This is a genomic window from Harryflintia acetispora (assembly GCA_004340125.1).
Classification (GTDB): domain Bacteria; phylum Bacillota; class Clostridia; order Oscillospirales; family Ruminococcaceae; genus Harryflintia; species Harryflintia acetispora.
This window is the reverse complement of sequence record SLUK01000001.1, coordinates 458148-544752: the sequence shown is the minus strand read 5'-3', so window position 1 is coordinate 544752 and position 86605 is coordinate 458148. Positions and strand designations below refer to the sequence as shown.

At 61.1% G+C, this 86605-nt stretch carries 100 protein-coding genes (1 of these 100 running past the window's edge); 9 read left to right on the top strand and 91 right to left on the bottom strand.

Annotated features, from left to right (window positions below; all coding sequences use genetic code 11):
- Both EDD78_RS02615 and EDD78_RS02610 read right to left on the bottom strand, forming a co-directional pair.
- A partial coding sequence (locus tag EDD78_RS02615; protein ID WP_132083852.1) for a hypothetical protein occupies positions 1-439 on the bottom strand: 439 nt, incomplete at its 3' end.
- Positions 440-752: 313 nt separating this feature from the next.
- Positions 753-1955 carry an acetate/propionate family kinase gene (locus EDD78_RS02610; RefSeq protein WP_132083851.1) on the bottom strand — a complete coding sequence of 401 codons (1203 nt, stop codon included), beginning with the start codon at positions 1953-1955 and terminating at the stop codon, positions 753-755.
- Between the two features lie 117 nt (positions 1956-2072).
- On the opposite strand from EDD78_RS02610, the gene EDD78_RS02605 reads away from it, so the two are divergent.
- On the top strand, positions 2073-3284 hold the full coding sequence (locus tag EDD78_RS02605; protein WP_132083850.1) for a tRNA(Met) cytidine acetate ligase: 1212 nt from the start codon (positions 2073-2075) through the stop codon (positions 3282-3284).
- Here EDD78_RS02605 and EDD78_RS02600 read toward each other — a convergent pair.
- Complete coding sequence (locus tag EDD78_RS02600; RefSeq protein ID WP_132083849.1) at positions 3281-3730, bottom strand: hypothetical protein; 450 nt, start codon at positions 3728-3730, stop codon at positions 3281-3283. The two genes, EDD78_RS02605 and EDD78_RS02600, sit on opposite strands and share 4 nt — an antisense overlap.
- Before the next feature lie 165 nt (positions 3731-3895).
- On the opposite strand from EDD78_RS02600, the gene EDD78_RS02595 reads away from it, so the two are divergent.
- A complete protein-coding gene (locus EDD78_RS02595) occupies positions 3896-6523 on the top strand; it encodes a valine--tRNA ligase (RefSeq protein ID WP_132083848.1) in 2628 nt (875 codons plus the stop codon).
- Between the two features lie 274 nt (positions 6524-6797).
- Positions 6798-7907: a hypothetical protein gene (locus EDD78_RS02590; protein ID WP_132083847.1), complete on the top strand. Its 1110-nt coding sequence runs from the start codon at positions 6798-6800 to the stop codon at positions 7905-7907.
- 36 nt (positions 7908-7943) lie between these two features.
- On the opposite strand, the gene uvrC is transcribed toward EDD78_RS02590, so the two are convergent.
- The 37 genes from uvrC to EDD78_RS02405 all read right to left on the bottom strand — a co-directional run bounded on the left by uvrC (position 7944) and on the right by EDD78_RS02405 (position 50111).
- Positions 7944-9797 (bottom strand): excinuclease ABC subunit UvrC, encoded by a 1854-nt coding sequence (uvrC, locus tag EDD78_RS02585; RefSeq protein ID WP_286170670.1) that lies wholly within the window; start codon positions 9795-9797, stop codon positions 7944-7946.
- Positions 9798-9910: 113 nt separating this feature from the next.
- The gene (locus EDD78_RS02580; protein WP_079698048.1) at positions 9911-10174 is read right to left on the bottom strand and encodes an HPr family phosphocarrier protein; all 264 of its coding nucleotides are present in this window, start codon (positions 10172-10174) and stop codon (positions 9911-9913) included.
- Between the two features lie 264 nt (positions 10175-10438).
- A complete protein-coding gene (trmD, locus tag EDD78_RS02575) occupies positions 10439-11200 on the bottom strand; it encodes a tRNA (guanosine(37)-N1)-methyltransferase TrmD (RefSeq protein WP_132083845.1) in 762 nt (253 codons plus the stop codon).
- Positions 11197-11703 (bottom strand): ribosome maturation factor RimM, encoded by a 507-nt coding sequence (gene rimM / locus EDD78_RS02570; protein WP_132083844.1) that lies wholly within the window; start codon positions 11701-11703, stop codon positions 11197-11199. The genes trmD and rimM overlap by 4 nt, the downstream gene beginning before the upstream one ends.
- Positions 11704-11819: 116 nt before the next feature.
- Complete coding sequence (locus tag EDD78_RS02565) at positions 11820-12053, bottom strand: KH domain-containing protein (RefSeq protein WP_079698051.1); 234 nt, start codon at positions 12051-12053, stop codon at positions 11820-11822.
- A 28-nt stretch (positions 12054-12081) separates the two neighbouring features.
- A complete protein-coding gene (gene rpsP, locus EDD78_RS02560) occupies positions 12082-12324 on the bottom strand; it encodes a 30S ribosomal protein S16 (RefSeq protein WP_079698052.1) in 243 nt (80 codons plus the stop codon).
- Between the two features lie 60 nt (positions 12325-12384).
- Positions 12385-13722 carry a signal recognition particle protein gene (gene ffh / locus EDD78_RS02555; protein WP_079698053.1) on the bottom strand — a complete coding sequence of 446 codons (1338 nt, stop codon included), beginning with the start codon at positions 13720-13722 and terminating at the stop codon, positions 12385-12387.
- A 39-nt stretch (positions 13723-13761) separates the two neighbouring features.
- Positions 13762-14130 carry a YlxM family DNA-binding protein gene (gene ylxM / locus EDD78_RS02550; protein WP_117507634.1) on the bottom strand — a complete coding sequence of 123 codons (369 nt, stop codon included), beginning with the start codon at positions 14128-14130 and terminating at the stop codon, positions 13762-13764.
- 782 nt (positions 14131-14912) lie between these two features.
- Entirely contained in the window at positions 14913-15773 is an 861-nt protein-coding gene (locus EDD78_RS02545) for a YitT family protein (protein ID WP_132083843.1), read from the bottom strand.
- 222 nt (positions 15774-15995) lie between these two features.
- On the bottom strand, positions 15996-16949 hold the full coding sequence (locus EDD78_RS02540) for a transketolase family protein (protein ID WP_207668638.1): 954 nt from the start codon (positions 16947-16949) through the stop codon (positions 15996-15998).
- Between the two features lie 2 nt (positions 16950-16951).
- Positions 16952-17800, bottom strand: a complete 849-nt coding sequence (locus tag EDD78_RS02535; protein ID WP_132083842.1) for a transketolase — start codon at positions 17798-17800, stop codon at positions 16952-16954.
- A gap of 49 nt (positions 17801-17849) precedes the next feature.
- Positions 17850-18665 (bottom strand): HAD-IIB family hydrolase, encoded by an 816-nt coding sequence (locus EDD78_RS02530; protein WP_165873077.1) that lies wholly within the window; start codon positions 18663-18665, stop codon positions 17850-17852.
- Between the two features lie 14 nt (positions 18666-18679).
- Positions 18680-19597: an RluA family pseudouridine synthase gene (locus tag EDD78_RS02525; protein WP_132083838.1), complete on the bottom strand. Its 918-nt coding sequence runs from the start codon at positions 19595-19597 to the stop codon at positions 18680-18682.
- A complete protein-coding gene (gene lspA / locus EDD78_RS02520) occupies positions 19597-20079 on the bottom strand; it encodes a signal peptidase II (RefSeq protein ID WP_079698059.1) in 483 nt (160 codons plus the stop codon). Before lspA ends, EDD78_RS02525 begins: the two co-directional genes overlap by 1 nt.
- 81 nt (positions 20080-20160) lie before the next feature.
- Positions 20161-22899 (bottom strand): isoleucine--tRNA ligase, encoded by a 2739-nt coding sequence (ileS, locus tag EDD78_RS02515; protein WP_286170674.1) that lies wholly within the window; start codon positions 22897-22899, stop codon positions 20161-20163.
- A 192-nt stretch (positions 22900-23091) separates the two neighbouring features.
- Entirely contained in the window at positions 23092-23790 is a 699-nt protein-coding gene (locus EDD78_RS02510) for a DivIVA domain-containing protein (protein WP_159448892.1), read from the bottom strand.
- A 16-nt stretch (positions 23791-23806) separates the two neighbouring features.
- Positions 23807-24526, bottom strand: a complete 720-nt coding sequence (locus tag EDD78_RS02505; RefSeq protein ID WP_132083832.1) for a YlmH family RNA-binding protein — start codon at positions 24524-24526, stop codon at positions 23807-23809.
- A gap of 36 nt (positions 24527-24562) precedes the next feature.
- Entirely contained in the window at positions 24563-25030 is a 468-nt protein-coding gene (locus tag EDD78_RS02500; protein WP_079698063.1) for a cell division protein SepF, read from the bottom strand.
- Positions 25031-25111: 81 nt separating this feature from the next.
- Entirely contained in the window at positions 25112-25831 is a 720-nt protein-coding gene (locus EDD78_RS02495; protein WP_132083830.1) for a YggS family pyridoxal phosphate-dependent enzyme, read from the bottom strand.
- Positions 25809-27032 (bottom strand): biotin/lipoyl attachment domain-containing protein, encoded by a 1224-nt coding sequence (locus tag EDD78_RS02490; RefSeq protein WP_117507638.1) that lies wholly within the window; start codon positions 27030-27032, stop codon positions 25809-25811. The genes EDD78_RS02495 and EDD78_RS02490 overlap by 23 nt, the downstream gene beginning before the upstream one ends.
- Positions 27029-27280, bottom strand: a complete 252-nt coding sequence (hfq, locus tag EDD78_RS02485; protein WP_181966685.1) for an RNA chaperone Hfq — start codon at positions 27278-27280, stop codon at positions 27029-27031. Before hfq ends, EDD78_RS02490 begins: the two co-directional genes overlap by 4 nt.
- Positions 27281-27385: 105 nt before the next feature.
- On the bottom strand, positions 27386-28336 hold the full coding sequence (miaA, locus tag EDD78_RS02480; RefSeq protein ID WP_132083828.1) for a tRNA (adenosine(37)-N6)-dimethylallyltransferase MiaA: 951 nt from the start codon (positions 28334-28336) through the stop codon (positions 27386-27388).
- Between the two features lie 34 nt (positions 28337-28370).
- Entirely contained in the window at positions 28371-30482 is a 2112-nt protein-coding gene (gene mutL, locus EDD78_RS02475) for a DNA mismatch repair endonuclease MutL (protein WP_132083826.1), read from the bottom strand.
- A 127-nt stretch (positions 30483-30609) separates the two neighbouring features.
- Positions 30610-33225 carry a DNA mismatch repair protein MutS gene (gene mutS / locus EDD78_RS02470; RefSeq protein ID WP_132083824.1) on the bottom strand — a complete coding sequence of 872 codons (2616 nt, stop codon included), beginning with the start codon at positions 33223-33225 and terminating at the stop codon, positions 30610-30612.
- 85 nt (positions 33226-33310) lie between these two features.
- On the bottom strand, positions 33311-33715 hold the full coding sequence (locus EDD78_RS02465) for a YlbF/YmcA family competence regulator (protein WP_132083822.1): 405 nt from the start codon (positions 33713-33715) through the stop codon (positions 33311-33313).
- Positions 33716-33737: 22 nt separating this feature from the next.
- Positions 33738-35144, bottom strand: coding sequence for a tRNA (N6-isopentenyl adenosine(37)-C2)-methylthiotransferase MiaB (gene miaB, locus EDD78_RS02460; RefSeq protein WP_286170669.1), 1407 nt, complete (start codon positions 35142-35144; stop codon positions 33738-33740).
- Positions 35145-35458: 314 nt separating this feature from the next.
- Positions 35459-36523 (bottom strand): M24 family metallopeptidase, encoded by a 1065-nt coding sequence (locus tag EDD78_RS02455; RefSeq protein WP_286170668.1) that lies wholly within the window; start codon positions 36521-36523, stop codon positions 35459-35461.
- Between the two features lie 23 nt (positions 36524-36546).
- On the bottom strand, positions 36547-37200 hold the full coding sequence (locus tag EDD78_RS02450) for a GntR family transcriptional regulator (protein ID WP_079698072.1): 654 nt from the start codon (positions 37198-37200) through the stop codon (positions 36547-36549).
- Positions 37190-38521: an L-cysteine desulfidase family protein gene (locus EDD78_RS02445; protein ID WP_165873076.1), complete on the bottom strand. Its 1332-nt coding sequence runs from the start codon at positions 38519-38521 to the stop codon at positions 37190-37192. The genes EDD78_RS02450 and EDD78_RS02445 overlap by 11 nt, the downstream gene beginning before the upstream one ends.
- A 119-nt stretch (positions 38522-38640) precedes the next feature.
- Positions 38641-39480, bottom strand: a complete 840-nt coding sequence (locus tag EDD78_RS02440; RefSeq protein WP_132083818.1) for a carbohydrate ABC transporter permease — start codon at positions 39478-39480, stop codon at positions 38641-38643.
- An 18-nt stretch (positions 39481-39498) separates the two neighbouring features.
- On the bottom strand, positions 39499-40377 hold the full coding sequence (locus EDD78_RS02435; protein WP_079698074.1) for a carbohydrate ABC transporter permease: 879 nt from the start codon (positions 40375-40377) through the stop codon (positions 39499-39501).
- A 147-nt stretch (positions 40378-40524) separates the two neighbouring features.
- Positions 40525-41964 (bottom strand): ABC transporter substrate-binding protein, encoded by a 1440-nt coding sequence (locus EDD78_RS02430; protein ID WP_132083816.1) that lies wholly within the window; start codon positions 41962-41964, stop codon positions 40525-40527.
- A gap of 67 nt (positions 41965-42031) precedes the next feature.
- Positions 42032-42994, bottom strand: a complete 963-nt coding sequence (locus EDD78_RS02425; RefSeq protein WP_079698076.1) for a uroporphyrinogen decarboxylase family protein — start codon at positions 42992-42994, stop codon at positions 42032-42034.
- A 213-nt stretch (positions 42995-43207) separates the two neighbouring features.
- On the bottom strand, positions 43208-44617 hold the full coding sequence (locus EDD78_RS02420) for a Sapep family Mn(2+)-dependent dipeptidase (RefSeq protein ID WP_132083814.1): 1410 nt from the start codon (positions 44615-44617) through the stop codon (positions 43208-43210).
- Positions 44618-44810: 193 nt separating this feature from the next.
- On the bottom strand, positions 44811-47483 hold the full coding sequence (locus EDD78_RS02415; RefSeq protein ID WP_132083812.1) for a hypothetical protein: 2673 nt from the start codon (positions 47481-47483) through the stop codon (positions 44811-44813).
- 257 nt (positions 47484-47740) lie between these two features.
- On the bottom strand, positions 47741-49852 hold the full coding sequence (gene feoB, locus EDD78_RS02410; protein ID WP_132083810.1) for a ferrous iron transport protein B: 2112 nt from the start codon (positions 49850-49852) through the stop codon (positions 47741-47743).
- Position 49853: 1 nt separating this feature from the next.
- Positions 49854-50111 carry a FeoA family protein gene (locus EDD78_RS02405; RefSeq protein WP_079698080.1) on the bottom strand — a complete coding sequence of 86 codons (258 nt, stop codon included), beginning with the start codon at positions 50109-50111 and terminating at the stop codon, positions 49854-49856.
- Between the two features lie 221 nt (positions 50112-50332).
- Here EDD78_RS02405 and EDD78_RS02400 point away from each other — a divergent pair, with 221 nt between their 5' ends.
- Entirely contained in the window at positions 50333-50953 is a 621-nt protein-coding gene (locus tag EDD78_RS02400) for a potassium channel family protein (protein WP_079698081.1), read from the top strand.
- A gap of 19 nt (positions 50954-50972) precedes the next feature.
- Positions 50973-51635, top strand: coding sequence for a potassium channel family protein (locus EDD78_RS02395; protein ID WP_079698082.1), 663 nt, complete (start codon positions 50973-50975; stop codon positions 51633-51635).
- 42 nt (positions 51636-51677) lie between these two features.
- Here the strand turns inward: EDD78_RS02395 and EDD78_RS02390 are convergent, their stop codons facing one another.
- The 8 genes from EDD78_RS02390 to acpP form a co-directional block, all read right to left on the bottom strand.
- Entirely contained in the window at positions 51678-52679 is a 1002-nt protein-coding gene (locus EDD78_RS02390) for an inorganic phosphate transporter (protein ID WP_132083808.1), read from the bottom strand.
- Positions 52680-52782: 103 nt separating this feature from the next.
- Entirely contained in the window at positions 52783-53619 is an 837-nt protein-coding gene (gene rsmI / locus EDD78_RS02385) for a 16S rRNA (cytidine(1402)-2'-O)-methyltransferase (protein WP_132083806.1), read from the bottom strand.
- The gene (locus EDD78_RS02380; RefSeq protein ID WP_132083804.1) at positions 53612-54349 is read right to left on the bottom strand and encodes a tRNA1(Val) (adenine(37)-N6)-methyltransferase; all 738 of its coding nucleotides are present in this window, start codon (positions 54347-54349) and stop codon (positions 53612-53614) included. Before EDD78_RS02380 ends, rsmI begins: the two co-directional genes overlap by 8 nt.
- Before the next feature lie 68 nt (positions 54350-54417).
- Positions 54418-55140 (bottom strand): hypothetical protein, encoded by a 723-nt coding sequence (locus EDD78_RS02375; protein ID WP_132083802.1) that lies wholly within the window; start codon positions 55138-55140, stop codon positions 54418-54420.
- A 46-nt stretch (positions 55141-55186) separates the two neighbouring features.
- The gene (proS, locus tag EDD78_RS02370; protein WP_132083800.1) at positions 55187-56623 is read right to left on the bottom strand and encodes a proline--tRNA ligase; all 1437 of its coding nucleotides are present in this window, start codon (positions 56621-56623) and stop codon (positions 55187-55189) included.
- Between the two features lie 31 nt (positions 56624-56654).
- The gene (locus EDD78_RS02365; protein WP_079698088.1) at positions 56655-56876 is read right to left on the bottom strand and encodes an OadG-related small transporter subunit; all 222 of its coding nucleotides are present in this window, start codon (positions 56874-56876) and stop codon (positions 56655-56657) included.
- Between the two features lie 13 nt (positions 56877-56889).
- Positions 56890-58029 carry a sodium ion-translocating decarboxylase subunit beta gene (locus EDD78_RS02360; protein ID WP_079698089.1) on the bottom strand — a complete coding sequence of 380 codons (1140 nt, stop codon included), beginning with the start codon at positions 58027-58029 and terminating at the stop codon, positions 56890-56892.
- A 192-nt stretch (positions 58030-58221) separates the two neighbouring features.
- Positions 58222-58479 carry an acyl carrier protein gene (acpP, locus tag EDD78_RS02355; protein ID WP_079698090.1) on the bottom strand — a complete coding sequence of 86 codons (258 nt, stop codon included), beginning with the start codon at positions 58477-58479 and terminating at the stop codon, positions 58222-58224.
- Positions 58480-58795: 316 nt separating this feature from the next.
- Between acpP and EDD78_RS02350 the strand changes: the two genes are divergently transcribed.
- The 3 genes from EDD78_RS02350 to EDD78_RS02340 all read left to right on the top strand — a co-directional run bounded on the left by EDD78_RS02350 (position 58796) and on the right by EDD78_RS02340 (position 61542).
- Positions 58796-59641 carry a shikimate dehydrogenase family protein gene (locus EDD78_RS02350; protein ID WP_132083798.1) on the top strand — a complete coding sequence of 282 codons (846 nt, stop codon included), beginning with the start codon at positions 58796-58798 and terminating at the stop codon, positions 59639-59641.
- 17 nt (positions 59642-59658) lie between these two features.
- Complete coding sequence (locus EDD78_RS02345; RefSeq protein ID WP_079698092.1) at positions 59659-60189, top strand: shikimate kinase; 531 nt, start codon at positions 59659-59661, stop codon at positions 60187-60189.
- A 63-nt stretch (positions 60190-60252) separates the two neighbouring features.
- Positions 60253-61542 carry an alpha-amylase family glycosyl hydrolase gene (locus tag EDD78_RS02340; protein ID WP_132083796.1) on the top strand — a complete coding sequence of 430 codons (1290 nt, stop codon included), beginning with the start codon at positions 60253-60255 and terminating at the stop codon, positions 61540-61542.
- A gap of 56 nt (positions 61543-61598) precedes the next feature.
- Here the strand turns inward: EDD78_RS02340 and EDD78_RS02335 are convergent, their stop codons facing one another.
- The 5 genes from EDD78_RS02335 to deoC (EDD78_RS02315) are packed head-to-tail and all read right to left on the bottom strand — an operon-like array spanning position 61599 to position 65884.
- Positions 61599-63116 carry a xylulokinase gene (locus EDD78_RS02335; RefSeq protein ID WP_079698094.1) on the bottom strand — a complete coding sequence of 506 codons (1518 nt, stop codon included), beginning with the start codon at positions 63114-63116 and terminating at the stop codon, positions 61599-61601.
- Between the two features lie 23 nt (positions 63117-63139).
- The gene (gene deoC, locus EDD78_RS02330) at positions 63140-63811 is read right to left on the bottom strand and encodes a deoxyribose-phosphate aldolase (protein ID WP_079698095.1); all 672 of its coding nucleotides are present in this window, start codon (positions 63809-63811) and stop codon (positions 63140-63142) included.
- Between the two features lie 15 nt (positions 63812-63826).
- Positions 63827-64492, bottom strand: coding sequence for a deoxyribose-phosphate aldolase (deoC, locus tag EDD78_RS02325; RefSeq protein WP_079698096.1), 666 nt, complete (start codon positions 64490-64492; stop codon positions 63827-63829).
- A gap of 14 nt (positions 64493-64506) precedes the next feature.
- Positions 64507-65169 carry a deoxyribose-phosphate aldolase gene (gene deoC / locus EDD78_RS02320; protein WP_079698097.1) on the bottom strand — a complete coding sequence of 221 codons (663 nt, stop codon included), beginning with the start codon at positions 65167-65169 and terminating at the stop codon, positions 64507-64509.
- Positions 65170-65209: 40 nt separating this feature from the next.
- Positions 65210-65884, bottom strand: coding sequence for a deoxyribose-phosphate aldolase (gene deoC, locus EDD78_RS02315; protein WP_143533522.1), 675 nt, complete (start codon positions 65882-65884; stop codon positions 65210-65212).
- A 321-nt stretch (positions 65885-66205) separates the two neighbouring features.
- Here deoC (EDD78_RS02315) and EDD78_RS02310 point away from each other — a divergent pair, with 321 nt between their 5' ends.
- Positions 66206-66922 carry a hypothetical protein gene (locus EDD78_RS02310; protein WP_132083792.1) on the top strand — a complete coding sequence of 239 codons (717 nt, stop codon included), beginning with the start codon at positions 66206-66208 and terminating at the stop codon, positions 66920-66922.
- A gap of 124 nt (positions 66923-67046) precedes the next feature.
- Here EDD78_RS02310 and hpf read toward each other — a convergent pair whose 3' ends face one another.
- From hpf to rplD, 38 genes are all read right to left on the bottom strand, one after another.
- A complete protein-coding gene (hpf, locus tag EDD78_RS02305; protein ID WP_079698100.1) occupies positions 67047-67577 on the bottom strand; it encodes a ribosome hibernation-promoting factor, HPF/YfiA family in 531 nt (176 codons plus the stop codon).
- A 171-nt stretch (positions 67578-67748) separates the two neighbouring features.
- Complete coding sequence (locus EDD78_RS02300) at positions 67749-68591, bottom strand: fumarate hydratase (RefSeq protein WP_132083790.1); 843 nt, start codon at positions 68589-68591, stop codon at positions 67749-67751.
- A 1-nt stretch (position 68592) separates the two neighbouring features.
- On the bottom strand, positions 68593-69756 hold the full coding sequence (locus tag EDD78_RS02295) for an amidohydrolase (RefSeq protein WP_132083788.1): 1164 nt from the start codon (positions 69754-69756) through the stop codon (positions 68593-68595).
- A 437-nt stretch (positions 69757-70193) separates the two neighbouring features.
- The gene (locus tag EDD78_RS02290; protein ID WP_079698103.1) at positions 70194-70724 is read right to left on the bottom strand and encodes a S1 RNA-binding domain-containing protein; all 531 of its coding nucleotides are present in this window, start codon (positions 70722-70724) and stop codon (positions 70194-70196) included.
- Between the two features lie 56 nt (positions 70725-70780).
- Positions 70781-71089 (bottom strand): FtsB family cell division protein, encoded by a 309-nt coding sequence (locus EDD78_RS02285; RefSeq protein ID WP_079698104.1) that lies wholly within the window; start codon positions 71087-71089, stop codon positions 70781-70783.
- Entirely contained in the window at positions 71046-71624 is a 579-nt protein-coding gene (gene yabQ, locus EDD78_RS02280) for a spore cortex biosynthesis protein YabQ (protein WP_079698105.1), read from the bottom strand. Before yabQ ends, EDD78_RS02285 begins: the two co-directional genes overlap by 44 nt.
- Positions 71625-71654: 30 nt before the next feature.
- Entirely contained in the window at positions 71655-71942 is a 288-nt protein-coding gene (gene yabP, locus EDD78_RS02275) for a sporulation protein YabP (protein ID WP_079698106.1), read from the bottom strand.
- A 70-nt stretch (positions 71943-72012) separates the two neighbouring features.
- Positions 72013-72264: an RNA-binding S4 domain-containing protein gene (locus tag EDD78_RS02270; RefSeq protein ID WP_079698107.1), complete on the bottom strand. Its 252-nt coding sequence runs from the start codon at positions 72262-72264 to the stop codon at positions 72013-72015.
- Positions 72265-72380: 116 nt separating this feature from the next.
- Positions 72381-72722 (bottom strand): 50S ribosomal protein L17, encoded by a 342-nt coding sequence (gene rplQ / locus EDD78_RS02265; protein ID WP_079698108.1) that lies wholly within the window; start codon positions 72720-72722, stop codon positions 72381-72383.
- A gap of 67 nt (positions 72723-72789) precedes the next feature.
- Complete coding sequence (locus EDD78_RS02260; RefSeq protein WP_079698109.1) at positions 72790-73791, bottom strand: DNA-directed RNA polymerase subunit alpha; 1002 nt, start codon at positions 73789-73791, stop codon at positions 72790-72792.
- 86 nt (positions 73792-73877) lie between these two features.
- Positions 73878-74504 carry a 30S ribosomal protein S4 gene (gene rpsD / locus EDD78_RS02255; protein ID WP_079698110.1) on the bottom strand — a complete coding sequence of 209 codons (627 nt, stop codon included), beginning with the start codon at positions 74502-74504 and terminating at the stop codon, positions 73878-73880.
- A 26-nt stretch (positions 74505-74530) separates the two neighbouring features.
- Positions 74531-74929, bottom strand: coding sequence for a 30S ribosomal protein S11 (rpsK, locus tag EDD78_RS02250; protein WP_079698111.1), 399 nt, complete (start codon positions 74927-74929; stop codon positions 74531-74533).
- Between the two features lie 15 nt (positions 74930-74944).
- The gene (gene rpsM, locus EDD78_RS02245) at positions 74945-75313 is read right to left on the bottom strand and encodes a 30S ribosomal protein S13 (protein ID WP_079698112.1); all 369 of its coding nucleotides are present in this window, start codon (positions 75311-75313) and stop codon (positions 74945-74947) included.
- Between the two features lie 61 nt (positions 75314-75374).
- The gene (gene rpmJ, locus EDD78_RS02240) at positions 75375-75488 is read right to left on the bottom strand and encodes a 50S ribosomal protein L36 (RefSeq protein ID WP_024729495.1); all 114 of its coding nucleotides are present in this window, start codon (positions 75486-75488) and stop codon (positions 75375-75377) included.
- Between the two features lie 61 nt (positions 75489-75549).
- On the bottom strand, positions 75550-75768 hold the full coding sequence (gene infA / locus EDD78_RS02235; protein WP_079698113.1) for a translation initiation factor IF-1: 219 nt from the start codon (positions 75766-75768) through the stop codon (positions 75550-75552).
- Positions 75755-76033 (bottom strand): KOW domain-containing RNA-binding protein, encoded by a 279-nt coding sequence (locus tag EDD78_RS02230; protein ID WP_079698114.1) that lies wholly within the window; start codon positions 76031-76033, stop codon positions 75755-75757. The genes infA and EDD78_RS02230 overlap by 14 nt, the downstream gene beginning before the upstream one ends.
- A gap of 13 nt (positions 76034-76046) precedes the next feature.
- Positions 76047-76799 (bottom strand): type I methionyl aminopeptidase, encoded by a 753-nt coding sequence (gene map, locus EDD78_RS02225; protein WP_079698115.1) that lies wholly within the window; start codon positions 76797-76799, stop codon positions 76047-76049.
- Positions 76800-76804: 5 nt separating this feature from the next.
- On the bottom strand, positions 76805-77437 hold the full coding sequence (locus EDD78_RS02220) for an adenylate kinase (protein ID WP_132083786.1): 633 nt from the start codon (positions 77435-77437) through the stop codon (positions 76805-76807).
- A 28-nt stretch (positions 77438-77465) separates the two neighbouring features.
- Positions 77466-78752 (bottom strand): preprotein translocase subunit SecY, encoded by a 1287-nt coding sequence (gene secY, locus EDD78_RS02215; protein ID WP_079698117.1) that lies wholly within the window; start codon positions 78750-78752, stop codon positions 77466-77468.
- 1 nt (position 78753) lies between these two features.
- The gene (gene rplO / locus EDD78_RS02210) at positions 78754-79194 is read right to left on the bottom strand and encodes a 50S ribosomal protein L15 (RefSeq protein ID WP_079698118.1); all 441 of its coding nucleotides are present in this window, start codon (positions 79192-79194) and stop codon (positions 78754-78756) included.
- A 22-nt stretch (positions 79195-79216) separates the two neighbouring features.
- The gene (gene rpmD / locus EDD78_RS02205; protein ID WP_079698119.1) at positions 79217-79393 is read right to left on the bottom strand and encodes a 50S ribosomal protein L30; all 177 of its coding nucleotides are present in this window, start codon (positions 79391-79393) and stop codon (positions 79217-79219) included.
- Between the two features lie 13 nt (positions 79394-79406).
- Positions 79407-79907, bottom strand: a complete 501-nt coding sequence (gene rpsE, locus EDD78_RS02200; protein ID WP_079698120.1) for a 30S ribosomal protein S5 — start codon at positions 79905-79907, stop codon at positions 79407-79409.
- 16 nt (positions 79908-79923) lie between these two features.
- The gene (rplR, locus tag EDD78_RS02195; RefSeq protein ID WP_079698121.1) at positions 79924-80283 is read right to left on the bottom strand and encodes a 50S ribosomal protein L18; all 360 of its coding nucleotides are present in this window, start codon (positions 80281-80283) and stop codon (positions 79924-79926) included.
- An 18-nt stretch (positions 80284-80301) separates the two neighbouring features.
- Positions 80302-80841 carry a 50S ribosomal protein L6 gene (gene rplF / locus EDD78_RS02190; protein ID WP_079698122.1) on the bottom strand — a complete coding sequence of 180 codons (540 nt, stop codon included), beginning with the start codon at positions 80839-80841 and terminating at the stop codon, positions 80302-80304.
- Positions 80842-80855: 14 nt separating this feature from the next.
- A complete protein-coding gene (rpsH, locus tag EDD78_RS02185; protein ID WP_079698123.1) occupies positions 80856-81254 on the bottom strand; it encodes a 30S ribosomal protein S8 in 399 nt (132 codons plus the stop codon).
- A 30-nt stretch (positions 81255-81284) separates the two neighbouring features.
- Positions 81285-81470 (bottom strand): type Z 30S ribosomal protein S14, encoded by a 186-nt coding sequence (locus EDD78_RS02180; protein WP_079698124.1) that lies wholly within the window; start codon positions 81468-81470, stop codon positions 81285-81287.
- A 13-nt stretch (positions 81471-81483) separates the two neighbouring features.
- Positions 81484-82023 (bottom strand): 50S ribosomal protein L5, encoded by a 540-nt coding sequence (gene rplE, locus EDD78_RS02175; protein WP_079698125.1) that lies wholly within the window; start codon positions 82021-82023, stop codon positions 81484-81486.
- A 17-nt stretch (positions 82024-82040) separates the two neighbouring features.
- A complete protein-coding gene (gene rplX, locus EDD78_RS02170) occupies positions 82041-82364 on the bottom strand; it encodes a 50S ribosomal protein L24 (protein ID WP_079698126.1) in 324 nt (107 codons plus the stop codon).
- Between the two features lie 15 nt (positions 82365-82379).
- Complete coding sequence (gene rplN, locus EDD78_RS02165; protein WP_079698127.1) at positions 82380-82748, bottom strand: 50S ribosomal protein L14; 369 nt, start codon at positions 82746-82748, stop codon at positions 82380-82382.
- Between the two features lie 27 nt (positions 82749-82775).
- The gene (gene rpsQ / locus EDD78_RS02160; RefSeq protein WP_079698128.1) at positions 82776-83033 is read right to left on the bottom strand and encodes a 30S ribosomal protein S17; all 258 of its coding nucleotides are present in this window, start codon (positions 83031-83033) and stop codon (positions 82776-82778) included.
- A gap of 21 nt (positions 83034-83054) precedes the next feature.
- Positions 83055-83255: a 50S ribosomal protein L29 gene (gene rpmC / locus EDD78_RS02155; protein WP_079698129.1), complete on the bottom strand. Its 201-nt coding sequence runs from the start codon at positions 83253-83255 to the stop codon at positions 83055-83057.
- Positions 83255-83680, bottom strand: a complete 426-nt coding sequence (gene rplP / locus EDD78_RS02150; RefSeq protein WP_079698130.1) for a 50S ribosomal protein L16 — start codon at positions 83678-83680, stop codon at positions 83255-83257. Before rplP ends, rpmC begins: the two co-directional genes overlap by 1 nt.
- Positions 83680-84363: a 30S ribosomal protein S3 gene (gene rpsC / locus EDD78_RS02145; RefSeq protein ID WP_079698131.1), complete on the bottom strand. Its 684-nt coding sequence runs from the start codon at positions 84361-84363 to the stop codon at positions 83680-83682. Before rpsC ends, rplP begins: the two co-directional genes overlap by 1 nt.
- Before the next feature lie 20 nt (positions 84364-84383).
- Positions 84384-84719 (bottom strand): 50S ribosomal protein L22, encoded by a 336-nt coding sequence (gene rplV / locus EDD78_RS02140; protein ID WP_079698132.1) that lies wholly within the window; start codon positions 84717-84719, stop codon positions 84384-84386.
- A 25-nt stretch (positions 84720-84744) separates the two neighbouring features.
- Entirely contained in the window at positions 84745-85017 is a 273-nt protein-coding gene (rpsS, locus tag EDD78_RS02135) for a 30S ribosomal protein S19 (RefSeq protein WP_079698133.1), read from the bottom strand.
- A 27-nt stretch (positions 85018-85044) separates the two neighbouring features.
- A complete protein-coding gene (gene rplB, locus EDD78_RS02130; protein WP_079698134.1) occupies positions 85045-85878 on the bottom strand; it encodes a 50S ribosomal protein L2 in 834 nt (277 codons plus the stop codon).
- Positions 85879-86183: 305 nt separating this feature from the next.
- Entirely contained in the window at positions 86184-86477 is a 294-nt protein-coding gene (rplW, locus tag EDD78_RS02125; protein WP_079698135.1) for a 50S ribosomal protein L23, read from the bottom strand.
- On the bottom strand, positions 86477-86605 hold the end of the coding sequence (rplD, locus tag EDD78_RS02120) for a 50S ribosomal protein L4 (protein WP_079698136.1). It continues 495 nt past the right edge of the window; 129 of the gene's 624 nt are visible here — the last part of the coding sequence; its start codon lies off the right edge, out of view; the stop codon is at positions 86477-86479. Before rplD ends, rplW begins: the two co-directional genes overlap by 1 nt.

Below are 86605 nucleotides of genomic sequence, written 5' to 3'. Positions count from 1 at the left end.
CCGTGCCGCGCACCGTGAGGTCTCCAACTGCCCACACACCCCAGTATCCCATGCCCGAGGCCGAGATGCGGCTCTCGCCCTCGAGCACCAGCGTCATCCCCTCGTACAGGAAGAGGCCGTAGTCGGCATTCACCGCAAGGTCGAGGCCGTGCAGCGTCGCCGTCCTGCTGCCCGCCTCCCAAACGAGGCTCCCGCCCCGCGCGCTCAGGTAGGTCGTGTCGCTGTTTACCTTATACAGTTTGATCCCATCCCCGTCGGGGACGGTAACGGTGTTCCCCAACCGGGGCTGCCCGCTGCCCAGGCCGGACCTGCTTTCCACCGCGCTCCCGCCCGGGGGCAGGCTGAACCCGCCCGGCACGCCCGGCGCCGCCCCAGCCGGCAGAACGCAAAGCGCCAGCGCCGCCGCCAACACGAATGCCATGATCCTGTTCTTTCCCATTTTGTCCCGTCCTCTCTGCGCAAAGGTACACCTTTAGAAAGAGCGGGATTTCCCCTGAAAACAGGAAAAACCAGCCCGTTTTTCAGGCTGGCCGCGGCAAAAATGCGGGATTGGCAAAGGTGTAGGTTTCTGCAACACCTGTGCTGCTTTCATTATTCCATATCCCGGCTGAAAATGCAACAAAAACCGGAGAGGGGCCCGCCGGGCGCTCAAAGGGACGGCGCGGGGAGAAAGCCGGGCCCGCCACAGCATTATGCCCCATAGACGCGAAAAAAGCCCCCGCCGGCCGGCGGGGGCTTTTCAATCGGTCTTATTACTTGCTGATGATCTCGACGGTGTCCTTGGCGATCATCAGTTCCTCGTTGGTCGGGACGACCCAGACCTGCACCTTGGAGGAGGGGGCGGAGATCATCATCTCGCTGCCCGAGGCCGACTCGTTGGCGGTCTTGTCCAGCTCGATCCCCATGAACTCCAGCCCCTCGCAGCACTCCTCGCGCAGCTCGGACGAATTTTCGCCGATCCCGCCGGTGAAGCAGACGGCGGTCAGCCCGCCCATGGCGGCGGCATAGGAGCCGATGTACTTCTTGATCTGGTAGCGCAGCATGTCGCAGGCGAGCTGGGCGCCGTGGTGATGGTCGTTGTTCTTGGCGTTGACCAGGTCGCGCGCGTCCGAGCTGAGGCCCGAAACGCCCAGGAAGCCGGACTTCTTGTTGAGCATGTCGCTCATCTCGTCCGGGGTCATGTGCTCCTTGTTCATCAGGTAGGTGACCACCGACGGGTCGACCGCGCCGGAGCGGGTGCCCATGATCAGCCCGTCGAGCGGGGTGAAGCCCATGGTGGTGTCGTAGCACTTGCCGTCCTTCACCGCGCTGATCGAGGAGCCGTTGCCCAGGTGGCAGACCACCACGCGGGTCCCCTCGGGGCGCTTGCCGGTGATTTCGAGGTACCGGGCGCTGACGTAGCGGTGGCTGGTGCCGTGGAAGCCGTATTTGCGGATGTGGTATTTCTCATAGTACTCGTAGGGCAGGGCGTACATGTACGCCTTCTCGGGCATGGTCTGATGGAAGGAGGTGTCGAACACCGCCACCATCGGGGTATCCTTGCCGAACACCTCGACGCACGCGCGCATGGCGGCCGCCTGGGGGGGATTGTGCAAGGGGCCCAGCTCGGAGAAGGACTCGATGTCCTCGATGACCTTTTCGGTGATTTTGGTGGAGACCTTGTAGACCTCGCTGCCGTGCAGCACCCGGTGGCCCACCGCCGAAATCTCCTTCACATCCCCGATCACCTTGCCCTCGCCCGAGGTGAGGACCTTGACGACCTCCATGAACGCTTCCTTATGGGTGGGGAAGGCCACCTCATACTGGATCTTCTTGCCATCGTCGGTCTTGTGGGTGATCAGGCCGTCCACCCCGATGCGCTCGCAGTTGCCCTTGGCCAGCACATGCTCGTTTTGCATGTCGATGAGCTGATACTTCAGCGACGAGCTGCCGGCGTTTATTACCAATACCTTCATTTGCTGCTTTCCCTCCGAATATTTCAGTTTTCTTGACTTTGACTCAGATAGTTATATATTATTACATTAAGGTAAAAATTTCAAGGGCAAGACGGAAGAAACCAGAGAAAAGGCGGGATGAAAATGCGTGTCGCGGGGATCGTGGCGGAGTATAACCCCTTCCACAACGGGCACCGGTACCAAATCGAGGCGACCCGCCGGGCGGGCGCCGAGTGCGTCGTGGCGGTGATGAGCGGCAATTTCGTGCAGCGGGGCGAGCCCGCCCTCCTGGGGAAATTCACCCGCGCGGCGGCCGCCCTTTCGTGCGGGGTCGACCTCGTGCTCGAGCTGCCGCTGCCCTTCGCCGCCGCGGGAGCGCAGCGCTTCGCGCGCGGGGCAGTCGCCCTGCTCGACGCGCTCGGCTGCGTCGACACCCTCTCCTTCGGCAGCGAATGCGGGGCGCTGCCCCCGCTGCTGCAAGCCCGGCTGGCGCTGGAGGACGAGCGGGTGCGCGCCCGGCTGCGCGCGCTGCTCAAAGAGGGGCAGCCCTTCGCCGCCGCGCGCCAGCAGGCGGTGGGCGAGCTCTTCGGAGAAGAGGCCGGGGCGCTGCTGCGCCAGCCCAACAACATCCTGGCGCTCGAGTACCTCGGCGCGCTCGGGAGCCTCGGCAGCAAAATCGAGCCCTTCACCGTCCCCCGCAAGGGGGCCGGGCACGACAGCGGCGCGCCCGTCGGGGCTTTCGCCAGCGCCAGCGCGCTGCGCGCGCTGGCAGTAAAGCAGGGGGTATCCGCCCTCTCCCCCTATGTGCCGGCAGAAGCGCTGGCGTGCTACCGCGGCGCGCCGGTCTGCGCGCCGGGGGCGCTCGAGCTCCCGCTGCTCTCCCGGCTGCGCGCCCTGGCGCCCGGGGAGCTGAGAGCCCTCCCCGAGCTCAGCGAAGGGCTGGAGCACCGCCTTTATAAGGCGGCGCGGCAGGCGCGCGGCCTCGGCGAGCTCTATGCGCTCGTCAAATCCAAGCGCTACTCCCACGCGCGGGTGCGCCGCCTGGCGCTCGCCGCTTTTTTGGGGGTGCGCGACGAGGACGGCGCCCTGCCCCCACCCTACATCCGGGTCCTGGGGTACACCCCGGCCGGGAAGGAGCTGCTGACGGCCTCGAGCGCCGCCCTGCCCGTCGGCGCCTCGCTGCGCCGGCTGCAGGAGCTGGGCGGGCGCGCCCAGCGTCTGGCGCTGCTGGAAGCCGCCGCGGGGGATCAATATGCGCTGCTGTGCTCCCCGCGCCTCAGTTGCGGGCTGGACTACACCCATCCGCTGATCCGCTCTGCCGGCCCGCATGACGAAACCTGTTCCGGTTAACCGACGGCCTGGCGCAGGGCTGAGAGCGTTTCATCCGGGAGGGTGTAGTATGCGGTCAGCATCTCCTCGGACAGCCTCATGTTCTTGACCGCCTGCGGGGAGATCACCGTCTTTACGAGCGGGGAGTCCTGATAGAGGGTGAGGTTCAAGATGACCTCGTACTCCCGCTCCCCTTCGGGGTCCTCCCCGGCGAGCAGGGTCTTTTCCTGCCACACCACCAGCTCGTACTGTGCGGCGGGCTCGGGCTGCGGCGCTTCGGCGTCCGCCCAGTCCTCGGTGGGGGTCAGCAGTCCGACCGTCTCCTGATCGTCGATGGTCTTGAGGAGTTCTCCCCCATCGGAATAGACCTCGACCTTGCAGGCCTTCGGCTCCTTTGCGGCGGTATGCGCACAGCCCGTGCATGCCACCAGGACGCCGGCCAGCAAGAGCAAAAGTGCTTTTTTCATCCCAAGCCTTCCTTTTCGATCAAATTTCATGTCCCATCTTACCGCGCCGCGCCATCTTTTGCAAGGGAGTTTTTGAGGGAGGCGTTGCGCGAACAGGGAAGATTTAGTATAATAAGAAGAATCAAAGGCTAAAATCCCCTAAAGGGAAAAGGAATGATTATAAATATGAGAAAACAGCTTGATAAGACCTATGATCCCAAGCAGTTTGAGGAAAAAACCTATCAGGCGTGGCTGCAGGGCGGATACTTCCACGCAAAGCCGAACCCGGACAAGCGTCCCTACACCATCGTCATGCCGCCACCCAACATCACCGGCCAGCTCCATCTGGGCCACGCGATGGACTGCACGCTGCAGGACTGCCTGATCCGCTTCCGCCGCATGCAGGGCTATGAGGCGCTCTGGCTTCCCGGGGCGGACCACGCCTCGATCGCCACCGAGGCGAAGATCGTGCAGAAGCTCAAAGAGGAAGGGGTCGACAAGCAGGACCTCGGCCGCGAGGGCTTTTTAAAGCGCGCCTGGGAGTGGAAGGAGCAGTACGGCGGGCGGATCGTCGAGCAGCAGAAGAAGATGGGTTCCTCCTGCGACTGGGACCGCGCCCGCTTCACCCTGGACGAGGGGTGCTCCAAGGCGGTGAACGAGGTCTTCTGCAAGCTCTACGACGAGGGGTTGATCTACCGCGGCGAGCGGATCATCAACTGGTGCCCAACCTGCAAGACCTCGATCTCGGACGCCGAGGTGGAATATGAGGACCACGCCGGCCACTTCTGGCATCTGCGCTACCCCTTCACCGACGGCAGCGGCTACATCGAGCTTGCCACCACCCGGCCCGAGACCATGCTGGGCGACACCGCCGTGGCGGTCCACCCGGACGATGAGCGCTACAAGGCGATGGTGGGCAAGACGCTCACCCTGCCGCTGGTCGGGCGGGAAATCCCGCTCATCGCCGACGAATACGTGGATATGGAGTTCGGCACGGGGGTGGTCAAAATCACCCCGGCGCACGACCCGAACGACTTCGAGGTCGGGCTGCGCCACGAGCTGCCGGTCATCAACGTCCTAAACGAGGACGCCACCCTCAACGAGCAGGGCGGCAAGTACGCCGGGATGGACCGCTATGAGGCGCGCCGTGCGATCGTGCGCGACCTTGAGGAGGGCGGCTTCCTGGTGCGCACCGAGGACCACCAGCACAACGTGGGCGCCTGCTACCGCTGCCGCTCGGTGGTCGAGCCGCGGGTGAGCAAGCAGTGGTTCGTCAGGATGGAGCCGCTGGCCGGCCCCGCGATGGAGGTCGTCAAAAACGGCAGCCTGCAGTTCGTGCCCGAGCGCTTCGCCAAGATTTATTACCATTGGATGGAGAACATCCGCGACTGGTGTATCTCCCGCCAGCTCTGGTGGGGGCACCGGATCCCCGCCTGGTACTGCGACGACTGCGGCGAGATCACCGTGGCAAAATCCGCGCCCGAGCGCTGCGCCCACTGCGGCGGCTCCCACATCCGCCAGGACGAGGACACGCTCGACACCTGGTTCTCCTCCGCCCTGTGGCCCTTCTCCACCCTCGGCTGGCCGGATAAGACGCCGGAGCTTTCCTACTTCTATCCCACCGACACGCTGGTGACGGGGTACGACATCATCTTCTTCTGGGTGGCCAGGATGATCTTCTCCGGGGTCCACAACATGGGGGAGATCCCGTTTAAAAACGTCTTCATCCACGGGCTGATCCGGGACGCGCAGGGGCGCAAGATGTCAAAGTCCCTGGGCAACGGCGTGGACCCGATGGAGGTCATCGAGCAGTACGGCGCGGACGCGCTGCGCCTGACGCTCTGCACCGGGAACAGCCCGGGCAACGACATGCGCTTCTCGGACGAGAAGGTGCGCGCCTCGCGTAACTTTGCCAACAAGCTGTGGAACGCCTCCCGCTTCATTTTGATGAACCTCTCGGACGAGGTCACGTCGCTCGACCTGCCCCAGGAGCTGACGCTGGAGGATCGGTGGTTTTTGAGCCTATATAACCGCCTGGTCCGCGAAGTCACCGACAACCTCGAGCACTTCGAGCTCGGCGTGGCGGTGCAGAAGCTCTACGACTTCATCTGGGATATCCTGTGCGACTGGTACATCGAGCTGACCAAGGCGCGCATTGCCGCGGGCGGCGAGAGCGCCAAGCGCGCCCAGCAGGTGCTGGTGCATGTGATGGGCGGCGCGCTGCGGCTGCTGCACCCGTTCATGCCCTTCATCACCGAGGAGATCTGGCAGGCGCTGCCCAGCGAGGGGATCAGCGAAAGCGTAATGGTCGCCCCCTGGCCCGAGTACCGCCCCGAGCTCTGCTTCGAGCGCGAGGAGGAAGAATTCTCGAAGATCATGGAGGTCATCAAGGCCGTGCGCAACCGGCGCAGCGAGATGAACGTGCCGCCCAGCCGCAAGGCCAAGCTCTATATCGCCACCGGGCTGCCCGAAACGATGGAAAAGGGCGCCGCCTTCTTTGAACGGCTGGCCGGGGCGTCCGAGGTTGAGATTGGGCAAAGTTTTTCGATCGAGGGTGCGGTGCAGGTGGTGACCGGGGATGCGCGTATCTTCATCCCGCTCGGAGAGCTGATCGACCTTGACAAGGAGCGCGAGCGGCTGCAAAAGGAACGCGAGCAGGCCGAGCAGGACGTTTCGTTCTTCGGCAAAAAGCTGGAGAACCCCTCCTTCGTGGACCGCGCGCCCGAAAAGGTGGTCAATGCCGAACGCGAAAAGCTGCAGAAGGCCAAGGACCGCTTGCAGAAGATTGTCGAGAGCCTGGAGGCTCTGAAGTAAAGAACGGACTGCGGCGGCAAGCTATTTTAGCTTGCCGCCGCTTTCTTTGCCAGGAAATAAAATGACCGATAGCTAAGGATGCTATCGGTCATTGTTTTATGTTTTTTGCGCGGTGGCCGGGCGTTTTTCCCACCACCTGGAAATCTTAGCCTAATTATATCCGATTCTGGCAGGAAATGCAAGAGGATCCCATGTTTTGTGGGCCCTTCCCCCACACGGTAAGACCGCCAGCATCCTTATCTGGCGGTCTTATTGTTATCCCGGAGGTATTGCCATGAAACGCCTGCTTTTTGCCCTGCTCGCCTGCTGCGTCCTTGCCTTGCCCTGCCGGGCAGAGGCTGCGGGCCCCTCGCCCGGCCTCCTCGTCCCGATCATTCCCGACGCGCGCACCGGGCACTATCAGATCACCGTCTCGGACGCCGAAACCATCACCGCCGCCAGCGTCACCCGCAGCGTGGAACGCACCGGGATCACCACCAAAACCGACGTGTTCGTCGAATATCCGCTCGACGTGGAGCACCCGCGGACCTACTATGTCACCGTGACCGCTATCCCGGAGGCGGACCGTGTCGGGCTGGAGACGTCCACCTCCAAGACGTCCCCCGTCGCCACCGGCTGCTGCCCGGGGGTGGAGGGAGCCTTCATCCTCGGCAGCGGCAGCGCGGCCGACCCCTATCAGGTCTACACCCCGGCGCAACTTGGGCATGTGCAGCAGCACCTGGACGCACAGTTTGCCCAAAAGCGGGACATCACCCTCACCGGGACCTGGACCCCGCTGGGCACGCTCACCGGCGTGTATGACGGAGGCGGGTATTCGATTGGCGGGCTCAATTCCACAACCGGCGGGCTGTTTGCATCTTTGAGCGGAGCCACGGTAAAAAACATGCGTCTCACCTCGCCCACCGTTGGAGGAATGTACTATGTTGGCGGGATTGCCAACGTGATGACCGGAGCGACGGTCGCGGACTGCTCTGTAACGGGCGCCAATGTTTCCGGTTCGGGTTCGGACGTCCTCTCCACCGGGGGGATCGGCGGGTTGGTGATCAACACCAGGTTTGAACGCTGCACCGTCACCGGGACGATCGGGGGAACGGCGCAAGTCCAACTCCATCAGGGTGGGATCGCCGGGCATAACACCAGCTCGGTCTATATCGGCTGCCTCTCCTCGGTCCAGTTTTCCGGCTCCGCCGTGTATGCGATTTATACCGGGGGAGTTTCGGGCGCCACCGAAAACAACGCCTCTCCCATCACCCTGCAAAACTGCCACTGGACCAATCCTGCGCATGCCGTGGGACGCGCCGCCGAATATGGCGGCAACTTTACCCCCAACACCGGCGACAGCTTCGGCAACTCCCAGGTGCCCTCGATTGACGGATTATCCTAAAAACGGCCGCCTCCAAGTGTCTTGGAGGCGGCCGTTTTATTCTTCCGTCTGCGGGTGTAAAAACGCGTAGAGGGCGTTGGCCGCGCGCTTGTTCATCCCCGGCGCCGCCTCGAGCTCCTCCCCCGTCGCCGCGCGGATCTTGTCCAGGGTCCTAAAATGCTTGTACAGCGCCCTGGCGCGGGCCTCCCCGATCCCCGGGGCGTTCATCAGCTCGAGCTGCAGCGAGGTGGTCCGGTGCTTCTTGCGCGAGAAGGAGATGGTGTAGCGGTGCACCTCGTCCTGCACCGAGGTGATGAACGAGAACACGCTCTTGTGCGCCGAGATCTGGATCTCGCCCCCGTCCGAGGCGATGGCCCGGGTGCGGTGCTTGTCGTCCTTGACCATGCCGAAGCAGGGAATCACGAGGCCCATCGCGTCGAGCACCTCCTTGGCCGCGGCGACATGCCCGGCCCCGCCGTCGATCAGCAGCAGGTCGGGCCGGCGGCCGAAGCCCTGCTCCCCGCCCTTTTCCCCGGCCTCGCGCAGCCGCTCGAAACGGCGGGTGAGCATCTCCTTCATGCTGGCATAGTCGTCCGGCGCGCCGGCAACCGACTTGATGGTGAACTTGCGGTAGGCGCTGCGCAGCGGCTTTGCCCCCTCGAAGGCCACCATCCCGCCGACAATGGTGCTCGCGCCGATGTTCGAGATGTCGTATGCCTCGATGTACTGCGGGCTCTGGCGCAGCCCCAAAAGCTTTGCCACCTCGTCGAGGAGCGCCACCTCCTTGCCCGAGGCCTTCATCCGGTGGGAGAGGTACTGCGCCGCGTTCGAGCGGCACAGCTCGACAAGCTGGTTCTTCTGCCCACGCTGGGGGATGACGAGCTCGACCTTGTGCCCGGCGCGCTCGGTGAGGTAGCGGGCGATCAGGTCCCCATCCTCGCACTCCCCGTCGAGATAGACCTGCCGCGGCAGGTCGAAGTTGTCCCGGTAATAGCCCATCAAAAACTGGGCGCGCACCGCGGCCGGGTCGCTGTCGGTGCTCAGCAAAAAGTCCTGCTTGTCGCAGAGCCGCTCGTGCCGGTAGTTCATCACCGACACCCCCACCCGGTCGCTCCCGATGGCCATCGCCATGATGTCGCAGTTGTCCACCCCGGCGTAGAGCACCTTCTGCTGGCCGCTGATCCGCCTGATGGCGGCGATCCTGTCCCGCAGCCGGGCGGCCTTCTCGAACTCGAGGTTTTCGGCGGCCTTCGCCATTTCCTCCTCGAGCTGCTCGCAGAGCCCCTGGCTGTTCCCCTTGATGAAGCGCAGCGCCCCGTCCACCGACTCGTTATACTGCTCGAGCGGGATCTTCCCGGTACAGACCCCCATGCACTGCTTGATGTGGAAATTGAGGCAGGGGCGCCCCTTACGGAAGTCCTGCGGGAATTGCCGCTTGCAGGTGGGGAGCATAAAAATCTTGTTGGCCTGCTCGACTGTCTGCGAGACGACGTAGGACGAGGTATAGGGGCCGATCACCTGGCCGTCCTTGGGGGGCTTGGATTTCACCCAGTCGATCCGGCGCCAGGGGCCGTCCGTGATATGGATATAGAAATACCCCTTGTCGTCCTTTAACAGGATGTTGTATTTCGGGGAGTGCTGCTTAATCAGGCTGCTTTCCAGCACCAGCGCCTCGAACTCGCTGTCGGTGAGGATGTAGTCGAAATCCTTGACATTCTCGACCATCGCCAGCACCTTGGGGGTGTGGCTGTCCAGGGCGCGGAAGTAGCTGGTCACCCTGTTTTTCAGGCGCTTCGCCTTGCCGATGTAGATGATCACCCCGTCCTTGTCCCGCATGAGATAGACCCCCGGCTGCAGCGGCAGCTCGTTGGCCTTCTTGCGCAGGAGGGCTATATGCTCCATGTCCACCATACCGTTCTCCTTCTTCGGGTACGAAAACACGCCGTCAGAAAGGCTTTCTGACAGCGTGCACATTGTTCTTGTCCCGCATGGCGGGACAAAGCCAAAGCAATTATTCTTGAAACTTACTCGGCAAAGCCGCTCTCAACCAGCTTGACAAGCTCATTGACCGCCTGCTGCTCATCCGGGCCGTCCGCAATGATCTTGATGGTGGTGCCGCCGACGATACCCAGCGAAAGGACGCCGAGCAGGCTCTTCGCATTCACCCTGCGCTCTTCCTTCTCGATCCAGATGGAGGATTTGAACTCGTTCGCTTTCTGAATGAAAAAGGTAGCCGGACGCGCGTGCAAACCAACCTGATTCTGAACGGGAACGTCTTTTACAAACATAATCGTTACTCTCCTATTTCCAAGATTACTGTCACAGATTAACAACGGGACCAAAATAGCCCAGAAACGCTACAGCCTTATTATAACATACCGCTTGTCTTCGTCAACGCTTCTTGAAATTCTTTTGCGCCCATTTCCCGCAATTTCTGCTTGTTATCCATCAATTTGCAAAATCCGCCGACCTTGATTGTACATCTAATACAAAAAGTTTTCAACAATCTCGTATAGGATGAGCAACCGCTGCGCTCCCGATTTACCTGCCAATCAGGTGGTTCCGCTCTCTTCCCTATCCGGCTGCGCCCTTTTCAGGGCATCGATATATTCTATGTCGCTTTTATCAAGTTGTGCCTGTGCGAGCATATCCGGGCGGCGGCGCAGGGTGATTTTTACCGCCTCGCGCCTCCTCCAGCCCTCGATATTCTTGTGGTGCCCCGAGAGCAGCACCTCGGGCACCGGCCGCCCCATCCAGACCGGCGGGCGGGTGTAGTGCGGATATTCGAGCAGCCCGCTCTGATGGCTCTCCTCGGTGTAGCAGCTCTCGTCCGGGAGCACCCCCTCGCAGAGCCTGCCCACCGCGTCGCAGACCACCAGCGCCCCGAGCTCGCCCCCGGTGAGCACGTAGTCCCCGATCGAGAGCTCCTCGTCCACGATTTCGTCCAGAATTCTCTGGTCCACTCCCTCATAGTGTCCGCACAGCAGGAGCAAATTATTCATGTTTGCAAGCTCCCCGGCGCGCCGCTGGGTGAAGACCCGGCCCTTGGGCGAGAGGTAGATCACATGCGGGCGTACCCCGCGCAGACGGCAGAGGTAACGAAAGCAATTGTAGATCGGGCCGGGCTGCATGACCATCCCCATCCCGCCGCCGTAGGGCGAGTCGTCCACCCGCCGGTGCTTGTCCTCGGTGAAGGCGCGGATGTCGTGGCAGTCGATGGTCAGCTTCCCTGCCGCGCGCGCACGGCCGATGATGCTCTCATCCAGCACCCGCCCGCACATCTCGGGGAAGAGGGTCGCAATGTCGATGATCATTCCTCAAACAGTCCTTCCAGCGGGCGGATGTCTATCCTGCCGCACATAACGTCGATCTTGACAATCACCTGCGGGATGGCCGGGATCAGCCGCTCCTTCCCGTCCGGGAAGCGGATGTGGTAGACGTCGTTGGCGCCGGTATGGGTCACGTCGCACAGCTCCCCGTAGCGTTCGCCGCTGTCGGCGTCGAACACCTGGAGCCCGATGATGTCCTGGATCAGATGCTCCCCCTCCCCCAGCGGGATTTCGTCCCGATGGACGTAGAGCACCTTTCCGCGCAGGGCCGCCCCCGCCTCGACAGAGTCCACCCCGCGCAGCTTCAAGAGCACCATTCCCTTGTGCACCCGGCCGCTTTCGACCTCGACGAGGTTGCCGACCGTGCCCAGGTGGAGCCGCTTGCGCTTTGCCAGGAAGGCGGGCTCGTCGCACCAGGGCTCGGCCTTCACCTCGCCGCGCACCCCGTGGGTGGTCACGATCTTCCCGGTTTCGATGTATTCCTTCATTTGGACGCTCCTTCCTCCCCGGGGCCTGCCGTGCCGTCCCCGGTAAAAGAAACCGGGAAAGCACCTGGGGGCCCCGAGGTCCTCATGCTTTCCCGTTTTGCTCGTATTGGGGGTCTTCAGTCGATTTCGACCATGACCTTCTGGTCCGCGCGGGTCGCGCAGGCGCGAACCACCGTGCGGATGGCCTTGGCGATCCGGCCCTGTTTGCCGATCACCCGGCCCATGTCGTCCGGCGCGACGTGCAGATGGTAGATGATGACGCCCTCGGCGTCCGGCTCGTCGCGGGTCACGGTGACCGCATCCTTCTCATCGACCAAACCCCTAGCGATGGTGCGAATCAGCTCTTCCAAGATTTTGGGACCTCTCTTTCCTCACGCCTTACAGCACGCCCTGCTTCTTGAGCAGCGCACGCACGGTATCGGTCGGCTGGGCGCCGGTCGAGAGCCACTTCTTGGCCTTCTCCCCATCGATCTTCACCACGGCCGGGTCCTTGGTGGGGTCGTAGTACCCAACCTCCTCGATAAATCTGCCGTCGCGCGGATAGCGGGAATCTGCCACAACTATGCGATAGAAGGGAGCCTTCTTCGCGCCCATCCTTCTAAGTCTGATCTTGACTGCCATTATCTTGTCACCTCCTGAATCTTTCTATTTATCTTTATTCCGAAGAAGGAATAAACACACTTACCTCATTGGCGGGAAGCCCATGCGCGGACGCCGCTTGCCCTTTTTGGGGGCGAGCTGCTTCATCATCTGCTGCATCTGCCTAAACTGCTTTAAGAGCCGGTTGACCTCCTCCACGCTGGTGCCGCTGCCCGCGGCGATCCGGCGCTTGCGCGAGGGGTTGATGATGTCCGGGCGCTCCCGCTCGCGCAGGGTCATCGAATTGATGATCGCCTCCATGCGCTGCAGCTCCCGCTCGCCGCGCTGGGTATCCTCATCCCTCAGCTTTCCCTGCAGCCCGGGGATCATCCCCAGCACCTGGGAGAGCGGGCCCATATTCTTCACCTGCTTCATCTGTTCGAGCAGGTCGGTCATGTCAAATTTATTTTCCTTGAGCCGCTGGGCGGTCTTGATGGCCGCTTTCTCGTCCATCTCGGTCTGGGCCTTCTCGATCAGGGTGAGCACGTCGCCCATCCCCAAAATCCGCGAAGCCATCCGGTCGGGATAGAACGGCTCGAGGTCCTCGAGCTTTTCGCCGGTGCCCACGAACTTGATCGGCTTGCCGGTCACCGCGCGCACCGAAAGCGCCGCGCCGCCGCGGGTGTCGCCGTCGAGCTTGGTTAAAATCACCCCGTCGATCCCCAGCGCCTCGTCGAAGGAGCTGGCCACGTTGACCGAGTCCTGGCCGACCATCGCGTCGACCACCAGCAGGATTTCGTGCGGCTGCACCCGCGCCTTGATGGCGCGCAGCTCGTTCATCAGCTCTTCGTCAATGTGCAGCCGTCCGGCGGTATCCAAAATCACCGGATCGTAGCCGTAGTCCTTGGCGTACTTGAGCGATTCCTCGGCGATCTTCACCGGGTCGCCCTGGCCCATTTCAAAGACCGGGGTCTCGACCTTGGCGCCCACCACCTTCAGCTGCTCGATGGCCGCCGGACGGTAGACGTCGCAGGCGACCAGCAGCGGGCGTTTGCCCTCCTGGCGGAAGTGCCGGGCGAGCTTTGCGCTGTGGGTGGTCTTACCCGAGCCCTGCAAGCCGCACATCATGATGATGGTCGGCTTCTTGGAGGAGAAATTGATCCGTGCGTTGGTCGAGCCCATCAGCTCGGTCATCTCGTCGCGCACGATCTTGATCACCTGCTGCGCCGGGGTAAGGCTCTCGAGCACCTCTTTGCCCACCGCCTTCTCGGTCACCGCCTTGACAAAGTCGCGCGCAACCTTGAAGTTGACGTCGGCCTCCAGCAGCGCCAGGCGCACCTCGCGCATGGCTTCCTTGATGTCCTCTTCCTTGAGCCGGCCCTTGGAGCGCAGGCGCTTGAACGCTTGATTCAGTTTTTCGCTCAGTCCTTCAAATGCCATTCGTTACTCCCAGCGCCTCTATCGTAAATTCGGTTTCTTCTATTCGTCCTCGCTCAGCTTCATGGCGAGCTGCACGATCTCCCCGGCCTTGGTGTAGATCGAGGAGGCCATCCCCAGCCGGTCGCTTTCAAACTGGATGTCCTTGGCGCACTGCACGATCCTGGAAAGGGACTGCTGAATCCCTCCGAACCGCTCGGCCAGCCCCAGCCGCTCCTCCAGCTCGAAGAGGGTCGCTTCCGCCCGCTTGATCGAATCGCGCACCCCCTGCCGGGTGATCCCGCTGTGGGCGGCGATCTCGGCGAGAGAGAGGTCCTCGTTGTAGTACAGGTCCACGACCTCTTTCTGCTTGTCGGTCAGCATGTCACCATAAAAATCGAACAGCACGGTTACCTGTAGATTTTTGGGCACGGCGGCATGACCCTCCTTTTGTAGCGGCCGGTTTGTAAAGGCGATCCCTTTACATTTGACAGCTTTTTTATTATACCCTGCCAGACGTAAACTGTCAAGTTTTTTTCTTTACACCCGGACATGGCAGAATTTCCCTGTTGTGCTTTTGTTATTATAGCGCTCTGAAATAGGGAAAAACGGCTGAAGGGTGTCGAGCAAAAAAGTTTGTCCACCGTAGTGAGCTGTGTAGCCGAGACACTAAAGTATCCGGTTTCCAAAGGGGCTAAGGTGCCGATGGTGCCATGCCCTTCTGGCGGGTACGGGCGGATGGGCGCACGCATTTTTGGCGCCCGACCAAAAATGCAGGCTCGCTTCGCGAGCGGTGCGCCTCACGGGCTGGAAACGAGCCGTTTCCCCAGACGCCTTTTAAGGCGTTGGACCCCCTTTCGGGTCAGTCTTTGGTTTCCAAAGGACTAAGTCCTTTGGCGGGTGCGGGCAGCGCCCGCGGCCTTTCCGGGCTGCCACTACTCGCGGCTAGAAAATCCTCCTTCGGATCAGGAAGGGAAGCAAAAACCTTCCAGTGGAAGGTTTTTGCGTGGGGAAACCCTATCAAGGGGTTTCCCCATGGCGGCAAAGCCGCCATCTTCTCCCAAGGCAGTGCCTGTGCCCGCGCACCCGCCGGCAACACTTCCCGAGTGGTCCTCCTCCGCCCGGCCGGCAGTTCTTGATCGACCGGGGGCCTTGGCCTTCTCGGGGTATCCCGAGAAGGCCAAGGCCCCCAAAACCGCTGTAAGACGACGGTGCTAATCGAAGTGCTTGAACCCTTTTCCAAGCACGTCGCCGGCGGTGCATCCGACGATGAAGGCATGCGGGTCGATGGACCGCGTGATCTCCTGCACCCGGTAGAACTGCGCCTTGCTCACCACGCAGAAAATGATGTTGAGGTGCTCGTGCTTGTAGCCGGTCTCGCCGTTGAGCAGGGTGGTCCCGCGGTGGAGCTCCACCAAGATCCGGTCGCGAATCAGATCGCTGCGCTCCGAGATGATGAAGAGCACCCGGTTGGTGTTCGAGCCGTAAATCATATTGTCCATCACCAGCGAGGAGGTGATGATGGTCAGCGCGGCGTAGAGCGCCGAATCGATGTTTCCATAGGCGAAAACCGACAGCACAACCACCACCAGGTTGGAGCCCATCAGCAGCTTGCCGATCGGGATATGGTGGAACCGCTTCTGCAGCAGGGCGCTGACGATCGAGGTGCCGCCGGTGGTCGATCCGCTGATATAGACCGCCGCAAGCCCAACGCCCATCAGGGCGCCGCCGAAGAGGGAGGCGAGCAGCGCATCCCCCTTATACTGGGGCATCCAGACGACCAGCAAGTCGATGCACACACTCGACATCGCCGTGGAAATGGCGGTGCGGATGGTGAACCCCTTGGAGATGTGAAGCCATGCGAGGACCAGCAGCGGCACATTGATCAGGAAGGTGGTCAAACCGATCGGGAAGCCCCACAGATAGTTCATGATGGTGGCGACGCCGGTCACGCCGCCCGGCGCGATGTGATGGGGCGCGGTGAACATCTGCACCCCCATTGCATAGGCGTAGTTGCCCACCAGGTTGAGCCCAAAAAAGCGGATATATTCCTTCAGCCTGCTCTGCCCTTCCATATCCCGTCTGCCCCTTATCGTCCAAATATTTTGTTGTTGTATCGCAAGTCCGCGTTGTATTATACTCCCTTTTCACAGAGGGGTCAATGCAGGAAAAACCTCAAATTCGCAAGTAATTTGGTGCAAAACGCAGGAAACTCTTCACCCTTGCCCATGGTGCAGCTTTTCCGGCGGCAGAACACAAAAAAGCGGGGAGCCGCAGCCCCCCGCCGAAACCCTGGTTCAGTGCTTTTTAAGCGCGATTGCCGCCCTGGCCTTGGCGGCCAGGTTCTGCGCGGTGAGCCCGAAATGCTCGAGCAGATCGACCGCCGGTCCGGAGCAGCCGAACACATCCTCGACGCCGACGCGCAGCACCGGCGCCGGACAGCCCTCGCAGACGGCCGAGCAGACCGCCTCGCCCAGGCCCCCGATCACGCTGTGCTCCTCGGCGGTCACGAGCGCCCCGGTCTCGGCCGCACAGCGCAGCACCAGCTCCCGATCCAGGGGCTTGATGGTGTGGATGTTGACCACCCGCGCCGAAACCCCCTCCTCTTTCAGCAGCTCGGCCGCCTCGACGGCCCGCCAGACCATCAGCCCGGTGGCGATTAGGGTGACGTCCTGCCCGTCGCGCAGCACGATCCCCTTGCCCCACTCGAAGCGGTAGGAGGCGGGGTCGTTGAAGCAGGGCACCGCCAGCCGCCCAAAGCGCAGGTAGACCGGGCCGGCATACCCGGCCGCCGCGCGCACCGCCGCGCGCGCTTCGGCGTCGTCCGCGGGGTTGATGACCGTCATGCCGGGGATGGTGCGCATGAGAGCGATGTCCTCGTCGCACTGGTGGGTCGCGCCGTCCTCGCCGACCGAGATGCCCGCATGGGTGGCGCCGATCTTCACATTGAGATGGGGGTAGCCGATCGAGTTGCGCACCTGCTCGAAGGCGCGCCCGGCCGCGAACATGGCAAAGGAGCTGGCAAACGGGATCATCCCGCTCGCGGCGAGACCCGCCGCGACGCCCATCATATTCTGCTCGGCAATCCCGCAGTCGATGAAGCGCCCGGGACAGGCCTTCTTAAAAACACCGGTCTTGGTGGCGGCCGCGAGGTCCGCGTCCAGCACCACCAGCCGCTCGCAGGTGCCGCTCAGCTCGGCCAGGGCCTCGCCGTAGCTCTCCCTGGTCGCCTTCTTTTTCATCTCCGCCATCCTCAGCGCCCCCCTTCGTAAGCTTCCAGCAGCTTCTGTAACTCACCCATCGCCTGACGGTACTGCTCCTCGTTCGGCGCCGTACCGTGCCAGGAGGCCTGGCCCTCCATGAAGGAGACCCCCTTGCCCTTGGTGGACTTGGCGATGATGGCGGTGGGCCCATCCTTTGTCTGGCGCGCCTGCGCGAGGGCGTCCGCGATCTGCCCGTAGTCGTGCGCATCGATGTTGATGGTGGCAAAGCCGAAGGCGGCGAACTTCTCGTCGATCGGGTAGGGGGAACAGATGTCCTCAATATTCCCGTCGATCTGCAGCCCGTTGTTGTCCACGATCAGGCAGAGGTTGTCAAGTTTCTGGTGCCCGGCGAACATCGCCGCCTCCCAGACCTGGCCCTCCTGAATCTCGCCGTCCCCCAGCAGGGCGTAGACCCTATAGTCCTTGCCCATCAGCTTGGCGGCCTTGGCCATCCCGCAGGCGGCCGACACGCCCTGCCCGAGCGACCCGGTGGACATGTCCACCCCGGGAATCCCCTTCATGTCCGGATGGCCTTGCAAACGGGAACCGATATGGCGCAGCGTCCCGAGCTCCTCCACCGGGAAGTAGCCCCGGTTGGCGAGCGCCGCATAGAGCCCGGGCGCGGCATGCCCCTTGGAGAGCACGAACCGGTCCCGGTCCTCCCACTCCGGGTTCTGCGGGTCTATGCGCATCTCCTGAAAATAGAGATATGCCAGAATGTCCGACGACGAGAGCGCCCCGCCCGGATGCCCGGATTTCGCGTGATAGACGCCCTCTATCACGCCGAGACGGATTTTGGTTGCCGCGATCTGCAGCGCCCGTGTTTCCTGCTGGGTCATTGTGTTCGATCATCCTTTCCCTTCGGCCTGTCTTCCCAATCGGTTTCTTCTATTCTTTGGTCTGTTCCTCCAGATATTCGATCAGCTGCGCGAGCGCACCGTCCATGCAGGGGCAGAGCACCTTCTGCACCCGCCGACGGACAAATTCATCCGCCGAGCCGGGAGCCGCGCTGAGCGCCGCCACCCGCAGCATTTCAAGGTCGTTTTCGTTGTCCCCGATGGCCGCGATGCGCTCCCGATCCACCCCGATGAGCGCGGCCGCCTCGAGCAGGGTGCTCCCCTTGGAAACGCCTTTGGGCAGCAGCTCGACGCAGGTCTCGCCGCTCTGCACCACGGTGAAATCCCGCTCGTACCACTCGCCCAGCTTTTGGCGCATGGCCGGAACCTCCTGCGGAGTCTCGCTGATCACCAGCACCTTATAGATGGTCTCCTTCACGTCGTAAATCCCGCAGATCGGGGTTTGCAGCACCCGCTGGCAGAGCCGCTGCCCAAACGCGCTGCGGGAGACCCCCCAATACTTGTCCGCCGTCACCAGCATGACCGCGTGATCCCGATCCATCCTCTCGAGCACCTCGCCGGTGGCCTCCCGGATTTCGGGCGGCATGGGGTGCTCGATTAGAAACTCCCCGCTCTGCGGGTCCATCACGCAGGAGCCGTTGAGCACCACCATCGGCGCGTTGACCGCAAAATCGCGGCAGACCCGGTAGGCCGACTCCCGCGAGCGGCCGGTGGCGAAGGTGAAGCGTCCCCCTTCACCTATGAAGCGGCGCACCGCCTCGATGTTCTGCGGCGGCACCCCGATCTCCTCGATCAGGGCCGTGCCGTCGATGTCGCTGGCGAGCAGCCATCCGCTCAAATTGGCCAAGCGGCCTTCCCTCCTTACGCCATGGGCCGAAGCCCGGATAAAAACTTTTGAAAATAGTCCGGCAGCTCACTGTCAAACGTAAGCCGCTCCCCCGTCAGGGGATGGGTAAACCCGATGGTCTTGGCGTGCAGGCACTGCCCGCCCGCCAACGCCGTTTTCTTCGGCCCGTAGACCGGGTCCCCCGCTACCGGATGCCCGATATAAGCCATGTGCACCCGGATTTGGTGGGTGCGCCCAGTCTCCAGACGCAGCGAAAGGTAGCTAAAGCCCTGGTACCTTCCCAGCACCTGGTAGTGGGTAACTGCCTCCTTGCCTCCCCGAGCGGTCACCGCCATGCGCTTGCGCTCGACGGGGTGCCGGCCGATCGGCGCCTCCACCCTGCCGCTCTCCTGCGGCAGGGAGCCGTGGACCACCGCCCGGTATTCCCGCAGCATGCTGTGCACGGCGATCTGCCGCGCCAGCCCCTGGTGGGCCTCGTCGGTCTTGGCCACCACCAGCAGGCCGCTGGTGTCCTTGTCGATCCGGTGCACGATCCCCGGGCGGATCACCCCGTTGATTGAGGAGAGTCGTCCCCTGCAATGGTAGAGCAGGGCGTTGACCAGCGTGCCGTCCTGGTTTCCCGCCGCGGGGTGGACCACCATCCCGCGGGGCTTGTTGACCACCAGCAGCGCGTCGTCCTCGTAGACGATACAGAGCGGGATGTCCTGGGGCTGCGCCTCGGGCTCCACCGGGTCCGGCAGGAGGAGGACCACCCGGTCCCCCTCCGCAAGCTTGCAGCTTTTGAGCACCGGCGCGCCGTTTAAGGTGAGCGCCCCGCCGGCGATCAGCCGCTGCAGGCTGCTGCGGGTGAGATCCCCGGCGCACCCGGCCAAAACGACGTCGACCCGCCGGCCCGCCTGCTCGGGGGAGACGGTAAACTCAAGCCTCTCCATCAGCGGTCCAATTGCTTTTTGCGGCGCTCCTGCCGCGGCTCGATCAGCAGCAGGTAGACCACCAGCAGGAAGGTCCCGCTGACCACGCAGCAGTCCGCGAGATTAAAGACCGGAAAATTGATCGGCACGAAGTAGATATAATCCACCACAAAGCCGCGCAGCACCCGGTCGATCAGGTTCCCCACCCCGCCCGCGAAGATCAGGCAGAGGGAGACGATCATCAGCGGATGGCTCACCCTGCGCGAGACGAGCAGCACCAGCACCGCGATGAGCACCGCGGTGGTGACCCCGACCAGCAGCCCGGTGCGGTTTTGCAGGATGCTGAACGCCGCGCCGTAATTTTCCCGGTAGAGCAGGTGGAGCACCCCGTCGATCAGTCGGATGTCCGGTACGGTGGACAGGTAGCTGGCCGCCCACCACTTGATCAGCTGGTCCAGCCCGATGAGCACCCCCGCGCCCAGCAACGATAGGTATAAAAACATGAGAAAACTCCTAATTGTAAAATAGCCATACCCAAATTTTGCGGCGGGGCGCCATTGCCCCCGCCGCAAAATATCCGGCCTTTATTCCCCGATCACGCCAGCGCACCGTGCACAGAGGGTCGGATGGCCTTGGTCCTTGCCGACCGTCTCGCTGTACATCCAGCAGCGCTCGCACTTTTCGCCCTGCGCGCGAGAGACCGAGACCGACAGCCCCTCGACTTCGCCCTGGTAGCTGCCCGCGACCCCGCGCGCAACCGACACCGACGAGACGATGAACACCTCGGGCAGGTTCTGCTGCGCGGATAAGAACTCGTAAAGCTCCCCGTCGCAGCAGAGCGTCACCGCCGCCTCGAGGGATTTGCCGATCAGCTTGTCGTTCCGCGCGTTCTCCAGCGCCTTGTTAACGTCGTCGCGCACCGCGTGCAGGCGGTCCCACTTGTTCAAGAATTCAGCGCTCTCGGCGTATTTCCCGTTTTCAGGGATCTCGTTATACATCACCGAGCCGCTGTCGTACCTTTCGTCCGCGGGGATATACTGCCAGATCTCCTCGGCGGTGAAGCAGAGGATGGGCGCCACCAGCAGTGTCAGATCGCGCAGGATGCGGTACATTGCGCTCTGCGCGGCGCGCCGGCGGCGGCTGTCGGCCGCCTCGGTGTAGAGGCGGTCCTTGATCACGTCGAGGTAGAAGTTGGACAGGTCGATGGTGCAGTAGTTGTGGATCGCGTGGAAAACGATGTGGAAGTCGAACGCGCCATAGGCTTCCTTGGCCTTGGCGGTCAGCTCGCTCAGGCGCACCAGCGCCCAGCGGTCGATCTCCTCGAGCTGATCGTAGGGCAGCAGGTCGCGCTGCGGGTCGAACCCGTCGAGGTTGCCCAAGATGTACCGCGCGGTGTTGCGGATTTTGCGGTACGCCTCGCTGAGCTGCTTGAGGATTTCGGGGGAGATGCGGATATCCGCGTGGTAGTCGCTCGAAGCGACCCACAGCCGGAGAACGTCCGCGCCGTACTGCCCGACGATGTCCTCGGGCGCGATCCCGTTTCCGAGGGATTTCGACATCTTGCGCCCCTCGCCGTCCACCACCCAGCCGTGGGTACAGACCGTCTTATAGGGGGCCTTCCCCCGCCAGGCGACGGCGGTCAGAAGGGAGGACTGGAACCACCCGCGGTACTGGTCGGCCCCCTCGAGGTAGAGGTCGGCGGGCCAGCGCAGGTTTTCCCGCTCGTCGAGCACCGCCGCGTGGGTGCAGCCCGAATCGAACCAGACGTCCATGATGTCGGTTTCCTTGGTGAACTCCTCGTGTCCGCAGGCCTTGCACTTGGTGCCCGCGGGCAGGATGTCGGCAGCGTCGGTGGTGTACCAGGCATCCGAGCCGTGACGGCGGAACAGCTCGGAAACCGCCTTAATCGAAGTCTTGTCGATCAGCTCCTTGCCGCAGTGCTTGCAGTAGAAAATGGGGATCGGCACGCCCCAGCGCCGCTGGCGGGAAATACACCAGTCACTGCGGTCCCGCACCATGTTGGTGATCCGCCCCTGGCCCCACTCGGGGATCCACTCGACCTCGTCGATGGCCTTGATGGCCTCCTCCTTGAACGCCTCGACTGAGCAGAACCACTGCTCGGTGGCCCGAAAGAGGATCGGGCTCTTGCAGCGCCAGCAGTGCGGATACTGGTGGATGATCTTTTCAATGGCGAAGAGATGGCCGCTCTCCTCGAGGGCCTTCGCGATCGCCTTGTTGGCTTCGTCGGTGGAAAGGCCCTGGAACGGCCCCGCCTCGGCGGTCAGCACGCCCTTGGAATCCACCGGCACGATGATCGGGATGTCGGGGTAGTTGTTGACGCAGACCTCGTAGTCCTCAACGCCGTGGCCCGGCGCGGTATGTACGCAGCCGGTGCCGCTCTCGAGCGTCACATGGTCGCCCAGGATCACCCGCGACTCCCGATCCAGGAAGGGGTGGCGGCAGGCCATGTTCTCGAGCTTCTCGCCCTCGAAGCTCGCCACGATCTCGTATTCTTCGATCTTCGCCGCCTTCATGGTGGGACCGATCAGCTCGCGGGCAACGACGTAGTATTCCTCCCCGGCCTTCACCAGGCAATACTCGTACTTCGGGCCCAGGCAGATGGCCAGGTTCCCGGGCAGGGTCCAGGTGGTGGTGGTCCAGATGACGAAGTAGACCTTGCTCTTGTCGACGCCGAGCTCCGAGAAGAGGCCCTTGTCGTCCTCGACCTGGAACTTGACGTAGATCGAATGGCAGGGGTCCTCGGCGTATTCGATCTCGGCCTCGGCCAGGGCGGTCTTGCAGTCGGGGCACCAGTAGACCGGCTTTAGCCCCTTGTAGATGTAGCCTTTTTCGGCCATCTCGCCGAAGATTTCAATCTGGCGCGCCTCGAATTCGGGGCGAAGGGTCAGATAGGGGTTTTCAAAATCGCCCAGCACGCCCAGACGCTTAAACTGCTCACGCTGCACGTCGACGTATTGCAGTGCGAACTCGCGGCAGTGCTCGCGCAGCTCGACCGGCTCGATCTGGGTGCTGTCCGCCCCCAGCTTCTGCAGCGCCTTGCGCTCGATGGGCAGGCCGTGGGTGTCCCAGCCCGGGACGTACTCCGAACAGTAGCCCGACAGGTTCTTATAGCGCACGATGATATCCTTGAGGACCTTGTTGAGCGCCGTGCCCAGATGGATGTCCCCGTTGGCATAGGGCGGGCCGTCGTGCAGGATGTACTTCGGCTTGCCCGTATTGCGTTTTATAATCTCTTGATACCGCCCGCTCTCGTCCCAGTTTTTGGCCATACCCGGCTCCCGCTGCGGCAGCGCCGCGCGCATCGGGAAGTCGGTCTTGGGCAGGTTCAGCGTTTTGTTGTAATCCACCGTTCGTTTCTCTCCCTTAGCTTTTTCTTGTTTGTCCCAGAAGCGGGACGCCCTCCTGTCCCGGGGGCTCTCCCCACACGGGGCGGGGAATAAATCATCCCGCAGGGGCGCGGCCGGCGCCGCCCTCCTGCGGGTAAATCGCATATTTTATTTGCGGGTCAGATCGTACCCTTCGCCGAACTTGAGCTCCCCGAAACGGCTCTCCCGCGGCATCTCATGCGCCGAAGCCTCGGGCGCCGCCGATTCCTCGGGGCGCTCCTCCTCCACCGCGGGCTCGGGCAGAGGCTCCTCGAGCGGGCGCTCGGGCTCGGCCGCCTCGGGCGGGACCGGCGCTTCCTGGCGGGGCTGCGGGTTCTGCGAGCCGTTTATGATCTCCTGCGCATCCACCGTGACGTCCTGGCCCGGCATCGAGCTGATCAGCTCGAGATGCTGCTTATAAAGCACCAGCAGGCGGCTCTTGAAGTTGGAGACCTCCTTCTGGATCTTGGTGAGGGTGAACTGCTCGCGCTCGATCTGCGCGCGGGCGGCGCCGACGAGGCGGTCCGCCTCCTGGCGCGCGGCACCGAGGGTCTGCTCGGCCTTCTGCTTGGATTCGCGGATGATGCTGTCGCCGAGCTTCTGCGCGCCGAGCAAGGCCGCGCGCAGGCTCTCCTCGTCCTCGCGGTACTCCTCCACCTTCTGGGCGAGCGCCATCAGCTTCTGCTCGAGCTCGGCCTTCTCCGCCTCCAGCTTCTGGAAGTCGGTGGCCAGGCGCATGGTGAACTTGTCCACATCCTCCGGCTTGTAGCCGCCACCGAAGCCGGCTTTCTCGAATTTGTAGCTGATGATATCGTTATAAGACAACATTGACATGCCCTCCAAGCTAACAGTATCGTTTTATGTTGACGCAAAGCCGACCCTTGCGGGTGGTCTCCCCGTTATGCTCCAAAATAAATTTGCCCTCGCCGCGCACTGAAATCTTACATCCGCTGTTCAGCTGTCGTTCCACCCGCTGACAGGGCAGCGAGTCGACGCTCACAAGCCCCGCCGCAATCTTCTCCTGCGCGCGCTCGCGCGAAAGCGAGCAGACGGCGGCAACCACGCAGTCCAGCCGCAGCGAGGCGAGGCTGACGCGCTGCTCCTGAAAGCGTTGCTCAAAGTCCACCGCTTCGCTTTCGCTCTCCTGGAAGGCGAGCCCGACCTTCCCGACTCGGTCCATCTGCAGCACCAGCGGCGCGAGGCGTTTTTGCAGGAATACCCAGGCTCCCTGTCCATCAACCAGAATATCGCCCACCATCTCGCGCTTTATGCCCAGATTCATCAGCGCGCCCAAAAAATCGCGGTGGCAAAGAGAAAAACCCTTCGGAATCCGCGCCGTCAGCACGGCGAGCGGGAAATCCTCCCCCTGCGCCTCCCAATACTCGGGGAACACGCCGAGCATGCGGCGCGAGGCGTCCTGCCACCCACCGAAAAACAGGAAGGGCAGGCCGCTCCTTTGCGCAAGCGGGAGGCAGAGCGCCTGCTGGCGCTCGTCCAAAAACTCGGAAAACCGGGGCGCCCCCTTGCTTCGCACCCCTTCGATCAAATCCCCTATATGTGCCAAAAGCGCGCTGTCCGCGCTCATGGAGGCGGACAACGCTTAAAAGACCACGCCGCTGCTCTCGAGCTCGTCGAGCAGATCGCCCATGATGTCGACGTTGTACGGCGTGATGATATAGGTGCTGTTTGCAACCCGCTTGATCTGCCCGTTGTTGGCGTAGGCCACCCCGGAGAGGAAGTCGATCAGCCGGCGGGAAACCTCGCGGTTGGCGCTCTCGAGATTGAGGACCACCGTGCGCTTTTGATTGAGATGGTCGGCGATCGAGCTCGCATCGTCAAAGCGCTCGGGCTTGACCAGCACCACCTTAAGTTGGGTGGTCGCGTGGATATTGACCACCTTGTTCGAGCGCCGGGTGCTCCCCTCGATGGGAAGCTGGGTCGCGTCGATGGTGGGTGCTGCCGCCGGCGCTTCGCTGCCGGTCGCGTTCGGAACGTCCAGCCCCTCCTCATCGTAGTAGTCGTCCTCTTCCACCCCGATGAAGCCTCTGAGCTTGTCCATGATACTCATAAACCTATTCTCCCTTTAGAAACTGTGCCCGCGACGGTGCGGCACACGCGGCGCGCGGCCCAAACCAAACCCGCGCGCCTGTCAGCGAAACAAAACCGTTCCCAGCCGGACCATTGTCGCGCCATGCTTGACGGCAAGCTTGTAATCGCCCGACATGCCCATGGATAAACAGTCCATACAAACATTATCTCTATTTTGGGCGCGAATGTCAACATATAGCGCGTGGATTTGTGAAAAATACTTTTCCATCTGCAGGGTGGTGCACTCCAGAGGCAGAATGGTCATCAGCCCGCGCACCGAGAGACTTGGCAGCTCGCGCAGCGCATCCACGAATTCCCTGGCCGCATCCGGATGGACGCCGCTCTTGTTGGGGTCCTGCCCGATGTTGACCTCCACCAGCACCTGCAGCTGCTTGCCAATCGCCGCCGCCTGCTTATCGAGCTCCTTCGCCAGCGCGATCGAGTCGAGCGACTGCACGCAGTCCACCATCTTTACCACCCTGGCCGCCTTGTTGCGCTGCAGGTGGCCGATGAAATGGATCTCCACCCCGTCGCGGCGGATTTCGTCATACTTGCCGCTCAGCGACTGCTCGCGGTTCTCGCCGATCAGGTCGATCCCGGCCTCGATGGCGGCATTGATCGTCCCGGCGGGAACCGTCTTGGTCACCGCCATCAGCCGCACTGCCGCCGGGTCGAAGCCGCCGGCGAGCGCCGCGGTGTGGATGTTCTCTTTAATGATCCCGATCCGCTGGCGCAGCTCGCAGACGCCCGGCACCGGGTTAGAGCTTGATAATTTTTCCATCTTCCAGACCGTTCCCTCCTATGATCACTTCGTCGAAGCGCTGCAGCCCCGCCCTCTCACCGTAGCTCTCGCTGAGGATGACGTACCCCTCCTGCTCGTTTTCATACAGAATTTCCACGGGCTTGAAGCGGATGACGGTGGTCTCCAGCACATAGACCCCCCGCTCGCCCTTGTTATAGCGGATGCAGCCGCTGGGCAGCTTGTAACCGGTGATCCGCTGGAAGCTGATGTCCACCTTGTGGGTGCGCAGGTTTGAGAGCTCCTCGCTCATCTCGTCGCACCGCAGCAGCACCACGCCCCGCGCCCCGGCGCTGTCCTCCAAAATCTTATGTACCTCCCCGTCGAAGGGCTTGGTGCCCGAAAGGCCGAAATCCAGCTCCACCGTCGCCCCCTCCTGGAAGCGGCTGAGGTCGGCGGCGTTGACCATCACCGCGCAGTACCAGATGTGGGAGCGGATCATCTTTCCCACCTGGGCGCCGGTGTCCTCGGGCGAGGCGCTGATGTAGGAGGCGTATTCATCCACCGGGATGTCCTCCATATTTTCGGGGCTGAGCAGTTCCTCGAACCCGTCCACCGTCTTGGTGAAGTAGCCCGCCTCGGGCGTGATCACCGCCTCCTCGTCCGCGAAGCTGGCGCCCAGGGTGAGGATCTCCTCCTCGAGCTGCGCGATCCGGCCGTCGTACCCGTCCTCCTTGGCGGTGGCGAGATTGCGCCGGTTAAGTTGGTTGAGGATCTCGAGGCGCAGCTCCTGCGTCTCGCTTAAAGTCCCGCGCGCGGCGTTCCCGGCGATGGTGTCGATGTCCGCATAGACCCGCTGCGCCACCGTATCGGTCTGCAGGATCAGCGCGTCGCCCGTGCCCGAGAGGGATTGCAGGTTTTGCAGCTCCTTTTGCAGCTCGTCTCGGCGCATCTGGTCGGTGATCTGGCTGCGGTCGGTGACGTAGCGCGCCACCGGCGCCTCCTTGGCGACATGGGCCCCGTCGGTGTAGAGATAGACGAGGTTTTCCTTTGCCGCGCCGGGGAGAACCTCCTCGTCCCGGATGGCGATCGCCTGGGCGGTGAGCTTGTCCTCGACCACCGCCTCGCGCGCGGCCACCGTCTCATAGTCCACATAGAGGTACCGCCAGAGCTGGAAGCCCGCATACCCCAGTGCGCAGACGGCGCACAGCGCCAGCATGATTCTGGAGAGTACCTTGCTCATTCGGCCGGGGTCTCCTTGCCCTCTTCCTCCATCATGGCGATCGGACGCGCCGGGATGATGGTGGAGATGGCATGCTTATAGACCAGGTTCTGTTTCCCGTCGCAGTCCAGGATAACGGTGAAGTTGTCGAACCCCCGCACCTTGCCCTTGAACTGGAAGCCGTTGGTCAGATAGATGGTGACCATGATTTTTTCCTTGCGCGCCTGATTTAAAAACAGGTCCTGTAAATTCATCGCTTTGTTCATGATTTTTCCTCCGAATCAGGTTTACCGACCGCTTTTCTGAATGGTTGTATCTTAAACTTTATTATAGCACAGTTTGTCCCAGGGCGCGTAAAAATTTTGCCGAAACCTTTACCCGCGCGGCGCCAGGCCGAGGGCCTCCCCGGTCAGCTGCGCCGCCCTGTCGGAAAGCTGCGCGGGGGAATCGTATTCGTCCACATAGAGCCAGGCGTACCGCTCATCCCGTTTAAACCAGGTCAGCTGCCGCTTAGCGTACTGGCGGGTGCGCAGCTTGAGCCGCTCCACGGCCTCTTCGCGCGTGCACTCGCCCAGCAGGTAGGGGTGCAGCTCCTTATAGCCGATGGCGGCGCAGGCGGTGGGCCCGGGGTCCCGCTCATAAAAGCGGCGCGCCTCCTCGAGCAGCCCGCTTTCCATCATACGGTCCACCCGCCGGTCGATCCGCCCCCACATCCCGGCCCGCTCGCGGTAGCCGAGCGCCAGCGCGAAGGCCCGGTAGGGGCATTCGCGCCCCTTCGCGCGGCGCTGGTGCTCGCTCATCGGTACGCCGGTGGAAAGGGTCACCTCCAGCGCCCGCAGCACCCTCCCCCGGTTGTTCGGGTGGATTTTGGCGGCCGCGCCGGGGTCGAGCGCGCAAAGCTGCCGGTACAGCGGTTCGATCCCCTCGCGCTCGGCGCGCTCCTTCAGGTCGGCGCGCAGCGCCGGGTCCCCCGAAAAGCCGCTAAAATCCAGATGGTCCAAAATTGCGCTGATGTAAAGCCCGGTGCCCCCGCAGAGCACCGGCAGCTTCCCACGCGCATGGATTTCCGCGATGGTTTCGCGGGCGAGGGCGGCGTAATCGGCGACCGAAAAGCTCTCCCCGATGGGCAGGAAGGAACAGAGGTGATGCACCGCCTGCGCGCGCTCCTCACGTGTCGGGGCGGCAGTGGCAATCTCCATCCCGCGGTAAATCTGCATCGAGTCGGCGCAGACTACCTCGCCCCCAAAGCGGCGGCACAGCTCGATAGCCAGCCCCGTTTTGCCCGAGGCGGTCACCCCCGCCACCACCAACAGCGGCTGCTTCATCGCGCGTCCCCCTCCCAACTTCCCGGTATCATCCTCAGGCCCTGCCGAACATCCGCTCGATCTGCGCGCGGGTGAGCACGGCGGCGATCGGCCGTCCATGCGGGCAGAAGCGCACCTCCTCGTGCTCGTCGAGGAGCCTCACCAGCGCCTCGAGCTCCCGCGGGTCGCTCACGTCGTTGGCCCGGATCGACGCCTTGCAGGCGATGGAGTGATAGATGTCCTCCACCGCCTGCACGCTGAGGCGGCCCGATCCGGCCGAGAGCTGGGAGGCGATCTGCTCCACGCTCTCCCCGGCGCGCGACGCGTCGAGCAGCAGCGGCACCTCGCGCACCAGCACGCTCCCTTCCCCGAAGTCCTCCACCCCGAACCCGAGCTCCTCGAGCAGGGGGAGGCTTTGCAGGATCAGGGCGTATTCCTCCTTCGGGAGGGTGACCGGCACGGGGGTGAGCAGCAGCTGCCGCTCCTTGCCGCCGGCGGCGCGCAGCCGCTCGTAGTTGAGCCGCTCGTGGGCGGCGTGCTTGTCGATCAGGATCAGCTGCTCGTCGCACTCGAGCAGGATATAGGTGCGCAGCAGCTCCCCGATCAGCCGCGCGCCGCTGTAGCGGCCCCGCCCCGCCTCTTCGCCCGGCAGGGTGGACTGCACGGTTTCCCGCTCTTTCTCCTTCTTTGGGGCCGGCTCCTCCCTCTGGGCCTGCTTCGAGGCGTAATGGCTGAATAGCTGCGCCGTCTCCTCCTGGGTGGGGGCGTGCAGCTCGAGCGCCGCATCGTCCGCCTCGGTCCCGGACGAAAACAGCTCTGCCATCTTTGCGGGCGCGCTCTGCGCATGCGCACTTTGCGCAGGCACAACTTGAGTAGGCCCACTTTGGGCCATAGACTGCGCCTTGCTGCCGAAGGGGCGCAGGCGCGGCACATAGATTTCAGCCTCCCGGGGCGCTTCGTCCCGCACGGGCAAAGCCTCCCGCCCCGGGGTGGCGGAAGCCTTCTTTGGGGATACAAGCGGGTCCGCGCCAACCAGAACCGGCTCCTTCCGCGCCCGCCCGGGGGCGGGCACAGAGCGGGCGGGTGCGCTTTGCGCCTCCCCGGGAGCCGGGGTGGGAGTTATCTGCGGCTCCTCCCGCTTGCCGGTGAGGGATTCGGGCGCGGCGACGCCCTGTAAATCCAGCCTCTGCAATGCCGCGCGCACCGCGTAATAGACCGCGTCGAAGATCAGCTTTTCGTTTTCAAAGCGCACCTCGAGCTTGGCGGGGTGCACGTTGATGTCAAAGGTGCTCGGCGGCAGCGAAACATCCAGCACGCAGGCCGGGAACTTCCCCTTCATGATCGAGTGGCGGTAGGCCTCCTCGAGCGCCGCCATGCAGGTCTTGGAGCGCACATACCGCCCGTTGATGTAAAAGCTCTGCATGGTGCGGTTGCCCCGCCCCTCGCTCGGGCGGCTGACGAAGCCCGAGACCCGGACCCCGCGGCTTTCACTGTCCACCGGGACCAAAGTGGCGAAAAACTGCCGCCCATAGACGGCGTAGAGCGCGTCGGCGAGCTTTCCGTTGCCGGGGGTGTGCAGGGTGATCTTCCCATCCCGGATCAGCTTCCAGGAAACCCCCGGATGGACCACCGCCAGCTTGTCGATCACCGAGGCCACCGCGTTTGATTCGGTCACGTCCTTTTTGAGGAACTTCATGCGCGCGGGGGTGTTATAGAAGATGTCCCGCACCACGATGGTGGTTCCCACCGGGCAGCCGGCCTCCTTCTTCTCGGTCTCCTGCCCGCCCTCTATACAGTAGCGCACCCCGGTGTCCGACTCTGGCGTGCGGGAGAGCACCTCCACGCGGCACATCGCCGCGATGGAGGCCAGCGCCTCGCCGCGAAAGCCCATGGTCAGGATGTTCTGAAGGTCGTCCGGCTCGCGCAGCTTGCTGGTCGCGTGGCGCAAAAACGCCTTGTCGATCTCGTCCGCGCCGATCCCGCCGCCGTTGTCGCTCACCCGCATATAGGTGATCCCGCCGCGCTGGATCTCCACCGTGATCTGGGTGGAATGCGCGTCGATGGCGTTCTCGACCAGCTCCTTGATCACCGAGGCCGGCCTATCGATCACCTCGCCCGCCGCGATCAGCTCGGCCATTTCCCGGCTGAGCACGTTGATTTTACCCATAGGAATAACCATTCCTCTCTAAAAGTTTGGTGCCGGTTTCGCTGCGCGAAATTGCCGCCTTTGGCGGCAAAGGCGCAAAACTCCTTGTTTGAAAGTTCACTTTCAAACTGACCGCCTCCTTCCGTTGTTATATCAGGTTCTTGAGCTCCCCGAGCACGTTCATGGCCGCCAGGGGAGTCAGGTTGTTGAGATCAATCTCCCGCAGCCGGCGCACGATCTCGCTGTCATCCGACTGGCGGATCACGATCTGATCCGCCTCGGGCTCGGCGGGCCGCTTCCTTTTGTGGCTCGAGGGGGCGTCACCCGCCTCGAGCGAGCGCAGGATCACCCCCGCGCGCTGGATGACCGGGTCGGGGATGCCGGCGAGCTTGGAGACGTAAATGCCGTAGCTGTCGTCCGCCCCGCCGGGCACGATCCGGCGCAGGAAGATCACATTCTCCCCCTGCCGCTTGACCGCGATGTTGTAGTTTTTCACCCCCTCGAGGTCCTCCTCGAGGGCGGTCAGCTCGTGGTAGTGGGTGGCGAACATCGTCTTTGCGCCCAGGCGGCGCTTGTCCGCGATGTACTCGACCACCGCGCGGGCGATGCTCATCCCGTCGAAGGTCGAGGTCCCCCGCCCGATCTCGTCGAGGATGATCAGGCTGTTCTTGGTGGCGCTTTTTAAAATCTCCGCCACCTCGCTCATCTCCACCATGAAGGTGGACTGCCCGGTGGTCAGGTCGTCCGACGCGCCCACCCGGGTGTAGATCCCGTCCACGATCGAGAGGTTGGCGCTCCTGGCCGGCACGAAGCAGCCGATCTGGGCCATCAGCACGATCAGGGCGGTCATACGCATATAGGTCGACTTCCCCGCCATGTTGGGCCCGGTGATGATGGCGATCCGGTTTTGGTTCATGTCGAGATACACGTCGTTCGAGACGAAGGGGGTGCTCTTGACCATCAGCTCCACCACCGGGTGGCGGCCCTCCTTGATCTCGATGGTACCGCTCAGATCCACCTGCGGGCGGCAGTAGCCGCCCGAGAGGCTCACCCGCGCGAAGGAGCAGAACACGTCGAGGCGCGCCACCAGCCCCGCGCTGCGCTGGATCCGGGAAAGGTTTTTGCAGACCTCCCCGCGCACACGCTGATAGAGCTCCTGCTCCACGCGCTCGATCTGCTCGGTGGCGGTGAAAATTTTATTCTCCAGTTCCTTGAGCTCGTCGGTTATGTACCGCTCGCAGTTGGCGAGCGTCTGCTTGCGGATATAGGTCTCGGGCACCAGTTCGAGGTAGCTCTTGGTCACCTCGATGTAATAGCCGAACACCCGGTTGTAGCCGATCTTGAGGTTCTTGATCCCGGTGCGCTCCCGCTCGCCCGACTCGATCCCGGCGATGAAGCCCTTGGCCCCGCTGACGAGCGAGCGCAGCTCGTCGAGGTTCTGATCGAACCCCGCCTTGATCACCCCGCCGTCCTTGAGCGCGATGGGCGGCTCATCCGAGACCGCCCGGCCGACCAGGTCGGCCACGTCGTCGAGGGTGTCGAGGTCCCGGTAGATGTCCCGCAGGTACTGCGCGCGGCACTCCCCCAGCAGCCCGCGCAGCTGGGGCAGCCGCCGGGCGGTGTACTCCAGGCTCTTGAGCTCGCGCGGGCTGGCGTTGCCATAGACGATCCGGGACATCAGCCGCTCGAGGTCGAAGACGTCGGACAGCGCCTCCTCGCACTCCCCGAGGAGCATGGTGTTATCATAAAGCTCCCCCACCGCATTGAGTCGTTTGGAAATCCTAGTGGGGGAGAGCAGAGGCTTTTCCACCCACTGGCGCAGCAGCCGCTTGCCCATCGCGGTGTGGGTATGGTCGAGCACCCAGAGCAGGCTCCCCCGCTTTTCCCCCGCGCGAAGGGTGCGGATCAATTCGAGGTTGCGGCAGGCGGTCAGGTCAAGGTTCATGTAGTCCTCGCCGCTGTAGAGGTCCAGCGTGTTCAGGCACTCCAGCCCCCTCTGCTGGGTTTCGCCGAGATAGCGCAGCAGGGCGCAGAGCGCAATTTGCAGCTGGGGCTTGTCCGCGAGGGAAAGCAGCTCGAGGTTCTGCGCGCCGAACTGCGCGGGCAGGACCTCGGCGCACTCCTGCTTCGAGACGGACGAAAAGTCGAAGCCGCTCACCACGCAGCCCAGGCGCTCCTTTAAAAAGGCACGCAGCCCGTCTTCCAGGGATCCCCCGCCCGCCAGCTCCCCGCCGAGGAGCACCTCGCTGGGGGAAAAGCGGCCGAGCTCGCTTTTGAGGCACTGCACATCCCCCTCGACCTGGCAGGCGCGCACCTCGCCGGTCGAGATGTCCGCAAAGGCGCAGCCGTAGCCGCCTTTGCCCGCATACAGCGAGGCGATGAAATTGTTCTTCCCCTCCTCGAGCATGTTGGTCTCGAGGATGGTGCCGGGGGTGACCACCCGGATGACGTCCCGCTTCACCAGCCCCTTTGCGGCCTTGGGGTCCTCCATCTGCTCGCAGATGGCGACGTTGTAGCCCTTCTCGATCAGCCGGGCGATGTAGGCCTCGCAGCTGTGGTAGGGCACCCCGCACATCGGCGCACGTTCCTCGAGCCCGCAGTCCCGCCCGGTGAGGGTGAGCTCCAGCTCCCGCGAGGCGGTCAGCGCGTCGTCGAAGAACATCTCATAAAAGTCGCCCAGGCGGTAGAAGAGGATCTTGTCCTTGCACTTCTCCTTGATGGCCATGTACTGCTGCATCATCGGGGAAAGATTCTGCGTCTGCATGAAGTCTGCTCCTTTGCTCTAAGCTTTGGGGAAATTGGAAAACGGGGGCGGACCGCTCTCAATCCGCCCCCTCGTTAGACTTTGTTCAGTGACAGCCCGAGCACCCTTCGCAGCTGCCGGAGCAGCCGGTCTGCTCCTCGATCGAATCGGGGTCCTCGCCGTTGACGCTCCCGGTCAGGATCTGGGTGACGAAGTTCATCATCCGGTCGACCTCCTGCTTGGTCGTGTTGTAGGCGATCATGTTCGGGTTGTTCATGACCTCGGCGTAGATCTCCTTAATTTCTTTGTCGAGCTGCGCGATCCGGTCGGTGTCGCGGTCGGCCTTGCCGAGAACGTTGTTGAGCTCGAGGCGCTTGAGATTGAATTTTCCGATCAGCTCCTGCAGTTTTTCGTCGCTGTCGTTGTGCTGGCGCGCCAGGTTGTAGGCGATCACCTTGTCGTCCTGCTGAATCGCCTTGCCGAGCTCTCGGGTCATTTTGATAATATCCATGTTTCCTTCTCCTTTTTCCTGATTACTCTATCATTTCCCCGCAGACCGCCCAGTTAAGCGCCCGGGTAATTTTTACCTGTAAAAATTGTCCTGCCAGGGCCTCATCCCCCGCAAACTGCGCGATCACGCCGGATTCGGTCCTGCCGCTCATCATTCCCTGCTCCTTGCCCGGCCCCTCGCAGAGGACGCGCAAGGTCCTGCCCACCATCTGCTCGTGAAAGCTGCGGGTGACCTGCTCCTGCGCCGCCAAAAGCTGCCGAAACCAGCGGGACTTCTCCTGTGCCGGCACCGGGTCGGGAAGCTGTGCCGCAGCGGTCCCGCCGCGCTTTGAATAAAGGAAGGTGTAGAGCGCGTGGAAGCGCACTTCCTTCACCAGCTCCAGCGTCTGCAAAAAGTCCTCGTACCGCTCCCCGGGGAAGCCGACCATGATGTCGCTGCTAAAGCTCACGCCCGGGATGCGTTCCCGCGCATATTCGACCAGCTCCTTGTACTGCGCGGCGGTGTAGCGGCGGTTCATCCGGCGAAGGATTTCGTCGCTGCCGCACTGCACCGGCAGGTGGATGTAATTGCAGACCTTCCCGCATTCGGCGATGGCGTCGATCAGCTCTTTGGTGCAGTCCTTGGGGTGGGAGGTCATGAACCGGATCCAGAAGTCCCCCGGAAGGACGTTAAGCTCCCGCAGCAGCCGCGGGAAAGTAACCTCCCCCTCGAGCCCCTTGCCGTAGGAATTGACGTTTTGGCCCAGCAGGGTGATCTCCTTATAGCCCTCGGCGATCAGCTCCTTCGCCTCGCGCAGCACGTCCGGCATCGCGCGCGAGTGCTCCCGCCCGCGCACGTAGGGCACGATACAGTAGGTGCAGAAGTTGTCGCACCCCTGCATGATCGGCAGCCAGGCGCGCACCTTCCCCTCCCGGCGCACCGGCAGGTTCTCGACGATCTTCTCCCCCGGCTCCCGCCCGTCGATCACCCGGCGGCGCTCCTCCAAAAGCCGCAGCAGCAGCTCAGGCAGCCGGTGGGCGGCGTTGGCGCCGAAGGCGAGGTCGACATAGGGGTAGCTTTTTCGCAGCCGCTCGCGCACCGCCTCCTGCTGGGTCATGCACCCGCAGACGGCGATGATCATATCCGGCCTTGCCCTCTTGAGGTGGGAGAGCGCCCCGATGTTGCCGAAGACCCGCTCCTCGGCGTTCTCGCGCACCGCGCAGGTGTTGAAGAGCACCAGATCGGCCCCCGCGCTGTCGGGGCAGAAGCCGAAGCCGAGGGACGCAAGCAGCCCGCAAAGATGCTCGCCGTCGCTCACATTCTGCTGACAGCCGAAGGAGTGTACATAGGCCAGCGGCGGATGGTCGTACCGCAAAGAGAGCAGCTCCTTGATCCGCTCGGTTCTAGTCTGCGCCAGGGCGCCGTCGATATAATCGGGAAGATAGCTCAAAACCGGTGTACTCCTTCGTTAAAGTCAGGTTATATCATACCACTTTCCTCTCCTTTTTTCAATACGCAGGATTCGACGCTTTCGTACAAAACCGCATGGGGCAACTGGCAATCACAGCGGCTGAGGCCTTGTTCCGCCAGTTCCCCCATGGAACCCCTTCCATTCGCAAATTGGCTCCGCAGGCCCACCGGGCCTGCTCCCCGCCAAATTTGCTCTGGCTGTGTCCCTTCGGCGGGCAAAGCCCGTCTGCGGGACTAATTTTAATTTTTTGTAATACAAAGGGAGCAAACCATGCGGTTTGCTCCCCCAGGAGACTACAGGATGATTAAGCTCTTGTCCGAGTGGGTCAGGTCGTCGCACCCGTCCTCGGTGACGATGACCATGTCCTCGATCCGCACCCCGAAGCGTCCGGCCAGGTAGATCCCCGGCTCGATCGTCACGCAGCCGCCCGCCTTGAGGACGGCCTTGCTCGCGGGCCCGAGGCGCGGGTCCTCGTGCACCTCGATCCCCACGCTGTGCCCGAGGTTATGGCCGAAGCACCCGCGGTAGCCGGCGCCGTCGATATAGTCGCGCGCCACGCGGTCCACCTCGGCGCAGGGCACCCCCGCGCGCACCGCTTCGAGGGCGCGGCGCTGCGCCTCGAGCACCGTCGCATAGACCTTGCGCTGCTCGTCGCTGACCTTGCCCACCGCCACGGTGCGGGTCATATCGGCATGGTAGCCGCCGATGACGAAGCCCATGTCGAACATCACGAAATCCCCGCTTTCGATCTTCTTGGTGTCCGCGCGGCCGTGGGGGAGCGAGGTCTTCTTCCCCGAGATGGCGATCATGTTGATGTCGCGGTTTTCGCTGCCGTGGCGCTCCATATAAACGCCCAGCTCCAAAATCAGGTCCTGCTCGCTGACGCCGGGCTTGATATAAGGCAGGATAAACCGGAAGGCCTCGTCGGTCAGGTCCTGCGCCCTTTGCAGATGGGCGATCTCCTCGGGGGTTTTTACTTCGCGCAGCGCGTCGATGGCGCTTTGCAGCCGCCCGTCGCGCAGCACCTCGGCCGGGAGCCCCCCGGAGAACCCCTCGAAGGCCGAGATGGTCATATACCGGTTCTCGATCCCCACGGTTTTGACCTGGTGGTGCAGGATCAGCTCGCCGAGCTGCCCCATCAGGTCGTCCTGCAGCACCACCTCGCAGTTTTTGACGGTGTCCCTCGCCTTCTCAATATAGCGGAAATCAATGAGGAAGTAGGCCTTCTCACGGGTGATGAAGAGCGTCCCCGCCGAGGAGGTCATGCCGGTGAAGTAGAAGCGGTTGGGGCCGCTCGTGATCAGCGCCGCATCGATCCCCTCATCCATCGCCGCGCACAGGCGTTTGATCGGATCCATTGTCCATCGTCCTTTCTTGTCGTTTAAAACCGGGCCGGGGAGCCGCTTTCGTTCCAGAGCCCCAGGTCCTGTCGCAGCACGCGCAGCGCCTCTTCGAGGTCCCGGCGGGCCAGCGCCCGCACAATCATCTTGTGGGTGTCCACGTCCAGGATGATCGCGGTCTTGTGCCAGCGGTCCCAGTGAAACTGCGCATAGGCGCGCAGCTGGACGTTCATGCTGCGCTCCAGCTCCTTATAGATATATTCGTTCTGCGCCAGGGAACAAAGCAGCAGATGGAAACTCACGTTGTTCTCCCAATGCGCGACGATCTCCTGCTCGCTGTGGGCCAGCTGCTCGGATTGGACCAGGAACTGGTCGAGCCGTTCAAAGTCGGCGGCGGTCAGGGAGCCGGCGCACTGGCGCAGGCAGTGGGACTCGAGCACGCCCCGAAACTCGATAATCTCCCGCACGTCCTTCTCCGTGTAGGCGACCACCTCGTAGCCGAAGCGGGGGATGCTGCGCAGCACCCCCTCGTTGCACAGCTCGATGAGCGCGTCGCGCACCGGGGACTTGCTCACCGAGAAGCGCTCGATGAGCTGCTTTTCGCTGAGGATGGCGTTGGGCGGGTATTCGCCGCTGATCACGTCCCGGATCACCGCGGCGTAAACTTGCTCCTTTAAGGATTTCTTATCTGCCATCGCCGACGCCGTCCCCGCTGGTCTTGGAGAGCATGATGTCCAGAATCACCTTGTCGGTGATCTTCATCCCCTCCATGGTGAGCGTGCCGAGGTTGTCGATGGTCTGCTCCACATCCCCGGTGACGATCCCCTCGATCCCGGCGGCGCAGACCCCGTCGAGCGCGAGATAGGCCGCCTCGAAGGCCGCCTGCAAAGAGGCGTAGACCTTGAGCGCACAATCCGCCTTGGCCCCGTCGCAGATGATCCCGGTGATGTTGGCGATCATGTTGGTGATCGCCTTCTCGACGGCGCCGTACCCGCCGCCGAGCAGGTAGACCACCGCGCAGCTGACCCCCGAGGCGGCGACCATCGCCCCGCACAGGGCGCTCAGGCGGTCGAGGTGGTGCTTGATGTAGATGGCGGTCATGTGGCTTAAGGTGAGCGCGCGGATCTTCTGCTCCTCGCTCGCCCCCGTCTCGGCCGCCACCACGCAGACCGGCACGGTCGCGGTGATCCCCTGGTTGCCGCTGCCCGAGTTGCTCATCACCGGCATGCTGCACCCGGCCATGCGCGCGTCGATGGCGGCGGTGGTCTGCATGATCGCGAGGTTCTGAAGGTCCTTCCCGACCAGGCCCTTTTTCTGGCGCGCCTGCATGCCCTTGCCGATCATCAGGCCGTAGTCGTTCTTGAGCCCCTCCTGGGAGATGGCGTAGTTTAAGAGGTTGGTCTTCTCGATGAATTCCAGGGTTTTGATATCCGCGCCGGAGGCGAAATCGAAGATGTCCCGCAGCGACATGGCGGAAAAATCGATCTCCTCGCCCTTCTCCTCGTCCAGCTTCCGGTTTTGCAGCAGCGTCTCGCCGTCCCGCTCCACCAACAGGAAATGGTTGTGCTTGCCCTGGATGACGGCCCTCCCGCACGCGCCGTCCTTTTTGGCCAGCGCGTCGATGTAGATGGTCTCGTCGTTTTCGGCCAGCGAGACCTTGACCTTGTGCCCGTTTACCCAGCGCTGCGCCAGGGCGATGTCCTTATCGCAGAGCCCGGTGAGCACCTCGAGGTCCTTCCCCGGGTCCCCCGCGGCGAAGCCCAAGGCCGCGGCGTACTCCAGCCCGTAGAGGGTGGTGCCGGGGATGATGACGCTCATGGCGTTCTTTAAAATGTTGCGGCTGACGAGGATCTCCATTTCGGCGATCTCCTCCCGCGCGCAGCCCAGCGCCTCGGCCGCCTTGGCCGCGGCCAGGGCGACCGCCACCGGCTCGGTGCACCCGAGCGCCGGGATGATCTCCTGGTTCATCAGCTTGATATAATCCGTCCAGCTCGACGGCATTTCGTTTTTTTCCATTTTTATGACCATTCCTTTCCCGGGGGCTGCATTGGCTTCTGCCGAAATGGCGGTTGCAGGACCGCCAAGGAGCAAACCCATAAGTTTGAAAGATTCATCTTTCAAACTTTCCCTTCTCTTTAACCTTTGACCGCGCCGGCCATCAAATCCGCCTTTTGGAACTTCTGGAACAGGAAGTAAAGGATGATGATCGGCAGCACCGCGATCGAGGTGCCCGCCATGATGACCGGCCAGGGGGTCGAGAGGCCGTCGCTCACCGGCAGCAGGGAGATGGTGACCATCAGGGTGTACTTCTTGGGGGTGCGCATGAAGATCAGCGGCCAGAAGAAATCGTTCCAGCGCGAGATCATGGTCAGCGACGCCCAGGAGGCCAGCGCCGGCTTGATGATCGGCAGGATGACCCGCGTGTAGATGGTGAAGTCGCGGCAGCCGTCGATCCTGGCGGCCTCGACGATCTCGTCCGGCACCGACATGCAGTATTGGCGCATGTAGAAGATGCCCAGCGCCGTCGCCGCGCGGGGGATGATCAGCGACCAGAGGGAGTTGGTCAGGTGCAGCGAGCGCATGATGGTGAACAGCGGCACAATGCCGACCTCCTGCGGGATGAGCAGGGTGACGAGCACCATCAAAAACAGGGCGTCCCTCCCGGGGAAACGGAACTTCGCAAAGGCAAAGCCCGCCAGCGAGCAGAAAAAGAGGGTGCTCACCGTGCCGAAGAAGGTGACGAAGATGCTGTTCATGGTCGGGTAAAGCATGGGGGCGATCTTGTTGACCGCGCTGTAGTTGCCGAGCGTCGGGTTATGTACCACCAAGGATTCCAGCCCCGAAAGGGTCTCGCTGGTCGGCTTGATCGAGGTGAGGATCATCCAGAAAACAGGAAAGATCGAGATGATTACGATAAAGATCAGGCAGAAATAAACGAAGAAGGTCGTCAGCTTCTTTTTAGAAGTATAATCCATTTTCTCTTCCCCCTTTCCTTAGGCTTCGCCGTTGCGGCGCATGATGAAGAACTGGATGAGCGAGAACACCAGCAGGATCATGGTCAGGATGTAGCCGATCGCCGAGGCGTAGCCCATCTTGAAGATCACAAAGGAGTTCTGGTACATGTACTGGAACATCGACATGTTCGACGAGCCGGGGCCCACCATGACGTACGGCTCGGCGAAGATTTTCCAGCTCTCCACCGTCAGCGTCAAGAAGCAGAAGAAGAGGATGTCGCCAAGACACGGCAGGGTGATCTTGAAAAATTTCTGGAAGACGTTCGCCCCGTCCACCGTGGCCGCCTCATAGTAGTCCGCCGGGATGTTGAGGATTCCCGACATGATGATGATGGTGTACCACGGGGTGTTGCGCCAGACGTAGAGGATCATCGGCGGGATCTTGGACAGCGAGGTGCTCGTCAGCCAGGCGACCCCCTCGAGGCCCATCATCCGTAAAATCTCGTTGATCAGCCCGGCGTTGAAGTCGAAGAGCATGTTGAAGATGAGGCCCACCGCCACGGTGGCGCAGACATAGGGGAAGAAGGTCATGCTCTTGAAGAAGCCCCTGGCGCGCAGCGGCTTATAGCTGAGCAGCAGCGCCACCATCATGGCGAAGAAGAGCACAAAGACGATCGCCACCAGCCAGTAAAGGAAGGTGTTCTGCACCGTGGTCCAGAAGGTGGGGTCCTTGGCGAGCATGACGTAGTTTTGCACCCCCACAAACTCCTTGGGGCCCAGCCCGTTCCACTCGGTAAAGCTTAAAACCAGGGACCAGATCATCGGGAAGAGCTGGAACACCAAAAAGAGGATGAAAAACGGGGAGATGAACAGGTAGGCGTTAAAATGCTTTTTAAAGCCCTTTTGAAAGTTTTTCATAACGTTACCGTGCCTTTCTGTCTTAGACCCGCGAAACCAAACTTGTGCCTTATAAAAGAGGGAGGCTTGCATGCAAGCCTCCCCCGACAGTTCGTTGTCTTTTTCTGCGGCCGCTTCCCAGCGGCGCGCATGCTACGGCGGGCAGGCTTAGTTTTTCGCGGTGCCGATCTTGGCTTTGAGCTGCTCGTCGATATTCTTGATGGTCGTATCCATATCCTGGTCGCCCGCAATATACCGGTCGAGCTCGTCGGAAATGATGGTGTCCGCCTCGGCGTCCGAAGAGGTCACGACCATGTTGGGAGCCGCGTCCTTGAGCCCCACGGTCTCCATCTCCTTGAAGGACTGGTCGCCGTAGAACGGGTCCGGAGACTTCCAGAACGGGTCCTCGGAGAGCGCCTTGGAGATCGGGTTCCAGCACGGACCGTCCTCGTCGGCCATGTTCTGCGCATGCTGGTTGCGGTACTCGGCGGTGAACATATAGTCATACCAGATGTCCTTGAAGAGGTCGGCGTACTTGGCGTCGGGCTTGTTGACGATCGCCATCATGCCCGTGACCGGCGCGCCGCGCAGGCCGATGTCCTCGTACTTGGGCGCGGTCATCATTCTCCACTTGCCGGCGATCTCGGGGGTGTTCTTGCGGATGAACTCATCCCAGAAGGCGCCGATGTAGAAGGTCGCGACCTCGCCATTGCGGATCGAGTCATAGAGCGGGGGCTGCATGACCTGGGAGCGCAGCAGCAGGTCCTCCTTGAAGAGGGTGTCCAGCGTCGAGGCGGCCAGCTTGGTGCCCTCGTCCGAACCGAAGACGACATTGCCCTCATCGTCCCAGATTCTCGCCTTGGCCTGCGGCCAGAGGCCGCGCCGTCCCCAGTAGGCCCAGGTCTTCTGGCTCGGGGAAGCGAAGGAGAGGTAAACCTTCCCGCCGCTCTTCTCCTTGAGCTGGCGGCCGACCTCGATGTAGCCCTCCATGGTGTCCATCTGGGCGGGGTCGATCTCATACTGGTCGAAGATTTCCTGGTTGTAGAAGAGCAGCTGCGGGCGGAAGGAATCGGGCAGCGCGTACATCTTGCCGTCGTACTGCACGTCCCCGGTCACGCCGTCGAGCATCTCGGGCTCCAGCGGCTGCAGGAAATCGGTCACATCCATCAGGATGCCGTTTTTCGCCATGTCCATCATCTGCGCGGTCGCGGTCTGCACCACGTCGGGCATCTCGTCCATCGCGCCGGACTGGTAGGTGAGGGTGACCTTCTTACGGGCATCCTCGCCACCCTCGCACTGGATCATCTCGATCTCAACGCCCTCGGTGGCCTCCTTGTGCATGTCGAACCAGAGCTGGTACTGCTCGAGCATGAACTGCGGCTGGCCGTAGCCGTAGAAGACGAACTTGCCTTCCGGATACTTGGTGGTACCGGAGTAGGTGCCGCCCGCGGCAGGGGTCCCGGCCTCGCTGGAAGCGGGGGCTTCGGCCTCGCTGCTTTCGGGAGCGGCCGAGGAAGACTCGGCCGGGGCCTCGCTGCCGCCGCAGCCGGCGGCGATGGAGGCCAGTGTGCAGGCGGCAAGCAGAGTTGCAATCAACCTTGTTTTCATGTGGTAATCCTCCTAAATGCTTATACGTCTATTCCTAATGAACGGCCCTCGGCCGTTATTCACCTTTCTAGCGGGAAGCGTACTTCCCGGTCGCCTCGACGGCGGTGCGGATGTGCGCGTAGGGGATCTCGGTGGGCAGGGTGCAGTCGGCGCCCAGCAAAAATCCGGTGGTCCCCATCCGGTCGAGAACCGAGTAGACCTCCTGCTCGATGGCCTCCTTCGGCCCGTCGACCAGCACGCCGGCCCGATCGTCCAGCCCGCCCAGGAGCACCTTGCCCGGGAAGAGCTTCTTGCCCTCCTCCAGCGAGGGGTTCTGCTCGTAGACGCCCCAGTTGACCACCTCGCAGGGATAGTCGGTATAACGGCCCAGGTTGAGACGGTCCTTGCAGACGTGCAGGATATTGAAGGCGGGCACCTTCTTCGCCGCTTCGAGGATGCGCAGATCGCAGGGTTTTATGTACCGCTCGAACTCCTCGTCGTTAAAGAGGTAGCTCTCGCCGCCCAGCGCGGCGTAATAGATCCCGTCCACCCCGGCCTTTAAGCTCTCCTCGGTCAGCAGGGCCACCGCCTCGGCGATCACCTGGTAGCCGTAGGACACCGCCTCGGGATTCTCGCGCAGATGCTCGGCCAGAAAGCTGCTTCCCGTCTCATAGCCCGCCGGGCCGCCCCTCGCGTGCCAGGCCGAGGCCACAATTCCATGGATGGTGGCCAGCACGATCCCCTGATCGTGGACCTTATCCAGAATCCGCTTGATGATCTCCACCTGGTCGGTGATGAACTTCGAGTTTCTGGTGAAAGGCTTTATGCTCTTCCAGTCGGAGGCAGTCTTGATCGGCACGTCGTGCGGGACCAGGTTTTCGGTCATGATTTTCATGATGTCCGTGCCGGTCTTCTCAAAATAGTCCAGGTGCGCCTGTACCGCCGCCTCGCCGTTCTGCTTGTCCTCGGTGAAGTGCAGCCAGAAGCCTGCCGGCGTCCGGTCAACCGGTTTTCCGGCAACCGCCGCCAGAACGCGTTCCCTTGCGTTCATATGATCACTCCTCTGATAAGGTTTCTAATAATACTTCTAATATTATCACGTAGCTAGATCATATCATAAATCTGAAATTTGTAAAGGGTATTTTAGTGAAAATCCCCTATTTTGTGAATTCTTGATGAAAATCCCATGTCGGATTTGTGTAAGAAAGAGATTGGGACGAGAGAGGCTGTGCGCTTCTTCCGTCCCAAACGATAACACCCGGCGTCATAAAATTTTGTCGAGCTCGAGGATTGCCGCCACATAAATTTTAATCGAGCGCAGCAGGATCCCGATATTCTGGCTCTCATCCGGCTGATGCGCATCCCCGCGTCCCGGCTCGTAGGGGAGCTTCTCCTCGGGGTCGCCCGGCCCGAAGGCCACGGCGTTCGGGAACTTGCGCGCGTAGGTCCCGCCGCCCATGGTATAGGGGGCGCGCTCGCTGCCGGTGAGCTCCCGGTAGACCCGGCAGAGCGTTTGTACCGCAGGGTGTTCGGCGGGGACATAGGTGCCCGCGTCGTCCTTGGTGACCACAAAGGAGCAGCCGTGCTCCTTGCAGGCGGCGGCGATCTTTTTGCCGATCTCGCCGCCCGAGGCGGTGACGGGGTAGCGGATGTCGAGGTTCAAATGCAGCCCGTCGTTCTCCTCGAAGAGCAGGCCGCCCACACAGGTCAGCTTACCGGTCTGGGCGTCGGCGCAGGCGATCCCGAGCGTCTCGCCGTAATAGTGCTCAAGTGTATCCGCCAGGAAACGCCCGCGCTCAAAGTCCTCCCCCTCGAGCAGCCCGGCGCCGCACAGAAAGCGAAGCAGGTGTCCGATGGCGTTCTTGGATCCCTCGGGGAAGGCCGCATGAAAGGAGATCCCCTCGGCGCTGACCGTCAGGGTGTCCCCTTCCATTTTCGCGCAAATCCCTTCGGCCTCCCCGGCCAGGGCCAGGATTCTTTCCTTGTCAAGGCCTTGGCAATCCACCTCGGCGCTGGCCTGCGCGGGCACGATGTTTCGCGCCACGCCCCCGCCGGCCCGACGCACCCGCGCGGGCTTCGGGAAAATAATGTCCCCCGAGAAGCCGCCCTTTTCCCCGTGGCAGACCGGGAAGCTGCAATCGGTCACCAGGGTGAAGTCGGGCGCCTTGTTCTTGGAGAGGTAATATTCCATATCCTTCATCCCGGTTTCCTCGTTGCAGCCCATGATGAGGCGCAGCGAGTGGCGCAGCGGCACGCCGAGCTCGCGCAGGCAGAGCATTGCGTACAGGTCGGCGGCAAAGGCCCCCTTGTTATCCCGCGCGCCCCGGCCGACGATGTAGCCGTCGCGCAGGGTGGCCGAGAAGGGATCCACCGACCAGCCCTCCCCCACCGGCACGATGTCCAGATGGGCCGCCAGGGCGATCTCGCCCTCCTGCCCCGGTAACACCGCGCTGCCGCAGTAACCCTCGTGGTCGGCGACCGAGAGGCCCTGCTCCTTACAGATGGCGAGCGCACGGTCCAGCGCCCGTCTCGGGCCCGCCCCATAGGGCGCGCCGGGGAGCGGTTCCCCGCGCAGGCTGTCGATCTGTACCAATGCGCGCACCGTCTCCACGATCTGATTCCGGTTCTTTTCTACAAAGCTGTCGATCTGCTCTTGCAATTTCTGATCCAGCATGGTGATCCTCCTCAAGCGATGTTACTGCGGCTGTTGTTTCATAGGCCTGCGCGCAAACCAAGAAGGCGGGATGTTGGTATTGCCCCGGCCGTCTACCGGCTATTATAGCATCCCTTCTCCGTTTGGCAAGCAAAAAACCGCCCGGCCTTCCAAATGGAAGGCCGGGCGGCTGACATAACAATTGGGACCGCTATTACTTTTGAAGCGGCGCATCCGTGATGATAACGTCCCCTGCGAGGGAGGTAGTGAAGTGCAGATACCCGTTTTCATCCATCCAATAATTGGGCGCGGGAATCTGTTTATAAGAGTTGGTCTCTTTGTCATAGTGGTAGAAGTAAAGGGACTTCTGATCCAGCTCCTTGTCCGGCTTGACCGCGATTTCGACCGGCATGCCGAAGCTCCCTTGCTGCGTGAAGCTGATTACCTGCAAACGGTTTTTAAACCATTTGCCAAAGAGCGCCTTGGTGGATTTTGCGCGCTCGGAAACCGTAGAGGCGGACAGGTCGATATCCTTGGTCATCTGCGCGGGGCTAAGGGTCAGCCGCACATCGACGGTACCGTCACCCAGCGTGGAGTCGGCATGAATTTTGACCGGCGTGGTTCCCGCCGCTTCCCCGATCGCCCGCGCCGTGGCCAGCGTCATTGCGCCGACATTCCGGAACTTAACTACAGCGGAAGTGTTTCCGGCCTGCCCGGCCACCTTGAGCGCCTCCCTGGTCAGGTTGACGGCGGTCTCGGTATTGACCGGCCCGCTTATAGGTGCAGGGGCGCTGCCGCCGAGCTTCGGCGCGGTATAAGACTGGTTCCAGTTCCCGCTGTTGTCGTTCTTGTCCTTTCTGCGCGAACTCGTCGACGAGCCGCTATTGTCACCAATGTCGATGGTGATATCGGCCGGGAGGGTGTATTTCGGGAGGTCTTCGCCGTCGTAAAAAGGAATCCAAAAGCCATCATCGTCTTCCCTAGAAAGGACAAAATAGTAATTCCCTCCTGGTACGATATTGGTAAAAGTCGCTACTCCACTTTGGTTTACTTTTTCTTCCCCGGCGTTCCAGTATTCATCCATTGCATCAATTTGATACAAGTCTACTTCTATATTTGTCAACGGTTTCCCATGATCTAAAAACCTTGCGGTAAAAGCTCCCCCCTTCTCCAGCTCGATGTCTGGATATTTGCCATCTGTGGTAGAAAACACCTTGTTTTTGTTGGCCCCATTGTAAGCGGCAAACTCACCTTTTTTTCGGCCAACAACCAAATAGGCTTTCTGACTAACGGAAAGATTGGTGAAGGAAGCAATGCCGTCATCTTTTGTCACAGAAGAAACGATATCATTAGTGCCTCTTATTCTTACATAAACGCCTTGTCTAGGTAGCCCATTCATTGTTACCCGGACGCTCCCGCTTTCCCCAATTTTTAAAACAATATCCGGAGCATTGCCGGGGATAGAGAAAAACTCACCTTGCTCGTCGCCATAATATCGGGCGTTTTGTCCCTCTTCCCTTTCAATCTGAATATAACAGTTATCAAGTTTTGAAAGATTGCTAAAGGTTATCGTTGGATTAGTTCCCAGCGAGCCCCTCAGGTTTTTCTGTGCTATCCGAAAATTGACCTCCCTGGGATGGCGGTAAAACAGCTTGATATTCAGGTCCTTTATTTCTTTTCCATTTTCCAGAGATACCTGGAATGAAATCTTATGACCTTCTTCCAACTCAATACTGGGAATTTCGTCACCAGGAACTGTAAATCTTTTATCGTAAAACTTACCATCATAATTGGCGTATTCATCTGATTCAGATGCCTTGACGATAAAATAGCAATCCCCGTCCGGAACCTTTTCAAATACTGCCACGCCATTTTCATCTGTCATAGCTAAAATATCGCAATCTGAAGCCTCGAAGGGGATACAGCGCAGCGTGACCCATTTGTTTTTAACCGGCTGACCCATATAGGTGACGGTAGTAGACAACCGGTTCCCCGTCTTGAGCGGAATGACCGCGGGAGGATTGACCCCAAGCTTGAACACCGGGCTCTTATATGCCATATAGTCATCAGCAGCCTCGACCTTGAAATAAGCATTGGTATTTGCCGGCAGTCCACTGAAGGTCACCTTTCCATTCGCATCAGATGTCACCTCATAATCGTAATTATACTTCAAAATTACTTTAACATCTGAACGCGGTATGCCGTCCACTGTGACCGTCGCCGTTATAGCACAGCCCTTATCCAGTTCAATGGTTGGCACTTTTCCAGGGAGCGAAAAGGCTTTATCCTTTCCATCATATTCCGAGTATTCAGAGGTGGTTTGAGGGATAAAAAAATAATATTTTTTCCCTACTAGAGAAGGTTGTCTTCCAAATGAAATTTTTCCCTGGGTATCTGTCTTCACCTGCTCTACGTAACTTATATCGTCTTTGGCGTCAATCGTATATAGCTTCACCCACACATCAGGCATCGGCCTTCCGTCGAGCGTGACCGTTGTCTCTACAGTATACCCCTGCGTCAATTCTATTGTGGGCACTGTTCCTGGAAGTGAAAATGCCTTATCTTTTCCATCATATGCCGAATGCTTATCAGTTTTGGCAACTTTGAAGTAATATTTTCCAGAGTCCAAAGAAGGTTTTCTTCCAAATGATGCCTTACCTTGAGCGTTTGTCACTGCGGATTCGCTATAATTCCACCATTCGGTTGCGTGTAATTCCACCTCTACGCCAGATGCTGGCCTTCCGTCAAGCGTTACTGTCGTCTCCATAGGGTAATCGGACTCCCCCATCGTACTCGAGGCTCCATAGGCGACCACGCTAAAGGGCCCGCTAAACGGCAGCCCCGTCAAAACAACGGCCATAAAAAGAATCATGCTGACGATCCGCAAGCTGACCTTTCCTTTTAAACACATAAAGCACACCTCAGTTCTTTGTCTTATCCTCCCCTTTACTATACCACATTGGAAAATACAGTCAATATATTGACGAAAATTGTCGACTTCATTTGGGGAAATTAGACTTTCTAACCAATGTCCAAGAGCCCCGGATGGTCAATATGACCATCCGGGGCTCTTGCCTTATTTGTAATTTGACTTAGACTTTTTCGTCCCTCAAACAGACAACTTCAAATTTCCTACAAATTTCATCATCCAAAAATCAGATTGAACGCCGCGCAGATCATCATCCCCAGCACCGTTGGAATCAAGAATCCAAGCGCGGTCCATTTGAGGCTCCCCGTCTCCTTTTTGATGGTCAGCATGGTGGTCGCACAGGGGAAATGTACCAGCGAAAAGAGCATGACGCAGCAGGCCGTCACCCAAGTCCAGCCGTGATCCACCAGCAGGGCGCGCAGCGCGCTGAGATTTTCCATCTCGATCATATGTCCGGTCGCCATGTAGCTCATAATGATGATCGGCACCACGATCTCGTTGGCCGGCAGCCCCAGAATGAAGGCCAGCAGGATAACGCCGTCCATCCCCAGCAGTTGAGCGAAGGGGTCCAAAAATCCGGCGCAGAGGCTGAGCACACTCACATCGCCGACCATAACGTTGGCCATCAGCCAGATCAGCGCTCCCGCGGGAATGGCGACCGCCACCGCCCGCCCGAGCACGAAGAGGGTCCGATCAAAGATGGAGCGCACTACCACCTTGAGCACCTGCGGCTTGCGGTAGGGCGGCAGCTCGAGCGTGAAGGAGGAGGGTAGGCCCTTGAGCACCGTCTTGGAAAGGAGCTTGCTCACCAGCAGGGTCATCGCCACGCCGAAGAGGATCACACCGGTGAGTAGCAGCGCCGAGAGGACCGAATCGAGCGGGGCCACCAGCGTCCCGCAAAAGAACATGGTGATAATTGCAATAAGGGTCGGAAAACGTCCGTTACAGGGGACAAAATTGTTGGTCAGGATCGCGATCAGCCGCTCGCGGGGAGAGGAGATGATCCGGCAGCCGATCACTCCGGCCGCGTTGCAGCCAAAGCCCATACACATGGTCAGCGCCTGCTTGCCGCAGGCCCCGCAGCGGTAGAAGGCGTTATCCATATTGAAGGCGACCCTCGGTAGATACCCCAAATCCTCGAGCAGGGTGAACAACGGAAAGAAGATCGCCATCGGGGGCAGCATAACCGACACGACCCAGGCCACGGTGCGCCAGACCCCCATGATCAAAAAGCCGTGGAGCCACTGCGGCGCGCCCGCGGCGCTCAACCATCCGCCCATGACGTCCCCCAACCCGAACAGCAGGGTGGAGAGCGCCGCGCTCGGGTAGTTCGCCCCGGTGATGGTCAGCCAGAACACCGCGCACAGGAGCAGCAGCATGATCGGGATGCCGTAGCGCTTGGAGGTGAGCACCCGGTCGAGCTTTAAGTCCCGCGACGAGCGGCGGCTGCAGAAGGTGCGCACCGTCTCCTCATAGATTTCCTGAGCCCGGGTGCCGATCTTCTTGACGACCAGGTCCTCGATCCGTTCGGGGCGTACGCCGGACAGGCGCAGGATATGCCAAGCGTGGCCGAGCGAGGAGTCGAGGTTCTGGCCGGAAGGTTCCACCCCATTTTCCCGCACGAAGCGCAGCGCCAGCTCCTCCTGTGCGCAGAGCAGCTGCAGCGCCGCGAACCGCTTTTCCCGCTCGCCCATGAAGGGCAGGCTCTCTTTGACGGTGTCCAGCGCGTTCTCCAGCACCGGGCCGTAGCCGACCGGCGCGATATCCGGGCTCGCCGGTTCGTCGCAGGCGCGCCCTACCGCCTCCATCAGCTCCTTCATCCCCTCGCCCTGCGCCGCCGAAGCAGCCACCACCGGGATCCCCAAGCGCTTTTCCAGCGCCTTAACATCCACCGTGATCCCCTTGCGCTTCGCCTCGTCCATCAGGTTGACGCAGAGCACCACGTTCCCGGTGATCTCCAGCGTCTGCAGCAGGAGGTTCAGGTTGCGCAGCAGGGAGGTGGCGTCCGCCACCACGATGGTCACATCCGGATGCTCAAAACACAGGTAATCCCGTGCGATCTCTTCCTCCGGCGAGTTTGCCGAGAGCGAGTAGGTCCCCGGCAGGTCGATCACGGTGTATTGCCTGTCCCCATAGAGGTACTCGCCGCTGGCGACCGCCACCGTTTTACCCGGCCAGTTGCCGGTGTGCTGATGCATTCCCGTCAGGAAGTTGAAGACGGTGGACTTCCCGACGTTCGGGTTCCCCATCAGGGCGACGGTATAGCCGCCCGGGGCCGTGCTATGTATCGGCGGAACGCTTTGCGGTGCGCTGTGCAGAAGGGCCATGCTAGATGGCACCTCCCTGCGCGGCGAGGGGGGAAACGCTGATCCGCATGCTGTCGCAGCTGCGCAAAGCGATGATTGCGCCGCACACCTGGTAGGCGGTCGGGTTGCCCGAGGGACTGCTGAGCACCGGCTTGATGACGCTGCCCTCGCGCAGTCCGAGGTCCAGCATCCTGCGCCGCTCGTTTCCGTCAAAATCCAGCGCCTGCACCTTGGCGCTGTGGTCTATATCAAGCTCGCTGAGGCTGATTTGCTTATCCATAGGTGAATCTCCCTTTCTTTTTTGCATTTTTATGGATGCTCCTTGCTACCAGTATATTGGTAAAAAGTTGTCTTCGTTCTCTGCGCCCCCGGACGGGCTCCCCCATTCCTGCCGCGGCGTCCTGTGAGCGGGATGAAAGAAGCACCCCGGCAATTGCTTTTTCATGGAAAAGCGGGTATAATATTTTTTACGCAATGAACCTAATTGTTGGGGGTCATGGAATGAATATACTGATCATCGGCTGCGGCAAGGTGGGGTCCCATCTGGCCAATCTGCTCAGCCAGCTCGGTCACGACGTTGCCATCGTGGACCGCAACCCGGAGAGCTTCGATCTGCTCGACAACGACTTTGCCGGCTTCACGGTCCAGGGGATCCCCATCGACCAGGACGTATTAAAGCGCGCCGGAATCCAGGGGTGCGACGCCCTGGCCGCCGTGACGCGGGACGACAACGTCAACATCATGGTCTCCCAGGTGGCCAAGGAGATTTTCCATGTGCCCCGGGTGCTCGCGCGCATCTACGACCCGCAGCGCAAGGATGTTTTCTCCCACTTCGGGCTCAAGACCATCTGCCCGACCAACATCACCGTCGAAGCGGTCTACTCCATGCTCATCGACACCGACGAGACCAAGCAGCTGACCTTCGACTCGTCGGTGGTCGCCTTCGATACCGTCCCCCTGCCGCTGAAATACGCGGGGGATATGCTTAGCGAGCTGCCGGTGCCGAAGGGGGAGATGCTCCTCGGCGTGCTGCATGAGGACGGCAGCCTGGATTTCGCCCGGGACGGACGGGTGCGTCTGGCGGCCAAGGACCGGCTGATCTACACCAAGCTCGTGGATTGAGCGGAGAGGGAATCACACTATGAAAGTCATCATCGTCGGGGGCGGAAAGGTGGGCTACTACCTCGCGCAGACGCTGCTCTCCCACGGGCACGACCCCCACGTCATCGAAATCAACAAGGACCAGTGCGTCATGCTGGCCAACAACCTGGATATCCCCATCATCTGCGGCGACGGCTCGCTCATCGAGGTGCTGCGCTCGGCCGGGATCGAAGGGGCCGACGCCCTGGTCGGGGTGACCGGGAAGGACGAAAACAACCTGATCATCTGCCAGCTGGCCAAGAAAAAGTTCGGGGTGCGCCGCACGGTGGCGCGGGTCAACAACCCCAAAAACGCCAAGGTGATGCAGCAGCTCGGGGTGGACATCCCGATCTCCAGCACCGACAACATCGTGCGGCTGCTCGAGCGGGAGATCGACATCTCGGCCATCAAGCAGTTGGCCGCCATCAACCGCGGCGAGGCGTCGCTGAGCGAGCTGTCGATCCCGCCCGACTTTAAGCTCAACGGGATCCGTCTCAGCGAGCTGTCCATGCCGGTGGATTCGATCGTGGTCTCGATCACCCGGGATAACAAGCTGATCATCCCCCGCGGCAACACCCAGATTTTAGCCGGGGACAAGGTGGTGGTCATCTCCAAGACCGAGGTGCTCCACGACATCGGGAAAATCCTGCAGCTCACCCAATAGATTTAAAAAGTCCTGCGCACCCGTTTGAGTGCGCAGGACTTTTTATGCCCCGACCACCAGCCGGGTAATGAGCCATCCGATCAGCCCGCAGACGGGGAAGGTGATCCCCCAGGCGAGCGCCATCCGTCCCATCACTCTCAGGTGCACCGTTTCGCCGCAGCGCAGCCCCGCGCCCATCACCGCGCAGGTCTTGGTGTGGGTGGTGCTCATCGGTATGCCGGTGGCGGTCGCGCCGAGCAGCAGCAGCGCGGCGGCAAGGTCGCTTGCACTCCCGCTGCGCTCCCCGAGCGAAACCATCTGCTCGCCCACCGCCTCGATGATCCGCCTCCCGCCCACCAGGGTCCCGACCGACATGACCACCCCACAGAGCAGCACAGCGCCGAGGCTCCCCGAGAGGTCCACCTCGCTGCTTGCCGGAGCGCCCAGCAGGAAGGAGTCGGCCACCAGCAGCACACCCACGAATTTGAGCCCGTCCTGCGCGCCGTGCATAAGGGAGAGGAGCACCGAGCAAAAGAGCTGTATCCGCCGCGCCCCACGGTGTCCGCCCCGCTTCAGCAGCCGCGCACAGGGGCCGCACACCAAAAAGCCCAGCACCAGCCCCCCGGCCGAGGAGAGCAGCAGTCCCCACAGCACCTTGCCCCAGGCCCCCTCGCTGATCGCCGCCCTGCCGCCCAGCGCGGCGGCGGCGCCCGACAGGGCGGCCAGCAGCGCATGGCTCTCGCTGGTGGGAATCCCGAATATCCAGGCAGCCACCGCGAAGAGGATGACCGCCGCCATCGCCGCGCACAGGGCGCTCAGGGCCGAAAAAGGGTCCGTCTGTGAAAAGTCCGCCATCTCGCGGATGGTGTTGGTCACCTTGGGCGCCAAGAGCCAGCTCAGCAGCAGCCCGCACAGGTTGCATCCCGCCGCGAGAAGAGCCGCCCTGCGGAAGGGGAGCACCCCGGTGCAGACGATCGAGGTGATCGAGTTGGGCGCATCGGTCCAGCCGTTGACGAAGATTACCCCCACCACCAGCACCACCAGGAAGAAATAGCCCGTCTGCATGAAACGCCCTCCCCACTTTGTCCATGCTCCATTCTATGGGAAAACAGGCCCTTTCATGCCAGCGGCGCCCCGGGAGCTCTCCCGGGGCGCCTTGATTGCGCTTCTATTCCTCTGTTTGCAGGGCGGCCTTGTAGAGCTCGCCCTTTTTGTGCCCGCTCAGGGAGGCCACCTCGCGGCAGGCCTCGCTCATCGCCTTGCCCGAGGCGGACAGCTTTCGGACCATCTTTACCGCCTCTTCAAAGGAGAGAGCCCCCTCTTCCTCTTTTGCGGGCTTCGCCCCCTCGATCACCAGCACATACTCCCCCTTCGGCGGATGCTCGCGGTAGTAGCGGGCGGCCTCGTCGAGGGTGGTGCGCAGCACCGTCTCATGGACCTTGGTCAGCTCCTTGGCCACCGAGACTTGGCGCGGCCCGAGCGCCCCCGCCAAATCGTCCAATGTATCGCAGAGCTTGTGCGGCGCCTCGTAAAAGATCAGGGTGCGCCGGTCGTTTTTAATTTCCTCCAGATGCGCCATCCGGCTCGAGCGCTTGACCGAAAGAAATCCCTCGAACGAGAAGCGCCCGGTGGGCAGGCCGCTGACGGCCAGCGCCGCGATGACGGCGCTCGGCCCCGGGACCACCTCCATCCCGATCCCGCGCTCGGCGCAGAGGCGCACCAGGTCCTCGCCCGGGTCGGAAATGCAGGGCATCCCCGCGTCGGTGACGATGGCGCAGCTCTCTCCCGCCTGCAGCCTCGAGAGGATTTCCTCCCCCCGCTCGCGCAGGTTATGCTCGTAATAGCTGACCATCGGCTTGTGGAGCCCGAGGTGACTGAGCAGCTTGCGGCTGACCCGGGTGTCCTCGGCGGCGATGAAATCCACCTCCCCCAGCACCTCTGCCGCCCGCGGGGAAAGGTCCCCGAGATTTCCGATCGGCGTGCCCACGATATAGAGCTTACCCATCTATCTTCCCTTCCCATCCGTAAATTTGCCGCAGCTCGGCGGAAAACCCGCCCTGCCCATCCTGGATGAGCAGCGGGGCCTCGACCTTTAAAAAAGGCCGTCCACCGCGCCGCCCCTCGATGAGCACCAGCCAGGGCGGGGTGTTGCCCCGCTTTTGCACCAGGCGCATCCGCTTGGGCTCGATCCCCGCCTCCTGCATGGCGGCGAAGACCTCCGGCAGCCGCTCGGGCCGCTGGCACAGGCAGAGCCTGCCGCCCACCTTCAAAATCCGCGCCGCGCAGGTGCAGACGTCCGTCAGGGTGCAAAGCGCTTCGTGCCGCGCCTTGAGCGCGTGCTCCCGTGCGCTTTCGATCCCCCGCCCCGCCGCCTTGTAGGGCGGGTTGCAGCTGACGAGATCGCAGCTGGCGCTGGGGATGTCCTCCCGGGTGAGCGCCCGCAAATCCCGGCAGAGGGGCAGGATTTCCCCCTGCAGTCCGCTTTCCCCGGCCGAGCGCTCCAGGAGCGCCGCCGCCTCGGGCTGCACCTCGACGCAGTGGCAGCGCGCGGGCGCGCGCTCCCGTCTCCGGTACCAGAGCAGCGCCACGATCCCGCAGCCGCTGCACAGGTCGGCGGCAACCTCGCCCTTCCCAGCCGCGCAGAAGTCGGAGAGGAGGAAGCCGTCGGTGCCGAAGCGATGCGCGCGGCTGACGTAAATTTTCACCCCGCCCCCGAGGCTTTCGGGCCCTTCCATGCGTGCTCCCCCCCTTAAACCAAGAAAACTGCGGGCGCCCGCAGTTTTCCTTGATCCCTTAAAGTTTCTCAGTCGGTCTTCCCCTTGTTGAGGCTGGTCAGGTAATAGTGCCCGTCCTCCTCATAGGGGGCCAGTTTCAGGCGGTAGGTCTGCACATACTCGCCGCCCTCGATCTGGGTGGTGTCGAATTCGGCGGTGATCGTCCCGTCCTCCCCGAGGCTGACGGCCCCGAGCTCGGCACGCTCGTTCAGCGGCAGGTCGGCGTCCATGAAGTAATAGGTGTTCTTCTCGGGGTCGAAGTTGACCGGGTCGCCGCTGGCGATGTCGCCCAGCGTCTGCGCGTTGCCGCTATAGTCCAGGCTCTTGACCCCGTACCAGCGCAGCAGCAAAGCGTCGACGGTCGCTTTGTCTGCCTGGGCGTAGCCCTCGTAGTCCGGCTCCTCGGGCTGCTGGATCTGGCCGCTGAGCTCGGCCCATTTGTAGAGGGACCAGAGCATCTGCACCTGGGAAATCTCCTCGGGCTTATCGAACGATCCGTTGTAGTTGGCGACCAGCGCCAGCAGGTTCCCGCTTTGCAGCAGGTCCTCCACCAGCTCCTTGGCCTCCTCCTCGGTCATCTGCGGCTCGCTCTCCTCGCTTTCCTCGGGGGGCTGCTCCTCCTCTGGAGCCTCCTCCTGCGATGAGCTTTGCTGCACTTCGCTGTCAAAATCCTGCGGCGTGTCCGTGCGCGACTGGCAGGCGCACAGCGCCATAACCGCCGCGAGCAGCAGGGCGATCAAACTTTTCTTCATCGGTCTTCACCATCCTTTGACGTGCGGGAATCCTCCCCCGCGCTCCTTAATATGCCTTGCCCCAGTAAACCATCTCTTTGGCCGGCTTACCGCAGCAGACGCAGGTATCGCTGATATGCTCCTGCTCGAAGGGGATGCACCGCGAGGAGACCCCCGCGACCTCCTTGAGCTTCTCTTCGCACTGGAGGTCCCCGCACCACATCGCCTTGATGTAGCCGCTGCGCTCGTCCGCGAGCTTCGTCAGCTCCTCGAGCGTGGTGGCGCTAAAGGTGCGGCTTTCGCGGTTCTCGAGCGCCCGCGCGAAGAGGGAGTCGTGGATTTCTTTGAGAAGCCGGGGAATCTCGGCCGAGAGCTTTTCCAGCGGCACAAAGGCCTTCTCGCGGGTGTCGCGGCGCACCAGCACGCACTGGCCCTTTTCGATGTCCTTGGGCCCGAGCTCGAGGCGCAGCGGGACGCCCTTCATCTCATACTGGGCGAACTTCCAGCCCGGGGAATTGTCGCTGCAGTCGATCCCGGCGCGGCAGTAGCCCGAGATCATCTTCTTGACCTCTTCCGCCTTCTCGAGTACGCCCTCCTTGTGCTGGGCGATCGGGATGACCATCACCTGCACCGGCGCGATGGCGGGGGGCAGCACCAGGCCGCTGTCGTCCCCGTGGGTCATGATGATCCCGCCGATGATCCTCGTGGACACCCCCCACGAGGTCTGGTGCGGGTACTGGGGCTTGTTGTCCCGCCCCTGGAACTGGATGTCGAACGCGCGGGCAAACCCGTCGCCGAAATAATGCGAGGTGCCGGACTGCAGCGCCTTGCCGTCGTGCATCATCGCCTCAATGGTATAGGTCGCCTCGGCCCCGGCGAATTTCTCCTTGTCGGTCTTTCTGCCCTTGACCACCGGGATGGCGAGGTACTCCTCACAAAAGCGCGCGTAGATGTTCAGCATCTGCTCAGTCTCTGCGACGGCCTCCTCGGCGGTCTCGTGCATGGTGTGCCCCTCCTGCCAGAGGAATTCCATATTGCGCAGGAAGGGGCGGGTGGTCTTCTCCCAGCGCAGCACCGAGCACCACTGGTTATAGAGCTTGGGCAGGTCGCGGTAGGAGTGGATGACGTTGCGGTAATGCTCGCAGAAGAGAGTCTCGGAGGTGGGGCGGATGCAAAGCCGCTCCTCGAGCTCCTGCCCGCCGCCCTGGGTCACCCAGGCCACCTCGGGGGCGAAGCCCTCGACATGGTCCTTCTCCTTTTGCAGCAGGCTCTCGGGGATCAGCATGGGCATATAGACGTTCTGGTGCCCGGTCTCCTTGAACATGCCGTCCAAAATCTTCTGGATATTCTCCCAGATCGCGTAGCCGTACGGCTCAAACACCATGCAGCCGCGCACCGACGAATAGTCGATCAGCTCGGCCTTCTTCACCACATCGGTGTACCATTTCGCAAAGTCCTCGTCCATCGAGGTGATCTCTTCGACCATTTTCTTCTGGTCCGCCATTGGTTCACACACCCTTAATCTTTAATCTTGATTATTCTTCCCCTTCGCCCTTTTTGGGGGAGGTGATCTTTGAAAGCAGGTAGACGATCAGCGAGATGACGATCATCACCACGAATATCCCGGTCATCCCCTGCCAGAGCAGGGTCAGGGCGTGGAAAAGGTCCCCTTCTCCCGCTACGAAGACGGCCGTCGGGCCGTCCGCCCCGCCGATCACGCCGGCATTCATCATCAGGCCATTTAGGAAATTACCCATTCTGTTTTCCTCCTTAACCGAGCATCCCGGGCACGAGCCCCAGGATCATCCCGCCCGCGAGCACCGAGGCAATCTGCCCCGACACGTTCGCGCCGACGGCGTGCATCAGGATATGATTCTGCGAGTCCTCCTTGATGGCCATTTTCTGTACCACACGCGCCGACATGGGGAAGGCCGAAATGCCCGCCGCGCCGACCATCGGGTTGATCTTCTCCTTTAGGAAGAGGTTGAGGACCTTCGCGAAGAGGCAGCCGCAGATGGTGTCAAACACGAAGGCGATAAGCCCCAGGCCCATGATCATCACCGTCTGTATGCTGACAAACCTCTCGGCGGTCATCGAGAAGGAGATGGTGATCCCCAGCAGCAGCGTGACCAGCTGGGCGAGGTTGTTCTGCGCCGTGTCGGAAAGGCGCTCGAGCACGCCGCACTCTCTTATCAGGTTGCCGAACATCAAAAACCCGACCAGCGAGACCGAAGCCGGCGCCACGATCCCCGCGATGATGGTCACGATGATCGGGAACAGGATCCGGGTGGTCTTGGAGACATTGCGCGGGTTATACGGCATGTGGATCTGCCGCTCCTTTTTAGTGGTCACCGCCCTGATGGCGATGGGCTGGATGATCGGCACCAGCGCCATGTAGGAATAGGCCGCCACCGAGATGGCGCCGAAGTACTGCGAGCCGAAGGTCTGGGCCACCAGGATGGAGGTGGGGCCGTCCGCCGCGCCGATGATCCCGATCGAGGCCGCGTCGGTGAGGTTAAAGCCCAGCAGCACCGCCGCGATCACGGTCAGGAAAATCCCCGCCTGTGCGGCCGCGCCGAAGAGGAACATCTTGGGGTTTGAAAGCAGCGGCCCGAAATCGATCATCGCGCCCACCCCGATGAAAAGCAGCAGCGGGAGCGCCTCGCTCGTTTCGATCCCGACCTCGAAGAGCCACTGCACGATCCCGTGCGTCTCGCCCACGCCCGCCATCACCTGGTTGATGGCCCCGGACTGGGGGAGGTTGACCAAAATTGCGCCGAAGCCCATCGGCAGCAGCAAGGCGGGTTCAAAGTCCTTTTTGATCGCCAGCCAGATGAGCAGTCCGCCCACGGCCCACATCACCACCTGCTGCCAGGTGATCTGCAAAAGGCCGTTCAGGATAAAATCCATTTTTTCATTTCTCCTCTTGAATCAGATGGTTCAAGTGCCTGTCCATTTCGCGGCGGGAGTCCCGCCGCGCCCATGTTCTCTTATTATATTATCTTGCCGGCGATTTTTCAACCATCATTTGCTAAAATCCCCGCACAGGGCCGCCAACATGCAAAGAAACCACCCCATAGCGGAGTGGTTTCCAAGAAAACGTTATTCCTCGCTCTCTGCCTCGGGCTCGGGCATGTGCTCGTCGATGTAGCGGACCACGTCCCCCACCGTCTTGAGCTGCTCGATATCCTCGTCCGGGATCTCGGTGTCGAACGCTTCCTCGAGGTTCATCACCAGGTCCACCACGTCCAGGGAGTCCGCGCCCAGGTCATCGAGGATGGAAGCTTCCGTCGTCACTTCGTCACTTTCGATGTCCAGCTGCTCGCAGAGGATGTCCCGCACCCTGTCAAAGGTCTCCATTTTTCGTTGCCTCCTTCAGTAACGTTGCCTTGCCGCCGGCAGGCGGCCGTCTCTTCACGAAAATCATCATACCTGTTTTTGCCACATTTATCAAGGGCCATGCAGGATTTTTATAATTTATTAACAGTTTCTTTTCCCAAGCCCCTTTGTCCACAACCCAGGGCTGTTCTCGTTATATGCCACAAAATTATGGATTATACCTTTTAGAATTTCTTCATCCCCTTTTCCCTCTTTTCTTTCGCTTTTTGGAAAAATAGGGTATAATCATAGTATCCCGATATGGAACATGTGTTTGTGACAGATTGGAGGATCCGCCATGCAGTTTGCCCTTCTGGGCCATCCGCTCGGCCACAGTCTCTCCCCGCAGGTGCATTCCCTGCTCGCGCGCTGCACCGGGGCAGAGCTTCAGTATACCCTGCGCGACGTGCCGCCGCAGGAGCTTCCCGCCGCAATGCCGGGGCTTCTGGGGCTCGACGGCTTCAACGTCACCATCCCCTATAAAGGGGAGGTCGTCCCTTACCTCGCGCGCCTCGATACGAGCGCCGCGCGCTACGGCGCGGTGAACACCGTCGCGCCCTCCGCTGAGGGGCCGGTCGGCTACAACACCGACTGTACCGGCTTTCTGCGCTCGCTGGGGGATTGGAAGGAAGGGCTGGATAGCGTCTTGGTGCTGGGTGCCGGCGGCGTTGGGCGGATGTTCGCCATCGAGTGCGCGCGTCTGGGCGCCGCCGTCACCCTCGCGGTGCGCGAAAGCTCGCTGCCGCGGGCCGGGGCGCTGGCAGAGGAAATCACTGCCACCTACCAGGTCCCTGCGCGCGCCCTGCTCATCGGCGACGCGGCAAAGGGGGACGAAGGCTACAGCCTGCTGATCAACGCCACCCCCTGCGGGATGTTCCCGCACTTGGACGAATGCCCCGCGCCGGACGCGCTCATCGAGCGGTGCGGGCGGGTGTTCGATTGTATCTATAACCCTGACAAGACCCGGCTGCTGCGCCGCGCGCAGGAGCTCCAGAAACCCGCTTTGGGCGGGCTTCGCATGCTGATCCTGCAGGCGGCGGCCGCGCAGGAAATCTGGTACGGGGCCAGGTTTCGGGAAGACCAGCTACAAGAAATCGAGGAGCGGCTCGCGCAGGTGCTGCGCAAGGACGGCTCGAAGGAATAGAAACGGAGGAAACCGCTATGGGAAAACCGATCGTGATCTGCGGCTTCATGGGCAGCGGCAAGACCACCGTGGGGCGGCTGCTGGCAAAGCGCCTGCTGGACAAGTTCATCGACCTCGACGAGGAGATCGAGCAGACGCAGAAAATGTCCATCCCCAATATCTTTAAGGAAAAGGGGGAGGAATATTTCCGCGCGCTGGAGCATGTCACGCTGCAAAACGTGCTGCGCTCCCCCGGACCGTTCACCCCGGTCGTCGCCGTGGGGGGCGGCACCCTGATGGACCCGGACAACGCGGCGCTGCTGAAGGAGTACGAGTGCTATGTGGTCTACCTCTCGACCGACTTTGACATCTGTTATGAGCGGATCAAGTCCAGCAACCGCCCGCTGGTCATGCAAAATACCCGCGAGCAGCTGCGCGCTTTATACGACCAGCGCCACGAGGTGTATGCGGGGCTGTGCAACACCCAGCTCTATAACCACGGCGCGCCCGAGCGCACGGTGACCAATATTATCTCCCTGATTAACCCCTTGAGCATCCAAAAGCTCTGACATCTTTGCGCCCTGTTTACATATCATAGGCATGATACTTCATATTGTCAGGGGGATGAGCCCATGTGGGCCAACGAGCAAACATTCTATCAAATCTATCCGCTGGGGTTTTGCGGCGCGCCGAAGGAGAACGACGGCGTCGCCGTCCCGCGCATTCGCAAGGTGCTGGACTGGTGCGATTATCTCGATGGGCTCGGGGTGGGGGCCGTCTATTTCTCCCCCCTCTTCGAGTCCGACCGGCACGGCTACGACACGCGGGATTACCGCAAGATCGACTGCCGCCTGGGCGGTAATGAGGATTTCGCGGCGGTCTGCGGCGCGCTGCATGAACGAAACATCCGGGTGGTGCTCGACGGGGTCTTTAACCACGTCGGCCGGGGGTTCTGGGCCTTTCAGGACGTGCTCCAAAACCGGGAGGCCTCTCCTTACAAGGACTGGTTTTATCTGAACTTCGGTCAGCCGAACGCCCGGGGCGACAATCTTTCCTACGGCGACTGGGAGGGGCACGACGAGCTGGTCAAGCTCAACTTGCAAAACGGCGCGGTCGTCGAGCACCTCTTTTCCTGCATCGAGGGCTGGGTGCGTGACTTCGGGATCGACGGGCTGCGCCTGGACGTGGCTTACTGCCTGGACCGGGAATTTTTAAAACGCCTGCGCCGCTTTTGCAGCGAACGCTTCGGGCCGGAGTTCTTCCTGGTGGGCGAGGTGCTCTTCGGGGACTACAACCTCATCTGCAACGACGAAATGCTTCACAGCTGCACCAATTACGAGTGCTACAAGGGGATGCATTCGAGCTTCAACAGCGGCAACATGTTCGAGATCTCCTATTCCCTGAACCGGCAGTTCGGGCCGGAAAACTGGACCCTTTATAAGGGCAAACATCTGCTCAGCTTTGTGGACAATCACGACGTTTCGCGGATCGCAAGCCTTTTGGCGCAGCCGCGCTGCCTGCCGCTGATCTACGGCCTGCTCTTCGGCATGCCGGGGATCCCCTGCCTTTACTACGGCAGCGAATGGGGCGCCGCGGGAACAAAGGAGCCCGGCTCGGACGACAGCCTGCGCCCGTGCTTCGAAAGCCCCCAGCCGAATGAGCTGACCGCCCTCATCCAGCGCCTGATCGCCCTGCGCAAGGAGTATAAGGCGCTCTGCTACGGGGACTACCGCAACGTCGCCGTGCAGAGCCGCCAGCTTTGCTTCGAGCGCAGCTTTGAGGGGGAGCGGGTCCTCGTTGCCATCAACGCGGACGAAAACGAGATGCCCATCCCCTTCGCGCAGGGGGCGCAGGAGCTGCTGGGCGGGGAGCGCGCCGGGGCGGCGCTGCCCGGCTTCTCGATGGGCTTCTACCGCTTATAAGACCGGACTGAAAAGGGGCCGCGGGAATATTCCCGCGGCCCCTTTTTGTTTTTCCATTATAGCTCCCCGAGCCGGTGGTTGATCTCGCGCAGCGCGTAATAGGCGTCCTCAAAGATGGGCTGCAGCTGCCGGTAGCGCGCGACGTTCTCCTTGATCGGTTCGGTCACGCTCTCGACCTTGTGGAAGGCGTGCACCGCGCCGAGGTCCTGATAGACCCCCACGCAGATCCCCGCCAGCACCGCCGTGCCGAGGCTCCCGGCCTCGTCCGAGATGTTGGTCTTGACGATCGGCATGTTGAAGCAGTCGGCCAGGATCTGCCGCCAGACGGCGCTCTTCGAGCCGCCGCCCACGATCCGCATGCTGGTCATGTCGTCCTTGATCCCCTGCATGATCTTTAGGATGATGGTCAGGTTCATCGAGACCCCCTCCATCACCGCGCGCAGCATCTCGGCCCGGGTGCTCTCCCCCCGCAGTCCCAGAAAAGCGCCCTTCGCGCCGTTGTCCCACAGCGGAGCGCGCTCCCCCATCAGATAGGGCAGGAAGATCACCCCGCCCGCGCCGGCGGGGCAGCTCTCGATCTCCTTGTTGATATAGTCGTAGGCGCTGCCGCCCCCCGTCTTTGCGAGCTCCTGTTCGTAGAGGCAGAGCTGGCTCTTCATCCAGTTGACGCTCAGCCCCCCCGCCTGCATGGTCCCCCCGTCGCTGTAGGTGCCGGGGGTGAAGGCGCCCTTCTGGATCCGGCAGCGCGGGTCCATCCCGGGCGCGTCGGTAATCCGGCTCACCCAGCTCGAGGTGCCGAGGCTGGTGTAGGCGTCCCCGGGGCGCAGCACCCCGATCCCGATCATCGAGGCGCGCCCGTCGCCGACCCCCTCGGCCACCGGCGTGCCGGGGGCAAGCCCGGCCTCTTCGGCCACCGAGGCGCGCACCTTCCCGATCAAAGTGCCCGGCTCGACGATGTCGGGGAACTTTTCGACGTCTGCGCCCGCGGCCTTAAAGATCACCTCGGACCAGCAGCGCCCGTACATGTCATAGGCGTGGGTATAGCCCGCGTCGCTCGGGTCGGTGACAAACGATCCGGTCAGCCGCGCGCCGATGAAGTCCTTGGACTGCATGAACTTATAGGTCTTTTCATAGGTCCCGGGCTCGTGCTCCATCAGCCACATCACCTTTTCGATGGTGAAGTTGGCGCTGGGGCGTATCCCCACGATGTTGTAAAAGCTCTGCAGGCGCACCTTCTCCTCCAGGGCGGCCGCCTCCTTGGTGGCCCGCCCGTCGGTCCAGATGATCGAGGGGCGGATGGGCTTGCAGTCCCGGTCCAGCGGCAGGCAGCCCATCATCTGGCCGCTCAGGGAAATGGCCGCCACCTCGGCGGGGTCCAAGCCTTCGAGGATGGCGTGGTTGTTTTTGCAAAAGGCTTTCCACCAGTCCTCGGCGTCCTGCTCGGCCCAGTTGGCGTTGAAGTAGTGCACCGGATAGCTCTCCAGCCGGCTGCGCAGGATGGTTCCGTCAAAGGTGAACAGGGTCGCCTTGTCGGCCGAGGTGCCGATGTCGTGGGAAAGCAGATATTTGGCCATGGGGTTCTCCCTTCTCTCTCTTGTCAGCGCGCGTCCGCCTGCGCCGCGATTTTGATGGCGCTGCCAGCGCCGACCCCGAACCGGGAGACCCCCAGGCCGATCATCTGCTCCACCGTTTCGATGGTGCGGATCCCGCCCGCCGCCTTCATCCTGATCCGGCCGCGGTTGGCTTTGGCCATTATCTCGACATGGTGGAGGGTGGTCGGATCGGGCAGCTTGCCGGTGGCGGTCTTGACGAAGTCCGCCCCGCCCTCGATGACCAGCTCGGTCGCCTTCATGATCTCCTCGTCCGAGAGGATGGACACCTCAATAATGCACTTGAGGGGCTTATCGCCCACCGCGTCCTTGACCGCGCGGATGTCGCGGACCACCTCGTCGTAGAGCCCGGACTTGAAGAGGGGGATGTTCATCACCATGTCGCACTCCTGCGCCCCGAGCGAGATGGCGGTCTTGGCGGCAAAGGCCTTGACCTCGCAAAGGTCGCTCCCGTTGGTGGCGCTGCACCCGGCCCCGGGCAGGGTATCACTCCCCTGCAGCCCTTTTACAATCATCGGGATGAACCAGCGGTTGGTGATGAGGGAGTAAAAGTGATACTCCTTGGCTTGTGCGATCAGCTCCTCATATTCCTTCACCCCCGCCAGGGTGGTGGTCAGCGTCGCATCGGTCATCCGGCAAAACTCGTAGCCTGTTATCATATCATGTCTCCTCCCTTATCTCTGGTTTGCCGCTTCGATCAGCTTGATCCCGCTGCCGAAGCTCACCCCGAAGCGGGAGACGCCCAGCTCGATCATCCGGTCCACCTTCTCGAGCTCCCGAATCCCGCCCGAAGCTTTCATTTTGATCCGGCCCTTGACCGCCTCGGCCATCACCTCGATGTGGTGCACCGTCGCCGGGCCGTCCCGGCCGACGGCGGTCTTGACATAGTCCGCCCCGCCCTCGATCACCAGCTCGCAGGCCTTTCTGATCTCGTCGTCCGACAGCAGCGGGGTCTCGATGATGCACTTAAGTACATGGTCCCCCATCGCGTCCTTGACCGCGCGGATGTCGCGGACCACCTCGTCGTAGAGCCCGGACTTGAAGGCGGGCAGGTTCATCACCATGTCGCACTCGGTGCAGCCGACGCGCAGGTCGTCCTTGGCGAACAGGACCTTGATCTCGGTGGGGACCATGATCCCGCCGCAGCCCGAGCCGACCACGATCCCGGTGCCCCGCACCCCCTCCACCAGCATGGGGTAGAAGCAGGGCACGCCGATGACCGAATAAAACCCATATTTCTTGGCCGCGTCGATCAGCTCCTGGGTCTGCGCCTTGGTCGAGCAGGGGGCGATCAGGGTGCCGTCCATCATGGCGGCGAGTTGTTTTCCATTGACAGGCATTGCGCTTCCTCCTTCTAGCGGTTGTCGGCGGCCTGCATGATGGCAAGCCCGCTTTGATAGCTTACGCCGAACCGGGTCACCCCGAGCTCGATCATCTGATCCACCGTCTCAAGGTCCCGGATCCCGCCCGAGGCTTTGATCTGGATCCTCCCCTTTGCCGCCCTCGAGACCACCTCGATGTGGTGGACGGTGGTCGGGCCGTCCCGGCCGACGGCGGTCTTGACAAAGTCCGCGCCGCCCTCGATCGTAAGCTCTACGGCCTTCTCGATCTCCTCATCCGAGAGCAGCGGGGTTTCGATGATGCACTTTAAGATGTGGTCCCCCACCGTGTCCCGCAGCACCCGGATGTCCTCGACGACCTCCCTGTACATCCCGGACTTGAAGTAGGGGAGGTTGATGACCATGTCGAACTCGTTGCAGCCTAAGGACAGGCCGTTCTTGGCATACTCGGCCTTGATGTAGCTGGGCTGGTTGTCCCCGCACCCGCACCCGAAATGCACGTCGGTGCCGCGCAGCGCCTCGGCGATCACCGGGTAGAACGGCCGCGGCCCAAAGACGCAATGGAAGTGATACTTCTTGGCATAATCGAGCAGCTCCCTGGTCTGTTCGAGCGTCGAGGTCGAGTGGATGAGGGTACCATCCAGCATGTGGGCAAACTGGGTTCCGTTGACGGGCATAGCTGATTCCTTCCTTTCCTCTGAGGGCTGTTTGTGACTTCTACCTTGCGTCGGCCGCCTCCATGATTTTTAAGGCGCTGCCGACCGAAACGCCGAACCGGGTCACCCCGAGCCCGATCATCTCCTCGACCGTTTGGAGCGTGCGGATCCCGCCCGCCGCCTTGATCTGCGCCCGGCCGCGCACCGCCTTCGCGATCAGCTCGACCTGGTGCACCGTGGTGGGCTGTGGGATCGTGCCGGTGGCGGTCTTGACGAAGTCCGCCCCGCCCTCGACCACCAGCTCGGCGGCTGTTTTAATTTCCCCGTCATCCAGCAGCGGCACCTCAATGATACACTTCAAAACGTGATCGCCCACCGCCTCCTTGACCGCGCGGATATCCTCGACGACCTCCTGATACATCCCGGATTTGAAGTAGTGCAGGTTCATCACCATGTCGATTTCTCCGGCTCCCAGGCGCAGGGAATCGAGCGCGGCATGCGCCTTGAGGTAGCCCGGCTCGCAGCCGGTGTCGGTGCAGCAGCCCGAGCCCGCGATGGTGTCGCTCCCGCGCACCCCCGCGGCGAGCAGGGGTACAAAGCAGCGCGGCCCGATCACCGAGAAGAAGTGGTGTTCGTGCGCGAGCGCGATCAGCTTCTCCATATCGTCCTTGGTGCAGCAGCTGCCGATCTGGGTGGCGTCGAGCATGCGGCAGAAATCCTTACCACGTAAGGTCAAGAGGTACCACCGTCCTTTCACAAGTTGGGAGTGGTTTTGCCTTCCTGATTCAGTGTATCGCAGGGCGGTGGGAATGTAAAGATGGGCGCGGGTGTTTTCTCCCGTTTCATTAAAGAACGTGGATAATTTCTGTTTATAACGACATGCCCCAAAACGCATTTGTTGATATTCACAATATTTAAGGCAATAATTTTATACAACATTCCAAAATGTGAACAAATACCGCATTGACGGGCGCGTTCTTGTATTTTATAATGGAGTTGAGAAGCAGGTTAGACACGGCCGGCGCGTCAGCGCCAGTTGGAAAGGTGTGAGCAAGCTATGAAAAACATCAAACGCCTCCTGTCCCTTTGCCTGTGCGCCGCACTTGCCGCGGGCCTCTGCCTGACGGCGGCCGCACAGAATTCCATCCTCCCCCGGGCCGCGGTTGTCATCCAGGGTGAAAACGGAGCGGGAATCGAGATCAAGGGAAATACCGTCTGGGTATCGGACGACAGCCTCGCCGGTTTTCAGCTCATCGATCCCGTCACCGGCGAAGCGCTGCTGTCCGGCGAAGAGCTCGCCGCGCTGAGGGAGTCCCTTCTCTCAGATGAGGGGTGCGATTTCACCGGGCTTTTGGAGGAATACCGCCTCGACCTCTATTTTGTCGGGAGGCTTGACCGGATCAACGCCTTCCAAGCCGGCGCCTTCAAGGGGATCACGGTCTGTGAGGGCTCTTCTGCCCAAAGCCTGATCGCCAGGGACGGCGGCCGGTTCAACGTACTGGGCGACCTGCGCTACGGCGAGGTCTACGGCGCCGATACCCGGCTGCACATCACCGGAACCGCCGGGACGGTTCAGCCCTACGCCGGCGGCTTTGTCGGCGCGAAATACGGCGTGGTGGATTTCGTCAACGGCTCGATGAACGACACCGGGGGCTTCCGCACCCGGATCGCCCAGCGGGACAGCAAGCGTAGGTCCCACACTCCGGAGCTGGTTTGGAACGACGACGGCGTGTACGGCTATTGGCAAGACGATGCGTTTATCCCCGTCTTCTAGCCCCGAACGGCATGGGCTTATCCCGGAATGGTTGTTACTCCGCTAAAAGGGAGCGGGCAGCAGATCGTATCTGCTGCCCGCTCCCTTTCCTATGGGTGCCTCCGGAAATTCCTTCGGTCTTATTTTATTCGTCGTCCTCGATCGGCTCGATCAGGCCGTAGCTGTCGCCCTTGCGCTTATACACCACGCATATTTCGCCCTGCTGCGCATCGCGGAACATGAAGAAGCTGTGCCCCAGCATGTTCATCTGCAGGATGGCCTCCTCCACGCTCATCGGCTTGACCGGGAAGCGCTTGGTCTTCACCACGCTGTAGTCCTCGGCCTCGAGCGCCGGGTCATTATATTCCGGGGCGAAGGCGTCGGTACGGAGCCGCTGCTCGAGCTTGGACTTATTCTTGACGATCTGCCTGACCAACAGGTCCACCACCGCCTCGAGGGAATCCATGCGGTCGTTGGTGGTTTTCTCCGCGCGGAAGTTCATCCCCGCCGCGCGCACGGTGATTTCAACCGTCTCCCGCTCCCCTTCATTGGTCACGGTGACGACAGCCTCGGCGGTCTCGTCAAAAAATCTATCCAGCTTGGAGAGCTTTTTCTGCACACGCTCCTTAAACGAATCTTTTACGGTTGTTTTGCGGGATTTGATGGTGATGTTCATATACACAGCCCCTTTACGGATAGTCTGCGCCACTATGAAATTAGGCAAAATTCATAGTTTTGCTATCTTTAGTATACCATACGCTATGTAAAAAAACAATGAACAATTCCCAATATTTCCATGAAGGGTTCTAACCAGCGGCCGTCGGGCATAGGATATTACTTTGAGCCCTTACAGCGTCGCGCTCTGGTGCCGGGTGACGTGGCACCCGAGGCTCACCGCCGCCGGCAGGCAGGCGATATGGGTGGGGGCCGCGAGGATATGCACCCCCAGCGCGGTGGTGCTGCCGCCAAACCCCTGCGGCCCGATCCCCAGGGCGTTGATCCGGCGCAGCAGGCCCTCCTCCATCTCCCGGTAATAGGGGTCGGGATGGGGCTCGTCGAGGCTGCGGCAGAGCGCGCGCTTCGAGAGCAGGGCGCACAGCTCGAAGTCGCCCCCCAGCCCCACGCCCACAATCACCGGCGGGCAGGGCTTGCTGCCGGCGGCGCGCACCGCATCCACCACAAAGTCGCAGACGTCCTCTCTGGAGGCGGAGGGCGAGAGCATGCTCTGTACGCTCATGTTTTCGCTCCCGGCCCCCTTCGGCGCCACCGTCAGGGTAAGCCGGTCCCCCTCGACCAGGGTAACATGCAGGATGGCCGGGGTGTTGTCCCCGGTGTTCTTGCGCCGCAGCGGGTCGGCCACCACCGAACAGCGCAGATACCCCTCCAGGTACCCGGCCGCCACCCCCGCATCCACCGCGCTCTGCAGGGTGCCCCCGGTGATGTGCACCTCCTGCCCCAGCTCGGCAAAGACCACCGCCAGCCCGGTGTCCTGGCAGATGGGCAGATTGCACTCTCGCGCCGCCTTCCGGTTCTCGATCAGATCTCCGAGCACCTCCCGCCCGAGCGGGGAGGTCTCCCCCGCCAGCGCCCCGTCCATCGCCCGGCAGAGGTCGCCGGTGAGGGTATAGTTTGCCTTCATGCACAGCTCGCGCACCGCCGCGCTGATCTGCCGCGCCGTAATTTCCCGCATGTCAGAAGCTCCCCCTTACCAAAACGCCGTTTACCAGCACCGCGTCGGGCTTCGCCCCCAGGGCGAGCGGGTCGCCGGAGTAGAGCAGGATGTCCGCATCCTTGCCCGCCTCGAGCGAGCCGACCCGGTTTGCGATCCCGCAGAGCCCTGCCGCCGTGATGGTGATCGCCCGCAGCGCCGCGTCGTAGTCCATCCCGTTTTGATGGCAGAGCCCCGCCGAGAGGGCGAGCATCCCGATCGGCACCTCGGGATGGTCGGTGCAGATGGCGGTCCGCACCCCGGCCGCCGCCAGCTTCCCGGCGCCCGCCAAATCGAGGGCGCGCAGTTCGGGCTTGCTGCGCGAGCCGATCACCGGCCCGGCGATCACCGGCACCTGCCGCGCGGCGAGCAGGTCGGCCACCTCGTGGCCCTGAGTGCCGTGCACGATGGTGTAGGAAAAGCCGAATTCCTTCGCGATCCGCACCGCGGTGAAGATGTCGTCCGCCCGGTGGGCGTGCATCTGCGCGGGAATCTCCCCGCGCAGCAGGGGGATGAGCGCCTCGCACTTGAGATCGAACTCCGGCTCGTCGGCGTCCTCGTCCTCCCCGGCCTTCTGCAAGTCCTCGATGTACCGCTTGGCCTTATAGAGCTGCTCGCGGATGATGGCCGCCGTTGCCATGCGGGTGATCGGGGTCTGGTTCTTCTCGTTGTAGACCGACTTTGGGTTCTCCCCGAAGGCAAACTTCATCGCCGCCGGGGCGCGCACCACCATGTCGTCGATACACCGCCCGTAGGTCTTGACCGCGCAGAACTGCCCGGCCAGCGGGTTGGCGCTGCCCGGCCCGGTCATCACGGTGGTGACCCCGGCCTCCAGCGCCTCCGAGAAGCCGCGGTCCAGCACGTTGATGGCGTCGATCCCCCGCAGGTGCGGCGTGCTCGGGTCGGTCATCTCGTTGCCGTCGTCCCCCTCGAAGCCGAGGGAATCCTCCCACATCCCCAAGTGGCAATGCGGGTCGACGAAGCCGGGGTAGGCGCGTTTCCCCTTGCAGTCCACCGTCTCCTCCCCCGTGCGGGGCAGGTCGGCCCGGCTGCCGACAGCCTTGATCCTGCCGTCCTCGATTTGGATGAACCCATCCCCGATCGGCTTGCCGGCCGCCGGGTAGATGGAAAGATTGACGAGTATCATAACATCCTCCAGAAAGTGATATTTTTCAAAATAAATTTGGACAAGACTATTTACAAATATTGTAAATTATGTTATTATATGGTTGTCAAGCAAGGGAAGCCAAGCCCTTTCTTGCGTCTGCCGCCCCACCATGCGGCAGAGAGTGCTGTGCACGAAACTTTCCGGCTGACCCAGCGCCCATCCAGCCCATGCGGCGCAGGATGCAGCCAGACCTTTCACTTCCCCAAACTTCTTTTTTGTGCCTTTTACTTCGTCTTCGCGCCGCTTAAAAAGCGGCGCTCTTTTTTTGCCCGCCAGGCGGGAAAGGCGATTAAGTAAAGGCCAAGGCCCCGAGTCGCCCGTTATCCGGGAGGCGCGACCGAAGCGCCCGGCAGCTCTGCGTCGCTCCTCGGGCGGGTACAAGAATTCCCCCGCCTTGCGACGGGGGAGAACGTGCATTATTTTCTTCCGCGGCGGGAATTCTGATGCTTGACGTTCATGGTCTTCTTCATGTCGGACATCTTATCGTCGCTCTGCTGCATAAACTTGGAGAGCATATCCTCAAAGCTGGCCGGCTGAGGCGGGAACTGGGATGCCAGATTGCTCCGGTTTTGCTGCCCGCCCCGTCCCCGGTTCGCGTTCGGAGCAGGCCTCTGGCCGCCGCTGCGTGGAGCGCCGCCTCCGCCCGCCGGGCGGGGAGAGCCTCCGCGCGGCGCGCCGCCCCTCGGGGGGCCGCCCGCCGGACGCTCGGGCGCTGGAAGGGTGCGCTTGATGGATGCGCTGATCTTCCCATCCTCGGAAATATTCAGAATCTTGACCTTGACGACCTGTCCCATGCTCAGATGCTCAGAAATGTCGTTGACATAGGTCGGCGCGATCTCGGAGATATGGACCATTGCCGTCTGGTCGTTCTCGAACTTGACGAATGCGCCGAACTTGGTGATGCCGGTAACCTTCGCCTCCAGGATATTCCCTACTTCTACCTGCATACTGTTTGCAGTTCCTCCTCAGCTTTGTTGCCCCTCAAATTTTATATGCGAATGCATCAGCTTCCCGATGCATTGATATACACCGTCTCATACGGGTAAACGAAATCAAGCCGCTCGCGCGCGGTACGCTCGATATAATCCATGTCGTCGCCCTTGCTCAGCTGCAGCTCCAGCTCCTTGTTCTCGATCCGCTGCTCCTCGCACTTGCGCTGGATGTCACTGAGCTCCGCGCGCCGGGCCGTGATATCGGCCTGCAGCTGGATCAGGGAGACCCCGGAATAGATCGCAAAGGCGATCACCGCCAGACGAAACAGTTTATTCTTAGGCGTGTGGCGCACCGGCGCCTTGCTCTTCTTTGCCCTCATGACGTTTCGCTCCCTTTTTCCCGCGGCGTTTGTCTCTTTCAGATATAACTAGATTATACAACATAACACGCCTGCGTTTCAAGGCGTAATTCGCTTTATGGCAAGTTTTTTTTGAAAGAGCGCCAAAGAAGCCCACAATCCGGATGAAAAGCCGCGCAACCCAGTGGATCACCCGGTAAACCGGACGCAGCAGCAACCGGTAAATGACCCGCGCGATCCGCCGGATCAGGCTGATAATCGCCTTCGAGCAGGCCATCAGCACCCTTGACAGGGTATAGTAGCAGAGCAGGGCCCCGAGCAGCTCGCCGAGCAGGATGAAATAACGGATTTCCCCGTGGTTCTCAGCGATCATGAACAGGAAGGTTACCACCGCGCACACCCCCCAGAAGAGGATGTCCTCGGCCATGACCAGCGGCGCGGGGTTATAGACGGCGATCCTGAGAATGCGGAACAGATCGTATAGCAGCATGAGGCCCGCCCCGAGCAGGATGGACCAGAAAAACAGCAGGGTCTGCTGTGCGATATTGACCTCCAAGAGCCGCAGCCCCCTCTCCCGAATTACGGATTACTTGAAGAGACGGGAAAGGAACCCTCCCCGCTTGGGCTGCGCCTCGCTGTAGCTCAGCGACCAGATTTCGCCCTCCAGGTCGAGCTCGCCGGTCTGCACGTCGATCTTGTTGATATGCAGATCGAACCCCTTGATGGTCAGCTCCCCCAGCTCGGTGAAGGCGATCACCGACTGCTCGTCGTAGCTGTCGATGTCCTGCACCCCCGAGATGGAAAGCCGGTGGCGGTCTTCCAATATTACATTGTGCGGCTGCTGAAAGCCGGTCTTTTCCTTTTCGTCGCTCATGGATCGGTATCCCCCTCGTCCCAATTTTTCACGAACCGGTATACCAATCTATATGCCGCGCCCCTGCGCTCTATTCCCCGGCGGCGAGCACCTCATAGAGCAGGGGGGCGTCGTCCTTGGTGGCAAATTCCGAAACCTTGAGCACTTTTACCTTGAGTGGGCGCTGCCCGAGCGCGATCTCGATGACGTCCCCCTCTTTGATGGGATAGCTCGCGCGCGCCGGTTTGCCGTCCACCAGGATCCGCCCCGCGTCGCAGGCCTCGTTGGCGATGGTGCGCCTTTTGATCAGCCGGGTGACCTTGAGGTATTTGTCCAATCTCATGTCCTTCCTCCTTTATCTTTTCCATTGTATCTCGCCCCCCGTGCTTTATGCGTGGAGGCGGATAACTAAAATCCCCGGCAGCCCTCACAGGGCACCGGGGATTCCTGATCATGTTGTTAGACCAACTCGATGATGGCCATCTCGGCAGCGTCGCCGCGGCGCGGTCCGATTTTGATGATTCTGGTGTAGCCGCCGTTCTTGTCCTTGTATTTCGGGGCAATATCATCAAAAAGTTTTTTCGCAACATCCTCTTTCGTGATGAAAGAGTACGCCTGACGCTTGGAGTGGAGATTATCAAGTTTCGCCGTCGTGATCATCTTCTCGGTCATCGCACGGACCTCTTTGGCTCTGGTAACGGTGGTTTCGATCTTCCCGTTTTCGAGCAGATAGGTCACCATTGCGCGAAGCATAGCCCTGCGGTGGTCGGTGCTCCTGCCGAGCTTTCTGGTACCTGGCATCGAAATTCACTCCTTCTTTGCAACTTTGCATGATGGTGGGGCATGGCCCCCAGAGGAGACTTCTCTCCTATTCTTCTTCCTTGCTGAGGTTAAAGCCCAGGCTTTCCAGCTTGCTGATAACCTCTTCCAGGGATTTCTTTCCAAGGTTGCGGACCTTCATCATCTCTTCGGGAGACTTGTTGATGAGGTCGTTTACCGTATTGACGCCCGCGCGTTTTAAGCAGTTGAATGCGCGCACCGACAGGTCAAGCTCTTCAATGGTCATCTCAAGGACTTTCTCGCTCATGTTGTCCTCGCTCTTTTCGAGGATCTCCGTGCTGCCCACCTCGTCGGACAGGTCCACGAAGTGGTTGAGTTGTCTATTGAGGATCTTGGCTGCCAGACTGACCGACTCCTTGGCGGAGATCGTACCGTCAGTCCAGACCTCTAATGTCAATTTGTCATAGTCGGTGATCTGCTCAACGCGGGTATTCTCAACCGTGTAGTTCACCTTCAAGACGGGGGTGTAGATGCTGTCGACATAAATCTTGCCGACGATCATTTTGTCTATCTGGTTGCGATCGGAAATCGACTTGTCGCCAAGCATCTTCTCTTTCATCAGCTGCTTGTTGCGGTCGGCCGAGACATAGCCCTGCCCCTTGTCGATCACGATCTCCATGGAAAGGGTCGCGCCCTCTCCCAGGGTGGCGATGTGCATGCTCGGGTCGAGGATCTCAACGTCCGAGTCACACTGGATATCGCCCGCCGTGACTTCGCACTCGCCCTGCGCGTCGATATACACGATCTTGGGCATATCGCTGTAGAGCTTGGCGGTCAATCCCTTAATATTGAGAACGATTTCGGTAACATCCTCTTTCACGCCCGGGATCGTGGAAAACTCGTGCTGGATCCCGTCAATCTTAATCGATGTGACCGCAACACCAGGAAGCGAGGAGAGCAACACACGCCTTAAACTGTTACCCAGCGTCGTACCGAATCCGCGGTCGAGCGGCTCGACGACAAACTTGCCATAGGTCCCATCGGGTTTGAGGTCGACCATCTCGATTTTGGGTTCGATGATTCGTACCATAATTGGTCCCTCCCTTTAAAGGTTCGCATTCCCATGCTGATTTCTGTTCGCTGCCCGTCCACACGGACGGGCGGGCCAGACCAGGATTACTTGGAGTACAGCTCGACGATGAGGTGCTCTTCGACGTCGAGGTCGATGTCCTCACGGTTCGGAAGCTGGATCACTCTTGCCTCAAGTTTATCCTTGTCGACATCGAGCCACTTCGGAACAGGACGCGCGCCGTTGGTCTCAACGACCGCCTTGATCTTGTCCGAATTCTTGCTCTTGCCCGCGACAGCGATCACATCACCCGCTTTGAGCAGGTAGGACGGGATATCCATCTTTTTGCCGTTGACCGTATAATGGCCGTGGCGGACCAGCTGCCTGGCCTCTTTTCTGGAAGCGGCGAAGCCCACGCGGTAAACCACGTTGTCCATGCGGCTCTCCAGGATCCTGAGCAGGTTCTCACCGGTCATGCCGGGCTTGCGCTCAGCCATATCGAAATATTTCGCGAACTGGCTCTCGAGCACGCCGTAGAAACGTCTGGCCTTCTGCTTCGCACGAAGCTGGAGCCCGTACTCGGAAGTCTTCTTGCGGCCCTGGCCGTGCTGTCCGGGGGCATAGGCCCTGCGGGCAATCGCGCACTTGTCAGTGTAGCAGCGCTCACCCTTCAAAAACAGTTTCTGTCCCTCACGGCGGCACTGACGGCAGACCGCGCCGGTATATCTTGCCATTTAGATTGCACCTCCCTGTATCATAACTATACGCGTCTTCTCTTGGGCGGACGGCAGCCGTTGTGAGCGATCGGGGTGACGTCCTTGATCATGCTCACCTCAAGCCCCGCGGCCTGCAGCGCGCGGATGGCGGCCTCACGTCCGGAACCCGGGCCCTTAACAAACACCTCGACACTCTTGAGCCCATGCTCCATGGCAGCCTTGGCAGCGGTTTCAGCCGCAGTCTGGGCCGCGAACGGGGTGGACTTTCTCGACCCGCGGAACCCGAGCCCGCCCGAGCTTGCCCAGGAAAGCGCGTTGCCCTGCGTGTCGGTGATGGTCACGATGGTGTTATTAAAGGTGGATTGGATATGAGCAGCACCACGTTCGATATTCTTGCGTTCACGACGACGGCGTGTGGTCTTTTTGGCCGTAGCTTTAGCCATCTGCTAATCCCTCCCTTATTTCTTCTTGTTGGCGATGGTCCGCTTCGGACCTTTTCTCGTGCGCGCGTTGGTCTTGGTTCTCTGACCACGCACCGGCAGGCCCTTTCTATGACGGACCCCGCGGTAGCAGCCGATCTCCACCAGGCGCTTGATGTCCATTGCGGTCTTGCGGCGAAGGTCGCCTTCCACCTGTACGTTGTGGTCGATATAGTCACGCAGCTTGGAAACGTCTTCCTCCGAGAGGTCCTTGACGCGGATATCGGGGTTGACTCCGGTGGCGGCGAGAATATCGTTCGCTGTTTTGCGGCCGATACCCAAAATATAGGTAAGGCCTATTTCGACCCGCTTATCCTTCGGCAGGTCTACACCAGCAATACGAGCCATACTTTTGTTGCACCTCCATTATCTCGGTTGTGAGCGGCAGCTCGCGCTGACGCCCGCTTTTCTAGCCCTGGCGCTGTTTGTGCTTCGGGTTCGAACAAATAACCATTATGCGGCCTTTGCGCTTAATGATCTTGCATTTTTCGCAAATAGGCTTAACGGAAGGTCTTACTTTCATAGGGTTTACCTCCTTGTAAATGCCTCTTGAAACATCAAAACTCTGACGGCGCCGCCGGTGCTCACTTCGAGCGCCAGGTGATGCGGCCCTTGGTCAGATCGTACGGGGAAATTTCCACCGTCACCTTGTCTCCGGGCAGAATTCTGATAAAATTCATGCGCAGCTTTCCGGAAATGTGCGCCAGGATCTGATGCCCGTTTTCGAGCTCCACCTGGAACTGCGCGTTGGGCAGCGCCTCGATGACCTTGCCCTCGATCTCAATTACATCACTCTTCGACAAGCTTATTTCCTCCTATCGCACTCTGGGTCGAGCGGGTCTGATAGTTTGTCAGCAGCTTTCTGAGCCGTTTGTCAGTTTGAACGTCCTCTTCATTTGCCCTTTGGCTTGTCGGGGCCAGGTGCTTTTGCCGCTTGCGCTTAGGGTGCGCGAGCGGCCGCAGATCGCCGTCGGCGATCCAGGCGAAATCCTCCTCGGTCCTGAGGATGACGAAAAAGCGTCCCTTGTCCCGCCCCGCCTTGGAGCACACAATCTGGCCTGCCGTCAACGCCGTCCCTCCTCTAGTCCGGATCGGTTAGGATCACGGGACCATTCTCGGTGATGGCCACGCTGTGCTCAAAGTGAGCCGACAGGCTCCCGCTGGCGGTTATCACCGTCCAGCCGTCCTTGAGCCTCTTTACCGCGCGGCCGCTGACGTTGACCATCGGTTCGATCGCGAGGGTCATCCCGCTGACCAGGCGTGGTCCGTGCGAAGCCTGCCCGAAGTTCGGCACCTCGGGGTCCTCGTGCATATCCCGCCCGACGCCGTGCCCGACATACTCGGTCACCACGTCGAAGCCCGCCGCTTCGACCAGAGCCTGCACCGCCGCGGAGATGTCTCCGATCCGGTTGCCGGCCGTCGCCGCTGCGATCCCCGCCTCGAGGCCCGCCTTGGTGACGCGCAGCAGCTCCTTCGCCTCGTCGGAGATCTCTCCGCAGGGGAAGGTCGCCGCGTTGTCGCCGTGAAAGCCGTCGATATACGCGCCCACGTCCACGCTGACGATGTCGCCCTCATGGATGACGCGGGAGTGGGAGGGGATGCCGTGGATCACCTCGTTGTTGATCGAGATGCACGCGCTCGCCGGGAATCCGCCATAGCCCAGGAATGATGGAATCGCGCCCTGAGACCTGATGAATGCTTCGACCTGCTTGTCGATCTCGCCGGTTGTGACGCCGGGAGCGACCAGCTGGCCCGCCAGGCGCAGCGCCTGGCCTGAAATTTTTCCAGCCAGCCTCATCTTTTCGAGTTCCGGCCGGTTTTTCACCACTATCATACGGATTATGCCTCCAGGGCTTTGAGGGTCAGGGCGGTGGTGTCCTTGATGTCCTCCTGGCCCTCGACCACCTTGAGCTTGCCCTTGGCGGCATAGTAGCCCTTGAGCGGCTCGGTCTGCTCGTGATAGACATGCAGGCGCTCCCTGACGGTTTCGGGCTTATCGTCCTTGCGGATGATGAGCTCCCCGCCGCACACATCGCACGCCTCGCCCTTTTTGGAGGGCTTGTAGTCGACGTGGAAGGAGGCGCCGCATTTCTGGCAGACCCGCCTGCCGGACATCCTTTTGAGGATCGCCTCGTCGCTCACCTCAAGGTCGATCACCCGGTCGATCTCGACCCCCATCTTGTCCAGCGCCTCGGCCTGAGGCACGGTGCGGGGGAAGCCGTCGAGGATGAAGCCGTCCTTGCAGTCCTCCTGCGCCAAGCGGTCCTTGATGATGCCGATCACGACCTCATCGGGGACGAGCTTCCCGCTGTCCATATAGGACTTGGCGGCCTTGCCCATCTCGGTGCCGTTTTGCACCGCTTCGCGCAGACAGTTTCCTGTGCTGATCGTCGGGATGTGGAGATGCTCGCAAATGACCTGGGCCTGCGTGCCCTTACCGGCACCCGGAGCTCCTAGCAGAATTAAATTCATACCGTTCCCTCCTAATCACGATCCCGGATTATTCCAGGAAGCCTTTATAGTGGCGCATCATCATCTGGCTCTCCAGCTGGCGCACGAAGTCGAGCGCGACGCCGACGACGATGATGATGGTGGTACCGCCCAGCGCGATGTTCATCTTGGCGATGGCGCCCAGCGCGATCGGCAGGATGGCGATGAGCCCGAGGAAGATCGCGCCGACTAAGGTCACCTTGGAGATCACCTTGGCGATGAAGTCGGAGGTGGGCTTGCCGGGACGGATACCGGGGATGGCGCCGTTGTTGCGGCGCAGATTGTTGGCCATCTCAAGGGGATTGTACTGGATGGCGACGTAGAAGTAGTTGAACGCGATGATCAGCAGGAAATAGAGGATCGCGTAAACCGGTTTGTTGTAATCGAACACGCCCAGCAGCTTGCCCCAGAAGCCGGTCGCCTGCGGGTCCACGAACGCCTTGATGGTGCCGGGGATCGCCAGCAGGGACGAAGCGAAGATGATCGGCATGACGCCGGACATATTCACCTTGATCGGAATGTGGGTGCTCTGCCCGCCGTACATCTTGCGCCCCACCACGCGCTTGGCGTAGGTGACGGGGATGCGCCGCTCGGCCTGGGTCATCAGAACGATGAAGCCGATGACCACCACAAAGAGCGCGATGATGGCCGGGACAAAGAAGTAATACTGGTCGCCGATCTTGAGATACTGGTACATCATGGCGATCACGTGCGGGCCGCGGGACACGATGCCGGAGAACAGCATCATCGAGATGCCGTTGCCGATGCCCTTCTCGTCGATCCGCTCGCCGAGCCACATCACGATCAGTCCGCCCAGTGTGAACGAACCGACGATCACGACGGCCGCGAACACCCCGGAGAAGCCGGAGACGTACTTGACCGCGTTCTCGTTGCGCAGCATGACGTAGTAGGCGATGGCCTGCAGCACGCCGAGCCCGAGCGTGGAGTAGCGAGTGATCTTGTTGATCTTCTTGCGCCCATCCTCGCCTTCCTTGGCCATCCGCTCGAGGGCGGGAATGGCGACGGTCAGCAGCTGGATGACGATACTCGCCGTGATGTAGGGCGAAATGCCCAGTGCGAAGAGGGTGGCGCGCTCAAACGCGCCGCCGGAGAGGATGTTGATGAAGCCGAGCAGGTTGCCCCCGCCGTTGATCATATTCTGCATGGCAGCCGGGTCCAGATAGGGCACCGGGACCGCCACCGCACCGAAGCGGAAAATCAGGATGATCGCCAGGGTAAAGAGCATTTTATTCCGCAGATCTTGAATCTTCCACGCGTTTTTTAACGTTTCGAACATTCTAGATCACCTCGGCCTTCCCACCTGCTGCCTCAATTTTCTGCTTCGCAGAATCGGAGAAAGCAGCCACCTTGACCGTGAGCTTTTTGCTCAGCTCGCCGTGGCCGAGGATCTTGACGCCGTCAAGCTCCTTCTTGATGATGCCGGCACTTTTCAGCGCCTCGGCGTCCACCACCGCGCCGTCCTCAAACTTGTTGAGGGCCGAAACGTTGATCGCCGTCATCTTGGTTGCGAATATATTGACGAATCCTCTTTTCGGGACACGTCTCTGCAGGGGCATCTGACCGCCTTCAAAGCCCGGTCTCACACCGCCGCCGGAGCGTGCGTTCTGGCCCTTGTGGCCCTTGCCCGCAGTCTTGCCGTTGCCGGAACCCGCGCCTCTGCCCTTGCGGAACCCTTTGTGGGTGGAGCCGGGCACCGGAGAAAGCTCATGCAATTTCATCTTCCTGCACCTCCTTAGTTGATTACTTTACTACCTCGACGAGGTGGCTGATCTTCGCGATCTTGCCCGTGGTTGCAGGGTTGTCGGGCTGGTTCGTCACATCGCCGATCTTACGAAGGCCGAGGGAATTTGCGGTTGCAATCTGGTCTTTCTTGCGGCCAACTAAGCTCTTTTTCAGTTTAATTGTAACTTCTGCCATCTTGCACCCTTCCTTATCCTAAAATTTCCTGCGCGCTCTTGCCGCGGATGGCGGCAACCTCGTCGACATTGCGCAGAGCCTTCAGTCCGCAGACTGTGGCGGTGACGACATTGCACGGGTTGTTCGAGCGCAGGCACTTGGTGCGGATATCGCGGATTCCCGCGACCTCGAGCACGGCACGTACCGGACCGCCCGCGATAACGCCGGTGCCCTTGGGGGCCGGCTTCATCAGAACGCGGCCGGCGCCGAACGCGCCGACGATCTCATGCGGAATCGTGGTGCCCTTGAGCGCGATCTTGCACAGGTTCTTTTTCGCATCCTCGATCCCCTTGCGGATCGCATCGGGAACCTCGCCCGCCTTGCCGATCCCGAAACCGACGATCCCGTTGCCGTCGCCCACGACGACCAGCGCAGCGAACTTGAAGATCCGTCCGCCCTTGACCGTCTTGGCGACGCGGTTGATCGATACAACCTTCTCGCTCAAATCCAGAGTTGAAGCGTCTATTCGAGTCAAAAGTATACCTCCCTCGCTAGAATTTGAGGCCGCCCTCGCGAGCGCCTTCTGCCAGTTCCTTCACGCGGCCGTGATACAGGTATCCGCCGCGGTCGAACACGACCTCGGTGATCCCCTTCTCCTTGGCCTTGGAAGCTAAGGCCGCGCCCACGCGCTTGCTGGCTTCCTTGTTACCGCCAAAACCGTCGAAATCCTTGTCCATCGAGGACGCGCTGCACAGGGTAACGCCCGCAACGTCGTCGATCAGCTGGGCATAGATGTGTTTCGCGGAGCGGAATACATTCAGGCGGGGACAAGCAGCGGTGCCGGAAATCTTCGAGCGCACCCGGACATGCCTGTGAAGCCTGGCTTTATTGCTGTCTGGCTTTTTCACCATAAGTTCTCACTCCATTCCTTACTTCTTGCCGGTCTTGCCTTCCTTGCGGATGATGATCTCATCGACATACTTGATCCCCTTGCCCTTATACGGCTCGGGAGGACGCTTGCCGCGGATCTCGGCCGCAAACTGGCCGACGCGCTGTTTGTCCGCGCCCGTGACCACGATCTTGTTGGGAGCGGGCACCTCGATGGTGATCCCCTCCGGCTCGGGCATGGTGACCTGATGGGAATAACCCACGGTCAAAACCAGGTTCTTGCCCTGCTTGGCGGCTCTGTAGCCGACGCCGTTGACCTCCAGCTCCTTGGAAAAGCCGGTGGCGACGCCGTTGACCACGTTGGCGACCAGGCTTCTGGTCAGGCCGTGCAGGCTCTTGTGCTCCTTGGAGTCGCTCGGACGGGAAACAGTGATGACGTTCCCTTCCATACAAAGAGCCATCGCGGGGTGGGCATCCATCTCCAGCTGGCCCTTGGGGCCCTTTGCGAAGACATGGTTGCCGTCGAGCTTGACTTCCACGCCCGCCGGAACCGTAATCGGTTTTCTACCTGTACGTGACATTCTCTGACACCCCCCTACCAAACAAACGCAAGAACTTCGCCGCCGACATTCTCCTTGCGAGCCGTCTTGTCGGTCATAATGCCCTTCGGAGTGGACAATATCGCGATTCCAAGGCCTTTCATGACCTTGGGTGCATCCTTGCAGCTGGTGTATATACGCAGGCCGGGTTTGGAGACCCTGCGCAGTCCTGTAATTACCTGGGATTTGTTGGGACCGTATTTTAGCGCAATACGGATGATTCCCTGCTTTCCATCATCAACGTTCTGGAAGCTCTTGATATACCCCTCGTCCAGAAGGATCTGCGCGATGGCAGCCTTCATCTTGGATGCGGGAATATCAACCGTATCATGTTTCGCTGAGTTCGCGTTTCTGATACGCGTCAACATATCAGCGACTGTATCGGTAAGATACATACCGTCAACCTCCTTTGCTCGTGCTTGTGCTTACCAGCTAGCCTTTTTCACGCCGGGTATCTGACCTTTATAAGCAAGTTCCCTAAAGCAGATACGGCAAATACCGAATTTGCGAAGATAAGCGTGCGGCCTGCCGCAGATCTTGCACCGGTTATACGCACGGGTAGAGAACTTAGGAGTCCTTTGCTGTTTGACTTTCATGCTTGTTTTAGCCAAGAATCGTTCCTCCTTACTTTGCGAACGGTGCGCCCATCAGCGTTAAGAGCTCACGAGCCTCTTCATCGGTCTTCGCGGTGGTCACGAAGGTGATATCCATGCCGCGAACCTTGTCGATCTTGTCATACTCGATCTCCGGGAAGATCAGCTGCTCGCGAATACCCATGTTGTAGTTCCCGCGGCCGTCGAAGCCGTTGGGATTGATCCCCCTAAAGTCGCGAACGCGCGGCAGCGCGACGTTGAAGAACCGGTCGATGAACTCGTACATGTTCTCCTTGCGCAGCGTCACCTTGGCGCCGATGTTCATGCCTTCGCGCAGCTTGAAGTTTGCGACCGACTTCTTCGCCCGGCAGACGATCGGCTTCTGGCCGGTGATCGCCGAAAGGTCGGTAACGATCGCGTCGATGATCTTCGGGTTGTCGCGGGCTTCGCCGCAGCCGACGTTGATGACGACCTTCTCAAGTTTCGGGATCTGCATGACGCTCTTGTAGCCGAATTTCTTCATCAGGGCCGGGGCTACTTCTTTTTTGTAGTAGTCGTTTAACCTAGCCATGTCTTCTCCTCCTCACTTTAGAAAGTCTCGCCGCAGTCTTTATGATTGCAAACTCTTTCCTTGGTACCGTCTTTCAAAATCTTGTGGGACACGCGGGTCTTCTTTCCACACTTCGGGCAGACGGGCATAACCTTGCAGGCGTACAGGGGAGCCTCGGCGGAGACGATCCCGCCCTGCTGACCCATCGCGCGGGGCTTGACGTGCTTGGTCGCGACGTTGATCCCCTCGACGATGACCTTGCCCTCCTTGGGGCTGGTCTCGAGCACCTTGCCCTTTTTGCCCTTGTCCTTGCCGGAAATGACCTCTACGGTGTCACCCTTTTTCACATGCAATTTGTTCATATGGTCAGCACCTCCTTACAGAACCTCAGGGGCGAGGCTTAAAATCTTGAGGTATTCCTTGTCGCGCAGCTCCCTCGCCACAGGTCCAAAGATACGGGTGCCCCTCGGGTTTTTGTCTTCTCTTATAATAACGGCAGCGTTTTCGTCAAAACGGATATAGGTCCCGTCGTTGCGGCGGACACCCTTGGCTGAACGCACGATCACTGCCTTTACAACATCGCCTTTTTTCACGGTGCCGCCGGGAGCGGCCTTCTTGACCGAAGCCACCACCACGTCGCCGATATTGGCGTATCTCCTGCGGGAGCCTCCCAGCACGCGGATGCACATGAGCTCCTTCGCGCCGGTGTTGTCGGCTACCTTGAGACGGGTCTGCATCTGTATCACAGAGCGTTCCTCCTTTCGGCAGAATGATTATTTCGCTTTCTCGATTACTTTCACAAGTCTCCATCTCTTGTCCTTGGACAGGGGACGTGTTTCCATAACCTGCACCTTGTCGCCGATGTTGCACTCGTTCTTCTCGTCGTGCGCCTTGAGCTTATAGGTGCTCTTCATGATCTTTTTATAAAGGGGGTGCTTGACGTTGTCCTTGACGGCAACCACGATGGTTTTGTCCATCTTGTCGCTGACAACGGTTCCAACCCTGGTTTTTCTGAGGTTTCTTTCGCTCACAGCCTGCTCCTCCCTTCCAAATTACTGCGCGCTCTTGTCAGCATTCTCGGTCATCACGGTCATGATGCGTGCGATATCCTTCTTCACCGCATTGATGCGGGCGGGATTTTCGAGCTGATTGATCGCGTGCTGGAAGCGCAGGTGGAAAAGCTCGGCTTTGAGGTCAGCCAGTTTTTCGTTAAGCTCTGAGGCGGAAAGTTCTCTAATCTCAACAGCCTTCATTACTCCTCACTCCCCTTTTCTTCCTTACAGACGAATTTGCACTTGACCGGCAGCTTGTGCGCAGCAAGACGCATGGCCTCGCGGGCGAGCTCCTCGGGAACCCCGCCGATCTCGAACATCACGCGGCCGGGCTTGACAACGGCGACCCAGTATTCCGGGCTGCCCTTACCGGAACCCATTCGGGTCTCGGCCGGCTTCTCGGTGATCGGTTTGTCCGGGAAAATCTTGATCCAGACCTGGCCGCCACGCTTGATATAACGGGTCATGGCGATACGGGCCGCCTCGATCTGATTCGAGGTGATCCAGGCCGGCTCAAGAGCCTGCAGGCCAAAATCGCCGTAGGTCACGGTGGTGCCTCTGGTCGCCTGGCCCTTCATGCGGCCTCTGTGAACTCTGCGGTACTTTACTCTCTTCGGAAGCAGCATTATCTTTTGCCTCCTTCCCTGCGGGGCTGTCTCACGTCGCCCAGAACCTCTCCGGCGTAGATCCAAACCTTAACGCCGATTCTGCCATAGGTCGTATTCGCCTCGGCAAAGCCGTAGTCGATGTCGGCGCGCAGCGTCTGGAGCGGCGTCGTGCCCTCATGGTAATGTTCGGTCCTCGCGATCTCCGCGCCGCCCAAACGGCCGGAAACGCAGACCTTGACTCCCTTGGCGCCCAGTCTCATCGCTCTCTGGATCGACTGCTTCATCGCGCGGCGGAAGGAAATCCGGCGCTCGAGCTGGCTGGCGATGCTCTCGGCAACGAGCTGTGCGTTCTTGTCGGGCTGTTTCACCTCGACGATATTGACGAAGACCGCAACCTTGTCGGTCTTGTTCTTGTTGATCAGCTTCTCGCACTGCAGGCGCAGCTTCTCAATCTCGGAACCGCCTTTGCCGATGACCATGCCCGGCTTGGCGCAGTGGATATGGATACGAACCTTGGTCGCGTCGCGCTCGATCTCGATGCGCGGGACGCCTGCGGCGTACAGGGTCTTTTTGAGGAACTTGCGAAGATTGTAGTCCTCAACGAGGGTATCGCCGAAAGCACTGTCCTTAGCAAACCAGCGGGAATCCCAGTCCTTGATTACGCCCACGCGAAGACCGTGGGGATTCACTTTTTGGCCCATAGTTTACCTCCTCTTTCAGCTTATTCCTTTTCCTTAAGGACAAGGGTGATGTGTGACGTTCTCTTTAAAACCCTGTTGGCTCTGCCCTGGGCTCTGGGCCGGATCCTCTTGAGAGTGGGACCGGGAGTCACAAAGCATTCGGCAACATAGAGATTTTGCGGATCCATGCTGTGGTTGTTCTCGGCATTGGCGATCGCGCTCTTCAGCAGCTTCTCCAGCAGCTCACAGGCGGCCTTGGGAGTATGCTTAAGAATTGCCATCGCCATGTCGGTCGGCTTGTTCCTGATCAGGTTCAGCACGATCTCGACCTTGCGCGGCGAGATGCGGGCATATTTCAGATAAGCCCTTGCTTCCATTATTTCTCCTCCTTTCAGCCCTGCTCTATTTGGTCTTTCTTGCCCCGGCATGGCCTTTGTAGGTTCTGGTAGGCGCAAACTCGCCGAGCTTGTGGCCTACCATATCTTCGGTGATATAAACCGGAACGTGCTTGCGTCCGTCGTGAACGGCGAACGTGTGTCCAACGAAATCCGGAAAAATGGTGGAGGAACGGCTCCAGGTCTTGAGCACGCGCTTCTCACCGGAAGCGTTGAGCTCCTTCACTCTCTTGAGCAGCACAGGCTGCACGTATGGGCCCTTCTTGATACTTCTACCCATTGATCATCTGCCTCCTTTCAGCCCGCGTTACTTCGCGTTGCGGCGTTTGACGATAAACTTGTCGGAGCGGTTGTGGTGCTTGCGGGTCTTGTAACCGAGGGTCGGCTTGCCCCACGGGGTAACCGGGGACGGGCGGCCGATCGGCGACTTGCCCTCACCACCGCCGTGCGGATGGTCGCAGGGGTTCATGACGGAACCGCGCACCGTCGGGCGCACGCCCATGTGGCGCTTGCGGCCGGCCTTACCGATCTTGACGTTCTCGTGGTCGACGTTGCCGACCTGGCCGATGGTGGCCATGCAGCCGACCGGCACGTTGCGAAGCTCGCCGGAGGGCAGGCGCACCAGGGCGTAGGCGCCCTCCTTGGCCATCAGCTGGGCCATGATCCCCGCGCTGCGCGCGAGCTGCGCGCCCTTGCCGGGATAGAGCTCAACGTTGTGGATGAAGGTACCGACCGGGATGTTGGTCATCGGCAGCGCGTTGCCCGGCTTGATGTCGGCCTTTTCGCCGGCCATCACGATGTGCCCGACCTTCAGGCCGTTGGGCGCCAGGATATAGCGCTTCTCGCCATCCTCATACTGCACCAGCGCGATGTGGGCGCTGCGGTTGGGGTCGTACTCCAGGGTGAGCACGGTGGCGGGCATGTCTCTCTTATCTCTCTTGAAGTCGATCACACGGTATTTGGTGCGGTTGCCGCCGCCCTTGTGGCGGACGGTGATTCTACCGTTGTTGTTGCGGCCGGAGTGCTTTTTCATCGGTTCGAGCAGGCTCTTCTCCGGCTTGACCTTAGACAACGAAGAGAAATCGGTGACGGTCATCGACCGTCTGGACGGCGTAGTAGGCTTATAGCTTTTAATAGCCATTCGATTTCACTCTCCTCATAACTGAAATTAGCGGGACTTATGAGTCATCCCATACAATAGAACCGTCCGGCGTTGCCGCCCGGTTCATTCAAAGAATTCCTCTCGGTGCACAGCACCTCGCGCCGCTGTCGCGGCAACAGAATTCTTCTTGTGAGGCCGCGTCGCGCTCGCGCGCTTCCTGCCGCCGGTGGCGGCCGCGCGGTTTTTCTCATTAAGAATCCTCGGTGCACACGCTGTCGCGGCAACAGAATTCTTCTTGTGAGGCCGCGCCGCGTCTTGCGTCCGGGGCCTCGAGGGATTCCGGCTTAGACCATGCTCTCGAAGAACTCGATCCCCTTGGAATCCTCTTTCAGGGTGATGACGGCTTTTTTCCACGCGGGAGTGTAACCGCCGTGCATGCCCTGTCTCTTATACCGGCCGCGCACGTTCAGGGTGTTGACTTTGGCAACCTTCACGTCGAACAGCTTCTCGACCGCCTGGGCGATCTCGATCTTGTTGGAATCCTTCGCGACCTTAAAGGTGTATTTCTTGTCCGCAACACCGGCCATGGTGGCCTCGGTGATGATCGGCTTGAGAATGACGTCGTGAGCGGTTTTCATTACCGGTACACCTCCTCGATCTTCTCTACGGCGCTCTTGTCGATAATGACCTTATCGTAGCAGAGCAGGTCGTAGGCGTTGATGGTGTTGACTAAAGCGGTCTTCACCCCGGGGATGTTCGCCGCGCT

Coding starts and splice junctions, on each gene's coding strand:
- EDD78_RS02450 (WP_079698072.1), bottom strand. CDS start 37,200: ATGGCAGATAAGAAATCCTTAAAGGAGCAAGTTTACGCCGCGGTGATC.
- EDD78_RS02285 (WP_079698104.1), bottom strand. CDS start 71,089: ATGAGGGCAAAGAAGAGCAAGGCGCCGGTGCGCCACACGCCTAAGAAT.
- lspA (WP_079698059.1), bottom strand. CDS start 20,079: ATGTTTTTATACCTATCGTTGCTGGGCGCGGGGGTGCTCATCGGGCTG.
- rplW (WP_079698135.1), bottom strand. CDS start 86,477: ATGAAAACCGCTCACGACGTCATTCTCAAGCCGATCATCACCGAGGCC.
- EDD78_RS02390 (WP_132083808.1), bottom strand. CDS start 52,679: ATGCAGACGGGCTATTTCTTCCTGGTGGTGCTGGTGGTGGGGGTAATC.
- hpf (WP_079698100.1), bottom strand. CDS start 67,577: ATGAACATCACCATCAAATCCCGCAAAACAACCGTAAAAGATTCGTTT.
- EDD78_RS02600 (WP_132083849.1), bottom strand. CDS start 3,730: ATGAAAAAAGCACTTTTGCTCTTGCTGGCCGGCGTCCTGGTGGCATGC.
- EDD78_RS02595 (WP_132083848.1), top strand. CDS start 3,896: ATGAGAAAACAGCTTGATAAGACCTATGATCCCAAGCAGTTTGAGGAA.
- EDD78_RS02590 (WP_132083847.1), top strand. CDS start 6,798: ATGAAACGCCTGCTTTTTGCCCTGCTCGCCTGCTGCGTCCTTGCCTTG.
- rpsK (WP_079698111.1), bottom strand. CDS start 74,929: ATGGCTAAAGCTACGGCCAAAAAGACCACACGCCGTCGTCGTGAACGC.
- EDD78_RS02290 (WP_079698103.1), bottom strand. CDS start 70,724: ATGCAGGTAGAAGTAGGGAATATCCTGGAGGCGAAGGTTACCGGCATC.
- EDD78_RS02510 (WP_159448892.1), bottom strand. CDS start 23,790: ATGTTGTCTTATAACGATATCATCAGCTACAAATTCGAGAAAGCCGGC.
- acpP (WP_079698090.1), bottom strand. CDS start 58,479: ATGGAGACCTTTGACAGGGTGCGGGACATCCTCTGCGAGCAGCTGGAC.
- rpmJ (WP_024729495.1), bottom strand. CDS start 75,488: ATGAAAGTAAGACCTTCCGTTAAGCCTATTTGCGAAAAATGCAAGATC.
- rplF (WP_079698122.1), bottom strand. CDS start 80,841: ATGTCACGTACAGGTAGAAAACCGATTACGGTTCCGGCGGGCGTGGAA.
- rplP (WP_079698130.1), bottom strand. CDS start 83,680: ATGCTGCTTCCGAAGAGAGTAAAGTACCGCAGAGTTCACAGAGGCCGC.
- deoC (WP_079698095.1), bottom strand. CDS start 63,811: ATGATAACAGGCTACGAGTTTTGCCGGATGACCGATGCGACGCTGACC.
- rplV (WP_079698132.1), bottom strand. CDS start 84,719: ATGGAAGCAAGGGCTTATCTGAAATATGCCCGCATCTCGCCGCGCAAG.
- EDD78_RS02540 (WP_207668638.1), bottom strand. CDS start 16,949: ATGGCGGAGATGAAAAAGAAGGCGACCAGGGAGAGCTACGGCGAGGCC.
- EDD78_RS02395 (WP_079698082.1), top strand. CDS start 50,973: ATGAAAGTCATCATCGTCGGGGGCGGAAAGGTGGGCTACTACCTCGCG.
- EDD78_RS02465 (WP_132083822.1), bottom strand. CDS start 33,715: ATGGATATTATCAAAATGACCCGAGAGCTCGGCAAGGCGATTCAGCAG.
- map (WP_079698115.1), bottom strand. CDS start 76,799: ATGATAGTGGTGAAAAACCGGCCGGAACTCGAAAAGATGAGGCTGGCT.
- uvrC (WP_286170670.1), bottom strand. CDS start 9,797: ATGGTGGACATGGAGCATATAGCCCTCCTGCGCAAGAAGGCCAACGAG.
- EDD78_RS02365 (WP_079698088.1), bottom strand. CDS start 56,876: ATGGGTAATTTCCTAAATGGCCTGATGATGAATGCCGGCGTGATCGGC.
- rplX (WP_079698126.1), bottom strand. CDS start 82,364: ATGAACAAATTGCATGTGAAAAAGGGTGACACCGTAGAGGTCATTTCC.
- rplQ (WP_079698108.1), bottom strand. CDS start 72,722: ATGCCAGGTACCAGAAAGCTCGGCAGGAGCACCGACCACCGCAGGGCT.
- EDD78_RS02310 (WP_132083792.1), top strand. CDS start 66,206: ATGAAAAACATCAAACGCCTCCTGTCCCTTTGCCTGTGCGCCGCACTT.
- EDD78_RS02435 (WP_079698074.1), bottom strand. CDS start 40,377: ATGAAAAACTTTCAAAAGGGCTTTAAAAAGCATTTTAACGCCTACCTG.
- EDD78_RS02490 (WP_117507638.1), bottom strand. CDS start 27,032: ATGAGCAAGGTACTCTCCAGAATCATGCTGGCGCTGTGCGCCGTCTGC.
- ffh (WP_079698053.1), bottom strand. CDS start 13,722: ATGGCATTTGAAGGACTGAGCGAAAAACTGAATCAAGCGTTCAAGCGC.
- yabP (WP_079698106.1), bottom strand. CDS start 71,942: ATGAGCGACGAAAAGGAAAAGACCGGCTTTCAGCAGCCGCACAATGTA.
- EDD78_RS02335 (WP_079698094.1), bottom strand. CDS start 63,116: ATGGCCAAATATCTGCTTTCCCACGACATCGGCACCTCGGCCGACAAG.
- rplB (WP_079698134.1), bottom strand. CDS start 85,878: ATGGCTATTAAAAGCTATAAGCCTACTACGCCGTCCAGACGGTCGATG.
- rpsM (WP_079698112.1), bottom strand. CDS start 75,313: ATGGCTCGTATTGCTGGTGTAGACCTGCCGAAGGATAAGCGGGTCGAA.
- EDD78_RS02500 (WP_079698063.1), bottom strand. CDS start 25,030: ATGAGTATCATGGACAAGCTCAGAGGCTTCATCGGGGTGGAAGAGGAC.
- EDD78_RS02455 (WP_286170668.1), bottom strand. CDS start 36,523: ATGGATCCGATCAAACGCCTGTGCGCGGCGATGGATGAGGGGATCGAT.
- rplR (WP_079698121.1), bottom strand. CDS start 80,283: ATGGTGAAAAAGCCAGACAGCAATAAAGCCAGGCTTCACAGGCATGTC.
- rpmD (WP_079698119.1), bottom strand. CDS start 79,393: ATGGCAGAAGTTACAATTAAACTGAAAAAGAGCTTAGTTGGCCGCAAG.
- EDD78_RS02270 (WP_079698107.1), bottom strand. CDS start 72,264: ATGAGATTGGACAAATACCTCAAGGTCACCCGGCTGATCAAAAGGCGC.
- EDD78_RS02405 (WP_079698080.1), bottom strand. CDS start 50,111: ATGGATAAGCAAATCAGCCTCAGCGAGCTTGATATAGACCACAGCGCC.
- rpsS (WP_079698133.1), bottom strand. CDS start 85,017: ATGGGTAGAAGTATCAAGAAGGGCCCATACGTGCAGCCTGTGCTGCTC.
- EDD78_RS02340 (WP_132083796.1), top strand. CDS start 60,253: ATGTGGGCCAACGAGCAAACATTCTATCAAATCTATCCGCTGGGGTTT.
- ileS (WP_286170674.1), bottom strand. CDS start 22,899: ATGCGCGCGGCGCTGCCGCAGCGGGAGCCGGGTATGGCCAAAAACTGG.
- EDD78_RS02535 (WP_132083842.1), bottom strand. CDS start 17,800: ATGACCCAGCAGGAAACACGGGCGCTGCAGATCGCGGCAACCAAAATC.
- EDD78_RS02260 (WP_079698109.1), bottom strand. CDS start 73,791: ATGGTACGAATCATCGAACCCAAAATCGAGATGGTCGACCTCAAACCC.
- miaA (WP_132083828.1), bottom strand. CDS start 28,336: ATGAAGCAGCCGCTGTTGGTGGTGGCGGGGGTGACCGCCTCGGGCAAA.
- EDD78_RS02445 (WP_165873076.1), bottom strand. CDS start 38,521: ATGGAAAAAAACGAAATGCCGTCGAGCTGGACGGATTATATCAAGCTG.
- EDD78_RS02610 (WP_132083851.1), bottom strand. CDS start 1,955: ATGAAGGTATTGGTAATAAACGCCGGCAGCTCGTCGCTGAAGTATCAG.
- EDD78_RS02300 (WP_132083790.1), bottom strand. CDS start 68,591: ATGCGGGAAATTACGGCGCGGCAGATCAGCGCGGCGGTGCGCGAGCTG.
- proS (WP_132083800.1), bottom strand. CDS start 56,623: ATGGCGGACCAGAAGAAAATGGTCGAAGAGATCACCTCGATGGACGAG.
- rplE (WP_079698125.1), bottom strand. CDS start 82,023: ATGGCTAGGTTAAACGACTACTACAAAAAAGAAGTAGCCCCGGCCCTG.
- deoC (WP_079698097.1), bottom strand. CDS start 65,169: ATGCCCGTCAACGGAACCCAGTTTGCCCACATGCTGGATGGTACCCTC.
- secY (WP_079698117.1), bottom strand. CDS start 78,752: ATGTTCGAAACGTTAAAAAACGCGTGGAAGATTCAAGATCTGCGGAAT.
- EDD78_RS02430 (WP_132083816.1), bottom strand. CDS start 41,964: ATGAAAACAAGGTTGATTGCAACTCTGCTTGCCGCCTGCACACTGGCC.
- rpsP (WP_079698052.1), bottom strand. CDS start 12,324: ATGGCAGTCAAGATCAGACTTAGAAGGATGGGCGCGAAGAAGGCTCCC.
- EDD78_RS02545 (WP_132083843.1), bottom strand. CDS start 15,773: ATGGAAGGGCAGAGCAGGCTGAAGGAATATATCCGCTTTTTTGGGCTC.
- rpsD (WP_079698110.1), bottom strand. CDS start 74,504: ATGGCAAGATATACCGGCGCGGTCTGCCGTCAGTGCCGCCGTGAGGGA.
- EDD78_RS02525 (WP_132083838.1), bottom strand. CDS start 19,597: ATGGAGAGGCTTGAGTTTACCGTCTCCCCCGAGCAGGCGGGCCGGCGG.
- EDD78_RS02440 (WP_132083818.1), bottom strand. CDS start 39,480: ATGGATTATACTTCTAAAAAGAAGCTGACGACCTTCTTCGTTTATTTC.
- mutS (WP_132083824.1), bottom strand. CDS start 33,225: ATGCAGACGCAGAATCTTTCCCCGATGATGCAGCAGTACATGGCCATC.
- EDD78_RS02220 (WP_132083786.1), bottom strand. CDS start 77,437: ATGAATTTAATTCTGCTAGGAGCTCCGGGTGCCGGTAAGGGCACGCAG.
- EDD78_RS02350 (WP_132083798.1), top strand. CDS start 58,796: ATGCAGTTTGCCCTTCTGGGCCATCCGCTCGGCCACAGTCTCTCCCCG.
- EDD78_RS02580 (WP_079698048.1), bottom strand. CDS start 10,174: ATGTTTGTAAAAGACGTTCCCGTTCAGAATCAGGTTGGTTTGCACGCG.
- trmD (WP_132083845.1), bottom strand. CDS start 11,200: ATGATCATCGACATTGCGACCCTCTTCCCCGAGATGTGCGGGCGGGTG.
- rpmC (WP_079698129.1), bottom strand. CDS start 83,255: ATGAAGGCTGTTGAGATTAGAGAACTTTCCGCCTCAGAGCTTAACGAA.
- EDD78_RS02295 (WP_132083788.1), bottom strand. CDS start 69,756: ATGATACTCGTCAATCTTTCCATCTACCCGGCGGCCGGCAAGCCGATC.
- rimM (WP_132083844.1), bottom strand. CDS start 11,703: ATGAAGGAATACATCGAAACCGGGAAGATCGTGACCACCCACGGGGTG.
- EDD78_RS02400 (WP_079698081.1), top strand. CDS start 50,333: ATGAATATACTGATCATCGGCTGCGGCAAGGTGGGGTCCCATCTGGCC.
- EDD78_RS02360 (WP_079698089.1), bottom strand. CDS start 58,029: ATGGATTTTATCCTGAACGGCCTTTTGCAGATCACCTGGCAGCAGGTG.
- rsmI (WP_132083806.1), bottom strand. CDS start 53,619: ATGGGTAAGCTCTATATCGTGGGCACGCCGATCGGAAATCTCGGGGAC.
- rpsC (WP_079698131.1), bottom strand. CDS start 84,363: ATGGGCCAAAAAGTGAATCCCCACGGTCTTCGCGTGGGCGTAATCAAG.
- EDD78_RS02380 (WP_132083804.1), bottom strand. CDS start 54,349: ATGGAAGGGCCCGAAAGCCTCGGGGGCGGGGTGAAAATTTACGTCAGC.
- EDD78_RS02375 (WP_132083802.1), bottom strand. CDS start 55,140: ATGAAGAAAAGTTTGATCGCCCTGCTGCTCGCGGCGGTTATGGCGCTG.
- rpsH (WP_079698123.1), bottom strand. CDS start 81,254: ATGTATCTTACCGATACAGTCGCTGATATGTTGACGCGTATCAGAAAC.
- EDD78_RS02420 (WP_132083814.1), bottom strand. CDS start 44,617: ATGCTGGATCAGAAATTGCAAGAGCAGATCGACAGCTTTGTAGAAAAG.
- EDD78_RS02605 (WP_132083850.1), top strand. CDS start 2,073: ATGAAAATGCGTGTCGCGGGGATCGTGGCGGAGTATAACCCCTTCCAC.
- deoC (WP_079698096.1), bottom strand. CDS start 64,492: ATGCCTGTCAATGGAAAACAACTCGCCGCCATGATGGACGGCACCCTG.
- EDD78_RS02345 (WP_079698092.1), top strand. CDS start 59,659: ATGGGAAAACCGATCGTGATCTGCGGCTTCATGGGCAGCGGCAAGACC.
- EDD78_RS02425 (WP_079698076.1), bottom strand. CDS start 42,994: ATGAACGCAAGGGAACGCGTTCTGGCGGCGGTTGCCGGAAAACCGGTT.
- feoB (WP_132083810.1), bottom strand. CDS start 49,852: ATGGCCCTTCTGCACAGCGCACCGCAAAGCGTTCCGCCGATACATAGC.
- rplO (WP_079698118.1), bottom strand. CDS start 79,194: ATGAAATTGCATGAGCTTTCTCCGGTGCCCGGCTCCACCCACAAAGGG.
- EDD78_RS02495 (WP_132083830.1), bottom strand. CDS start 25,831: ATGGAAAAATTATCAAGCTCTAACCCGGTGCCGGGCGTCTGCGAGCTG.
- mutL (WP_132083826.1), bottom strand. CDS start 30,482: ATGGGTAAAATCAACGTGCTCAGCCGGGAAATGGCCGAGCTGATCGCG.